Below are 114,691 nucleotides of genomic sequence, written 5' to 3'. Positions count from 1 at the left end.
ACCATCGGCAATCCGACACTTTCGGCAGCGGGCTGGGTCGCCGGGCGCAGGTCCTTCCAGAATATGCGCGCCGTTTCGGCGGCAGCGGTGGCAGCCACTATGGAAATCAGCACGGCCGCCAGCGCCGCTGTCGATTTGAAACGATTGCTCACCGTGTGCTCTCCATTTGACAGGAGTAAAGCTGCCGTCGCCGACAGCGTCAACGTTCGAGCCGCATCACATGCCGGCGCGAGCCGGCCATGCCGATCTCGTGGAATCCGCGGGCCACGAACATCTCTCGAAAGCCCATGAAACGGTAGCTCGGCGATGCCTGGTCGACCGGATAGGCCTCGATGGTCCTGGCGCCTTTGGCGAAGGCGTGATCGATGGCCGCGTCGAGCAGCTCGCTTGCCAGTCCACGGCCGCGCGACGCCCTCGGCACATAGAAGCAAACGATCGACCAGACGCCTGCCTCGCTGTCGTCCTGCTCCTGCGACAGCTTGCGATAGGTCTCGCGTGGCGCCACGGAGCACCAGCCGACGGTCTTGCCTTCGGCATGGGCGACGATACCGACCGGCGTGCCGGCTTCGATGAGCGCCATCATGGCCCGTCTCCTCTCATCGTTGGACGCATGCTCGCGGTTTTCGAGGTGGCGCCAGGCCATGCACCAGCAATATTTCGGGCCGCCAGGCTGCTCGAACAGGTTCTCGAAATCGGCGCGCGTGGATCGCGTCACCTCGGTGAAGCGGATCTGGCTCCGGTCAGCCTTTCCTGGCGAGCCGCTCGAGCGTCTTGGCATCGGAAAGCTCCCGTGCAGCATCCTTGCCGATCCAGCGCGCCGTCTTGTCGGTCGAACCGGCCAGCTTCTGCGCCAGGGCAAGGGCAGCGCCGTGCAAATTCACCGATCGCTTGCCGATAGAGCGAAGCGCCCAGTTCACCGCCTTCTTCACAAAATTACGGCCATCGGCGGCGTGCGCTTCGATGATCGGCAGGAAGTCGAGGAAGGTCGCCTCTGGCTCCTTCTTCCGGTGGACGACCGACCAGGCCATCATGGCAAAAGCCGTGCGTCGAACGAACTCGTGTTCGTCGGCCGCGAACTCTTCTATCAGCTCCTTCCAGCAATCCGAATCGACAAAGAGGTCGGAGACGCCGTCGACGATATCCCACGAGTCGAAAGTCGCCGCCCATCGTCTTGCATCCGCAGCAGAAAACCGCTTCGGATCGGCTGTGACGGAAGCGATGAACTGCGCTTCCATGATGCCCGACTGCCATAGTTCGAAGGCACGCTCATGGTTGCGCTTGATTTTCTTGGCAATCTGCCTCTGCACGCCATGCGGGATTCCGAGCGCACGTTCGATCTTGATGCCGTAGCGCAGCATCCCAAGGCGGTTCTCCTGCGAGCCGATCGAGCGCAGATGGGCGACAATCTCCTCGGCGCTGGATTGAGGCGAAAGCTCGGCCACGACAAAACCTACTTCTCCAGTCGCGCCAGCAGCGAAGACGTGTCCCAGCGTTTGCCGCCCATGCCCTGCACATCCTTGTAGAACTGGTCGACAAGTGCCGTCACCGGCAGCTTGGCGCCGTTGCGGTCGGCCTCCGCCAGGCAGATGCCGAGATCCTTGCGCATCCAGTCGACGGCGAAGCCGAAATCATATTTGCCGGCATTCATCGTCTTGTGGCGGTTCTCCATCTGCCATGAGCCGGCCGCGCCCTTGGAGATCACCTCGATGACTTTTTCGATGTCGAGCCCGGCCTTCTTGCCGAAATGGATGCCTTCAGCCAGCCCTTGGACAAGGCCGGCGATGCAGATCTGGTTGATCATCTTGGTGAGTTGGCCGGAGCCGGCCGGGCCCATCAGCCCGACCATGCGGGCATATGCATCGATGACAGGCTTCGCCTGCTCGAAGGCTTTCTGTTCGCCGCCGACCATGACGGTCAGGATGCCGTTTTCGGCGCCGGCCTGACCGCCGGAGACCGGTGCGTCGAGGAACGAAAAACCGCGAACTTGCGCCTTCTCCGCCAGTTCGCGCGCGACTTCAGCCGAGGCCGTGGTGTTGTCGATGAAGACGGCTCCCTTCTTCATCGACTGGAACGCACCCTCGGCTCCGATCGTCACCGCGCGCAAATCGTCGTCATTGCCAACGCAGCAAAAGACAAAATCCTTGCCGTCGGCGGCCTCAGCGGGCGTGTCGGCAACACTGCCGCCATGCTGGGCAACCCATTGCTCGGCCTTTGCCTTGGTGCGGTTGTAGACGGTGACGTCGTGGCCGCCCTTGTTCCGGAGATGTCCGGCCATTGGATAGCCCATGACGCCAAGACCGAGAAATGCCACCGATGCCATGTTTTCGAATCCCTTCAATCCTGTTTCCGGCCTTCTTAGCGGATCAGGCAAAGCTATGGGAGTCAGCGGTGCAGATGTATGGTAATGCGCCGTTCTATCCACTCGACCGCGTGGCGGAGTATCTCGACAATGATCAGATAGATGATCGCCGCCCAGACATAGGACTGGAAGTCGAAAGTGCGCGAATAGGTGAGCTTCGTGATGCCCATCAGATCATAGACGGTGATGATGGCTACGATCGCCGAGCCCTTGATCATCAGGATGATCTCGTTACCGTAGGGACGCAGCGCCACGATCAGTGCCTGCGGCAGGATGATCTTCCACATCGTCTGCAATTTGTGCAGGCCGAGCGAGGCGGCACCCTCCCACTGGCCTCTGGGCACGCTCTCGATCGCGCCGCGCAGGATTTCAGCCTGATAGGCGGCAGTATTGAGCGAGAAGGCGAAGATTGCGCAGTTGAACGCCTCCCGGAAAAAACCCCAGAGGCCAATCATATCGAGCTGTGGCCGGAAAGAGCCTACGCCGTAATAGACAAGGAAGGTCTGGGCCAGCAGCGGCGTGCCGCGGAAGAAATAGACATAGGCATAGGCAAGACCCGAAAGAAACCGGTTCTTCGACATGCGGGCATAGGCGATCGGCACCGAAAGGATCGCGCCAAGCACGATCGAGATGGCGACCAGCAGAAGCGTCACACCTAGCCCTGTCACATAGGATGGCGCATATTTCGCGAAAAGCTCGCCGTTCCAGGCGACAATGAGGTAGGCAGCAATCCCGGCAAGAAAAGCTATCCACATACAGACCAGCGCGTAGCCGAGAATACGTTGGCGCGGCCAGCCGTGCGGGATTGCTGGCGGTTTTTCGACCTTCCTCGCCACGTCGGCTGCTGCCGCACTCATCGCTGCACCTGCTGGCGGCCGACCGCACGTTCGATCGCATTGATGCCGAAGGACGATATGATGGCGAGGAGCAGATAAATAAGCGCGGCAACACCGAAAAACAGGAAGGCGTGCTTGGTGACGCGGGCGGCGACGCCCGCTTGCCGCAATATGTCGGTAAGACCGATGGCGGAAACCAGGGCGGTATCCTTGAGAAGGATGAGCCACAGATTGGCAAGACCCGGCAGCGCGATACGGATAAGCTGCGGCAGCACCACAAGGCGCATCGTGTGCCAGCCAGACAGGCCAACCGAATAGCCGCCCTCATACTGTCCCTTCGGGATGGCGCGGAATGCCGAGAGGAAGACCTCGCTGGCGTAGGACGAGAAGACGACGCCGAGCGCGATCATGCCGGAAACAAAAGCATTCACTTCGACCGCGGCGGTCGGGTCATACAGGCGCATCAATTGCTGAATGCCGATTTGCGCGCCGTAAAAGATGATGAACAGGGTCAGCAACTCAGGCAATCCACGAAAGATCGTGGTGTAGATATTGCCGGCCAGCCGCAGCGACGGCTCGTTGGATTGCTTGGCCAGCGCAACCAGAAAGCCGATCACCAGACCGAGAGGCAGGGTCGCGGCTGCAAGCGAAACGGTGATGAAAACACCATAGGCGATGTCGTCGAGCCAGCCTTCGGGTCCCCAACTGAGCAGCGTCCAAACGCTTTGCATCCGCCTGCCTGTTCTCCTCTATGCTTTTTTTGAGAGCGCGGCGTCAGCCCTGGCGCGCCGCGCCTTGTGCAAACGGCGGGGATGTCCCGCCGTTCGCCGTCAACCCGGAAGGATCAGGACTCGCCGCCGTAGACGTCGTACTTGAAGTACTTGTCGTTGATTTCCTTGTACTTTCCGTTGGCGCGGATGGCGTCGATCGCCTTATTGAACTGATTGACCAACGCGGTATCGCCCTTGCGTACCGCGATGCCGGCGCCCGGACCATGGATCTCGATGTCGGGTGTGATCGCGCCGATCAGCTTGCAGCAGGCGCCGTCCGGCGTGGCAAGCCAGCCTTCGATGACGGTGATGTCGTCGTTGACCGCATCAACGCGGCCATTGGCGAGATCGAGCTGGTATTCCTGCGCGGTCGGGTACGGCTTGATTGTGCTGTCGGCATAAGTCTTGGTTGAATAATTGAAGTGGGTGGTGGACGCCTGCACGCCGATCGTCTTGCCGGCCAGGTCCTCTTTGGTCACGCCTTTGATATCGCTGTCCTTGGGCGCGGCGATCGCCGGCGGCGTGTTGTAGTATTTGTTGGTGAAGTCGACCTTCTCGGCACGCTCCGGCGTAATCGACATCGAGGCAACGATGGCGTCGAACTTGCCGGCCTGAAGCGCCGGGATGATGCCGTCCCAATCCTGCGCGACGAAAGTGCACGTCACCTTCATCTCGTCGCAAAGCGCCTTGGCGATATCGATGTCGAAGCCCACGAGCTGGCCATCAGCAGTCAGGTTGTTGAACGGCGGATAGGCTCCCTCCGAGCCGATCCTCAAGGTTTTCTCCTGAGCCTGGGCAACGCCCAATGTCAGCAGCGCCGCCGATGCGGCGAGCGCTATACGCAGTGCAGTACGCATGATAGTCCTCTCTGTATGTTCCCGGCCGTCGTTCCAAACGGCTCTGTGGGCGGTTCTGTTGACCGCCCGCTGGCGCGATACTCCCATTCTTTCCCAAGAAAAAGCAACTGTAAAACCGTTGCTTGCGGGTTTCGCATTGCCGGACAATGCTGACGTCGCGGCAGGCAAACAACCGAGGAAAACAGGGGGGCAACGAGGAAACAGGGGGCGGCCGATGCTTCTTCGGCAGTAGCCTCAGCGCGTCAAACCTGTCGCGCGCTCGATGAAGTCGGCTATCGATCTGGTGTCGTCGAGATCGAAGACAGGCAGGCTTTCGTCGGCTATGGCGAAGTCGGCGGCGATGGCGACGATGTGCGGATCATTTGCCGAAAGCGGTGCCCAGTCCTTGGCCTCCATCCGCCGCGTCTCGATCTTGCTGTGCGCCTCGCGCTTGTAGCCTTCGACCAGCACGATGTCGGCGGTGCCGAGCCGCGACAGGATCGCATCCAGCGTCGGCTCGTCCTCGCCGCGCAATTCATGCATCAGCGCCCAGCGCCTGTCCGACACGATGGCGACTTCAGTGGCCCCGGCCTGCCTATGGCGAAAACTGTCCGCCCCCGGTTTGTCGATGTCGAAGGCATGATGGGCGTGTTTTACCGTCGAGACTTTCCAGCCACGCCGGACGAGTTCGGCGACCAGCTTTTCGGTCAGTGTCGTCTTGCCGGAATTCTTCCAGCCGGTGATACCGAAGACGCGTCTCATCATAGCTTCATGCTCTGCAACAGACCCTCGACACGGACAAGGTCACTCGTGGCGAACGGCAAGCCTATATGCCGTCCGGCGCCATATCAGGTCCAGCGCTTTCGGCGGCTGTCTTGCGCCGGCCGACGATCCGTTCGCGGTAAAGTGCGTAGAGGCCGGAGCAGACGATGATGCTGGCGCCGAGGATCATCGGCAGGTCGGGAACGTCGCCGAAGATGAACAGGCCAAGCAGGATCGAGCAGAGCAGGGCCGTGTAGCGGAACGGCGCGATGAACGAGATGTCGCCCACCCGCATCGCCATGATGATGAACTGGTAACCGATGACCACGAGCACTGCCGCCAATGCCAGGAACGCCGTGCTTTCCCCCGTCATCGGTGTCCATCCGCCCATCGGCAAAAGCAGCGCCGCGCCGAGCACGGTCATGGCGAGTGCCGTGGTGGTCGACACCAGCAATGTCGGAATGGCTTGCGGTATCCGCTTGGTGGCGAGGTCACGCACCGCACAACAGGCGACACAGGCCAGCGCCAGCAGCGAATAGATGCTGAACCCCTCGAAGCCCGGCCGCACGATGATCAGCACGCCGGCAAAGCCGATGGCTATGGCCAGCCAGCGCCGCCAGCCGACGCCTTCCTTGAACACAAGTGCTGCGCCCATCGTCACCGCCAGCGGCAGCGCCTGCAGCACGGCCGAGACATTGGCAATCGGCAGATGGGCAAGGGCGATGAGAAACGACGCGGTAGCGCCGGCTTCGCCGATCACGCGTATCGCCACCATCGGCTGCAGCATCGAGCCGGGCACGGCAAGCGCACCGCGTTGCCAGGCAAGCAGGCCTACGAAAAGCGAAGCGAAGGCGCCGCGGATCAGCATGACCTGCGCCATGTTCATGGATTCCGACGCGACTTTGGTGATCGCGTCGTTGAGGGTGAAACCACTCATCGCCACCACCATGAACAGTGCACCGCGAAGATTTGGGGAAAAAAGCAAAGGCGTTACCACTGTGGTCCTGCATCAAGCCTCTACCAGCCGGCGGCAAGACAGCAACGTCAAAGGGCTGGTCCACGGCCTTCGGCGGCTCGTTACAACCTCCTCGCAACAGCGGCAGGATTTATTTCGGTGGTGCGACCAGGAAGATCAGCCGCCGGTGACGCTCATGTGCCGCGATACCGACGGACGGTTGGTGCGGCGGTCGATGATGAAATCATGGCCCTTCGGCTTGCGGCCAATGGCTTCGTCGATGGCGTCGGCGACCAGTTCGTTGCCTTCGGATGCACGCAACGGTGCGCGCAGGTCGGCCGCATCTTCCTGGCCGAGGCACATATAGAGCGTGCCGGTGCAGGTCAGCCGGACGCGGTTGCAGCTTTCGCAAAAATTATGCGTCATCGGCGTGATGAAGCCGAGCCTGCCACCGGTCTCGGCGACGTGGACGTAGCGGGCCGGGCCACCGGTCTTGTAGGGGATGTCGGTCAGCGTGAACTGCCGCTCGAGTGCTGCGCGCAGCAGCGACAGCGGCAGATACTGGTCGGTGCGGTCGCCGTCGATCTCGCCCATCGGCATGGTTTCGATGACAGTCAACTCCATGCCGCGGCCGTGCGCCCAGCGCAGCATCTCGGGCAGTTCGGCGTCATTGAAATCCTTCAGCGCCACCGCATTGAGCTTCACCTTCAGTCCCGCTGCCTGCGCGGCGTCGATGCCATCCATGACCTTGTCGAGATTGCCCCAGCGGGTAATCTGACGGAATTTTTCCGGGTCCAGCGTGTCCAGCGAGACGTTGATGCGCTTGACCCCGCAATCGCCGAGTTCAGCGGCAAAGCGCGAAAGCTGCGAGCCGTTGGTGGTCAGCGTCAATTCTTCCAGAGCGCCGCTTTCGAGATGACGCGAAATCTGACGCACAAGATGCATGATGTTCTTGCGCACCAGCGGCTCGCCGCCGGTAAGACGCAGTTTCCTGACGCCCTTTTCGATGAAAACCGTGCATAGCCGGTCGAGTTCTTCCAGCGACAGCAAATCCTTCTTGGGAAGGAACGCCATGTCCTCGGCCATGCAATAGGTGCAGCGGAAGTCGCAGCGGTCGGTGACCGAAACGCGCAGATAGCTGATCGTGCGACCAAAAGGATCGATCATGTCCATGCTGGTGCGTTTCCCGTGGTTGCGAACGGCATCGTTATATATGGCTATGTGATACGATCCAACCTGCCATTCAAGACAAGAAGTTTCGATCCTGGGCAACATCGCGCCGACAGATCGTGTCGGAAATTTCGAAGCGGCCTTTTCCCGCTGCGCGAAGCGGCGTAGGGAAAGGACAGATGATGCGGAACCTATCACCATGACGGCGCCGAAGGAACTCAGGGTCTCGAAGGACCGCAGGCTGCTAACCGTGACGTTCCCTGGCCATCAGCCGTTCGAGCTGCCGGCGGAGCTTTTGCGGGTGGCGTCGCCATCCGCCGAAGTGCAGGGCCATTCGCCCGAACAGCGCGTGACCGTTCCTGGCAAGCGCAACGTTGCGATCCTGAAGATCGAACCGGTCGGCAACTATGCCGTCCGCATCACCTTCGACGATTTCCACGATACCGGCATCTTCACCTGGAACTACCTGCATACGCTGGGTCATGAGAAGGACGCACGCTGGGCCGCCTATCTCGCCGAGCTGGAAGAGAAGGGGCTAAGCCGCGATCGGTAGCTCCGGCCCGTCGTCAAAGCGTCACCGATTTGGAGTAGCGGCTGCGGATACTCGGAGGCGAAAACATGTCCGTCATCACCACGGTCGAGCAGCTCGAAGCGCTCTATGGGCTGCCCGGCGAGACGTCGCTGGTCAAGGAACTCGACCATGTCATTCCCGAATACGCCGCCTTCATCGAGGCCTCGCCTTTTGCCGCGCTCGCGACCTGCGGGCCGGAAGGGCTGGATTGCTCGCCGCGCGGCGACCTCGCCGGCTTCGTCCGCATCCATGATCCGAAAACCCTGCTGATGCCGGACCGGCGCGGCAACAACCGTGCCGATTCGCTAAAAAACATCATTCGCGATCCGCGCGTCGGCCTGTTGTTCCTGGTCCCAGGCTGCGGCACCACGCTGCGCGTCAACGGCCGCGCCCACATCACCACGGATGCCGCGCTGTGTGCCTCGTTCAGCGTCGACGGCCGACCGGCGCGTTCGGTCACGGTCATCGATGTCGATTCGGTCTATTTCCAGTGCGCTCGCGCCGTCCATCGGTCGGAACTGTGGAACCCGGCGAGGCATGTCGACCCGAAGTCGCTGCCGACACCCGGAAAGATCCTGGAAATCACCAGCCGGAAAGGCATCGACGGCGAGGCTTACGACAGGGAATGGCCGGAGCGCGCGAAAAAGTCGATGTGGTGAGCGGGTCACGCTTCCTTGAGCACGTCTGCAATTTTGCGCATCTGCTCGCCGATCATGTCGCATTGCTCCGGCGTCGACTGGCTCATCGCTTTCTCGATCAGCGCCATATGAACCTTCAGCGCCTGCATCAGCAGTTCCGTGCCGGCTTCGGTCAGGGTCAGGCGCAGCACGCGCTTGTCCTTCTGATCGCCTTCGCGGCGCAGCAGGCCGCGTGTCTCGAGTTGCGGCAAAAGCATGGTGATGTTGGAACGGCCGACCAGCAGCCGGCGGGCGAGATCGTGCTGCGACATGCCGGGATGGCGGTAAAGATTCATCAGCACGTCGAGCTGCGCCGGCTTCAGGTCCAGCGGCGCAAGCTTCACTGCCAGCGTGCGCTCCAGGACATGGCAGGCGCGCGCCACCGCGACCCAGTTGCGAAAACGCGGGTTGTCCCAGGGCAGCTCTTGTTTAATGTTCATGTTTGAACTATTATGTTCATGCTTGAACGAATGGATGGATCGCCACTATGGCATCATTTGGATTGAAGGTCATCCGGGGCGTGTTTGCCGCCGCCGAACATGTGGCTCCCCGCCTTACCGGGCGCGCGGCATTCGAACTGTTCTGCCGCACGCCGAACGCCAAAATTCTCAGCGACGGCGAGCGACGCGCCGTCGACCGCGCCGCCGGCTTCATGGCCGAGGCTCGCCATCATCTGCTGAAGACCAAAAACGGCTGCGTCATGGTGCATGAATTCAGGCCAGAGCCGGGCAGGCGGGCCGCCGGCACGGTGCTCGTCATCCATGGCTGGCGTTCGCGCACCGAATATATGCGCACGCTGATCGAAGCCTATCGAGGCGCCGGCTACAAGGTTGTCTCGCTCGACCTGCCGGGCCACGGCCAATCGCAGGGACGCCGGCTCACATTGGTCAGCGCTGTCGAGGCCGCTCGGCTGACCGGCGAGTGGTTCGGCCCGTTCGTGGCGGTCGTCGGCCATTCCTTCGGCGGCGCCGTCGCCGCCAATGCCGTCGCCGGTTCGGTCAAGGCCATTCCGCCGCTGCCGGCCGGGCGGCTGGTGCTGATCGCGGCGCCGAGCTCACTGCCTGCGATCTTCAACGATTTCAGCCGCATGCTCAGTGTCGGCCCACGCTCGCAGGCCGCCATGGCCGACCGGGTCGAACGCATCGCCGGGCGACCGCTGCACGAATTCACCGGCGACCGTCAGCTTGCCGGCACGCCGGTGCCAACGCTGGTCATCCATGCGCCGGACGACCGCGAGGTGTCCGCCGACCATGCAAGGCTCTATGCCGGGGCCGGCGACCATGTGCGGCTGTACTGGGCCGACGGGCTCGGCCACCGCCGCATCCTCGCCGACAAGGGCGTGGTCGAGCGTGCGGTCGGCTTCGTTGCCGAACACCGGGAGCCGGTATCGCTGCATTAAACAGCGACGGCTTCGACCTGCGTGCAGAGATCGACCGCTTCGAGGAAGAGCGCTTCCTTGCAGCCGAATGCGTCGTAGGGGCTGGTCGAGTTGATTCCCATCGCCGGCGGCGTCATCGCCCGGCCTCAGTGCTATTCGCTGGAGCCGGAACGGAGCCGATTCGCTTCGGCTGCCACCGTTGTGAAACCGTTCTGCAACAGAGACGTTCTGAAATTTATGAAAGCTTAACGAAATCAGTATGAATCGGTGTAGTCGCGCCCTACATCCATGATGCGGTGGGCGAGACCGTCAAGCGATGCGGAACGGGAGCCGGCTGCAGCCGGAGCGGGTGATTCCATGAAATTCCTCGGAAACAAAGCAACCGTGATGCCGCTTGCGGCGGTCGCGGCAATGCTGGCCTTCGGCGTGCCGCAGGCAGACGCGCAAGGGTTTTTCGAGAGGCTCTTCGGCGGTGGTGTCAGGCATTCGCCGCGAGGTGATTACCCCCTGCCGCCATCAAGGCAGAGGCCGAAATACAAGCCATATGCGGCAGCGCCCGCTGCCTCTCGGATTCGCAGCCCGTCCTATTACACCTACAAGAGCGATCCGCTCGTGCGCGTCGACTTCTCGACGCTGACGGCAGCGCCGGAGCCGGCAATGCCACAGGACGCCGCATTCCAGCCATCTTCCGTCACCGGCGCGGCCTTCCGCGAAGCGATTGCCGGACTGGATGACTACGAGCTCTACGCCGAGAAGGACATCGCCAAGGCGCTCGTCGCCTATTACGCGGCCAATCCGGATTTCATCTGGGTGACGGGAGCCAATGCCAACAGCCGCGCGCAAGATGCGGTGCGGGTGCTTGGCGAGGCGACGAGCTATGGCCTCACGCCGGCCGACTATACGGTTGAAGTGCCTGCCGCCGGCGCATCGACCGGCAGCGCCGATGCGCGGCTCAAGCAGCTCGTCCGCTTCGAGATGGCGCTGTCAGCGCGCGTCTTGCGCTATGTCCGCGACGCGCACAGTGGCCGCGTCGATCCCAATCGCATTACCGGCTACTATGATTTCCCGGCCAAGCCGCTCGACATGGAAGGCGTGCTGAAAACGCTGACGCGCACCCAGCAAGTGCGCACCTATCTCGAATCACGGCATCCGCAGAACGCCGAATACCAGGCGCTGCGCGTCGAACTGGAATCACTTCAGGCCAGCGCCGACGACGAGATCGTCGTCGATCCCAAGCTGTTGCTGAAGCCGGAAGAGAGCAGCCCCGAACTGCCGAAGCTTCTGGCGAAGATCGCGCGCAATCTCGACGACGAGATGGGCGGCGCCTATGGCGAGATATTGGCCAGGCTCGCCACCAGCGAGGTCTATGATCCGGAACTGGTGCCGGTCATCAAGGCGGTTCAGAAAAAGGCTGGCATGAAGGGCGACGGCGTCATCGGTCCGCGCACCGTCGCGGCGCTGGTCGGGACGTCCAAAGCCGACAAGATTCAAAAGGTGCAGGTCGCGCTGGAAGAGTTGCGCTGGCTGCCATCCGATCTCGGCAGCCCGCGTGTCTTCATCAACCAGCCGGCGTTTACCGCGAGCTATATCGAAAATGGCGAGGAGAAGCTGAAGACCCGCGTCGTCATCGGCAAGACCACCAACCAGACTTCCTTCTTCTACGATCAACTCGAGCAGGTCGACTTCCATCCCTACTGGGGCGTGCCGCAGTCGATCCTCGTCAACGAGATGCTGCCCCGGCTGCGCAGGGATCCCGGCTATCTCGACCGCGCCGGCTACGAAGTGGTCAATGCGCGCGGCAAACGCATTCCGTCCTCCTCGGTCAATTGGGGCGCCTATGGCGCAAAAATACCTTATGGCGTGCGCCAGCTGCCGAGCGAGGCCAATGCGCTGGGCGAACTGAAGATCCTGTTCCCCAACAAGCACGCCATCTACATGCACGACACGCCGCAAAAGACGTTTTTCCAGCGTGACATGCGCGCGCTCAGCCATGGCTGCGTTCGCCTGCAGGATCCGCGCGGCATGGCGGCGGCCGTGCTCGGCACCTCGGTCGATGACATCGCGGAGAAGCTGAAGCACGGACATGCGACGGAGAAGGTAGCGCGCAGGATCCCGGTCTATGTCGCCTATTTCACCGCCTGGCCTGATATGTCCGGCAAAGTGGAATATTTCAGCGACGTCTACGACCGCGACGCGCGGCTGCAGCAGGCGCTCGATAGCACGGAAGCAGTGCGCTCGCCGGCGATCTGAGGATGCTAACGCAGGGAGAGCGGGCGCCGGAACCCGGCCGCGCCGCCATGAGCGTCGCCGAGCTGGGCACGTATTGCCTGGAGGGGCGATCTATTTGGGTTCGGCTGTCACCGGATCGTAGGTGATTTCGACCTTCGCCTTGTCGGTCGTGTAATAAGTAACGGTGTAGGCGCCGCTGTCCCAAGCGACCTCGTCGACGTAGCGAAAGTCGTCGCGTTGCTCGACCTTGGCGATTATCTCCGACAGTTTCCTGGCATTCTGCGGCGGCAACGGACTTCCGTCTGCGGCAAGGGCCGGTTCACCGAAAAAGAGAACTACGACGCCTGTCGCCAAAACAAGTCTGAACATGGCTTTCCCTCGCTTCTCGCGAAAGTAGAAACTCGCGGCCATGCAGGTTTGTTCCGGGCAGGTTTGTTCCGGGTTCCGGAATGGACACCCGCGAATTGCGCCGACGCATTGTCGTTTGCTCATGCTAACGCGTCTGCAACTCACCTTCGTCGGGGAAGAGGTGGGCCAAGGCCGTGTCGAACGTGAGTTCCAGAGCGTCACCCGGTTCAAAGACCTTGTCTTCATTGAAGGCGGCAATGAGTTCGCTGTTATCGCGAAGTGTCAGGTCGACAATCGTCTCGCTGCCCAATCGCTCGGCATGTGCCACGATGCCATGCAGCAAGCCTTTTCCAGATTGCACCGGCCGGAGGTGCTGCGGACGGACACCCAGGATGGCCTTGCCGTCTTTCCGGAAGGCGCGCCTTCTGGTCGCTACCCTGATCGGCTCCAGGGATTGGTTGCCAACCATTGCCGCTTCGCCATCGAGGGCGAGGACGTCGACGTTCAGGAAATTCATCGACGGCGCTCCGAGAAAGCCGGCTACGAATCTGTTGGCCGGCTCGTGATAGAGCTCCATCGGCGCTCCGATCTGCATGACTTGACCGTCCTTCAGCACGACGATCCTGTCAGCCAGCGTCATCGCCTCGACCTGGTCGTGGGTGACATAGATCATCGTTGTGCCCAGTTGCCTGCGCAGCCGGCCGATTTCCATGCGCATGTCCATGCGCAGTGCGGCGTCGAGGTTGGAGAGCGGCTCGTCAAACAGGAATACGGCCGGTTTCCGGGTGATTGCGCGCCCGATGGCGACGCGCTGGCGCTGGCCGCCCGAAAGCTGACTTGGCCGGCGGTCGAGCAAATGTTCCATTTGCAGGATGCGTGCGGCCTCGGCCACCTTCTGCTGCTTTTCCTGCCTGGAAGCGCCCGCGATCGTAAGGCCGAACGCGATGTTCTCGCGCACGGTCATGTGCGGAAAGATGGCATAGCTCTGGAACACCATCGCAACACCGCGTTGCTTGGGCTGCAGCTGGTTGACCACCCGGCCTCCGATCTCGAGGGTGCCTTCGGTTATGTCCTCGAGTCCGGCGATCATGCGCAGCAACGTGGACTTCCCGCAGCCCGACGGTCCAACAAAGACGACGAACTCGCCGTCGTTGATGTGGATATCGACGCCTTTGATGATTTCGACGCGACCGAAGGATTTCTTGACGCCCTTGAGTGAGACCTCAGCCACGAGCGATGGCTCCCGTTTCCTGATTCATGTGCGGCAATTCGGGGTCTCCGATCGATTGGTCGGCCTTGAGGAATGGGGCTGACCGGCCGTCCCAGATCCACTGGCGTTTGAGCGCGAGAGCCATGCAGTCAGCCCTTCACGCCGGTCGAGGCGATCGACGCGATGAAGGCGCGCTGCAGCAACAGGTAGAAGACCAGCACAGGGACGGTGATAAGGGTGAGATAAGCCATGACTTCGCCCCAGGCGACGTTGAGTTGAAAGAAGTAGCCGAGGCCGACCATGACCGGGCGATAGCCTTCCTGCTGCACCACGATCAGCGGCCAGAGATATTGGTTGTACATGACGAGGAATTTCAGGATGGCGGCAGTCGCCAGTACCGGCCCTGAAAGCGGCATGACGACGCGATAGTAGACCTGCCACCAATTCGCTCCCTCCACCCGGCTTGCGTCAATCAGTTCGCCCGGCAGCCCTTTGAAATACTGCACGAACAGGAAGATCGTAAGTCCGTCGGCGATCCACGGGATGATCTGCACCCGGTAGGTATTGAGCCAGCCCCAATGCAGCCCATCAAGCCCGATCCAGGGCAGTTTCGAGACCAGGAGCAGGAGCGGGATAGCGATGGTCTCGAAAGGGATGATCAGCGTCGCGATGACGATCGAGAGCAGGACATCGCGCCCCTTCCACCGCAGGAAAGCAAACGAGAATGCGGCCAGCGAACAGATCAGCAACGAGAGAAGGACGGTCGCCCCGGTGACCAGAACCGAGTTTAACACGAACAGGCCGACCGGCGCCCGCCGGAACGCTCCGAAATAATTGTTGAGGCTGATGTCGCCGACGGGCAGGAAGGCACGCAGGCTGGAAGTGTCCGCGAGAAGCTGACTGTCCGGCTTGAAGCTCGAGTTGATCATGAACACGAGCGGAAAGACGAAGATCAGCGCGATCAGGCACAGCACCAGATAGCGGACGAACAGCCTGAGGCCGTAATTGTCGGGATCGAAGGCCATCCTAACGCTCCCGTGTCAGCCAGCGCTGGATGAGTGAGATCGCCAGCACGATCACGAACAGGATGACCGAGATGGTCGAGCCGCCGGAGATGTCCTGCTTGCCGTAGCCGCGCTCGACCGCCTGGAAGACGAGGGTCTGGGTGCTGTCGAGCGGACCGCCATTGGTCATCACGTCGATCTGGGCGAAAAGCGCGAAGCCCTGCATGGTGATCACGACAAGCACAAGCACGGCGGTGTTGCGCAGGCCCGGCCAGGTGACATAGCGGAAGGTCTGCCATCTTGAAGCCCCCTCGATGGCGGCGGCCTCGTAGAGCGTGGGGCTGATCGTCTGCAACCCCGCCAGCCAGATGACCATGTGGAAGCCGACGGCCTGCCAGATCGACATGGCCATGACTGCGGGCAGCGCCGTCGAGGGATTGCCGAGCCAGTCGACGGGCTGGAAGAGGCCGAAGGTGAGGGCCTGGAGGATGCTGTTCAACAGCCCGTTCTGGCCGTCATAGATGAACCGCCAGAGGAGCGAGACCACGACGATGGAGACCACCACCGGCATGAAGTAGATGGTCCGGAACAGGTTGATGCCCCTGACCTTGTGGTTGATCAGCAAAGCAAGCATCAGCGCGAGGCTGCCCTGTACCGGCGCCACGACCAGGACGAACAGGAAGGTGTTTACCAGCGCCTTCATGAACACAACGTCGCTGGCGATGACGATCATGACGTTTTCGCCGGACTGCCAGCGAAACCACTCGCGCATGCCGCGATACTGAGGATAATCGTCGCTGCGGGTGATCTCACGCAGGCGGGGATACTGGATTTCGCCGGCCTCGTTTCGGACCACTTCGCCAGCATCGTCGCGCTCCGGCTCGAGGGTCACCACCGCAAGGCCCAGGAGCTGCTGATAGTTTTCCAACCCGACGAACTGGGTCGGGTTCGGTGACAGCAGCCGCTGATTTGTCAATGACAGACCGATCGCGAAGAAAAACGGCAGCACGATGAATGTGAAGATAAGTGCGAAGCCCGGCAGGACGAATGTCCAGCCCGCCCGGTTCGACAGGGTTAGCTTCGACGCCATTTGCCGTATCCGCCCAGCAAGCCACAGAGGGTGGAGTCCGCGGCTGGCGAGGACCCCGGCGCGACAGAACTAGCGGTGACCGTAGCCACCATTGCTTTCGATGTCAGCGTCGATCTCGTCGACCGCCGCGTCAAGCGTGTCGGCCACGTCGGCGCCATTGGCGATATCGGCCAGTGCCTTGGTGAAGACCTTGGCCTGGACCACGTACCCCGGGGTGACCGGGCGCACCAGGGCTTGTGCCTTGGAGAGGTCGAAAAACACCGCGAGCGGGCCGCCATCCTTGTAGTTCTTCGTCATCTGCGCCGCCGAGGGCGTCGGCGGGATCAGGCCGATGCCGTCGGAGAAGGCGGCCAGGTACTTGTCCTGCGCGGCGAACTTGATGAACTCGGCAGCGCCTTCCGGATGTTTCGACTTGGCCGACACGCCGAATTGCCAAGATCCCGCGCCGATCTTGTTGCCGGCGCCGAAATCGGGGGCTGGAAGGAAGACAACGTCATCCACGGCTTCCATCGTTGCCACCGCGCGCCAGTTGCCGTTCCACTGGAAGGCGAACTTGCCGCCGATGAAACCGGTCTGCTGATCGGCCGGGTCCTCGCTGGTGCCAGGCGCATAGCCTCCGGTAAACAGCGCTTGCCACCACTTGCCGAACGCCTGCGCAGCCTCGCCGTTCAGCGCGCCTTCCGCGGTCTTGTAGGTCGAACGGTCGACAATGTCGCCGCCGAAGCTCTGCAGGAACGGCGAGAAGGCGTAGGAATACCACTCGGCCTGGTCGTTCATGCCGAGATCAAGGGCGAATTCATACTTGCCGGAGGCCTTGGCGGCGTCGAGCGCGGCCATGAATTCCTCGCGCGACCAGGGCTTGTCGAGGGTCGGGGTGCGCAAGCCCAATTCATCCAGCGTCGATTGGCGTGCAAAAAGCGCCACCGCCGCCTCCCACAGACCGACCGAATAGACCTTGCCATCCCACACGCCTTTGGCGCCGGGCAGGAAGTCGGCGAACTCGCTCTCGTCGATCGGCAGCGGCTGCAGATAGCCGGCCCAGGCCCAATTGGGCATGACGGGCCCGTCCACATCCAGGATGTCGGGCAGGTTGCCCGCCAGGGCCGCAGCCGCGACGGAATCATTGTAGCTCTTCTCGGGGAAGCTCTCGATGGTCACCGTCCAGTCGGACTGGCTGGTGTTGAAGTCGGAAATAATCTGGTTGAGGATTCGCGACTCCACCTCATTGCCGGCGCCGTGATACCACATGGTCAACCTGGTCTGCGCCAGCGCGGGCGCACACAGACAGGTCGACGCGATCACCACACCGGCAAGGTGTTTTGTCAGGTTCATCGGTTATTCCTCCCTTTCGACTTTAAGGTCGCCGGCTGGATCCAAGGTCGAGGCCGCCAGGACAGCGGGCCGGGAAGCCAGCGCTCAGTTTCGGGTCGGCCGCTACGGCCCTTGATGGGGTCCAGCAATGTTCGCGGAAGCCGGACGCATTTGCAATTGCGCAGTTTCACCTAATCGGAGCAGGAGGTCGACGGCGATTTCCCCTCGTCAGTTCGCGGGCCACTGAGATAGCAGTTCACCTAGGACGATTTTGTCCTGCGTCAACTTTCTCCCGGCCGCGTTCAATGTGCAGCTTGAGCGATTCCAAGGGTAGACAGGGCCTTGTGATGTGTCCCCGGCTGCCTGGCGAATCGCATGAACCGGGTCTTGGCAAACCTTGCGATGAGGCGGAAGTTCGAAGCGTAGGCGGCTCCGAAGCGGACGGCACTTTGTACGGGAAGCGGGTATTGGTGGGCGATGCAGGGATTGAACCTGCGACCCCACCCGTGTGAAGGGTGTGCTCTCCCGCTGAGCTAATCGCCCGCTCGTTGCCCGAAGGCCAAGCGCGCCGCGATATAAGGGAGGCCGGCCGGGGAAGTCAAGGCGATGTGCTGGCGTTCCGACGAAGACCGAATGCAGGCCCGCCGGCAGCGGCCCGGTCGCCGTCGCGCTCAGTGCCCGGCAGCGGCAATCAGGCGTTCGGTCAGACCAACCGTCAGCGCATCGAAATGCGAGATCACCGCCGACGGTTCGAATTCGCGCACATGGCGGTCGGTGTAGCCGAAATCGACCGCCACCACGGGAATGCCGGCCGCCTTGGCCGTATCAATGTCGGTCTGCGAATCACCGACCATCAGCGCGCGGTGCGGATCGCCGCCGGCGAGCAAAATGGTTTCGGTCAGATGGCGCGGGTCGGGCTTGCGGAACGCAAACGTGTCCTGACCGCAAATCGCCGCGAAATGCTTCGCCAGGCCGAGCGCCTCGATCAGCGCCACCGAGTTGGCTTCGTATTTGTTCGTGCAGACGGCCAGGAGATAGCCAGCCGCCTCGAATCGCTCGATCGTCTCGACGACGCCGGGGTAGGGGCGCGATTTGCCCGGGATGTTATTGGTGTAATGATCGAGGAAGAGTTTTAGCAATCGGTCGTGTTCCTCCACCACCAGCGATCTCTGCTGCGCGGCGTGCGCGCGCTCGATCATCACCCGGCCGCCATGGCCGACGAAGCGCTTGAACCCGGCCTCATCGACGGCTGCGAGTTCGCTGGCGGCAAGGCTGTGGTTAAGGCTGTCGAGCAGGTCCGGCGCTGTGTCGATTAGCGTCCCGTCGAGGTCGAACACGATGATCGGTCGGGTCATGGCCTGTCCTGTGACGATTACGCTGCCTGCAGGCGATAGCCGCTGCAGCCCATCCAGGCAAGCCGTGCCGGCTCAATCCACAGGGCGTCAATCCACAGGGCAAAGTCTTTGACCGGACGGGCAAAGATGCTAGGAGCGCCGAAACAAATTTTGGGGCTAGACACACGGCATGGATGCGAGACAATTGAAGGTCGAGGCCGCGCGGGCGGCACTTGCCCATGTCAGCGATGGCATGCGGCTTGGCATCGGCACCGGCTCGACGGCCGAAGAGTTCGTTCGGCTGCTCGCCGAAAAGGTCGCCACCGGCCGTACCATTATCGGCGTGCCGACCTCGGAGCGCACCGCCACCCTCTGCAGCGAGCTTGGCGTGCCGCTTTCGACGCTGGAAGAAACGCCCGAGCTCGACCTTACCATCGACGGCGCCGACGAGATCGATCCGGAGCTGACATTGATCAAGGGCGGCGGCGGTGCGCTGCTGCGCGAAAAGATCGTGGCGGCGGCTTCCGCCCGCATGATCGTCATTGCCGACCGTTCGAAGATGGTCGAGACGCTTGGCCGTTTTCCACTGCCGATCGAGGTCAACCCGTTCGGCCTGCGTGCCACGGAAATCGCCGTCGCCGCGGCAGCCGGAAGGCTCGGCCTTTCCGGCCCCGTCACATTGAGGATGACGGGAAGCCAGCCTTTTGTTACAGACGGCGGCCATTTTATCCTTGATGCATCTTTTGGCCGCATTCCGGATACAAGAGCGCTTTCGAATGCTCTCCATGCCATTCCGGGCGTGGTCGAGCATGGTCTTTTCATCGGGCTGGCATCAGCGGCCATCATAGCCGGCGACGGCGTCCAAACCGTCCATGCCGCCCGAAAACCAAGGAGTTCTACCGATCATGACGTTGCATAACCGGGTTCGCCGTTTTTCTGCAATTCTGGCAGCTTCAGCCGTCTTTGCGTTTTCATCACCGGCGTTCTCGCAGGACGTCAGCGAAGGGCATCTGAAGGCGGCCCGCGCCGCAGTCGCGGCGATCGACGCGACGGACCCGTTCGACAACATCCTGCCGCAGGCCGCCGCCGCGCTTCAGCAGCAGCTTATCCAAAAAAACCCGGACATGCAGGAGCTGATCGGCAGAACGGTTAGCGAAAAGGCTCTGGCGCTGGCCTCGCGCCGCGCCGATCTCGAGAAGGAAGCGGCCCTGGCCTATGCCAAGGTATTTTCTGAAAAAGAGCTTACCGAAATCGCCGCTTTCTACAATTCCGATACCGGCAAGAAACTGCTCGACAGCGGCCAGGCCGTGACGCGTGAGCTGCTCAAGGCCGCCGAGATATGGCAGAATGGCCTCGCTCGCGATCTCGCCCAGCAGGTCGGCGAAACGCTGGCCGCGGCGGCAAAGGCCACAGCACCGTCAAATGCCGCGGCTCCGGCTGATGGCACGCAGCCGGAAGCACCGAAGAACTGAGCCTGTTTTCCGGCGGCGTTATCGCTGCTGGACCGGAAAGCCCGCCTCCGTTGCGCGTCCGACAGGATGCGCGGCGTCCGGGCTTTTCTTTTGCTGGTTTGCAGCCTACCTGTCTCAGACATTTTTGAAGGGCAAGGAGCCGCGCCATGGCCGTCTATGACTACGATCTTTTCGTCATCGGCGGCGGCTCCGGCGGGGTGAGGGCGGCGCGTTTGGCGGCGGCACTCGGCAAGCGCGTCGGCATTGCCGAGGAATACCGCTATGGCGGCACCTGCGTCATTCGCGGCTGCGTGCCGAAGAAGCTCTATGTCTATGCCTCGCAATTTCCCGAACATTTTGCCGACGCCGCCGGTTACGGCTGGACCGTACCGCAGGCGAGCTTCGACTGGCAGACACTGGTTGCCAATAAGGATCGCGAGATCAGCCGGCTGGAAGCCATCTACAGGAAAAATGTCCAAGGCGCCGGGGGCGAGACGTTTCAGTCACGCGCCATGCTGGTCGATCCGCATGCGGTGCATCTTCTCGGCGAGGACCGCACCGTCACCGCCGACCAGATTCTCATCGCCACCGGCGGCCGCCCGGCACCGCACCCGGCTCTGCCCGGCCATGAGCATTGTATCTTTTCCAACGAGGCCTTCGATCTCAAGGAATTGCCGAAGGCGATCATGATCGAGGGCGGCGGTTATATTGCCGTCGAATTCGCCAACATCTTTCACGGCCTCGGCGTCGACACCACGCTGGTCTATCGCGGCAAGGAGATCCTCTCCCGCTTCGACATGGATCTCAGGCGCATGCTGCACGAGACGATGGAAAAGAAGGGGATAAAAATCCTCTGCCATGCCGTATCCGAATGGGTCAGGAAGCGTCCGGACGGGCGCCTCGACGCAGTCGTCACCGGCGGCAAAGTGCTGACGGTCGATCAGGTCATGCTCGCCATCGGGCGTCTCCCCAACACCGAAAACATGGGGCTTGTGGGCGTCGGCATCGAGATGACCAGGACCGGCGCTATCCATGTCGACCAATATTCGCGCACCAGCATCGACAACATCTGGGCCATCGGCGACGTCACCAACCGCGTGCAACTGACGCCGGTGGCGATCCATGAGGCGATGTGTTTCGTCGAGACCGCCTTCAAGGACAACCCGACCGCGCCCGACCATGACACGATCGCCACCGCGGTGTTCTCGCAGCCCGAGATCGGCACGGTCGGCCTGTCGGAAGACGAGGCCATAAAGCGGTTTACCGACGTCGAGGTCTACCGCGCCAGCTTCCGGCCGATGCGCAACACGCTGTCGGGCCGCGACGAAAAGATGCTGATGAAGCTGGTGGTCGACGGCGCCTCGAAAAAGGTGCTCGGCGCCCATATCCTCGGGCCTGATGCCGGCGAGATGGCGCAGCTTCTCGGCATTCCGCTGAAGGCCGGGCTGACCAAGGATGACTTCGATCGAACGATGGCCGTGCACCCGACCGCGGCGGAAGAACTCGTCACCATGTACAAGCCGACCTACCGGGTGAGGGACGGCGAGCGCGCCTGAGGTTTTGCCCGTATCGTCACCAACGGAGCATGCACGAAGGCAATGGTGCAGCGCCACTCGAGCGCAATTTCAGATCACCAATCCGCGACAAGATTGACCGCGATAGTGCCGGCAGGGTCTTTCCAAGTTAAGATGGAGCACCGAGCGAGATTCGAGCCGAGCCAGTGAATACGATTCCAGAGGTTGTGACGCATAACTACGATCCGGAAGGCGTCTTCCTCTCGAATCTATGCGATTTGCCTCTGGCCGAAGCAGAGCAGATCCTGCAACGCATCCGGGATGCGGGCAAGCGGCCCATTAAGGCAAATTATCTCGGTAGACGGCTCACAACAGAAGCATGGCTGATCAACGAGAGGCAACAACTCCTAGGGCAAACTCGACGGAATAGACCGATCTAATTCTTTCTCGGTGATTTCGCAGATGGCCAAGACCTCTCTCGGCCATGCTCCATGGTGATGCCGCTTGCCGAGTTTCCTTCAAACGTGCTCACTTTCACCTATCCCGATAGCATGGCCAGCCTGCCTATTGCGACCCATGACGACCATCGGCCTGAGCGGCAACCATACCACGGACAGGTGTTCACGTTGCATCAGATCAAGCGAGTAGTCCAAGATTTCGGAATGCCCGGCGAGCGTTGGAGGACAGATCACCTACGGCGCTATGATCGCTTCATTGAAGTCCAGGTCTGGGACGAAAGACCTATTTTGGAATTCTTGAGTAATGCAGGGATCGCAGCAAGCTGTCCGGCCAGGGGGCAAACTGCCCCCACAGGCCGTTAGCTGCCCCTCAGAACACGTTGCGCCCGTCGCTCCTCGGATCACTGTTTACCTGATGAGGTGTATAGAGGTCGGAGCGAGCCGTTCGCCTCCACGGCCGCGCAGGATGTTCCGGATCAGTTTTGATGTCCGCGACGGTAATAGCGGGTGTACCGTCTGCCGAGCACCGCACGGCCCATTGACCATCGGGGGCAGCTATTCCCGAAGGGGCCGTCACGCTTTGCGGCGCGTGGGCAGAAAAGCTGACCCAATACGTATTGCTTGCCGCATGTCCTTGCGCCTCTACGGCGAAGGCTGGACCGGCGGTAGGGGACTCGCCGGTAGTCGAAAACAGGACGCAATCGACATCAAGCCGCTCGTATTCGATGAATATTTCCGGAAAGTGCGACTCCATCCCGAGCGCGCAGCCGAAGCGAACACCGTCAACCTCGAATGTCACTGGGATTTTCCCCGGCGAGTACATGAACGAGATTTTCGTGTTCGACAGCATACGCTCGTCATAGCGTGTCACCAGCTCCCCATGATCAGAGAAGACATACAGGCTGTTATGTGGTCGGTGCGGCAGGGTGAGTTGATGCACCGAACCGAAAATCGTCCACAGCTCAAGCTCTCGCGCAAGCTTCCTAGTGGCGTCCAGTTCCTCTCGCAGAGCAGCCCATTCGAACCTGTCCCAGTCGGAAGGGCCGATCTCTTTGGGTCCGTTAACGGACATAATACGCTTGTTGGGTGAGCAGGTTGCGCCCTCTGGAAAATGCAGAAGTCGCGCCCCGGCTTTATGTGCCTCACGCATCAAGCGCCGCATTTCTAGCCCGCTAGCCCGAAGCCGGGAGATGTCGCGAGGATCATTATAGAAGGTAGTTTGCGCTACGGCCAACCGCACTGATTTAGGCTCAGAGTGATCCGGTGATGTCTGGCGAATGTGCTTGAGAGCGGCTGTGTAAGATTCGCCCGTTTTGGCTGCGCGAGCACGTACGCGACGTTTAAGATTTCCATTTTGCGTCATTGTCAGGCCTTTCACGTCCCGGACGCAAGTTCCCCAGCAACCACGCCCGAAACGGTCGGACCAAGACAGCGACCCGAGACTGAAGTCCCTTTGCCTCCGTTAAAGACCATGCTGGGGAAGGTCTTGGGAGGTTAGGCGTAGGTCACGCCAAACCAAGAATGGCGATAAGACCTCGATTCGTCAACTTTGTCGCAAATATCCGAATTTCGGGCGAAAAAAGGACTGTGCTCGCCAATACCTCGCGTCTTACCGATCGCTAGGAAGATCGAAGACCAGCAATCCAGGTTCGCCCAAGGGCAGTTGCGCGGCGACCTGGCCCGTCGGATCAAGGACCGCCGTAGGACCAAAGGAAACTCGCCCCTGGCGCTCACCAGTCACGTCGGCCGAGACGAGCCAAAGGCCCGTCTCCCGGCATCTGTCACCCCGCACGGCGTTGTGCAAATCCTTGTACGCCTCCGCTGTCCTTCGGCTGAGCATGTTATTGGTGGGGCACACAATCAGGGATGCGCCAAGGTCCGCGATCTTCTGCACCGCCTCCGGGAAATTCGTGTCGTAGCAAATGTTAATTCCGAAACGCAGACCATCGACCTCGAAGACATCGCTATCGTTCCAGCGTCGAAAACTTGTTCGCCACGGAGCAGATGCTTCTTTCGATACCGACCAATGAGCGTACCCCGATCTACCACGATCGCGGTGTTGAACAGTCGCCCATCCTCAACCTCGATCAGGCCCATGACGATCATTGGTCCCGTTTTCGGGAATCGCTTCATAACGGCCTCGAACTCAGGTGATGTACGGTCGAGGGCATTGCGCCGTGCCGATTGCTCGCCGGTTAGATACCCCTGAAGAAAGCCCTCCGGCAAACACAACAACACCGCGCCTTCGGCTTTCGCGCGAGCCGCGACGATCGCCAGACAGTCCAGTGCTGCGTCAATGTCCTCCAAAAATTCAGGGGTCTGGGCAGCAGCGATCCTGACGGTCTTCATAGTAGCTTCCGAGCGACGCAAAACCGCTGCACACCCTCGGGTCAGGCCCGAGGGCATGCTTTTGCGCGACATGCATTATTTCTGCCTGATGCGGCGAGGGAAGCGCAGCCATCTTTCCTCGACCGGCCTTGTTTCCTCGACTGGCCTGGGGTGCGCGAGGATGGTGGTGAGCTCGACCGGCAGGCTCGGCGCCAGCGGCTTTTTGGTCGCGACGCCGTCCGCGATGGCAACGATGCTGTGGTAGAATTCGGCGCCTGAAAGCGACCTTGGCGGCACGGCCTCGTGCATGATCGAGATCACCGTGACATCTGGACAATTGTCCTTGATCGCTTGATGGAAGGCAATCTTCCCTTCCGGATCGAGCGCCCCGGTCGCTTCGTCGAGGAACAGCAGCCCCGGCTGCTGCAGCACGATACGAGCGACAACCAGCTTCTGTTTCTGGCCGCCCGAAAGCACCTGGTCCCAGCTCATTCCGTCACGGCTTTCATCGGCCATGTGTTCGATGAAATCGCCAAGGCCGGCTTTGTGCAGAGCCGATGCAACCTGCGTGTCGGTGTGATCGCGCTCTGAACCGGGCAGGCAGACCAGTTGCTTCAGCGAGACCTGCTGCAGCTTGACCTCCTGGGCGGCATAGAAACTTTCGACCCCTTCCGGAAAGACGATGGAGCCGCGGCCATAGGGCCACAGGCCGTTGATCGCCTTGATCAGCGATGTCTTGCCGCAGCCGGATTCGCCCTTCAGGAACGTCCACTCGCCACGCCGGAAGCGCAAATTCGCGGCACTCAGGAAGGGCGTGGCGTCCTCGCCCTGATGGGTCAGCTCGAGTTTCTGGATGGTCAGGCCGAAAACCGGGTTCTGACGGTCGTAGCGGAAATCGGAACAGCCGGTGAGACTATAGAATTCCTGCGGGTGTTGGACGTTTTCGATCGCGTTGGCGAGTTCGGTCACCCGTTGGCTGTTGGCGCGCAGCGCCGCAATGGAAGGCATGACATGGATGAACCACGAACATTGATTGATGAGCGAGTTGACCATCTCGGAGCCGGTTATGTAGCCCTTGAGGTCGAAACGGTTGTGGATATAGGGCACCAGGCCCGGCGCATAGGCGACAATGCGGGCGCCGATGAAAGTGTAGACCAGCTCGAAAGAACGATAGCTGGTGTTGACGATGTTCAGCCTTGCCCAGGTGCGGTCGATGTCGACATAAAGCCGTTCGTGCATCGTCTTTTGCACATTCTCGCCCTGGGAGGCGGCGACATGGAAACTGCGGCGCAGGAACGTGGTCAGCTCGCCGCGATAACTGCCTTCGGATTGCTGCATCCGGATGTTGATCCGTTCCAGCAACCTGCCGAGCTTCACCGCGATCCAGGTGTTCAGCGGCACGTAAATGGCGACCGCCAGGAAAGCCAAGACCGCGCTGCCATAGCTGCCGAGGAACTCCAGCCCTTTCACCTCTGCCGAGGTTTCAAGCAGTTTCCGGCCGACGAAATAAAGCGATGTGGCGACAGCCATCACCCCGATGGCGAGGCCGATGGCTCCGCCGGTCATGTCCTTGATCGATTCCTGGACACGCTGGTCGATGTTGTCGGGGGCAGCAGCGCCGGAGGAACCGTGCTGAGCATGGAAATGCGTGTGATTGGTGTCGAGAAGCGCTGCGTTGAAACGGCTGTCCAGCCAAGCGCGCCATTTGCGATGCAGCGTCGCGGAAACAAAAGTGCGGATGCCGGTAAAGCCCGCGTCCTTGAGCACGACCAGAAGGATGAGCACGCCGGCGTTGGTGAGCAGCGATGCGAGCGGCGTGGTGTTCGCGGCGTCGTGGTAGAAGGCAATCGAGTTGACCAGTTCTCCGGATGCTTCTGCGAACCAGACGCCAGCCTTGCTGGAGAGCGCGGTAAACAGGGCGATGACCAGCGTCAGCGTCCAGGCCTCCACCCAGCGGTCCGAGAACCAGTAGGCCCGCATCAGTCCCCAGAAGCTGCGCATCGAGGAAACTGGTGTCAGGAGCGGCGGCCTTGCGGCACCGCGGAGCCATTTTTCCGATATTGAATGTCGCTCTGGTCTACCGACCCGAATCACAATCCCGCCCAAACCTCTTTTAGTTTTATTACAGACAGTAACACCAATTGATCATTTTCAATTATCTTTTCTCGGGCTTGTGGAGGATTGAACCCCTGGCCGTTGCCATTAAGCAACAGCGGCAACGCGATGCGATGCTGCTCTCGACGCAGATTATCTCTATCATTTCAAGAAGTTGCTGGTTCACGTATGCAAGCGTCAGCATCTTCCCCAAGGGAAAGCTTTTGCACAGTTTTGTGAGGCAAGAGCGTGGTCGATCGGCCGATTTTTAAGCTGCGGAAGACGAATCGACGCAAAGATACGCCGTCATCCTTGTTGCCTTATCGACCTGGCAGCAGCCGGAAAGTGACCGGAGGGGCGTTGGCCCGGAGGGCGTTGGCTGCTGTGGCAATGTCGCCAAAGGCGCCTAGGGAAGGACGTCCATCAGGTCGCTTTCTCCAACTCGCCCCGCGCCTTCGCCGCCGCAACCTGGCGAATGGCGTCGCTGAGCGTGTCAACGTCTTGCGCGCCCATCACCGCATACTTGCCCTCAAGCAGAAAGCACGGCACGCCCGTGATACCCATGCGCGAAGCAGTGGCGATTTCGGTGCGCACCGCCTCGACATCGGCGTCCGTCGGCAAAAGCGTCTCGACGACGGACGCATCCATGCCGGCCTCGCGGGCGGCGTTGATCAGCACGACATGATCGCCGAGATTGGCGCCTTCCTCGAAATTCAACTGGAACAGACGTCGCACCAGCCGGTTCTGCATGACCTCGCCGGCGGCACCAGCCCAGCGGATGACGCGGTGCGCGTCCAGCGTGTTGGGCGCAACCTTGATGGCGGCGAAGGCGAAGTTGATGCCCTCGGCCTCCCCCAATGGCTCGATGCGGGCGTGGATCTCGCGAATGCGTTCGTCGCTGCCGAACTTCGCCATCATGTATCCGCGGCGATCCTTGCCTTCGGGCGGGATGGTTGGGTCGAGCTGGAACGGCCGCCAGCGAATATGCACCTCGACCTCGTTTGCCGCGGCGATCGCCTTGTCGAGCCGCTTCTGGCCGATGAAGCACCAGGGGCAGACGACGTCGGATACCACATCGACGGTAATCGACTTCTCGTCGCTCATGTTGATCTCCTGTTCCGAAGTGGTCACTTCGGCTTGCGCCACCATGTCGGCAGTCGATAACCGGATATGGGGGTCTTTCGCGGATGCTCCAGATAGCTCCAGTAGGCGAGCCATTGCTGCGTGTTGTGCTGCATCGGAACCATGTAGTGGCCGGAGATCAACAACCTGTCGAGGACCCGGACGGCGGCAACATAATCTTCGCGGCTGCGGGCGTCGACCATCGCCTCAAGTGCTGCATCTATCGCCGGATCGGCGACGCCGGCAAGGTTGAACGACCCTTCGGCATTGGCGGCAGCTGATCCCCAGCGCCCGAACTGCTCGATGCCCGGCGACAGCGAGTTCTCGAAACCGCTGGCGCCGATCAGCACCTCGAAATTGAAACGTTGCTTGCGTGACTGGATCTGGTCGCCGTCAAGGCTGCGGATGGTGACATCGATGCCGATCTTCGCAAGCGTGCGCTGGTAGATGGCGGCAAGGCGCTCTTCGTTCTGGGAGGCGGTCAGGATCTCCAAGCCGAAGGGTTTCCCCTCGGGATCGAGCATCACTCCATCGTGCAGGGCATAGCCCGCGCCCTTGAATATGTCGAAGGCAGCTTTCAGCACCCTGCGGTCCTGGCCCGAGCCGTCGGTGACAGGTGGCCGCCAGGTGCCGTCCATGACATCGGCCGGCACACGACCCGGGTAGGGTGCCAGGAGCGCCTTTTCCCTGTCGTCGGCCGGATGGCCGAGTGCCGACAGCTCGGAATTCTGCCAATAGCTCATGGTGCGCATGTACTTGCCGCCAAACAGGTTCTTGTTGGCCCATTCGAAGTCGTAGAGCATGCCGAGTGCGCGTCGAACCACCGGATTGGAGAACTTCTGCAGCCGCGTGTTGAACAGGAACCCCGTCACCACTGGCGGGATGCCGGTGTCGAAATTTTCGGCGATCACGTCGCCCTTGTGGAAGGCCGGGAAGTCGAGATCGCGCTCGCGCTTGACCGGATCGCTGTCGTCAGCGATAGCGCAGATGCCTTTCTTGAAAGCTTCCAGCTTGGCGTTGGCGTTGAGGAAATATTCGATGGTGATCTGGTCGTAATTGTCGAAACCGCGCTTGGCGGGGATGTCCTTGCCCCAATAATTCGGGTTGCGCTTGAACACGATGCGCTGGCCAGGCGCCACGTGCGCCACGGTGTAGGGGCCGCTGCCGATCACAGGTTTCAGCGTGGTCCTGTCGAAGGTCGCCTTGTCGAAAGCGTGCTTCGGCACGATCGGCGTCATCGCGATAACCAACGGAGTCTCGCGATTAGCCTTGTCGTTGAATGTAAAGCGCACGCTGCGGTCGCCGGTCTTTTCCAGTTTGGCGACCATGCTCATGCGGGCGCTGTAGGGTGGCCGGCCTTTCTCGGTAAAGACCTCGTAGGTGAACAGCACGTCTTCCGCAGTCACCGGTTGGCCATCAGACCATTTGGCCCTCGGATCGAGGTGGAATTCGATGCTCTTGCGCTCCGGATCCATGTCGGCAGTGTCGGCAAGCAGGCCGTAAAGACTGAAGGCCTCATCGTCATTGCGCTGCATCAACGGCTCGAAGACGAGATTGCCGAAAATCCTGTCGATCATGCCGCGTGCCGTCGTGCGCAGGCTTTTCAGGATGAAAGGGTTGAGATTGTCGAAGCTGCCAACGACGCAATAGGTTATGCTGCCGCCCTTCGGCGCATCGGGATTGACGTAGTTGAAATGCGCATAGTCGGCCGGCAGCGCCGGCTCGCCCTGCATGGCGATCGCGTGTTTCGGCTCCGACAAGGCCGGCTGGGGCGAAAGGGTGATAATCGCGGCGATCAGCCAAACAAGAACGCGGCCCATGACCGTCTCCTTACCGGGTCGGCTTGATGATTCGGAGCGCACCCTAACATGAGCCGACCGCCTCCCGGTCAATCGCGAGCTCAGAATTGCTGACATCAGGCTGGATTCGGCACCGCTTGCAGTGTAACACGCCGTTCGAAGTCATTCTGTTGCCTCATTTCGGCAACAGTTAGCTGGACCACACGGCGCGAAGAAGCCGGTCCCGGGATCATTTGAGAGGAAGTGCACGATATGACGAGCCTGAACAGCAACGCGTACTGCCTGTCGGTCATGGCCGCTGGCGTGGTCGGCTTTTTGGGCGCACAGCTTCCCGCTGCTCTTGCGCAGCAGCAACAGCAGATTCCGCAGGGCTGGTTCAAAGCCTGCACCAAGCAGGAAGACGTCGACATCTGCAATGTCCAGAACATCACCACTGCCGGCAACGGCCAGCTCGTCACCGGCGTCAGCCTGATCGAATTGAAGGGCAAGGTAAACCGCAAGGTGTTCCAGGTGACGGTTCCGAGCGGTCGCCTGATTCCTCCCGGCATTGGCCTCCAGATCGACACCGCGAAGGCGCAGAAGCTCGACTATGTGATCTGCTTCCCCGACCGCTGCGTGGCGGAAGTGCCGCTGACCGACCAGCTCATCAATTCCTTCAAGAAGGGTTCGAACCTGACGCTGACCTCAGTCAATTTCCAGAACCAGCCGAACCCTATCAAGGTCGCTCTGACCGGCTTCAGCGGCGCCTTCGACGGGCCGCCGCTGCAGCAGTCGGACATCGAGGATCGGCAGAAGAAGCTTCAGGATTTCGTTGCCAAGAACAACCAGGACTTCGCAAAGAAGCTCAAGGAAGAGCAGGACAAGGCGAAGACCGCCAACTGATCGCCCCCCTGGCGCGACTTGGCGACCAAGACGATTTCTTAAACCAACAAAAAAGCGGGGCCATGCCCCGCTTTTTTGTTCCGGCCGGCCATTTCTTGATCCCATCAGGCCCGCGATCAGTCAGGTCCCCGCGCTTTTCGTCAGCTCAATGTCTTGACTGGCGTCTCGGCTCGTAGCGCCCGTCCGGCCGCTTGTCGAACATCTCGCCGATCTCCGGATGCCGCACCGGTTCGCCAGACCGGTCCTCGAGCAGGTTCTGCTCAGACACATAGGCGATGTATTCCGTTTCCGAATTCTCGGCGAGCAAGTGGTAGAAGGGCTGGTCCTTGCGCGGCCGCACATCCGCCGGGATCGCCTCGTACCATTCGTCGGTGTTGGCGAATTGCGGGTCGACATCGAAAATGATGCCGCGGAACGGAAACAGCCGGTGGCGGACCACCTGTCCGATCGAGAATTTGGCTGTTTTCATCATGTACTCACCACTAAATCCTAGAGTGCCGCGTCCCTGGAATGCGCAAAGACTCCCTAAGACCTTGAATTTACGCGTTACGCTTCAAAAAATCGAGCCCGACTTATGGCTGATACCTGACCTATTTGACGCAGACGCCGCATGATTTCAATGCCGAACGCTTGACGCCCCGCCAAGCTACGGGCCAGCCCGCCCTGTGCTAGCGCCGGATCTGTTTCCTTAAGCCGCCGGCGAGCGCTGCAAAACCACTGCCGGGCCGCAGCCCCTCGCGCATGAAAAAGGCGCGGAGCGGCGCGAATCCGCCGAGCACGCCAAGGCCAGCACTGCGCGCCATCTGTGCCGGCAGCATCTGCGAGAGCAGCGATTTGTTGAGCAGGTTGACCGCATTGCTGCGCGCCAGGATGTCGGGCCGGCGCTTGAAATCATAGGCTGCGAGGGCCTTGACGGCGCCCGGATCATCCCTGTTTTTGCAAGCAATTCCAACCAGATCATCGATATCCCTGATACCAAGGTTGAGACCTTGCGCGCCGATCGGCGGAAACACATGGGCGGCTTCGCTGACAAGTGCCACCCGGTTGCGCGCGAAGCACCGCGGCGTCACGCCGGAAAGCTGGTAGACCTGCCGCCCGGGTTCGACGGAAACCCGGCCCAGCATCGATTGCATCCGCTGTTCGACCCGCATCGAAAGCGCCGCGTCGTCCAGTGCGGCGAGTTCCTTCGCCGTTTCCGGCTCTACCACCCAGACAAGGCTCGACCGATTGCCGGGCAGGGGAACCTGGGTGAACGGGCCGGTCTCGGTGTGGAACTCGGTCGAAGTGAACGCGTGGTCGCTGCGGTGGCCGAAATTGAGAACCAATGCCGCCTGCGGATAGGACCGCGCCGACGTCGAGATGCCGGCAGCCTCGCGGGCCGGCGACAGACGGCCATCGGCAGCGACGGCCAGCGATGCCGTGATCTCGCTGCCGTCAGACAGCATCGCCTGCGCATGGTCGCCCTCGAGGCGCCAGGTCTCTACCATCGCTTTTCGCCATTCGATGCCGGAATGGGCGGCAACAACACGGGCAAGTGCGGGATTGAGCGCACTGTTGGGTAAATTCAGTCCGAACTGCTCCTCGCCGATTTCGCTGGCGCGGAAAATGACCACCGGGCTGCGGATCAGCCGGCTGGTTGCATCGACGATGCGCATCACCTTCAGCGGTGCGCCCTGGGACCTCACCGCATCGAGCACGCCCAACCGTTCGAGGATCTTCAGGGCCGGGTCCATCAAGGCCGTCGTGCGGCCGTCCTGGCCATTTGCCTCGGGACCGACGAGCGTCACGGGAAAGCCGGCGTCTGCGAAACCAAGCGCTGCAATCAGCCCTGCCGGGCCACTGCCGGCAACCAGTATCCGTGCTGTTTCCCGACGGTCCAATTCGGCTTCCCGGTTGCGATGCGAGGCGGTCGGTCCGACCTGATGAGCATATAGATCAGATCATGCGGCTTGATCAACGCGGCGATTCGGCCCATTCGATTGCCATGACCGCCGAAGACCATGATTTCAGTCATCTCGACCGTTTCGGCCGCGCCGCGGCGAGCGTCTCGCGCAATCCTCGACTGGCGGTGAACATCGTTTTGGGCGCAGCCGTCGTCCTGGCATGGCTGCTGCTTGGCGCCATGGCCAAACGTGGCGCCGAAAGCCGGGTTCCGGGCATCGATGCACCCGGCGACACGATGCTCAGGTACCTGCCGGGGCTGCCGCTGCCGGATCTTCTCGAGCGCTTCTTCAGTCTTTGTCTTGCACCTGCGCCGCTCGACGGGGGCGTCGGCGCGCAGGCCGGAGCGCTCATCGTCATGTGGTTCCTGATGGCGGTCGCCACCATGCTGCCTTCGGCGGGGCCGATGATCCGCACCTATTGCGAGATTGCCGATACCGCGCGGATCAAGGGCGAAGCGGTCGGCCATCCGCTGATCCTGGTCGCCGGTTACCTCAGCGTTTGGTTGGCTGCGTCGGCAGTGTTTGCGGCGCTGACGCTCATCGTTCACGCCTTCGCCTCCTCTGTGCAGATGCTCGATCCGGTGGTCGGAGCGACAGGAGCGGCTGCGCTTCTGGTTGCTGGCCTCTACCAGTTCAGCGGCCTGAAGGAAGCCTGCCTGACAAAATGCAAAAGCCCGTTCTCGATCCTGTTTTCGAACTGGAGCGCGAGGCCCGGCCGCATTTTCCGGCTCGGCATCGAGCAGGGTGTCTGGTGCCTCGGCTGCTGCTGGGCGCTGATGCTGGTGATGTTCGCCGTCGGTGTGATGAACGTGTTCTGGTTGGCGTTGATCGGCCTCTTCACCCTGATCGAAAAACAGACGGCGGGCAGGCTGCCAACCCGGATCGCCGGTGCGATACTGCTTGTCTGGGCAACCGCCCTGCTAGTAGTCTCGGCATAGGGAGAGAATTCTATGGCGGATCAAGGCTGGGCAATGAAAGGAGAGTTGGTGCTCTCCTGCAATTGCACGGTTTTTTGTCCTTGCGTGCTGTCTCTCGGCAGTCATCCGCCGACCGAGGGCTATTGCCAGACCTGGGCGGGGTTCCGCATCGATGCCGGCCATTTCGGCGAGGTCGAGCTGTCCGGCCTCAATCTTGGGCTGGTCATGGAAATCCCCGGCTATATGAGCCGCGGCAACTGGACCGCCGGACTGTTCATCGACAAGCGCGCCTCAGTCTACGCGGTAAAGGCGCTGACCAGGATTTTCACCGGCAAGGCTGGCGGGACCACCTCGCTGCTCTCCATCCTGGTCGGAAAGTTCCTCGGCGTCGAGCAGGCGCCGATCACCTATGAGACGCGCGACAGGACGCGGATCTTCCAGATCCCGAAGATCATCGATGGAGCGGTGACGCCGATTTCCGGCAAGGACCGCGACAAGGATACGGTGATCAGCAATTCGGAGTACTGGATCGCACCGGAAATCATCGTCGCCAGGTCCGACAAGAGCAAGATGCGGGCCTTCGGCCGCAACTGGAATTTTGCCGGCCGCTCGGCCGAAATCTGCAAGCTGGACTGGCGGGGCCCGTGAGCAAAAAAACAACGGCCAGAAAAATTACGGCCGGAAAAATCACGGCCAGGAAAATCGCCGACAAGATTCCGAGGCCGAAGAAGAAAGTCACATGGCCGCAGGCGCGCGCATTTTCGGTCCATCTGCTGACCGCATCGGGCTCGTTCCTGGCGTTCCTGTCGCTGGTTGCGGCGAGCGAGCAGCGCTGGACGGCGATGTTCTGGTGGCTGGGGCTGGCGCTGTTCGTCGATGGCATCGACGGGCCGATCGCCAGGAAGCTCGAGGTCAAGGAAATCCTGCCGACGTGGTCGGGCGAACTCCTCGACAACATCATCGATTACGTCACCTATGTGCTGATACCGGCCTTCGCGCTTTACCAGCGCGGCTTCATGGGTGAGGGCCTGTCGTTCCTGTCGGCGGCGATCATCGTCGTGTCGAGCGCGATCTACTATGCCGACACCGGGATGAAGACCAAGGAAAATTTCTTCAAGGGGTTTCCCGTGGTCTGGAACATGGTGGTGTTCACGCTGTTCGTCATCGAGCCGGGACAATGGGTTTCCTTCGCCGTGGTCGTGGTGGCCGGCATCCTGACCTTTGTGCCGATCAATTTCATCCACCCGGTGCGGGTGGCGCGGCTGCGGCCGATCAACCTTGGCATGACGCTGCTATGGTGCGCTTTCGGAGCGCTGGCGCTGGCGCAGGCAGCTCTTGCCGCCTTCTACGACCAGATCGGCGTCCTGGGCGAGCAGGTGAGTGTCTTCACCAAGATCGGCATCACGGTCACCGGACTTTACCTCGCATGTATCGGCGGTATCATGCAGCTCTTTCCAACGCTCGGCGCCAAGAAAACCTGATCCCATAGAGTCTGGTCCCAAGAGAGCCTCATCAATGTCCAAAGCAATACGCATCCACGCCCATGGCGGTCCGGAGGTCCTGACCTATGAGGACGCCGATCCGGGCCAACCCGGCTCGGGGCAAATCCTGGTCAGGCACACGGCGATCGGCCTCAATTTCATCGACGTCTATCATCGCTCCGGCCTTTACCCGCCGCCAGGCGGTTTCCCGCTGATACCCGGCAGCGAGGCGGCCGGGGTGGTCGTGGAAGTGGGCGCGGATATCGACTGGCTGAAGCCGGGCGATCGCATCGCCTACGCCGTGACGACTGGCGCCTATGCCGAGCAGCGCGTGATCGCGGCCGATCGCGTCGTCAAGGTGCCGGACGGTATCAGCGACGAACAGGCGGCCGCCATGATGCTGAAAGGGATGACGGCGGAATATCTGCTGCGCCGTACCTTCAAGGTGAAGGCGGGCGACACGATCCTGTTTCACGCGGCGGCCGGCGGTGTCGGGCTGATCCTCGGCCAATGGGCCAAGCATCTTGGCGCAACCGTGATCGGCACCGCCAGCTCCGCCGACAAGATCGAGCTCGCCAGGGCGCATGGCTTCGACCACGTCATCAACTACCGCGAGCAGGACTTCGTCGCCGGCGTCCTCGCCATCACCGGCGGCAAGAAGTGCGACGTCGTCTATGATTCGGTCGGCAACGACACCTTTCCGGCCTCGCTCGACTGCCTGAAGCCGCTCGGCATGTTCGCCAGCTTCGGTCAATCGTCGGGACCGGTCCCGCCGTTCAGCATGTCATTGCTGGCGCAGAAAGGTTCGCTGTTTGCAACCCGTCCGACGCTGTTCGTCTACAACGCCAGGCGCGAAGACCTGGAGGCGTCCGCCGCCGCGCTGTTCGAAATCGTGCTCAGCGGCGCGGTCAAGATCAAGATCAATCAGCGTTACGCGCTCCAGGATGCCGGCAGGGCGCATTCCGACCTCGAAGGCCGCAGGACGACCGGGACAACCATTCTTGTCCCCTGAGCCTTGCCATCGCTTTGAGCGACGTGCGTCCACTTGGGCGCACAAAAGCACGCTCTGACATTTTGAATCCACGCATCGTGCTTTCCGAAAATCGATTTCGATTTTCGGGCCGATGCGTTAGGTTTCCGCTGAAATTCTTGAAGCTCTTTCAAGACGGGTGCCGCTTTGCGACGACAGCAGGCCGCGCATACCATGCCTGCGGGAACACAGAACATATCTGGCAAACCAGATGGGAGGCACTGTGAGTGCAAATCAGGACGACGCCAACCTGCTTGAGGTTCGTGGCCTTACCAAAACGTTCGGCACACTGACAGCGTGCGACGATATCGATCTCACCGTCGCAAAAGGCGAAATCCATGCGTTGCTCGGCGAGAACGGCGCCGGCAAGTCGACGCTCGTCAAAATGCTGTTCGGAACGCTGGAGCCCAATTCGGGCGAGATTTTCTGGAACGGCCAGGCGGTCACGATCACCAATCCCGGCTTTGCGAAGAAGCTTGGCATCGGCATGGTGTTCCAGCATTTTTCGCTGTTCGAGGCACTGACTGCGGCCGAGAACATCGCGCTGTCGCTGGACGACGGTTCGCCGATCAGCACGATTGCCGCGAAGGCGAGGGCGCTTTCCTATAGCTACGGCCTGCCGCTCGATCCGCAATCGCTGGTCGGCGACCTCTCGGTCGGTGAGCGCCAGCGTATCGAGATCATCCGCTGTCTGCTGCAGACGCCGCAACTCATCATCCTCGACGAGCCGACCTCGGTGCTGACGCCGCAGGAAGCCGACAAGCTGTTCGAGACGCTCGAACGGCTGCGCTCGGAAGGAAAGTCCATCCTCTACATTTCGCACCGGCTGGAAGAGGTCAAGCGTATCTGCGACCGCGCCACCGTGCTGCGCCACGGCAAGGTGGTTGGCCATTGCAATCCGCGCAAGGAAACCGCGGCATCGCTGGCCCGCATGATGGTCGGCAACGACGTGCAGGCCGTGGTGCGCGCGCCGGCCCAGGGTATCGAGACCGCGCAGCCGCTGCTTGAAATCCGCGCGCTCAGCCGCAAGCCGGCAACGCCGTTCTCGATCCCGCTCAGAAACATCAACCTGACCGTACGCGCCGGCGAAGTGATCGGAATTGCAGGCGTCGCCGGCAACGGCCAGGGCGAGTTCTTCGAATCCGTTTCCGGCGAGGTGCCGCAGCAGGATGCCGCCTCGGTACGCATCCGCGGCAAGGACGCCGGCGGCCTCAGCATCACCGGCAGGCGGCTGATGGGCGCTGCCTTCGTGCCGGAAGAGCGGCTCGGCCACGGTGCAGCACCGCGCATGAAGCTTTCGGAAAACCTGCTGCTGTCGCGCCATGCCACGGACGGCAAGGTGTTTGTCGGCGCCGGCGGAATGGTCAAAAGCGATGCGATCTATGCCGCTGCCCAACGCATCATCAAGGCGATGGATGTGCGCAAGAGCGCTGCGGACCCGGAGGCGGCAGCGCTTTCAGGCGGCAATCTGCAGAAATTCATCGTCGGCCGCGAACTCGACCGCAGGCCAAGCGTCATGGTCGTCAATCAGCCGACGTGGGGCGTCGACGCCGGTGCGGCCGCCCATATCAGGCAGACGCTGATCGAATTGGCGCGCAGCGGCTCGGCAGTGCTGGTCATCAGCCAGGATCTCGACGAATTGTTCGAGATATCCGACGCGATCGCGGTGATGCACAATGGCGAATTGTCGAAGCCGTTGCCGATCGCCGAGGCCACGTTCGAAAAGATCGGACTGCTAATGGGCGGGGCCGAGCCGGGCCACGCCGAACACGCTCTGGAGACGTCATGATGCGCCTCGAACTCGTCAAACGGCCGCAGCGCTCGATGCTGTTCTCGGCGCTGTCGCCCTTCATTGCATTCGTGCTGACGATCATTGCCGGCGCCATCCTGTTCGCGCTGCTTGGCGTCAATCCCTTGAAGGCTTTCCAGATCTACTTCCTCGAGCCTGTCAGTCAGGTCTGGCAGCTGCATGAGCTGGCGATCAAGGCGGCACCGCTCATCCTGATCGGGGTCGGCCTGTCGGTTTGCTACAGAGCCAACATCTGGAACATCGGCGCGGAAGGCCAGTTCATCCTGGGCGGCATCGTCGGCTCGAGCGTTCCGGTGCTGTTTCCACAGTTTGAAGGGCCTCTGGTGCTGCCGCTGATGCTGCTGTTCGGCATGGTCGGCGGTGCCGCCTACGCCGCCATTCCCGCCCTGCTCAAGGCGCGCTTCAACACCAACGAGATCCTGACCAGCCTGATGCTGGTCTATGTCGCGCAGCTGTTCCTCGACTGGCTGGTGCGCGGGCCGTGGCGCGATCCGAAGGGTTTCAATTTCCCGCAGACGATACAGTTCAACGACTCGGCGATATTGCCGGAACTGATGCCGGCCTCCGGCCGTGCCAATTGGGGTTTCGTGTTCGCGCTGGTCGCGGCGGTGCTGGTCTGGATGCTGATGAGCCGCATGCTGAAAGGCTTTGAGGTCCGCGTGCTCGGCGCAAGCCCCAGGGCAGGGCGCTTCGCCGGCTTCGGCATCAACCGGATGGTGTTCTTCGCCTTCATGCTGTCGGGGGCACTGGCTGGACTTGCCGGCATCTCCGAAGTCTCCGGCGCCATCGGCCAGCTGCAGCCGGTGATTTCGCCCGGCTACGGCTTTGCCGCCATCATCGTGGCGTTCCTCGGCCGGCTCAATCCATTAGGCATTGTCGCGGCGGGCCTGGTGCTGGCGCTGACCTATCTTGGCGGCGAGGCGGTACAAAGCGCGCTCGGCATCTCCGACAAGGTGGCGCGCGTGTTCCAGGGCATGCTCCTGTTCTTCGTGCTCGGCTGCGACACGCTCATTCACTACCGCATTCGTCTGATCGGCCTGGCTGCGCCGACGCTTGAAGCCGCGCCGAAGCTGGAGGAGGCCCGCTGATGGACATCACCGTCAACATTCTTTTGACCATCGCAACCGCGGCGACGCCTTTGCTGATCGCGGCGATCGGCGAGCTAGTGGTCGAACGTTCCGGCGTGCTCAATCTCGGCGTCGAAGGCATGATGATCATGGGGGCGGTCGGCGGTTTCGGCGCCGGCTATCTCACCGGATCGCCATGGATCGGGTTGTTGGCGGCGATTGCCCTGGGTGCGGTGTTTTCACTGCTGTTCGCCGTCATGACCTTGTCGCTGGCCACGAACCAGGTGGCGACCGGCCTGTCGCTGACACTGCTCGGCCTAGGGCTTTCCGGCATGATGGGCACCAGCTTTGTCGGCCAGCCCGGCGCGAGGCTGCCAAACCTTGACATTCCCGGCCTGACGGCGATGCCCGTCATCGGCAGATTGCTGTTCGGCCAGGACCCGATCTTCTACATCTCGATTGCATTGACCGCCGCCGTCATGTGGTTCCTGTTCAAGACCCGCACCGGGCTGACGCTGCGCTCGATCGGCGACAGCCACACATCGGCCCATGCGCTTGGCATCGAGGTCATCCGCTACCGCTACCTGGCGGTGATCTTCGGCGGCGCCTGTGCGGGCCTTGCCGGAGGGCACCTGTCGCTGGTCTATACGCCGCAATGGGTGGAGAACATGACCGCCGGACGCGGCTGGATCGCGCTGGCGCTGGTCGTGTTCGCATCATGGCGGCCATGGCGGGTGCTGGCGGGCGCCTATATCTTCGGCGCGGTCTGGATCGGCCAGCTTCATGCACAGGCTTTTGGCATTCCGGTTCCCTCGCAACTGCTTTCTTCGTTGCCCTATCTGGCAACCATCGTGGTTCTCGTTCTAATCTCGCGCAACAAGCGTTTGACGATGATGAACACACCGGCTTCCTTGGGGCAGCCATTCGTTCCGGATCGCTGACGATAAAAAGACAAACGGGAAGCTCCAAGGCTTAACTCAGAGAGGTAACACGATGAAAAAACTGCTTATTGCGCTGATGACCGCGGCGGCGGCATTGTCGCTGGCGGCGACCGCCGAAGCGCAGGAAAAGCTGAAAGCCTGTTGGGTCTATACCGGACCGATTGGCGATTTCGGCTATTCGTACCAGCATGACCAGGGCCGCCTGGACGTGGAGAAGGCGCTCGGCGACAAGGTCGAAACCGCTTATCTGGAGAACGTCTCCGAGGGTCCCGATGCCGATCGTGCCTTCGAGCGCCTGGCGCGCGAAGGATGCAAGATCATTTTCGGCACGTCCTTCGGCTTCATGGACCCCGAAGTAAAGGTCGCCAAAAAATTCCCCGACGTGATGTTCGAACACGCGACCGGCTACAAGACATCAGAAAACCTCGGCATCTACAACGCACGCTTCTACGAAGGCCGCTACATCCTCGGCCAGATCGCCGCCAAGCAATCGAAGTCGGGCGTCGCCGGCTACATCGTTTCGTTCCCGATTCCCGAGGTGGTGATGGGTATCAATTCCTTCATGCTCGGCGCCCAGTCGATCAAGCCGGATTTCAAGGCGAAGATCGTCTGGATCAATTCATGGTTCGATCCGGGCAAGGAAGCCGATGCCGCCAAGGCTCTGTTCGACCAGGGTGCCGACATCATCGTCCAGCACACCGACTCGACCGCTGCCCTGCAAGTCGCCGAAGAGCGCGGACTGCAGGGCTTCGGCCAGTCTTCTGACATGATCAAGTTCGCCCCCAAGGCGCAGTTGACCTCGATCGTCGACGATTGGGGCCCGTACTATATCGGCCGGGTGAAGGCCGCGCTCGACGGCACATGGAAACCCGGCAATGTCTGGCTGGGCATCAAGGACGGCGCCGTTAAAATGGCCCCTTACACCAACATGCCCGACGACGTGAAGGCGATGGCGGAAGCCACCGAGAAGAAGATCGTCGAAGGATGGAACCCGTTCACCGGCCCGATCGCCAAGCAGGACGGCACGCCGTGGCTGAAGGAAGGCGAAGTCGCCGACGACCCGACGCTGCTCGGCATGAACTTCTACGTCAAGGGCGTCGACGACAAGCTGCCGCAGTAAGCGCAAGCCTTGGCTCGGCCGGCTTTCGCCGGAACAGGAGAGGGTGCCTTTGGGCGCCCTCTCTTCATCTGCAGAGCTTAACCTGCCCGGCTGCGAATCCCACTCGCGAAAGTTGAGCGGGCGACTATCGTGTGAACGCCCGTAGGCAGCCGGATACGATCCGATGTGGGAGCGAGCGCCGGGCGCCCATCCGTCGTGATCTGCCATATCTCGACGGCGCCGCCAAGCGGCGCTTCCTCATTGCGGTAACGGTTCACGCCAACGAAGAGCTTTTGTCCCGTGCGATCAAAAGCGAGACCTTGCGGCAGCACGCCTGCGAGCGGCCATTCGCCGTGCGGCGATAGCCCGCCTGTTTCAGCGTCCAGCTGATAGAGGCTGAGCGACGCGTGCTCCGTCCAGTCGCGCGAGCCATCTGGCTTACCGGTGCCGCGAAGATTGGACGTGACAAGAAAGCGGCCGTCGGGGCTGAAGGCGATCGTCTCGGCGCCCCAGCCGCCAAGCGCGATGTGAGGCACGGTGTGCCTTGCTGCGTCGCCCGTCGTCCCGACATCGGCAAGCCGGACCGTGGTGAGAATGCCCTCCTGAACGCCATAGAAACCAGCCGTATCGATTCCCCATTGAACATCGGAGGTGATGTAGTAGCGGCCGTCCGGCGAAAAACGGCCGACAAAGGGGAACTTGTTCGTCTGGATGCGATTGCCCCAGGGACGAATAGCAGAAACCGTTCCGTCCTCTCCGCGCAGCACCTCGTAGAAGGCAACCTGACCACGGTCGACGAGATTGACCCCGACATAGCGGCCGCTTGGATGCCACTGCACCCAGGTCGCCTTCAATGGAATGAAACCCGTTGACGGCTCAAGACCGAGGCCGAAGCTGGAAGCTTGGCCGAACCGACCCTCCCTGACCGGAACGAAAGTGAGTTCGTGTTCGGCGTCGGCAGTAATTGCGGCGATGAGATCGCCAGCAGGATTGAGATGGATCGCCTGCGGCTGGATTCCGATCCGCACGCTGTCGACCACCGCCGAGTGGCCGCCATCGAACTGGATCGATCGGATCGTGTCGCCTTGCTGCAACTCGTCAAGGCGGGTCGCCCGTTCGGAGCGTTGACGGAAGGTTTCGGCGACGAAAACGAACTGGCCATCCAGGGAGACGTCTAGTGCTCCGGGCGGCCCATACGTCGAATTCGAAACCTCCGTCATCGCGCCAGAGCGAGACCGCTCTGTCGGCGAGGTGATGATGGACAGCGTATCCTGATAGTGAGGATCTGGAGGCCCGAGCTCGCCTGTCTCGTAGACGGTCGGCACCATATCGACATCCGACAACGCGAAGACGGTCGCTCTGCGACTTTCGGCCGGCTGAGCGCTTGAGAGGTTCGGCATCAGGAATAGAACAACAGCAGCGAGAGAACAGCGTCGCATCGATGTCTCCATTTCGATTGATTGCGCCTATTTTCGGGGTTCGCTTTCAGTCGTCAAATCGATATTTGATATCTCAATATTCCTCTCAGTAATAAGAACTCGGAGGTCCAGCATGAATCTGGCTTCGATCGATCTGAACCTGCTTGTCGCCTTCGGCGCTCTGCTCAGTGAAGGCAGCGTGAGCGGGGCGGCAGCCCGTATCGGGCTGAGCCAGCCAGCGATGAGCAAGCGCCTCGCCCATCTGCGTCGGCTCTTCGCCGACGATCTCTTCGTCCGTCATGCCGATGGCGTGCGGCCGACCGAAAAGGCGCTCGACCTCGCCGATCCGATCCGGGCCGCGCTACGCCAGATCCAGGATGCGCTGGGTGGGTTCGGCCAGTTCTCGCCGGAGCGATCGGGTCGCATCTTCAGGATCGCGACCACCGATCACATCGCGGCGACTTTAATGCCCAGACTGATGCCGGCGCTCCGTTCAGCGGCGCCGAGAATTTCGATCGTCCTGCGCAGCCTACACCGACAGGAAATCGTCGATTGTCTCGAGAAGGGCTCGATAGACCTTGCGATCACCATCCTGCCCGATGCGCCGACGACGATCAAACGTGCATCACTCTTCCACGTGAACTGGCTATCGATCGTCTCGGCCGAGCATCCTGAGATCCGCGACGCGATGACGCTCGAAATCTTTCTTAAGTATCCGCACTTGCTGGTCACTCATGTCGGCGATCTGAAGGGCTACATTGATCGCCTTCTGGACGACCGCGGCCTGAAGCGGACCGTTGCAATGAGCCTGCCGTATGCGCTCGCAGTGCCGGCAATCATCGCCCAGACGGACATGATCTGCACCTTGTCGGCAAACGTGATCCGGCTGACGAATTGGCCGCGCGTGCGCTCTTTTCCGCTGCCCTTCGACTACTTCGGTTATCAGGAAACTCTGCTATGGCATCGGAGGAATGACAGCGACCCCGGTCACGCCTGGCTTAGGCGAATGCTTGTCCGTGCAAGCGAAGCAGTCACGTCCTAGAGCTCTTTGCGTTTTCGTCGAACCATCGCGCTTTAACTCTTAATTCTAATGCATTTTGTCGGACGCCAAACGAAGACGTTTGGCTGCAAAATGCTCTAGCAGAAGAGGTCTTCACCCGGCCGGCGATCAGACCGCCGAGCCGTAGAGATCGTAGGCGTCGGCACGGTCGATCTTGACGGTGACGATGTCGCCGGCACGCAACGGGCGCCGCGACTGGATATGCACCGAGCCGTCGATTTCGGGTGCGTCGTATTTGGTGCGGCCCTTCGCCGAAGTGCCATGCGCCTCGTCGATCAGCACTGGCAGACGCTTGCCGACCTTCCTGGCGAGTTGCGTCGCCGAGATCTTCTGCTGGCGCTGCATGAAACGGTGCCAGCGCGCCTCCTTGATTTCCTGCGGAACCTGTTCGAGGCCGAGGTCGTTGGAGCGGACGCCCCTGACCGGCTCGTATTTGAAGCAGCCGGCGCGGTCGATCCTGGCTTCGTCCAGCCAGTCGAGCAGCATCTCGAAATCGTCGTCCGTCTCGCCGGGGAAGCCGACGATGAAGGTGGAGCGGATCGCCAGATCCGGACAGATTTCGCGCCAGCCGCGAATACGGTCGAGCGTCTTTTCGCCATGGGCGGGCCGGCGCATGTTCTTCAGCACTCGCGGCGAGGCGTGCTGGAACGGGATGTCCAGATAGGGAAGGATCTTTCCTTCGGCCATCAGCGGGATGACATCGGCGACATGCGGGTAGGGGTAGACATAGTGCATGCGTACCCAGACGCCGAGCTTGCCGAGTTCCTCCGACAGATCGAGGAATTTGGCCCGCACTTCGCGATCGCCGAACATGCTGGTCTGGTATTTGATGTCGATGCCGTAGGCGCTGGTGTCCTGCGAGATGACCAGGATTTCCTTGACGCCGGCCTTGGCCAGTTTCTCGGCCTCGCGCAGCACGTCGGCCGCCGGCCGCGAGACGAGATCGCCGCGCAGCGCCGGGATGATGCAGAAGGTGCAGCGGTTGTTGCAGCCCTCCGAAATCTTGAGATAGGCATAGTGGCGCGGCGTGAGCTTGACGCCTTGCGGCGGCAAAAGGTCGACATAGGGATCGTGGCTCGGGGGCGCGGCCTCATGCACCGCAGCCATCACGCTCTCGTAGGCCTGCGGACCGGTGATGGCGAGAACGTTGGGATGTTTTTCGCGGATGACGTCCGGTTCGGCGCCGAGACAGCCGGTGACGATGACCCTGCCGTTCTCCGAAAGGGCGGAGCCGATGGCATTGAGCGATTCATCGCGAGCCGAATCGAGAAAGCCGCAGGTGTTGACGACGACCAGATCGGCGCCGTCATGCTTGCGCGCGATCTCATAGCCCTCGGCGCGCAGGCGCGTGATGATGCGCTCCGAGTCCACGAGGGCTTTGGGGCATCCAAGGCTGACGAAACTGACGCGAGGGGCAGACATTTGCGGTTTCCAATGGACGCGGGCCGGAAACCCTTAGGCCCGGCCCGGAAGTCTCGATGCATGTTGATCTTTTGAACTTTCGCAGAAGCTCAATTCGCACGGCGCAATAACATAGTTCCGCAATCAGGCAAACTGAGGAATGGCTTGGCGCCTCGGGCGGGCCTGCACTGCTAAGACCGGCACTGCTCAGGTTTCAATGACCGCCCGGCCCGAACCAGGGCGCCAGGAACGCAAACTGTTCGGGCCACTGCTGCACAGCACCATCCAGAAGCATCTTCACGGCGACATAGAAAATGATCACCAGGCCGATATAGGCGATCCAGCGGTACTTATGCAGGAGGCGAGCGACAAACGAAGCGGCGAAGCCCATCAGCGCAATCGACAGCGCCAAGCCGATGATCAGGACCGTCGGATGGTCCATCGCCGCGCCGGCGACTGCAAGGACGTTGTCGAGAGACATCGAAACGTCGGCAATGACGATCTGCCAGGCTGCCTGAGCGAAGGTCTTGCGCGGCCCCTTGCCGCCAATCGTCCCGCTTTTGTCGTAATCGACATTCGACAACGCTTCCGTCGCGTCATGTTCCTGCTCGTAGCTGACACGCAACTCGCGCCACATCTTCCAGCACACCCAAAGCAGCAGCAGGCCGCCGGCTATGAGGAGAATGGGGCCGATGGTGAGAAGCCACTGGGTGATCAGGGCGAAGAAGATGCGAAGCACGGTGGCCGCCGCAATGCCGACGAGAATCGCCTTCTTGCGCTGATCCGACGGCAGGCCCGCCGCAGCAAGGCCGATGACGATGGCATTGTCGCCGGCAAGCACAAGGTCGATGGCAATGACCTGGAGCAGGGCCGCGAGGCCGGCGGCGGTAAAAATTTCCATCAGCTGGAATTTCCTTGCTTGGTCGCCAATCGTTCGTGCCCGGACGCCCTAACGTGTATGGTTCCCGTGCGTCAAGGCTCCATGGCGATAAAGACGGCAAACTGCCTATCGCGGGCGACATCGCCAGCAGCCGGTGAAAGCTGCCAATCGAACGACGCCCCGGTCGTCAGGACGCATTGCACCGCAGACGCCCGCTCACAGTGCAGGGGTGCGCGTGGTTGCCAACGGGACCGGCGCGGAGGTCATGTTCGTGCTGTTGAGGACGCCGGACATGGCGGAGGAGATATTCGCTGCCGACGCCGAGGCCGTGCAGCGCGACCTCAACAGCCTGAAGGCAATGCTCGAACGCTGAGCTTCCAAAAACCGCGAAAGGAGAAGATCATGGCCAAATCCAGCAACGACAAGCGCATCGATTATGTCGAGTTTTCCGTCGGCGACATCGCGCGCTCGCGCGACTTCTATGGAAAGGCCTTCGGCTGGTCCTTCAAGGACTACGGGCCGAGCTATTGCGAGTTCAAAGACGGCCGCCTGACCGGCGGCTTCGCTCTGGGCGGCCAGGGCAAGGCGGCAGGCGGGCCGCTGGTGATCCTTTATGCTGACAAGCTCGACGAGACCCAGCGCCATGTCGAGGAAGCCGGCGGAAAGATCGTCAAGCCCGCCTATTCCTTCCCGGGCGGCCGCCGCTTCCACTTCTCCGATCCCGACGGCTACGAGCTGGCGGTATGGTCGGATAAGTGAAGAGGTGAGGGGGCGCCGAGCCGGGCCCGGCGCCTCTATCGAATGGTGTGGGGCCGAATGGTTTAGGCGAGCCCATCGGACTTAATGCCCCTCTTGGCGTCAGCCGCGGAGATTGAACACTGGCCGGGCGGGCCACGATCCGATTGCGCGGCTGGGGTCTCCGCGCTGAACCGCTTTGGAGATACCTGCCGCTGCTGTTGTAACAAATCATTTTCGCATCGTATAAGGCTGGCCTGAGGACCATCGCATACCGCACGGCGCATGACGGAACCGACACGAACGACAATACGGCAAAGGCTGTATGCTTTTTTGATTGCAGGCCTGGGCGGGCTGGCCGCATCGGCAATCTCGTTTTCAATGACGCTCTACGAAGCTGCCCATCCGCCAAAGGTGCCGGTTGTGCAGGCAGGCCAGCAAATCGATGCCGGTCGCTGGTTTGTGACCTTGCGAACGGCACGTGTCGGAACCGTGCCGCCGACAGGCGTTCCCCCATCGCGGCCCGTGCAGCTCGTGATGGTGGACATGGATGTGGTGAACCGTTCCGCCACCCCCAACAACGTGCTCCATCGCGTCGTCACGCTCAGCGCGCCGGCGCAAAAGCTGCCGATGCCAACGGTTTATCTCGAGCGTGACAAGTATCTGGCGGGATACTTCAATCCCAACATGCCGGAACGCCTGACCATGGCCTGGGAGTGGCCGGCCGGTGTGCCCGTGCCCGACAAGGTGACGATCACCGTCACCGGCCAGATCTACAAGCTGCGCGACAATGTCTACGGCGCAAGCGGGTGGTTCGACCGTGATCCGGTTGCGACGGTCGATCTGCCGGTGGAGAAGGCGCCATGATGCGCATGGTGCGTTCGGCGCTGGCGCTGCTGTTGGCTGCCGCCGTGCTCTACGGCATGCAGCATACGCGTCCGCTGTACAGCGACATTACATCGCCGATAGTCGCTTCGGGCGGCATGAACAAGCGTGTGGAGGCCCGCGCCTTCGCGCTTTCGCTGGACAGCGCCAGGGTGGCGCGTGTTCTCAACGTCGAGACCTTCGGCAAGTCAAAGACCTACACGAGTTCCGGCGTATGGGTTGTGGTCGAAGGCGAGGCCGAAGCGAAATTCAAGTCCCTGGGTCTCACATCGGGCGAGTGGCTGAGCCGCAGCGGCATCCGTTATGTCCTGACCGACCGCTTGTGGGCGACGATCGAAATGATGCCGGGCGATGTCTACCAGCCCGGGCTGCCACGCCGGGTGCTTCTGGTGTTCGAAGTGCCGGAGGATGCCGTCGCCGGCGGGACCGTCGTGGTCGCACCCACAAAATTGCTGCCGCTCGACGACGAGATCCGCATCGCCACGACTATTTCCGGCAAGGACATCGAGCCGGCGATCACCATACGCCGCAACGAAGAAAGGCCGCCATGGACAGTTCTCCCGCAAAGGTGAGGTCAACGCGGCGAGGCTACTGGCTGAGCATGATGGCGCTGGTGGTCGCACTGCCTGCCGCGCTGGCCGTGCAGACGTGGGGAAGCATCAAGGACTGGCGCTCCCAACATGTGCGCCAGCCGCTATCTGCGAGCCTGGGACAGCCGATCGATTATGCCGGCGCCAGCTGGACCGTGACACGCTTCACCAGACTGGCAGGCAGCGCGGGAAGCGCCGTCGTGCTTGCCGAATTCGAAGCTCTCGCTGCCGACCCGAAAGCGCTCGGCTCGGTACCTTGCGAGGTGCGGCTTTTCGATGGCAGCGGTCGCGAATGGCGGCCAACCCTGTTTGCCGATCCGGTGGTCAGGAAACAGTATCCGGAGGCCGAGCAACGGTCCCTGTGCGGCGGCATGGCATTCGCGGCGACGGAGCCCGGCAAACCGGCACGGATGGCTGCCAGTTTTTCGATCCCACCTGCGGCGAGCGGCCTCAGGCTGTCGATCGCCCTCTACTCGGCGCTGCCGAGTTATCTCAGCGTCGGCGAGCCGCGGACCTGACGCCATTGTCTGCGCCAGCCATGGCGACCGCGGCCTCGAGCACGGCTGCAAGCAGCGCGACCCGGACCGCGTCGAGCAGGATTCCGCCGTCGAGTTCGCTTGGGCTGCCGATGAACAGGCTGATGGCATCGGCGAAGATCTGCCAGGTCGCGAGATCGTGCGCTCCGATCAGCCTCGTCAGTCCATACCATGTCCAGGCGCCGGCCCAGGAGATGGCCTGATAGGCAATGACGAAGGTGACAAGCGTGGCCAAGCCGGCACTGAGCGTCAGCTTGACGCAAGTCCACACCGGCGAATAGCGGCTGCGGTAACCGCCAACGAAGTGAGACGCGAAATCCTTCAGCCACTTCTGCCAGGAGGTCGCTTGGGATGGCGCAGGACCGGAAGCGGCCGGCGCGGAAAGCTCATAGCCGTTGATGATCGCTGCCATCACCAGCCAGACAATCGGCAGCAACGCGAAAAAGAATAAATTCTGAAGCTGCTCGCCGAAGGGAAGCGGCCGGAACTCCACGGGAACGAACTGGCCGGCCGCGGCCGCCTGACTTATCGGCGCAAGCAAATCGAGGCTGAGTTGTTGCAAAGCGGCGCCTGCGCCAAGCCAGCGGATGAACTGGTCCTTCCATACGCCGAGCGCATAAAGGCCGATGAAGACCCAGGTTGCGTCCGTCGCCACGATCAGCAGCCGCCAGTAGGGGTGAGACGCGCGCGCATCCAGTCGCTTGGCGGCAAAACGCACCAGCCAGCATATGACGATCGACAGTGCCACGCCGCTTGACTGAAGAATGGCGAAGATGTCGACGCTCTTGCCGAAATCGGCCTGGGCGAGCGCCATGCGCGAATATTCGCGAACCGTATCGCCAAGAAAACCCCAGGCGGCATAATAGGCAAAGAACGGCAGGATCGCAGCGGCGGTAATCGCCAGGACCGGCTCGCGCTTTGTTTCGTGCACTGCCTTTTTGGCTTTTTGCCTCAGCGCCGCCACCGCCGGCATATGCGGCCGGAGCACCACGAACATGATGACCAGCACCGTCAGCTTGGCGAGGACCACCAGCGACAGCATGACCATTCCGCCCAGCGGGAATTGCAGGCCGATCGTCACGGCGCCCTGAAGCAGCAGACCACGAGCGATCATGCCCAGGCAGCCGACAAGCAATAGCTGCGGCCAGCACTGGACAAGCAACCGCGCGGTTAATGCAAGCGGCCGAAAAATGTCCTCAATTGCCGTGGTCAAATTCAAACCACCTGGAGTTGAATACGATCGGAGGCGCCCTTGCAGGCGATGAGCTGCGGTTCAACCATGGCGTTCGGCCTCCGTCAAATAAGTTCATGGCGCAGACATGCTCGGCCAAGTTGTTTCCGGGCGATCGGGGTCCCCGTCATCTTCCAAATCAATTCACCAGTTCGCCAAAACCCTTTGGAATCACAGGGAAGTCGAACCTGGCTCTTAACCGCATAAGCAGCGTTGAGTTATTGCCATGCCCCATGCGCAGTCAATAGCTTGTGCTTTTCGAAGATCGCCAGTTTCTGCGGATAAGTGATCCGCACCTTGGCGTTGCACCCGTCGCATCTGAAGTGGGCGATCGTTTTCAGCGCAGAGCCCTTCCTTACCGCCGGATGCGAGCAAGCCGGACAAGCAAATGTGAGGGCAACATCAGACAGGTCTTCGGCCAAACCCATTTCCATCTCCTTCGCAAGCGCTGTGGCTACACTCTGGCGAGACTCAAAAGGCAATTACGATGCCAATCCGGCTGTGCCAAAGCGGGACAAGAACGATTCGTCAGGGAAAGCCGCCAAGCTAGCGCGCCTGTTCTGCGCCCTTTGGACGACGAAGCGACCTGACCTCCTCCAGCAGTTCGCGCTCACTGGTCGTAATGTTTCGGAAGATTGCGACAATCATCACCGCCAAGGCTTCGGCATCCCGGCTCAAAGGGGCGATGTGTTCATCTGCGCAAACCTGATCGTACACGCGTTCACAAATAGCCAGATCGTGAGGGCTGAGGCGGGTGCGATTGAAACGCCGGTGCGGCATTTGCGAACCTTCGAGGCTCGCTGCCCGTGCAAAAGAAGCGGGCCTTCGCAACAAACGCGAACCGTTGAGTGGTTGTTCCCGGCTACAAGCTTTTGTTACACCGACCAACGGGCAGGATCCGCGTCTCGGCTCCATGCGATTACGCCAAAGTGGCCATCGTGGGATGGCGTATAAATTCGTCTGTGGTCGTCATTTGACGACTGTTCAAAGCGGTAACCGTTGAGCATTCTCAGCGCCAAGCGCGGGGCCGGAGATGTTTTTCAAACAGAATCCACAGAATCCAATGGATCATATAGCGGACGATCCCATTATCCGCTGCGATATCGCAGATCGGGTATTAAAGGCCGCCGAGAGCGATGGAAATCTCCCGATTGCGTGGCGCGTGTACAGATCGCCGCAAGTTGCAGAAAAAACCTGTCTAACCCGCGCGTCTCTTGGCCCAATGCATGTTGCGCCAAAGCATGCCCTCGGGCCTGACACGAGGCTCCGCAACCGAGCGGCCGGCGCCGCTTGGGGGCGTTGGGGTAAGGACGCTTGACGGCGCCGGCCAGGCGGATTGGGGGGTCCGCCGCCGCTGGATAGTACCGATCTTGGCAAATCAAGTAATTCCGTTATCGCGGAATATCAGCAGCCGGTCGACAACGCTCAGTCCTTTGAATCGTCATCGCCTTGCACAGAGCCATCGTTTTCATCTGCCAGGCTTTCAAACCCGGCCAGCTGCCGTCGGCCACTTCTTTGGCGAGGCCTACCAGGGCGTCGACCTCTTGCATCTGGTCCACATGACCGCCATTGGCGACGTGTTTGCGGATCCTCTTCAGTTGGTCAGAGGTTCGTCGCAACGTTTGCGCGATTGACAGCTTCTTGGCCACGCCTGCATCTCCTGCATCCCAACCAACCATCCAGACGAGCAAGCGTTCCGGCGGGAAAGCTTTTGCGACAAAAGTCGATACTCCATCGACCGGCTCGATCCAGCCCCTCTCAACTGCGAACAGGCTGTCCCGGCATCAAAAGGTGCGCCGCAATGGGTCAACACGTCTGGCACCGCAATTGCTTGGGCATCAATGGGGGGCGAGTGGGGGGCCCGCCGCTTCGCAAATGGAGCGGCGGGGCTTTTTTTGCGTTTTCGGCCATTATCCTTCATTGGCAAGTGCTCAATGATGCAGCACCTCGCCAAAGATGATGCCGCTGATGTGCTTGTTGGTTCTAATCCTGAAAGTCCGCGCCTTCCATTGAGCAAGTTCGAGTGGCCCGGCAGCTCTATTGGGGGACTGTCAGCAGGCCGCCGGGCCAAGACCGCCAGCGTGCTTAAGAGGAGGCGCTGTGCTGGCTGAGCAAAACCTGCGCTCAAGTCAACGCAATAGCATCATTCGAACGAACACTTCCGTCCATCCAGATCTCGTTGTTTTTGATGCCGCTTCGCCGCCGGGCAGGTGAGGGGCGGGCGCCGCTGACTTCTTAGTCGCCTGCGATGCCAAGGCCCGCTTTCCTTAGCGAGCCGAGGAAAAACTCGACATCTTGCGAACGGGCCAACCGCGCCGAAACCACCTGGCGCATGTTCTTCACCAAATCAGGTTGATTTTGGTTCAGCCATGCGACCTCGCGATCAGCCGCGATTTTGTATCCTCCCTCGCCGAAAACGGCGGCGGCAAGCAGATGATAGATCGGATTCGACGGAAATGGCGATTTGTTGATCCACATAGCTGCCTGCGTATAATCCCCGCTGAAATACGAGCAGAGAGCCAGATCCACGTCATAGTAGCCTGATCCCGGGTTCTTCTGACGCGCCTCCGCTATCAACTGGCAACCGTCATGCCAATTTCCAGAAACCGCCAGGCGCTCTCCATATTCACCCATAAACTCGGTGTCGTTCGGGTTGATGGTTAAAGTCTGCTTGCCCACTTTCAATGCGGCATCGATCTCCTTGTGGAAATAAAGCGCAACCATTTCGGCCTGGCGTCCCCGGACGTTGACAGGATCAAGCCCCACAGATCGCCTTGCCGCCGCCAAGGCGCGATCGAGCGCAGCGGCGGACTCTTCGGGGTCGGCTGAAAACTCGAATCGGTAGTCATCTATGTAGATTAGCGAGAGAAGACCCCAGGCGGTGGCGTAGGTCGGAAAGCGATCCACTGCCTTCTCAAGGCACCCGCGTACCGATGACCGGCTTTCTGCATCGACACCGACCCGATATGCGTAGAAAGAAAGCGTGCAAGAGTAGGCGGCCCAATCGTCGGGCGGATTGACGACGTGGAGATTGGCGTCTGCCTGAAAGATGACGCCATATGCCTGGGCCAGGCTCGATGACACATTACGCGCGATGTCCGTCTGGACTTCCACAAGCTGCGCCACCTTCAGCCCGCCATCATAGCTTTCTGCCCACAGAACCGAGTTGTCCGCCCGGTTGAGCAGCCGGACCCGAAGCCGGAAGGCATCGGTCGACAGGTTCACGCTTCCGGCCAGGACAAATCTTGCCGGCGAGATCGATGGATCCTCCCCCTTTGCGGCCGACTCCACGACCACGATATCCTTGAATTTGGAAAGCTGGCTGACGACTTCCTGCCTCAATCCGCTCGCAATCGCCCTGGAGGCTTCCGTTCCTGAAAGGTCGTCAAACGTCTCGACCAGCAGTCGCGGGATCTCAGGCGAAGTCGGGCGAACGTCGCTCCTCGCCAATCCCAATGCCAGAACAGCCAATGCCGCGACGATTGCCGCAAGAGCCACCGTCAGCCATGATGCCTTCATCCATCGAGCAGGGGGCGAGACTTTCTCTGCTCGGTCGACAGGCAAGTCCGGCTCAATGGTCTCGAGGGGCGATCGCACCGAGAACGTTGGAACGTAACCGCCTTTCGGGATCGTGATGAGAATAGGATCGTCGTGTCCGGCAGTCAGGTAGTATCGTTCGAGCCCGCGCCGGAGGTGGCCAGCCTCGATCCGGACAATCGGATCCGTCTGCGGGTCGAAGGACATGTCACGGCCGAACACTTCGACTGCGATCGAATAGGCCTTGATACGATCACCGCGACCCGCCAGCGTCTCCTCCACCACATGGCTGAGGAAGCGGCGCTCGCGACCGGTTGCATCGAAGTCCGCGCTGTTGAGGATCAGGGCAAGCTGGGCACGACAATCCTCTGGGGCGAGCCCATGCTCCCTCCCTATGGCTGGTTCCGCCCGGATCACCTTGGTTCCCTCACCTGACGTTCTGGGGGTGACCACTCCCAGTTATATTTCTTTTGTCGCCGGTTACCCTCGCTGCGCAATTTATAACCGCGAGCCTGTTCTTGCAATACTCCCAGTAGTCTGAACGGATAACGCTGGGACGACGGCGACGGTTCGCGCAATGCACCGGCGGATGACAACGGATCAAAGAGTTAGGCGGCCTCGCCGGCAGCGCAATTTGAATTTGCGATTTTAGGCTTGGTGCCGACCGCTATGGATGTTCAGAAATTACCCTGTCGCCCACGTAACTTACATTCCGCAGCCGCCTGCCTGCGATAGGCTACGGTGGTTTCGGAAAAACACGAATTTGCGCCATGAGGATGGACGACGAACCGGCTGATAGACAAAGAGCGGTCTCGGCGGCGGTTCGTCGGTTCCCGCAATTTGAATTGGCGATCCATCGGCTGTTGGGCCGAAGTGAGGGCTTTCAGGATATGTGCGAGGAACTTGCAGAAGCGGAGCTGGCACTCTTGAGGATCGACAAGGTCCCGCCGGCATTGCGCGAGTCCAGACGAGCCGAATGGCAGGAACTGGTGGATCGGTTGGTTGGGGAGGTCGGAGCCGTGCTGCGCGCGGATGCCGCCCGGAAACCGCACGTCATTCCTTGGCCGCCACGCCAGAATTAAGCGGAGGCTGGCTTGGAATTTCTGTCTGGCAATCGACCTCCACAAATTATAGCAGCCGTGCTCCCGGCCCTGCTTGTCGTCACGGTAAGCCCCGATAGCGGACCCGACGGGCTCGATTGCACACGGGACTGCTGTTCCCGAAGTAGGCCCGGCACTGTTCGTCCGTGACAGCAACAAAATGAACCGCTGTCGACATGAGAGACGATCGGAAACCGATATCCATTAGCTGAGCGGCGCGAATAGATATATGTTGTCGCTGCGGGCGCGATCGCATCGGACATGAAGTAAAAGACGGAATTAGAGGGGACTTCGATATGGGAATCATCCGAGCTCTCGTATTGGCTTCGGCGGGAACAGCGGCAGCGCTGTTTGCGGTGCCGGCGATCGCTGCGGACGCTGCGACGCAACTTCCTGAAGCCGCCCCCGTGCCTGCTGAAGCCGCGCCGGCCTGGACCTTCGCCGCAAAACCCTATTTCTGGATGGCAGGCATGAAGGGCAGGGTCGGCGTCAGGGGCCTGTCGCCGGTAGATATCGACGTCGATTTCGGCCAGATCTTTGACCACATCGATTGGTCTCCCCCGCCGGTCATGCTTGCCGGTGAGGCGCGCAATGGCCGCTACGCTCTGTTCACCGACTTCATATACCTGGGACTCGAGGCCGATGGCACGTCGCCCGGCCCGTTGGCTCTTTTCTCGGCCGAAGCGAACATGGACACGGTGGTGTGGACCTTCGGCGGCTCCTATCGGGTCTTCGATAATGGCACCGCGACCCTGGACGTTCTGGCCGGCGGGCGGCTCTGGCACCTCGATGCGGATCTGACCGTTACTGGCCCTCTCGCCGTAAGAGAGGCCAGCGGCAGCAAGACCTGGGTCGACCCGATTATTGGCGTGGCCGGCGACGTTGCTCTCGGCAACGGATTCGGACTCCATGGCGAGGCGGATGTCGGTGGCTTCGGCCTTGGCGCCGACATCGATTGGCAAGTGCAGGGCACGCTTCAATACCGGTACAGTGATTGGGTCACGCTGGAAGCGGGCTATCGCTACCTTGCCGTAGACTACGACGACGACCGATTTGTGTTTGACATAGCAATGCAGGGACCAATCATCGGCGCCAGATTTCGGTTCTGATTGGATCTGAGCCTGGATGACTTCGAACGGGAGAAGAGTTTGGGGAACAGTTTCGTGAGCCCGTCCAAAGTCAGGCGTGTCAGCAATTTTTTGTTGGCATCGGCGTTGGTTGGCCTGCTGTGGGGGTGCGCGTCCCGTCCGACGAATGTGCTGCTGCCCGTGGCCGATACCTCGCCGTCCTCCAGCAAGGTGGAGATGCTGGTCACAACGACACGCAGTCGTTCCTCCAATCCGGCACAAATGTTTACGGGCGAGCGCGGACTGGCTCCCTCGTTCGCGGAGATTACGGTGTCGATCCCTCCGCCATCGGTCCGAAAGGTTGGAGAGGTCGCATGGCCCAAGAAGCTGCCGTCAAACCCGGCGACTGATTTCGCCGTCGTACAGGCCCAGGAATTGACGATCGAGACAGCAAAGGGGTGGCTTAGCGCCTCTGTCAGGAAGAGCCCGGATCACAGTGTCCTCGTCTTTATTCACGGATTCAACAATCGCTTTGAAGACGCGGTCTATCGCTTTGCGCAGATCGCAAAGGACACGGACACGCAGAGCGTCCCGATCCTGGTCACCTGGCCCTCCCGAGGCAGTGCGCTGGCGTATGGCTACGATCGTGAAAGCACCAACTACACGCGAAATGCGCTTGAACTGCTGTTCCAATACCTTGCACGCGATCCCCAGATAAAGGAAGTTTCGATCCTCGCCCATTCGATGGGCAACTGGCTTGCGCTGGAAGGCTTGCGCCAGATGGCCATCCGCAATGGCGGCCTTCCGAAAAAGTTCAAGAACGTCATGCTGGCCGCGCCAGACGTCGACGTCGATGTGTTTCGCACTCAGATTGCCGACATGGGCAAACAGCACCCGCAGTTCACCCTCTTTGTCTCGCAGGACGATCGGGCGCTCAAAGTTTCGCGGCGGGTCTGGGGCGATATCCCTCGACTCGGATCGATCGATCCGGAACAAGCTCCATACAAGGAAGAACTCGCCAGCAACAACATAACCGTCATCGATCTGACGAAAATCAAATCCGGAGATCGTTTGCATCACGGCAAGTTCGCGTCGTCACCGCAGATCGTGCAACTGATCGGGGCGCGTATGGCCGGCGGCCAGACGTTGACCGACAACAGGATAGGCCTCGGCGACACGATCATTCACGCAACGACCGGTGTGGCGGCAGCGGCGGGCAGCGCGGCAGGGTTGGTGATTGCCGCACCCGTTGCAGCCGTCGATCAAAACAGCAGAGAAAATTTGGGCAACCACATCGGCGCCTTGACGGGTTCCCAGGCCAGCCAGAAATCGAGAGCTGGCAAGGAATGTGTTGGCTCCGCCACAAAAGATTGCAAGAGGTAGCCCCTCGGTTGGCCTGCGCGGGGTAATTTCGAGGTTCTCCGGCTCTAAGTGGCTCGGCAAACCTAGCGGCCGCTGCGCGGCCAAGGAGATGATCGGCTCGCAATCGATGCTCACAGAAAATTTCGGCACGACTCCTCACACGCTCAGCAGCGGCTTTGTTGTTGCCCTGTTACGTGCTTGCCCACGTAAATTACATTCCGCCCCGGATCTTTGGGGCCTACCATCCATGCAGGAGCGAAAGAAGTAGTCTTCGGAGTATCACACTCGAATGGCTCTGATGCGAGATGCTGTCGTCTTGGACCGAACCATGGATGCGACAGCAGGGGCGCAGGAAAGCGTATGATATTGCTCAGGGAGCCTCTGCTGCATTTTGCCGTCATCGGTGCGATCCTGTTTGGCGGCTATTCCTGGCTGAACGACAGGCGTATCGAAGCCACAGCCGCCGAGCCGATCCGGATCGGTGAAGGCGACGTGCGCTGGCTCAAGCAGACCTGGTCGAGCCAATGGCTGCGTGAGCCAACCGCCGATGAGCTCAAGGGTCTTGTCGACGATCTGCTGAATGAGAAAGTGATGGCGCGCGAAGCGCAGGAGATGGGCCTTGAGCAGGACGACACCATCATCCGCCGCCGCCTGGCGCAAAAGCTGAAATTCCTTGTCGAGGACACGGCCCAGCTTACCGAGCCGACCGAAGCGGAACTGCGGCAGTTCCATGCCGCCAACCCTGCACACTTCGAGACGCCCGGAAAACTCTCGTTCAGGCAGGTCTACTTCAACCCGGAGCATCGCAAGGATGCCGCGGCGGACGCGACCGCCGCGCTGGGTGCGCTGTCAGCGAATACAGAGGACGGTTCGACCGCGGGCGACCGGCTGCTGTTCGGCGACAGCTTCGCCGAAACCGACGAGTTGGCGCTGTCCGGAATGTTCGGTGCCGATTTTGCGCGCGCGGTGTTTGCACTCGAAGCCGGCGGATGGCAGGGGCCGATGAAATCCGGCTACGGCTTTCATCTGGTGCTCGTCACGCAGCGTACAGCGACGGCGCTGAAGCCCTTCGAGACGGTCAGGGATGCGGTCCTTTCTGAGTGGCGCTCTGCGAAGCAGACCGAGTTGAGCCGCGATTATCTGATCGCGCTACGCAACAAGTATGGCGTCGAGTTGGACGACACCACGAAAGCGGTATTGGGGTCTGAGCCCGCACCGAAAGTGGCCACTCAATGAACCCGCCGACCAAATGGCCTGCACTCGTCCGAGGTGCCCGCGCCGCGACCCAGTGCGTTCGGCTGGTTGTGCTGACAGCGGCCATCGCCATGCTGTTCTCGGAGGTTGCCTCGGCGCACGAGGTGCGCCCAGCCTACCTCAGCGTTCAGGAAGAGGCGCCGAACGAGTTCAGCGTGCTGTTCAAGACACCGATGCAGGGTGACGCGCGACTGGCGCTGTCGGCAGCATTCTCGGGCAAGGTCGAGAACCTCACGTCGGTCGTCTCGCGCCCGACCGGCGACGCAATGGTGCAGACCTGGCAGATGCGCGCGGTCGAGCCGTTGGAAGGCCAGGTGGTATCGATTGACGGCCTGCAAAACACGATGACCGATGCGCTGGTGCGCGTCGAGTTCGCCAGCGGCGACGTGTGGATCGAGCGGCTGACGCCCGGCGCCCCGGAAGCGACGATTCCGGCAACTCCAAGCCGCTGGTTTACGGCCGCCGCTTATTTCAAACTTGGCGTCGAGCACATTCTGTCAGGCTTCGATCATCTGCTTTTCGTGCTTGCCCTGCTCATCATCACCGCGGGCTCGTGGCGGCTCGTCAAGACGATCACCGCCTTCACCGTCGCGCACAGCATCACGCTCGCGCTGGCGACGCTCGGCTTTGTCAACGTACCCTCGCCGCCGGTCGAAGCGGTGATTGCGTTGTCGATCGCGTTCATCGCGGTCGAGATCGTCCACGTACGGCAGGGGCGCAGAAGTTTAGCCGCTCGAGCACCCTGGCTGGTAGCATTTGCTTTCGGGCTTCTCCATGGCTTCGGTTTTGCCGGAGCCCTTAGCCAGATCGGACTGCCGGCCGGGCAGATTCCGGTCGCACTTCTGTTCTTCAACCTCGGCGTTGAAATCGGACAGCTTCTTTTTGTCGGAGCCGTGCTTGCGCTGGTCGCACTGATCCGGGTCCGCAGGCGATCGCTGCCGGCCTGGCTGGATCTCGTGCCGCCATACGCTATCGGCACGATTGCAATGTTCTGGGTGATCGAACGTGTGGCGACCTTTTGAGATTGTCGGGAAGGGCGGCATATGAACACCTCGCGCAGGGATCGGCGAACCGGGCTGACAAGCGCAGCACTGGCATCGCTGATGTGGGCGTTCCTGCTGACCGCGACGCCGGCGCATGCTTGTGTGCTCTGTATGCCCTATCCCAAGGTGACGAATGCCGACCAGGTTGTCGGGAGCGGCACGGCGGTCTTCGCGCGCGAGAACCCGGCAAGACCTTTCTCCTACGTAGTGCTGGAAACATTCAAGGGACGCTACGACGGCAGCGCCATCCCTCTGTTCCTCGATTCGACGACGGCCCGCGCCCTCCAGCTGTATCCGGCTCTCCAGGTCATTCTTGTCCAGAACGGTCCCGGCGGGGCCTGGAGGGCGCTTGGCATGGCGGGGCGCGAGTATCAAAGTGTAATGCGCCAGGTGGCTCAATGGGACATGAGCTCGAAGACGCTGGCCGAACGCGCGGTGTTCTTCGCCACTTACCTCCGGCACGAAGATCGCAGGCTCGCCGAACTGGCCTTCCTCGAAGTCGCGCGCGCGCCCTACGCAACGCTGCGCGATCTCGAGACAAGAGTTGCGCGTGACGACATCTATCGAATCGTCAACGACTTGTTTCATGTCGAATGGCATGGGCTCTACATCCTCATGCTCGGCATGTCGGACCGCCCGGACGACATCGCCTTCGTTCGCGGAAAACTGAAGACCGCGGCGGAGCATGGGCTGACGATCAACCTCGGTGCCTATGCCACTGCGCTCATCGAGATGACGGGCGCGGACGGGGTGACGCGGCTCGCGGAAGAATACTTCGTCGAGCCGGGCCGAAGTCATGCTGAGCTGCTCGAAATCGTGAGAGCATTGTCGGTACAGGGGACGGGCGGGGCAGTCGAACTGCGGTCCGCGATCATCGAAGCTTACGGTCGGCTGCTCGCGCATCACCCCGAGCTTGCCGGGAATGTCGCAAATGACCTGTCCGATTGGAAAGTGGTTCGTTTCGTCCCCCGGCTGCGTGAAATCCTGAATGCGGGCGTTGGCCTGGACGAAGCATCGCATTTCGCGATCGCCATGTACCTTTCAAGCGCTGATGAAGGCAGGAGTTCCAAGGCCGTGTTCACGCGGTCCGGTGGTCTCCGATGACCAGTTTTCCAGGGAATGATTCGCTTGGGCATGCACCCACAGTTGGAGGAGGACTATGGTGAGAACGTTCGGACTTCTGCAGTTTGTTTCGGTCGCCGCTCTTGGAACAGCAAGCCTGACAGGCGCGCTGCCCGTTGCGGCGCAGGATACCCTGCTGGATTCCGGTTCCTTGGACAAGGGAACCGCCGACCAGCTCTATCCGGCCAAACGGCCCTATTCTCCCTGGGCCGGGCGCAACTTCCCGACCCGGCCGCTGTTCGGCGACACCCACACCCACACATCCTTCTCCTTCGATGCCGGCGCCTTCGGTGCGCGCCTTGGACCGCGCGATGCCTATCGCTTCGGCAAAGGTGAGGAGGTGATGGCATCCTCCGGGCAATTGGTGAAACTGTCGCGGCCGCTCGATTTCCTGGTCGTCACCGACCATTCCGACAATATGGGCTTCTTCAACGACCTGTTGGCCGGCAAGCCTGATATCGTGGCGGACCCCAAGGGACGACGGTGGTACGACATGATCCAGTCCGGCCAGGGCGCCGCTGCCGCGATCGAGCTCATCACTGCTTTCGGTGCAGGGGAGCTCACCGGGCCGCTGCTTTATTCTCCCGACTCCGCCCCCTATCGCTCGGCATGGCAGGAGACTATCGACGCGGCGGAGGAGGCGAACGATCCAGGCCGCTTTACGGCGGTCATTGGCTACGAGTGGACTTCCAACACGAGCGGCAACAACCTGCATCGCAACGTCATTTTCCGCGACAATGGCGATCTCGCCCGCCAGATCGTGCCTTTCACCGTGCTCGCACCGGGCAGCGATAATCCGCGCGACCTGTGGAAGTGGATGGCGGCCTATGAGGAGAAAACCGGCGGCGACGTGCTCGCCATCGCCCATAATGGCAACCTTTCCAATGGCCGCATGTTCCCGATGATCGAGCCGGGCGTCGACAAGCCAATAGACCGCGAATATGCGGAGACGCGCGCCAAGTGGGAGCGTCTCTACGAGGCGACACAGATCAAGGGCGACGGCGAAACGCACCCCTTCCTGTCGCCAAATGACGAATTCGCCAACTTCGAGCGCTGGGACAAGGGCAATCTCGACCTGACCGTCGTAAAGACGCCCGATATGCTGGAGTTCGAATATGCGCGCTCGGCCCTGAAGAACGGGCTCAAGCTGGAGCAGGAACTCGGGGTGAACCCCTACAAGTTCGGCATGGTCGGCTCGACCGACGCGCATACCGGGCTTGCTGCCGTCGAGGAGGACAATTTTTTCGGCAAGACATCCAGCAGCGAGCCGGGGCCGGCCCGCGCCACGCACCCGTTCGTCAAGACCGAGAAGGCCACCATTATGGGCTGGGAGCAGACCGCTTCCGGCTACGCGGCGGTCTGGGCGACCGAGAACACCCGCGAGGCGATCTTCGACGCGATGGCACGCCGGGAGACTTATGCCACAACCGGATCGCGGATGCTGGTGCGGCTCTTCGGCGGCTTCGATTTCGTTGAAGCCGACGCCAATACCCGCAGCCCTGCTCTCATCGGCTATACCAAGGGCGTGCCGATGGGTGGCGATCTCACTGCCGCGCCGGAAGGCAAGGCGCCGACCTTCCTGGTTGCAGCGCTGAAGGATCCGATCGGCGCAAACCTCGATCGCTATCAAATCGTCAAGGGATGGCTGGATGCTACCGGAAAGGTGCAGGAAAAGGTCTACGACGTTGCGTGGTCTGGCGATCGCAAACCGGGCGCGGACGGCAAGGCGCCCGCTGTCGGCAGCACTGTCGATGTCGCCGACGCCACCTGGACCAACACGATAGGCGCCCCGGAACTGGTCGCCGTCTGGACCGATCCGGAGTTCGATCCGACGCAGCGGGCGTTTTATTACGGCCGCGTCCTGGAGATCCCGACGCCGCGCTGGACGGCCTACGACGCCAAGTATTTCGGAGTGAAAATGCCGCCGGAAGCGACAATGGAGATGCAGGAGCGCGCGTACACCTCGCCGATCTGGTACAATCCGGCCGGCTAAAGGAAACGCCGGATTTTGCTTGGCTGGTGTTGGGGCAGGCGGATCGTGCGCCGCCTGCCAAGACAAGAAGGCTCAAACACGGCTTTGGTTCAAATGATGGCTTGGCTTCGAGAGCTGCTTTCGCGCCAGGCGACCTCGTTAATCTTGCGGACATTGTCATTCGTGACCGACGCTGTGATCTCCGCGAAGGCTGACGTCATCCCGCGTCCCGCCGAACATATTGCCTGGCCCTGGAGGCTCTCGCCGCCAGTTGTCGCGACGGCTCTCGCCCTGAATTCCTTGCTGATAGAGCGGACATTTCGGCGTGCAGAGCGCACACATTTGCGGGGATCCAACTCCACCGCGTGCCGGGCGAGGGCCAGGGCACGACCGACCGCCGACGACGAGGCGGAGGCAGCCGGAAAGCATGAATCGGACTTCGTCGATGGTGATTTGAGCCAGCAGGGCCCAGGCAGTCGCATAGTTAGGAAATCGCCCGACCGCTTTCCCAAGGCAAACGCGCGCTCCTGCGCTGGCCTTGGGAACGAGGGCCACCCGGTATGCCGTTGGCGATCCGATGGTTGGGTACGACAGTCTCCCGCAGGGGGTTGAACTTCGTTCCTGCGGAGGCATCCGCCCGGATCAAAGTAAAGTACCCTCGCGTGTTGGGATTTTCGACCGCCGCCGCCTCGTTTCTTCGTCAATTACGGGGTGGTCCACGTAACTTACATACTGCGGCTGGCACGTCACGAATGCCGAGCCTAGGTTGCCCTGATAACGTGGCGCAATGCTAGCGAGTACCGGGCCAAAAGGCAAAAAAAGTATTTTCAGCGGCAGCGCGTCGGTTCCGCAGTCGGAATTCTCAATCGCCGGTTGATGGACCGAACGCTTCTGTTCCCGAAAAAATGAGAAGACTGGCCGCCCCGCGGCCTGAACCGCTGTGAAGGATGAAAAGCCATGAAACACTACCTGAAATTGGCCGGCTCTACTGCGACCGCTGCACGCACGACGAGACTGCTTTGCGCCACCGCCGCGGCGGTACTGATTGGCATGAGCACCGCTTCCGCCGAAGCGCCGAAGATGAAGATGACGACGCCGATACCGGATTCCATCGTCACGCCGGAAAGTGTGGACACCAGGATTGGCAAACTGAATTTTTTCGATGGCTTCCCGGATGACGCCACTTCGGAGAAGATCTACGACAATCTCGATTTCATGCGCGGCGTCGATGCTTTTCTCAACGCCATGCCTGGTGCATCCGTCGAAGCTATGCGGGTTGGATTTGCCAGCCAGGGAGCCGACAACAACCAGACCATCCTGGTGTTCGAAAACCTGGCGGACTCGCATTCGCTGTTCCTGACGGCCAACACCGAAAGCATCTACAATCTCATGTGGCTGGACACCAAGGCTGGCCCGCTGGTCATCGAGACACCGCCCAATATCCTGGGCATGATCGACAACCACTGGTTCCAATATGTCGGCGATGTCGGCAATGCCGGACCGGACAAGGGCAAGGGCGGAAAATACCTGCTTTTGCCGCCGGGTTACCAAGGCGAGATACCCGAAGGCTATTTCGTGTTTAAGACGTCAACCTACGGAAACCTGTTCTTCTGGCGCGGCTTCCTCGAGAACGGCAGTACCGCCACTGCTGTCGAAAACACCAGGAAATTCGCCAAGGTTTATCCTCTTTCGGAAGCTGACAACCCGCCGCCGATGAAGATCATCAATTCTTCCGGCAAGGAGTTCAACACCATCCATTCCAATGATTTTCATTTCTACGAGGAAGTGAACGACATCGTCCAATACGAGCCGGAGGAGTCCTATCACCCGGAAGTGTTGGGACAACTCGCCGCCATCGGCATCGTAAAAGGCAAACCCTTCGCGCCGGACGAGCGGATGAAAAAGATCCTCACCGAAGCCGTAGCCGTCGGCAACGCGACGGCGCGCACCATCACCTTCAAGACCCGCATGAAGGACGCCTACTACTACCCGGACAGTGCGTGGTTCACCGGCTTTGTCGGCGGCAGCTATGAGTTCCTTCTGCAGCCCGGCGTTCGCTATCTGGATGCCCGTGTCCTGTTCCACTACTATGCGACGGGCATCACGCCGGCCATGGCGATAAAGCGCGTCGGCATCGGTTCGCAGTACGCAGGCGCCACGACCGACAAGGACGGCAAGCCGTTCGACGGCGGCAAGACCTATAAGGTGCATCTGCCGCCAAACATTCCGGCAAAGAATTTCTGGTCGTTCGTCTTGTATGACAATCAGACGCGTTCGATGCTGCAGACGGACCAGCAATTCCCCAGCATCGGCAGCGACAAGAAAGACATCGTGATCAACGCGGACTCCTCGGTCGATGTCTGGTTCGGCCCGACAGCGCCGGAAGGCCATGAGGCCAACTGGATCCAGACAGTTCCCGGCAAGGGCTGGAACGTTCTTCTTCGCCTCTATGGTCCGCTGCAGCCATGGTTCGACAAGACCTGGAAGCCGGGCGAGATCGAACTCGTCCCGTGACAAGTGGATACGGTTGGCCAGGGGCGCGGATCCCATGGTCCCGCTGGCGCTCTTCTCATTCAACGTCGGCGTCGAACTTGGCCAGCTGATATTTATTGCCGTCGTGCTGGTCGCCATCCATCTAGTCCAGCGCGTTTATGAATTGCCGCGGCAGGCGGTTGTCGCCTCAGCCTATGTCATCGGGACGATCGCAGCGTTCTGGAGCATTGAGCGCTTTGATTCAATGTTCATGTAGCGGGCGTGGAGCGACCCTATGGGTACGATGAAATCCGAGCAGCGATCCGATCCGCAGGAAGGCTCTGACCCATGGGTGGATGCTCACCCCGCTTCATGCCTTTCTCAGAGAGGTGAGGCCGAGTTCGAATGACGTGGACAGGACCGCGCAGCTCTATGGCGTATCGCTCACCGCCTCCAAGGGGGCCTTGCTCTTTTTCAGGATTTGGTTTGCCTGATGAGCAGCGGCCGCAGTCTCCCCGCCACCCTCGACGTGAACGGTGGGAACCGCGATCTTGATACCGTTCTCCTCGAACGCCTTCTTGATCATCATGAAGGCGCGCCGCTTGATGCCGAATTGGGTCCCGGGCTTTGTCATCAGCTTCATCCTGAGAACGATCGCGTAGTCCCCGAAATTGTCGATGCCTTGCATCTTGAGCGGCTCGATCGTGTCAGCCGCAAATTCCGGGTCTGCCGCCAGCTCCTGGCCTATCTTCTTGATCAGCTTGCGCGCCAGGTCCACGTCGGAATCATAGGTCACGCCGATCGTGATCTTGTCCATCACCCAATCCCTGCTCATGTTCTGGACCGCCCCGAGTTCACCGAACGGGACGGTATAGATGGGGCCGCGATGATGCCGCAGACGCACCGACCGCAGGCTGAAGGATTCGACCGTGCCTTTGTAGCTGCCGCTCTGGATGTATTCACCGACCCGGAAGGCGTCGTCCATCATGTAGAACACGCCGCTCAGCACGTCCTTGACCAGGGTCTGCGAGCCGAAGCCGATGGCGATGCCGAAGATGCCGGCGCCGGCAATCAGCGGGAGTATCTTCACGCCGAGCCCAGCGAGGATCGTTAGCACGGTGACCGCGGCTATGAACACGGCAAGGGCGTTGCGGAATATCGGCAACAGCGTGCGCAGCCGGCCGCTGCGGGCCAGCTGGTCGGCGCTGCTCCCATCCGCCTGCGCGAGGTTCATGCGATATTCGATCAAGGCCTTCGACAGTTGCCAGAGCAGGTCGGCGATCAGCAAAATGATGATGCCGTGGAGCAGCCCGGTTATCAGGAAGCCGCCGGTTTCGCTGGCGGCGAGGCTCGCGGCCCTGATCCGCCAGATATGGGCGAGCCATGCGACCGCCGCGGCAATGACCGCCGCCCTGGCGCCCCTGACAATGAGCACGTTGAGTGCGACGCCCATCGCGCCGCTGCGCTTCGATCTGCCGGCGAAAGCCTGTGCCGCGGCGCCGACGCCGCGCAAGGCTGTCGGCAGCACCAGGGCGAAAATCCCAAGCCACAGGACGCCGAGCAGGCCGGCGACCCAAGCCATCCAGAGCACGATCAGGAACAAGGTGAGAAACCATTGCTTGACCAGAGAGCCTCGCCCGTCGGGCCGTTGCCAGACGACCTCGATTGCGGTCGCCAGAACGCCAAGCCCGAACAGGAAGGCGGCGAGCTCTGCAGCCTCTTGAGAGAAGCCCAGGCCAGGCATGAGGCTGGCGATCGCCCAGCCGAACAGCAGGAACCCGGCCATAAGGCTGACACGCCACCGCCAGAAACGGGTCGAAGCCTCACTTTCGAAAAGCCGAGTCGGCCTGTCCGAGGGGGCGCTTGGCGCACCGCCGAACGCAAACAGCAATCGGGCTGCCGCCCGAACGATACGGAACGCGATGAACGCAAGAAGCAGGGTCAGAATGATCCTGCGGAGCAAGGGTGGCCATCCGAGCGCCAAGAACGAACCGGCGCTGGCGAGAGCAAAAGTCAGCAGGGCGACAGTCTCGAAGAGGACCGCTTGTCCGGCGTCTTCCTGAGCAACCGCGCCCCTCGTCCTGGCGAGCGCTCGTCGGACCGCCCACTCGGCTCCGAAACCGACCGCGATCAGGACCGCCAGGATGCCCATGGCCAGCCCTGGCCTGCCGGAGTTCACGTCACGCGAGACAATTTCGGCGGCTCGCGAAAATTCTTCCGGCAGGCGCGGGATCGCGGCGCCGAGCGCACCGATACGGGCACGAATACCCGTCTCCACGCTCAAGATGTCCTCGGAAATGGACAGGCCGGGCTCGTCCGTGGCCGCTGGAATCTTTCCCTCGAGCCATGCCTTTAGTTGCGGATCGGACAAAAGCTCGAGGAACTGCTTTGCCTTTTCGGGCGGAAGGTCGGGGGAGGGCTGTTGGGCTAGCGAAGTTCCTTGCAAGAGCGCTAGCAAGAGCACGACGATAACTGGCAAGAACCCGAGCCGTAGCTTGTAATTCATGAGTGCCTCGAGTTTTGAATGCCGCAGCTGCACATATTGGCTCCTCGCCCCATTTATGGGCCCTGTTCTGGCTGCATGCTACGTCTCCGGGCAGAGTGGCTGCAAGCTACGGGCGCAATCAAAATCCATCGGACTCTTTGTGCCGCTAAAACCGGACCACGAGTCCCAGAATCGGACCTTGCTGCACGACATCGAGGAGACCGCCGTCGTTGCTGTAGTCGACGCCCAGTGCCCGGTACCCGATGACCGATGAGATGCGATCGTTGAAACGATAGCCGACCGCCCCGGCGACATCCCAGTCGATGTCGGCTTCGCCGGCGCCGACGAGCCCCACCGGTCGACCTCGGGCCTGACCGAATAGTTTCCACGAAGACCGGCCATGGCATCCACCCAGGCTGCGCCCGTCGCTTCACTGAAGGAAAAGTCGGTGTCGACCGTCCACACCCTACTGTCGCGGAATGCCTCATTTGCGGATCGCAAATTCGGCATGCGGCAGGCGTCGCTTGCCGCCGAATATCACAGCTCCCTGCCACGAGTTTTGCCATTTGCTGCCATTGCGCCACCCCTTATGCGCTAGAATGCGCATAGTCTTTTTGATGGTGCCAGTATCAGTATGTAAGTTACGCAGTCGGACTGTTGCTTGGTGAAGCTGTATCTGCCGATGGCCGAGGATTGACACGCTTGTGGCAGCGGTGCTCAAAGAACCCGCAATCTCTTCCCGATCCGACCCAAGGCCATTGCGCGGTATATCGGCGCCGGGAATTGGATCTCCCTACTGTCATTTGTCCCGTCGAGCTAGACCGTATCCTGGATAGCCCCGCTTTCGATGCAACCGAGCGGATTCCGTCCGTAGGTTACCGTTAATTACCTTCCGCCCCGAGCGGCAATAGGCGAACCTCACGAAGGGCGATTTTGTCGGGGGCATGTCTGAAGCGTCCTGCCACCAGTTTCGTCTCGTCGACAGAACGCGGAGCATGCCAGGGAACCGAAAACTCGGCTCATCCTGGAAAAGCGGTACAGTCAAAGGAGGACGTCAGATGAGTGACAAGCAGGCGAATCCAGACCGACAACCGAACCGGCGCGACATTTTGCTGACCGGAGGATCTGTGCTCGCCATTTCGGCTGTCGCATCGGGAATAGCCACGAGCGCGAAAGCTCAAGCAGCCGGCGCAAAACCCAACATTCTCGTCATTTTCGGCGATGACGTCGGTTATTGGAACCTCAGCGCCTACAACCGGGGCATGATGGGCTATCGCACGCCGAACATCGATCGGATCGCCAAAGAGGGCGCGATCTTCACCGACCACTATGCCCAGCAGTCCTGCACAGCCGGGCGCGCCGCATTCATTACCGGCCAATCCTGCTTCCGCACCGGCCTGCTGAAGGTAGGCCTGCCGGGTGCCAAGGAAGGGCTGTCGGAGAAAGACCCGACACTTGCGGAACTGCTCAAGCCGCAGGGCTATGTTACCGGGCAATTCGGCAAGAATCATCTCGGCGACCGCAACGAGCATCTGCCCACCGTTCACGGCTTCGATGAGTTTTTCGGCAATCTCTATCACCTCAATGCCGAGGACGAGCCTGAGCATCCCGACTACCCGAAGAACCCCGAGTTCAAGGCCAGGTTCGGTCCACGCGGCGTGATGAAATGCAAGGCCAGTGCAACCGACGATCCTACCGAAGATCCGCGCTTCGGGCGGGTGGGTAAACAGGAGATCGAGGACACCGGTCCGCTGACGAAGAAGCGCATGGAAACTGTAGACGAAGAGTTCCTCGGCAGCGCGCTCAACTTCATCGACCGCTCGAACGCCGACGGGAAGCCGTTCTTCTGCTGGTTCAATTCGACCCGGACCCACATCTACACGTTTCTCAAGGAGGCCTCGAAGGGCAAGACCGGCTTGGGCATCTATGCGGACGCCATGGTGGAGATGGACGGCATGGTTGGCCAGCTTCTGGGCAAGCTCGATGACCTCGGCATCGCCGACAACACCATCGTCCTTTGGACGACCGACAACGGCGCGGAGGTTTTCTCGTGGCCGGACGGCGGCACCACGCCCTTCAAAGGCGAGAAGAACACAAACTGGGAAGGTGGCTACCGCGTGCCGTGCATGATGCGCTGGCCGGGCGTCATCAAGCCCGGAACCGAAATCAATCACATAACGTCACACGAAGATTTCGTGCCGACGCTGGTCGCAGCCGCAGGCGAACCAGACGTGACGGCCAAGCTGTTGAACGGATACGAAGCTGCTGGCAAGACGTTCAAGGTGCATCTGGACGGCTACAACCAACGCGACGTGTTGGCCGGCGAAGGCGAAGGCAAGCGCCACGAATACTTCTACTGGACCGATGACGGCAATCTCGCCGGCTTGCGTTACGAACGTTGGAAGATGGTCTTCCTCGAGCAGCGCGAGGAAGGACTGGCCGTGTGGGAGAACCCGCTGATTCCGCTGCGGTTCCCGAAGCTTTTCGACATCAAGGGCGACCCGTTCGAACGGGCGCAGACGGACGCCGGGGAATACGACAGATGGCGTGTCGAGCACGCCTTCGCGCTCGTGCCGGCACAGGCTTATGTCGCCAAACACCTGCAGACCTATGTCGAATTCCCGCCGCGGCAGAGGCCCGGCAGCTTCGCGCTCGACCAGGTCCTGGCGAAACTGCAGGAGGGTGGCAGACACTGAGTCTTCGCTTTGAATAGGCCGCGCTCGCACTATCGGCAGGCGCGGCCTCCAAGCCAACTCGGAAGCAGGTCAATGGCAGTCGCGAACAACAATCCCTCGACCGAGACCATTGCTCAGAGGGCAAAGAACGAGCTGCGCGAGTACGCGCTCCTGTCCTTTTATCTATTCGTCTGCTTTGGTGCGCTCGTTCTCTACAAGGCAGCGATCCTTGGCGAGGAGGGCATCAGCTATCTGCCATCAGGCCTGGCGGCCATCAAGGCACTGATCCTGGCGAAGTTCATAATGCTCGGGCAGATGATTCGATTGGGCGACCGGCGCGGAGGAGGAAGAATCGCCTACGTCATAGCCTACAAGGCCTTGCTCTATCTGATCCTGCTTCTCGTTCTCTCGGTCATCGAGGAAGTCGTCGTCGGTTTGATTCATGGGCGATCGGTCGCCGCCTCGCTCGCTGAGTTCGGAGGCGCCAAGCTGCCTCAGACGCTGGCGACAAGCCTGATCATGCTGCTGATATTGATCCCCTATTTGGCGTCCAGGGAACTGAATGTCGCCCTTGGCGAAGGCAGGCTCTGGACGCTGCTGCTCGAACGCCGCGACGGACCTCGGTCAGCCGGTTTGGCAGCTGCCGCGAAAGAGCCAGGCCCAACCAACCCGAGCGATCACCCTTACCAGTGATCGCTTTTTGATGATAGCGCTCCTGATGGGCGCTGACCTACGGGAGACATCAAGCTATGCCCAATCTTGCTTGCGCCGCGAAGCGCTACCTGTTGTCCATCTTCCTGTTATTGGGGATCGCAGCCTCTGCCACTGCGCAGGGCGCCGGTCAGTTACCTTCCTGGAATGATGGCCAGGCCAAGCAGGCGATCGTCGCCTTCGTCGAACGAGTAACTGCGGAAGGCGCGGCAGACTTCGTGCCCGAAGCAGAGCGCGTCGCCGTCTTCGACAATGACGGCACGCTGTGGGGCGAGCAGCCGCTGTACTTCCAGCTCCTGTTCGCACTCGATCGGGTTAAGGCAATGGCCCCGCAGCATCCGGAGTGGAAGGACAAGGAGCCCTTTGCCTCGTTGCTCAAGGGCGACGTGAAAGCTGCACTCTCAGGCGGCGAGCCGGCGATCGTGGAGATCGTCATGACCACGCACTCCGGTATGACAACAGTGGAATTCGACCAGATCGTTCGCGAATGGATTACCACCGCCAAACACCCAAAGAGCGGCCGGCTCTACACCGAGATGGTCTACCAGCCGATGCTGGAGCTGTTCGCGTATCTTCGCGCCAACGGTTTCAAGACTTTCATCGTCTCCGGCGGCGGCATCGATTTCATGCGTCCCTGGACGGAGAAGGTCTACGGTATACCGCCCGAACAGGTCGTCGGCAGCAGTGGCAAGACCAAGTTTGAGATGCGCGACGGAACGCCGGTGCTCATGCGGTTGCCGGAAATCAACTTCATTGACGACAAGGCGGGCAAGCCTGTCGGCATCCACCAGCACATCGGTCGCCGGCCAATCGCGGCATTTGGCAATTCGGACGGCGACTTGCAGATGCTGCAATGGACATGCTCGGGACCTGGCCCGCACTTTTGCCTTTACGTGCACCACACCGACGCGGAGCGCGAATGGGCCTACGACCGCCAGTCGCACATCGGCCGCCTCGACAAGGGCCTCGACGCTGCAGCCGATTCTGGTTGGACGGTTGTCGATATGAAGAAGGATTGGAACCGGGTGTTCGCCTTCGAGAAGTAAGAATCCGGAGTAAGACGATGCGTCAAGTTGTGGAACGCCAGGCTCAATCTACACAGGTCGAAGAGCCATTCCTGAACATGGTCTGGATTCCCGGCGGTACATTCCTCATGGGATCGGACAAGCACTATCCCGAGGAGGCGCCGGCGCATAGGGTGACAGTGGGAGGCTTCTGGATGGACGCCTGCACCGTCACCAACCGCGAGTTTGCTCGCTTCGTCGATGCAACTGGTTATGTCACCTCGGCCGAACGTCCGGTAAATCCCGATGATTATCCCGGAGCGAAGCCGGACATGCTGGCGCCGTCGTCGGTGGTGTTCAGCAAGGCCAAACAGCGTGTCGATCTTCGCGATCACTACAATTGGTGGGTCTACGTGCGCGGCGCCAATTGGCGCCATCCGCGCGGGCCGGCGAGTTCGATCAAGCGGCTGGCCGACCATCCGGTCGTGCATGTGAACTTTGAGGATGCCGAAGCCTACGCATCGTGGGCAGGCAAGGAATTGCCCACCGAGGCCGAGTGGGAATTCGCGGCGCGGGGCGGGCTCGACGCGGCCGAATTTGTCTGGGGCGATGAAATGCCACCCGATGGCCGACACATGGCCAATACCTGGCAAGGTGAGTTCCCATGGCAGAATCTCTGCGAGGACGGCTACGAGGGGACGTCACCCGTCGCCTCCTTTGCCGCCAATGGCTACGACCTCTACGACATGGCTGGCAATGTCTGGCAGTGGACCACGGACTGGTACCAGGAACACGGCAAGATCGACAGCCCGTGCTGCACGGTTGACAACCCCCGCGGTGCCAAACGGGACGACAGCCTCGATCCACGGCAGCCGCAGATCAGAATCCCGCGCAAGGTGATGAAAGGCGGATCGCATCTTTGCGCGCCCAACTATTGCCGGCGCTACCGCCCGGCTGCGCGGATGGCGCAGCCCGTCGACACGTCGACGTGCCATTTGGGTTTCCGCTGCATTGCACGCAGAACGTGACAAACACTGCCAAAAACGCCCGGCGCAAAGCCTGCCGGGACAGAGACAGACAGGGAGGATCGAAGCATGACGGGCAATGAGATGTTGAAGGTCGGCGCTGCGGCGCTGGCGCTGCTGCTTGTCGGGCCTGGTTCGGCGTACCCTGTCCTTGCACAAGAACAGGTCGCGGCGGCTGACGCATCCGCCGATGCGGCGGCCTCGCCGGAGCCGTTGAGCGCCGACGAGATGGAGGTCCTGGTTGCGCGCATCGCGCTCTATCCGGACGAGTTGATCGCGGTGATCACGGCGGCAGCGCTCTATCCGCTAGAGATCGTCGAGGCGGCGCGCTTCCTCGACCGGTACGAGAAGGACAAGAGCCTGAAGCCGAAGGAGAGCTGGGACGGTTCCGTGGTGTCGCTGCTCAACTATCCGGACATCGTCAAGATGATGAGCGACGACCTCGAATGGACGCAGACGCTCGGCGACGCCATTGCCTACCAGCAGAAGGACGTGCTGGTTGCCATCCAGCAGCTGCGCGACGAGGCGGTTGCCAAGGGCGTGATCAAGACCGACGACAAGATCCAGGTGGTCAAGGAGAACGACAATTTTGTCATCAAGTCGGCGAGCTCCGAGGTGATCTACGTCCCGCAATATCCGCCGCAGATGTTTTATGAGCCGGGTTACGTGTGGGAACCGATCCGCTATTATCCCGATCCTTACCCCTATTATTGGTATCCGGGAGCGACCTTTTTCGCCGGGGCGGTGACCGGCGCCATCTGGGCCGCCGCCGTCGATTGGGATGATTGGGGCGTGTGGGGCGGCCGCTGGAACGGCAACGACATCAATATCGACTGCAACAACTGCTTCAACAACCGCGACTTCAACGGCAAGATCAACTTGAACGACGTCGACTGGAAGAACATCGATCGCAGCAAGATCAACATCGACCGCAACCAGTTCAACAAGTTCGACCAGACCAACATCAAGAACCGGATCGAGAAGAATGGCGACAACGCCATCCGCGACCGCGCCCGCGATATCAAGAAGAACGACAAGCTCGCCAACAGGGCGCCAGGCAAGACGGCTGCAACGAGAGACATCCGCAAGAGCACGCTGGACGGGCTGAAGGCGAATCCCGCCAATGTCACCCGCCCCGCCAAGCCCGCCAACATCCAGAGACCTGCGGACAGGCCTGTCACCAATCGCCCCGCAGCAAAGCCCGCTGTCGGCGACCGCCCGAGTGCCAATAGCCCGGCGGCGAAGCCGGCCAAGGTGAACCGTCCGGCTGGAAAGCCAAAACCTGCGGCAAGGGTCGACAACCGGCCGAAGAAGCCTTCGGGGCTTGGCAACGTCGATCGCGGAAAGGTGACCAAGGTCAGCTCCAACCGCGGCCACCAATCCATGGGTGGCGGCAGCCGTGGTGGCGGCCACAAGCAGATCAAGCGCGGCGGCGGCGGACGCCGGCGTTAACGGATCGGGAGGACCGGATCATGATACAGATGTTCAGCACCACCCGTCACACGGGACTTTTGCATACGATCCTTCTCGGCTCTGTCTGCGCCGTGGCGCTTGCAGTGGGCTTCGCTGTCTCGCAGCCAGCATCTGCACAGGATGCGCCGGACGCGCCGGAGATCACCGCCTTTGCGGCCGCCGCCGAGCCGCCCGTCTTCGATACGCCCGAGGCAGCGGTCGAAGCATTCAAGCAGGCCCTGAAAGACGCCGGCAACGGTTCGGTTGCGACCCTTCTCGGCCTCGATGCGGAAAAGCTGAAAGCTGACGAGAACTCGGAGGAGACGCTGGCGGCGATCAAGGAGGGTGTGGCCAAGCAGCTTGTCCTCGATGGCGAGGGCGACCGCCGCACGCTGCAGATCGGCGACAAGCTGTGGCCGCTGCCTTTTCCGATCGTCAAGGGCGGGGACGGCAAATGGGCTTTCGACACCTATGCCGGGCTCGAAGAGATCGTGAACCGGTATGTCGGCGAAAACGAGCTCACCGCGATCGAGACGATGCGCGCCTATGTCGATGCGCAGGAGGACTATGCATCGCGGGACCGCGACGAGGATGGCGTGGAGGAGTTCGCGCAGAAACTGATCAGCTCGGAAGGCGCGACCGACGGGCTCTACTGGCCGACCGACGACATCAACGGCGAGAGCCCGGCTGGCGGCAACATCGATCAGGCCGAACTAGAGGACGCGGCCAAGGGCGAAGGCTATTTCGGCTACAAGTACAAGATCCTGACCGGCCAGGGCGACCAGATCGCCGGCGGCGCCTATGACTACGTCATCAACGGCAACATGATCGCCGGCTTTGGCCTCATCGCCTGGCCGGCCAAATATGGCGAGACAGGCGCAAAAACCTTCGCCGTCAACCAGCACGGCGTCGTCTACGAGGCGGATCTCGGGCCAGCCACCGAGCAGATCGTCAAATACATCGACCGCTTCAATCCGGACGATACGTGGCAGGTCGTGGGCGACTGAGAGAAATGGATCAAAAGCCGGGTTATTTTCGAGTCGATCGGCAAAACCCTGCGCTGTGGCAGAAGAGGTGGTATGGAATTGAGCTTCGCATTCATGGCCAAGCCCGGCCACCAGTCCGTCGTCAGGCTTGCCCAGCAGAAAGCCGCCCAGACCGCACAGGGTGGCGAACAGGAAGCGGCGATCATCAGGCAGCGCCTGATATTTTGGAGTGATGGCAATGTCCGAAGCGATGCATCCCCTAGCACCCCATCATCTGCCGGGCTTTATTGTGGCTCCGGGAGAGACCGATGTTCTCTTCACCGGAACGGTAATATTCATCATCGCACTGCTCATGATGCTTGGCAGCCTGTATTTCTGGCTCCATTCGCTGCCTGAGCGCATCGCGCATGGGGCCAGCCAGGTCCAGTTTCAGTTGGTGGCGGTTCTGGCGTTGCTCGCGCTGTTCACTCACATCAATGTGTTCTGGGTTGCGGCATTGCTGCTTGCGATCGTTCCCATTCCCGACTTCTGGACGCCGTTGTCCACCATGGCTGAATCGCTTGCCAGGATGGCCGCCGACAGGCGCCAGGCGCCCGCACCTGCAGCATCTGCGCCGGAAGCAATTGCTGCGGGATCGCCGCTGTCGGTGAACGACGCGCCATTTTCCCAGGTGCGGGTTGTGGAGCTCGAGGCTCCATCCACGCCGCCCGACGACCAACACCGTGTTCCAGCAAACGAGGAGCGCCGGCCATGATCGAGTTACTGCTATGCTCAGTCGTGACGATCCTGCCCGATTTTCTCGTCCGGCGTTTTGTCCAGGGAAAGAGGATCGGACGTGAGATCACGCTCTATTCGGTGTGGTATGAACTCCGTTATGGCATAACCGCCTGCCTGGGACTCACCATCGTTCTCCTGACGCTGATCCTTTATTACCATCCATCGACAACCAGCGCCGTTTCTTTCTTTCGCACGGTGCCCATTCTTCCCGAAGGCTCCGGCCGCGTTGAAGAGGTCTATGTAGGTCTCGGGGAAAAGGTGAAATCGGGACAGCAGCTCTTCAAGCTCGACAGTTCGACCCAGAAAGCCGCGCTTGAAACTGCGCGGCTGCGTGTGTCGGAGATAGATGCGGCGCTGGAGTTGGCGAAGACCGAGTTGGTGACGGCCGATGCCCGGATCCAGGAAGCGCGGAGCGCCCATCAGCAGGCCGTGGACGAACTCGCGACCAGAACCGAACTTCAGAGGCGAAACTCCGGTACGGTTGCGCAACGGGAGATCGAGAAACTTCAGAATATCGTCGATGGTCGCCTAGCCGCGGTGTCTGCCGTCCTGGCTGGCAAGCAGTCCGTCGAAGCCCAGATCGCTTCGGTACTGCCGGCGCAGAAAGCCAGCGCCGAGGCAGCACTTGCCCAGGCGCAGGTCGAACTGGACAAGACGGTCGTCTATGCGGGAGTGGACGGAACGCTCGAGCAGTTCACGCTGCGCAAGGGAGATATAGTCAATCCTATCATGCGGCCCGCGGGAGTGCTGGTTCCCGCGGAGGCAGGCAGGCGGGCGCTTGTGGCGGGCTTCGGCCAGTTGGAGGCGCAGGTCATGAAGGTAGGCATGGTTGCCGAGGCCACCTGCATCTCCATGCCGATGACCATCATCCCGATGGTTGTGACCGAGGTGCAGGATCTTATCGCAACCGGCCAGGTGCGCGCGTCGGATCAACTGATCGACGCTCAGCAAGTGATCAGGCCCGGGACGATCACCGTCTTTCTGGAACCGCTTTTCCAGGGTGGGTTCGAAGGCGTTCCGCCGGGAAGCAGCTGTATTGCCAATGCGTATACCAACAATCACGACCGGCTGTCCGAAGAAGGACTGAGCACCTCGAAATGGCTGTTTTTCCACGTCATAGACACGGTCGGGGTCGTGCACGCCGTCATCCTTCGAATTCAGGCGCTGCTCCTTCCGGTACAGACGCTTGTCCTCTCCGGTCACTGAGAACTAGGTCGGCAGCGGCCTGCCGCCCCTTGCGAGATCGCCGACGTGGGCGTTGAGGCCGATCACGGTGAAGAAGTAGACGAGCAGGATGTCGCGCGCCATCAGGTCGAAATCGACCTTGATACCGGAGAAGAGATAGACCAGCCCGATCGCACCGCGACCCTTGGCCTTCGCCAGCCGCGCCCCTTCACCGCCGTCGCAAAAATTCCAGCTTCAGCCGGTTGATCTGCTCCGCGGTCCATCCCCGAACGTCCGTCACTTCGATCCAGGCATCGATGTAATGCTCCGGCGCATACACATGCCCGTGCCCCATCGGGGCCGTTGTGGCCATCGCCATGTCGACGGTGAGTTGGAGAAGCGTCACGACCGGAGACCATTTGAGCTCGGGAGACACGTCGGAACCGCGCGGCCCCGCCATCCATTCCGGCTGTCGATACAGGGACCGGTAGTCGAAGAACGTCACCGGGTCGCTCGCATATTGAAGATAGACGATCCGCATCGGTCCCCAATGTGCGTCCGGGATCGCCAGGCCGTTCTCCTGGCTCGTGAACCGCACATACGACCCGTCCCTGAAGCGCGGCAGCCAGGCCGGCGATCCTCGCTCGCGGTCGTCGGTGACGGAACGCCAGATCCTGCTCGGAAATGGCGGGCCGCTCCAAAGTGCCCCCTGATACGGGTCGCCGATCACTTCGAACAACTCGGCGGATTGCTCGGAGCTCAAGGCGCCAAGGCTCAGCCCGTGCAAATAGAGTCTTGGGCGGCTTTCCTTCGGCATTTTTTCCCAATGGCTGTAGATTTCCGCAAAAAGGGTGCGAGCGGCCTCGGCGCCATAGCCGGGCTCGACCAGGAGGGACAGCCAGCTTGTGAGATACGAATACTGCATGGCGACGCTCGCGACGTCGCCGGCGTGGAGATATTCGACGGTGTCCATTGCAGCAGGGTCTATCCAACCGGTGCCTGTCGGCATCACCACGATCAGCACCGAGCGATCGAATCCGCCGACGCGCTTGAGCTCCTCGAGGGCGAGCTTTGCGCGCTCCTCGGCTGTCTCCGCAGACCGCAATCCGACATAGACGCGGATCGGCTCACGCGCATCCATCCCCAGGAACGAGCCTAAATCCTTGCTCGTCGGCCCGGTCGCGATGAACTCCCGTCCCGCCCTTCCTAGCTCATCCCACTCGATCAGCGAGGTATCGCTTCCGGTCTTGCTGGGGTCGGCAGGCTGTTGGGTCTCGGGCTCGATCAGTTCATCGAATGCCTGGAAGGACGAATCCGCGGCATGGAGCGCAACCCTGAAGAAAACGCCGTTGACCACTGTCCAGAATAACGCAGCCGCAGCGGCAATGCCGATCACGTATGACACCCGTTTCGGCACGATTCGGCCAAGCATTCGCGAGATGAACAGGAACGTGACCTGAAACAATCGCGCCAAGAGGATCAAGAGCACGAAGGTCAGCAACGCGATCAGACCGATCTTCAGGGGGTGCGCAGTGTCTACCGGCTCGAGCCTCATGAGCTGCCGGATCGAATTTTGCCATTCCGAAGCCTGCCAGAGAAACGCGACGGCAACCAGGATGCAGGTGGCCGCAGCGACGAGTTTGATGGCCTGCAAGATGCGGCCCGTGGGCTTGGGCAGCTCCAGATAGTCGGCCAGCCAGCGCCCGAACACGCCAAGCCCATATCCGGCCGCGAAAGAACATCCGGATAGAATGCGTTGCGTCACAAACGTGCGTGGAAGCAGGGTAGGGGTGAGCGAGGCCGCAAAGAACAGTGTTCCGATCAGCAGGCCAGCGGCTGAGAAGGAACGCCAGAACCTGAAGATCCAGAATAGCCTCATTGGAGCGGCCACGTGCGATCGCTGGAGTGCTTCGAGGCAGCTTGCCGTGCATGATAGGTCGGCGCAACCCGCAACTGCGCGGAACCACGCAACGCCACGAACTCGATGCCAATCTGGAGCAGTCTTTGTTCTGGAGCAGTCTTTCCAAACTTTAGGGTTGCGGTCGCTCGCCGTTCACCGCGCGTGTCAAAGGAGACTGAGCAGCGCGGCACGATGGCCGAGCTTCATCGTTTGTGGAGGTTAGAAACGGAGTTTGGAACAGAAAGGCCACAAACTCACAAAGCGCAAGGAATAACCACCGAGTTTCGCCAAAGCCAGCCTATTCGCCGCCGACCGTATTGGCTGGGGCGGGGCGAAAGAACATCGCCAGCTTCAAGCTTGCCGCTATCCGTCCGGCCCGGTTGTGGCCCGGAATGCGCTCCGCGATAACCGCTCAGGGTCAGAGGTTCACCATTGGCAAAGTTGAGACTTCTGCGGCCGGAGAGCGCGTCGGAAAAGAAAGTGTCCCGTGAAGCGTATCCTTCGGCGCCCGGCCAACTGCGGACTGTGACGAATGCCGGGGTGACACCCAACACAGTTTATGACGCAGTAGAACTAATTTAGAGCATCGCTCGAAAAAGAAGTCACCGGTTTTTCGAACAAAGCGATGCGCAAACAAGAAGTTACAACGGTGCGCTTGATCTCTTTTTCACGCGCACCGCTGTAGGTGTCGGATCAGATCACGAAAAAATCGTCGGCCAGCAGCGTCGGCCTGTTCGTCAGGGTCGCGAGCTGTGTCACGCCGCCTGCGACGTTTCCGTTGGAATCGTAAAACAACGCACCCGTAACCGTGTCATAGACGATGTGGTCGTCGGCGTCGTGCGCGCTAGTCCCAGCGAAGAAGTACCCTGGCTCGAGGGCTCCGGTGGCTCCAAGCCCCTGCATTATCGAATTCTGGAGCCTGAATGTATCGGCCGTATGGTTGAAATCCGTGATGATGTCGCGGTTGGCCACTGAGAGCGGCGCGCTGAAAACGAAGAAATCGTTGCCGGCGCCACCAGTAAGCCGGTCAATGCCCAGGCCGCCCGTTAGTGCATCGTTGCCACCCCGCCCAAGCACGGTATCATTGCCTCGGCCGCCGTCCAGTTTGTTGTCGCTGTCGTTGCCGTCGAGCACATTGTCGAGGGAATTTCCCGTGGCTCCGACGTTGGCGTTTCCGGTCAGACGCAGATTTTCTACCAGCCGGCGATCGACCGCCAGTGAGTACGTGACCAAGCTGAAAATCTGGTCGAGGCCCGCTTCGTCGATGACGTTGTCCAGCACATTGTCCACATAATAGGTATCGTTGCCGGCTCCGCCATTCATCTGGTCGGCCCCGGTCCCGCCATCGAGAAGGTCGGCGCCATCATAGCCCGCTAACCGGTCGCTACCCGCCCCGCCCCTTATGGTGTCGTTGCCGGCAAGGCCGACCAGCGTGTTGTTCCCATTGTTCCCGGTCAGCTCATTGTCGGAAGAATTGCCGCGACCATCGATAGCGGCAAGGCCGATGAGAGTCAGATTTTCGACATAGGATGGCAGTGAATAGGTGCTCGAGCTGAACACCCAATCTTTGCCCGCCGCATCGCCCTCGACCACGCGGTCGAGCGCATTGTCGACATAGTAGGTATCGTTGCCTGCGCCGCCCTCCATCTTGTCGATTCCGACTCCGCCGTCGAGCAGGTTGCTGCCAGCGTTGCCGACCAGCGTGTTGTCGAGTTCGTTACCCATCGCGTCGATGTCGGCAACGCCGGTGAGTGTGAGCTGCTCTATTTGCTGGCCGGACAGCGAATACGTCATCGACGTGATGACCACATCGATGCCGGCGCCGTCAGCCTCGATGACTACGTCGAATGCGTTGTCGACGCGGTAGGTATCGTTGCCGAAACCGCCGGACATTTTGTCAGCACCGGCTCCGCCGTTCAGAACGTCATCAAAGCTGCCGCCGTTCAGGATATCCGCCGCATCCGTCCCGGTCAGGTGCTGCTCCATCACGCCCGGCGCGGCATAGGCGCGCACGTAGTCGACGACCAAGTCGTACGTGCCGGACGCCTGCTCGACCCCGGAGGAATACATGCTTAGCGTGACCAGCATATAGAGCGGCGTGCGGAAGGACTCGCTCATTGGAAAGCGGCTCAGCTCCTTGCCGTCATAGTACACGGTGATCCAGTCGGTCGTTATCCTCGCGCCGTAGGTGTGAAACGCCCCGTCGAACAGCGAACGGTCGAGGCCCGTATAGTTGCTTTCCCAAGCGTGGCTTTCCTTATTGCTCAAGTGCACCGCCTGGTGATGACCATCGGGATCGCCGCCATACGCTTCAACGATGTCGACCTCCACGCGTGGCACAGTCTGATCGGGCGACAGCATCCAGAAGGCCGGCCAGGCTCCCGCCCCGCCGTGAAAGGCGGCGCGCATCTCGAAGTACCCGTACTCTTGCGCGAAACCCTGACCGGCGCTGTTAACCGTTTGCATCGTTCCCGACTGCCAGGCGCCGTCCACCTGCTTCATGGTAATGGTCAGCTTCCCGTCAGAGACGGAGAACGGGTTGGTTTCTCCGACCGGAGGCATGTACTTTGCGGCCCCAGCGGGGGCGTGAACAGGCGCGAACCACTTGCCGGTGCCGTTGTTCGGCACGACATCAAGCGTGTTGAACTCGTCAGAAAAGGAGAGCTTGAACCCGGAGAGGTTCAGCTTCGATCCCTTGTACTGTTCGGTCCAATCGCCAGGAAGCGCAATCGCAGCCATTGATGGGCTCCTCGTTCTCGCAACATTTTCGCGGTTGACCCCCCACCAAGATCAAATCGTCCATTTGTTAACGGAAGGATAATGGACACCAATTCCGCTGCAAATGGGGTCAGTGCGGTTATCCCCAACGCTTTACGAGAAATCTTGGAGATGTCGCAAATCGGTTGACGTAGCCGGCACACGGTACTGCGAATCCTCCGATACCGTCACGTCGGGCTCGAACGTCGCCGCCAACCAGCCGCTCCTTCTCCGCCCGCGACGAGCGCCGCCGGCGCTGCCCCGAGGTGATCACTTCCACGCGCAATCGTCATAGGACACCTCCCCAGGATTATTCCCCGGACTTGCAATGTTCTTCCTAAGGCGACAAGGCGGCCTTCACCGCAGGCTTACGTTGTAGGCCGGCGGAGGCGGCCTACAGTCGGGGTTTCAAGAGGCTCACGACGCCTCGCCAGCGGGGTGGCGCGACGGTCGGCGCAGATAGCGTGGCCGAACGTCCGTTTTCTCAATCCGATTCGGACCTGCAATCTCGCCTCCGGAATGACCATTAGGGGTCACAGAACGAACCCGCTCGCGCGGGAGGGCGCGGGTTCGAGGCTTGCTGGTTTATCGGCAGCGCCGGTGAGGTTGTAATCGACGTGGGGTGACGGACAGGCATCGGCCTCCGAGCATGAAGGGTCAACCTTCAGCTTGAGAGGAGCATCCGATGACCATCTCTTCGCATCCGTCCGGCAGCGCGCTTCGCGAGCGCATGATCGAAGACATGAACGTGCGTGGCTTCACCGAAGACACGCGCCGTAACTACATCCGCTGCGTGAAGAGATTTGCGGCGTTCATCGGCCGCTCGCCCGACGCGGCAACGGCTGAGGATCTCCGCCGTTTCCAAGTGCACCAGACCGAGAGCGGCATGCGGCCGCCGGGCATCAACAGCTCGGTTTCGGCGCTGCGCTTCTTCTTCTCCGTCACGCTCGATCGACCCGATCTCTCTCGTCGTCTCGCGATAGTCCACCAGCCACGCAAGCTGCCGCTGGTGCTGAGCGCCGAGGAGGTAGCGCGGCTGCTCGAAGCCGGCGCCGGGGCCGGAATACAATGCGGCGCTTCGGCACGGCCTATGGCGCCGGGCTGCGGGTTTCCGAGGTGGCGGCGCTCAAGGTGACCGACATCGACTCGGCGCGCATGCTGATCCGCGTCGAACAAGGCAAGGGCCGCAAGGATCGCCACGCCATGCTGTCGCCGCATCTGCTCAAACTGCTGCGCGCCTGGTGGCGGGAGGGCAAGCGCCGCGGCGTGATGTTGCCGCGGGGCTGGCTGTTCCCAGGACGCAATCCGGTCATACCGCTCTCCAGCCGCCAGCTGAACCGCGCTGTTCATGCCGCTGCGGAGGCGGCCGAGATCAGGAAACGGGTGGCGCCGCACACGTTGCGCCACGGCTTCGCCACCCATCTCCTGGAGCAGGACATCGATATCCGCATCATCCAGGTCCTGCTCGGGCACGCCAAGCTCGACACCACGGCGCTCTATGCCCGCGTCGCCACCTACACGATCCGCACCGTGATGGGCCCACTCGACCGGATCAAGCTGCAGACGGAGGACGAGACGCGACGCGGACAGATGACGCCGCGGCGGTGAGCCGCCCGTCACTGGAGGTCGCCGACATCTTCCATCGCCATGGCGCCGCCTGGCGCGCGGCGCATGCCGGTCATCTCAGCCTCGGCCAGATGAAGGTGATGTCGGCGATCGAGAGCTGCCGTACCGCTGCCCTCGGCGGCCATGTCTGCCGGAACCGGCACTGCCCCAAATGCCAGAGCGCGGCGGCACGGGACTGGCTCGCCGCGCGCCAGGCCGATCTCTTGCCGGTCGGCTACTTCCACGTCGTGTTCACGCTGCCGGCCGAGATTGCCGACATCGCCTACTACAACAAGGCCGTGATCTACGACCTCTTGTTCCGCGCCGCCTCCGAGGCGCTGCTCACGATCGCGGCCGATCCAAAGCACCTCGGCGCGCGCATCGGCATCACCGCCGTGCTCCACAGCTGGGGCTCGGCGATGACCCATCACCCGCATGTGCACATGATCGTGCCCGGTGGCGGTATCTCGCTCGACGGCGAGCGCTGGGTGCATTGCAGACCGGGCTTCTTCCTGCCCGTGCGCGTGCTGTCGAAGTTGTTCCGACGGCTCTTCCTGTCGAAGCTCGCCGACGCCCATGCTGCTGGGCGACTGCAGTTCTTCGGCGGTCACGACGGTCTGAATGAGCACAGCGCCTTCGCTCAATTCCTGGCGCCGCTTCGGAGGAAGAACTGGTTCGTTTATGCCAAGCCGCCCTTCGCCGGACCTGAGGCGGTGTTGGCTTACCTGTCGCGTTACACCCACCGCGTCGCCATCTCCAACAGCCGACTGATCGCCCTCGACGAAGCCGGAGTGACGTTCCGCTGCAAGGATTACCGCTGCAACGGGCGCGAGCGCTATCGCACCATGACGCTCGATCCGGGCGAGTTCATGCGGCGCTTTCCTGCTCCACGTGCTGCCCAAGGGCTTCCACCGCATCCGTCACTACGGGCTGCTCGCCAGCGCCGGCCGCGCGGCCAACATCGCGCACGACCGCGAACTTCTCGCCGCGCCGCGGCCCAAGGCCGAATGCAACGGAACGGGCGCCGATGCCGCTGCGCCGTCGGACTGGCGGCCGCCATGTCCATGTTGCGGAGGCAGGATGATCATCATCGAGACCTTCGAACGCGGCGGCCGCGCCCGCGCGCCGCCATGGACGACAGCGCTATGACCACAAGCCGCTCTTCATCGCTCTGCATACCCGCCGAGGGCTCTGATCGTCGGCGGGCCGACGCGATCGTGCGTCTCCGGCTGATCGCATGTCCCACACCATCTGCAGCGCCGAAACCGCCCGCTCTTGCTGGCGCACCGCAAAAAAATTGAAATTGTTCGAATTGAAAGAACCAAAAGCGCGAAGTTGAGAGCTTCGGAGAATGTTGAGCCAGAGCACGCCCATTCAGCCCGGGAGGCCGGCAGCGCAGTTGGCAGCTTAGATTGAAAGCCCCGCGGTTCTGCGCGGTTCGTGCGCCATCGAACCGAGGCAGAGAATGTTGGGGCAGGGTGCAGTGGCGGAGGGAGAGCAACTGAGATCCAACCTTCTCCAACTCGCACTGGTTCGCGCACGCTGGCAAATGGGATCTAGGCATGGCTCAAGTGCCTGGACACCAGAACGCCAGGCTCGACGCAGCAAATACGCAAATTGGTGGAAATTGCCGGAAGCGGCTTAGCTTCGAGAATCGCCAACGCCTCATCGGATGACCGTGCCCGTCGGAGTCGCGCCCGAACCTGAGATGCCCGAAGCAGCCGGCATATTTGGGAAAGGGCAGGGAGGAAGGCGGACGTGGCAGAGGGCGGCCAAAGTATAGTGTAAATAGTTCTCAGTGGACTGAGGAGTGGAGATGAGGCTGGCTGTCCCGGACGCGAACTCTCTCGCGTCCGGGCTAATGGCCCGTTTTGAGGCGTTTAGGCTCCCGCCGGAAATTCAGGCTGAAAATATTCATAGCAATTCAGAGGTAGTGGTAGATTTTTTGAAAATCAAACAAAACAGGTACGGGCCTGACTAGCAGAAATAATGCTTTTAAATGCCAGTTATTTTCGTTTGACGAACAGAACAGTCTCCTGCTTGCTAGCTGGGCGCGAACATGCGGTGTCAGAAAGTGAAAATCGAATTTTTAGACGGACTTCCAGATCTTCAGCCGTCGCAATTTTTATTTCAACCAGGAGATGCCGTGATGAAAAAACTCGTCCTCGCAGTTGCCTTGACAGTGGGCAGTTCGCTTGGCGCCATGGCGGCGAATGAGGTCACCAAAGCTCCGCCAGCCGGTCCTTACGAACAGGTCAGCAAGCTTGTGAAACTGCCCGACTTCCTGCCGGGCATGGGCCAACTTTTCGTCGATCCGACGACATTGCCTGCTGGACCATTCCTTGCCTATGACCACGATGGCGAGCTTGTCAGCACGATTTACATGCTGCCGATCAAAGACCTCAATCCGGACAAGCGTTTTGACGACCTCGCTTCACCCGGCGGCAATGTCGACCATGTGGACGTCTACTACAATGCCGGCCATCCGGGGGTAGAAGAGCCGCATGTCCATGTCTTGCTGTGGCATGTTTCGGCGGCTGACGAGGCACAGGTCGCCAAATGACACTGACGCGTCGTGAGATACTGGGCGCTGGCGGCGGGCTCGCCGCCGCCCTTTCCCTCTCTTCTCTGGCCGTGCTGGGTGGCGAGATGATCGAAGTCAAGACGCAAGGGCGCGACGACGGTTCACACGTCTGGTTCGACCCGATAGGCATTCTGATCAAACCAGGACAGACGATCCGCTGGACCAATCTCAATCCCGGCAATTCGCACACGACGACGGCATACAATCCCACAAACTTCGAGCGGCCGCTCCGCATGCCCAAAGCGGCAAAATCTTGGGATTCTGACTATCTACTGCCCAACGAAAGCTTTTCGGTTACTTTCACCGAGCAGGGGGTCTATGATTATTACTGCATTCCGCATGAGCATGCTGGAATGGTCGGTCGTATCGTCGTCGGCGAGCCCGAGGCGCATGACTGGACGGAGCTAACCGGAGCGAAGGGAGACCTACCGGAAGAGGCCGTCAAGGCCTTTCCGATGGTCGAAGACATCATGACGAAAGGGATCGTGCGGCGCGCCTAGGCATGCGTGCAGGATGCATGACACCAGCAACAGGAGAACCCAAACGACGATGCGAATGGGAGCCCGAGTTTCCTGTTTGTCGTCAATGATCGATAGGGGCGACCATCATGACCGGCAGCGCGTTTCCATACGATAATGAAACACGAGCGAAGCGCGACGAGCGTCAGGTAGATATGCCTCTCGGTGCTCGGGCTGCAGCCCAACAACGTGAGCGTGCCACACATCGGCTTGCCGCCTTAGGCGAGATGACTGGCGGTATTGCCCATGATTTCAGAAACCTCCTGGCAGTCATCGGATCCGGCCTGAGGCTTGCCGAAATAAGAGCCGAGGAGCCCGAAAGCGTGAGGACCTACATTGCTGCAGCGCGGCAGGGAATCGATCGAGGTATCGAACTGACGTCACTGGTACTGGCCTTCGCAAAACATCAGGAACTCGAAATCCACGCTGGCAATTTGAATGAATTCCTCAGGTCTTTTGAGCCTTTCCTGAGATATGGCGCAGGCCCCGATGTCCGCGTCAAGCTGGAGCTTGGTTCCGATATCCCGAACTGCTTGATCGACCCGGCGCTGTTCGACTCTGCAGTGCTTAATCTCGTAATGAACGCACGAGATGCGATGCCAAGTGGCGGGGAGATCCGCGTCACCACTGAGCGATTGGTGCAGACGGCCCCGACGCCTGACCTGCCCGGGCCCGAAACCTACGCATGCGTTCGCGTCAAGGACAATGGTTGCGGCATGGCTCCGGAAGTCTTGCGAAAGGTGTTTGATCCTTTCTTCACGACGAAGGGTGAGAAGGGCACCGGGATAGGGATGTTGCAAGTGCAGGCATTGGCGCAAATGGTTGGTGGTCGGATCCGGATAAAGAGTGAGCGAGGGATTGGAACAACGGTCGACCTTCTGTTCCCGTCAATCCAAGCGGACCTTTAGACGCCCAACAACTCCTACAATTTGATGTCGGCGCTCGCGACGGAATGCAATCCCGCCAGGGCAGGACCTACCACGCTCTCGTCCGCACTTGCGGATTGCACCGCGTAAACCGGATAGGAGAACTGCGGCATTTCAGGCACAAGGTGCAGCCGGCCGGCCTCCATGTGAGGCCGCACAGAACTCATCCTGAAATATCCGGAGCCGCCAGTCGCAAGAACATAGCTCAGTGCGAGCGGACCGAGATCGAAAGAAAGATCCGGCGCAGCACTCGGGAAATTCATCCCGTGGTGAAGTTCAAAATCCGGCCCCCAATCCATATAAACATAATCGGATTCGTCCAGGAGGCGCGCTTCGGAATTGGTCGTCACGAGGACGAGTTTTTCCTCCAGAAGCAGATCGATCTTCAAACCCGGTCTGTGGGGGGGCGCGTACATGATAGCCAAGTCGACCATTCCTGACGCGACCTGATTGATCAAATCCTTCGGCACATCGACGTGTACTCGAAGTGCAATGTCCTGAAGCGACCCGCGCATCCATCGGACCCAATCGAGCAGAAGAGGTTGCGCTAGGCTGACTTCGCTGCCGACCGTCAGAACAGCTCGACGTCCCGGGGGCACGGCAACCTGGTGAAGGGTGCGTTGCCATAGTTGGACGAACATCGGGGCGTGGCGCAGAAATTGCTCACCGGCCGGGGTGAGAGAAGCTCCGCCTTTGTGGCGAACAAAAAGCGCGCGGCCCAATTGCTGCTCGAGGTTGCGAATCCGTGCGCTTACGGTCGTCTGGGCGACATTCAAGCGCTCCGATGCCCGAATGAAACTCCCTGTCGAAACGATCTCGATGAAAGTCCGGGCGAGTTCAATGTCCATAAAACATATAGCATAAAAATTGCGTTTAAATGTCAATCAATTTCGTTTGCTAGATAGCTAGTCAGAGCAATAGGCTTCGAGATTATCCACCCAGCTCTGCGCTGAATGCTGCGCAGCGCCGGTGGGAGGGAGCGCAAGCAAATGACCGACAGGAGTTCGACCATGTCCCCAGTGCAGCAGGAACTTAGCGTCACCAGTGGTTTGCGCACGGTTGCACCCGCCCGGCACCATTCAAAGGTCGTGAAATTCATCAGCGAGGTCGCCAAGGCGGCGGCCAACGATGCACCGACCTCGGTTGAGATCTTCTCTGACAGCGGCCACTGGTACTGTCGGGTTCGCCGCGGCCATGAAAAGACCCGGCCGATGGGTCCCTATACCAAACAACAGGCCGAGCGGATCCAAGAAGCTCGGAGAATGTCGATCGCAGAAAGAGGAACCTCTCGGATCATGTTCGAGTAAACGAGGATCTCACGATCACGCCGGCCTGACGGCAAGATCCACTGGCACGCGGAACGATTCCGAGGGTGAGCCCCATCAGTGGAACATTCCTTCTGTCCGCATGCTGGTTTGTGAGCGCGTCGTGCGCTTAAGACAGGAGAAAGGAATACGAAACGAATCGTTTTGACCTCGGCCGTGTTGGCGCTTTCCGCCGGCCTTTCCTTTGCCCAGACGACGAGCGGAACTTCGGGCGAGACCTCCACGACCACAACCACGACCACGCTTTATCTGCCGGGCTTTCTAACCCGGCCAGTTGCCGGTGGGCCATTTCTTTAGCGAGACCCACTAGGGCATCGACCTTTTGCATCTGGTCCGCGTCACCGCCATTGGCGACGCGTTTCCGGATCGCCTTATCGCAATGTCCCTCGGGCGGCTAGTAGCCTGTACTTTTCGAAGATCGCTAGCTTCTGCGGATAGGTGATCCGTACCTTGGCGTTGCACCCGTCGCATCTGAAGTGCGCGATCGTTCTTAGCGCAGAGCCCTTCCTTACCGCCGGATGCGAGCAATTCGGACAATCGAATGTGAGCGCAACATCAGACAAGTCCTGGGCTAAACGCATTTCCATCTCCTTCGCAAGCGCTGTGGCTACACTCTGGCGGGACTCAATGGGGCAATGCAGATGCGAATCCGGCTGTGCCAACGCGGGACTAGAACAACTCGTCAGGGAAAGCCGCCAAGCTAGTGCGCCTTCTCTGCGCCCTTTGAGAGACGAAGAGACCTCAATTCATCCAGCAGTTCGCGTTCCTTGGTCGTAATGTTTCGGAAGATTGCGACAATCGCCACCGCTAAGGCCTCGGCATCCCGGCTTGAAGAGTCCATGTGTTCATCGGCACAAACCTGATCGAACACGCGTTCGCAAAGAGCCAGATCATGAGGGCTGAGGCAGGTGCGATTGAAACGCCGACGCAGCATCTGTGCGAACCTTTCAGGGCCTGTTGCCAGTGTTTGCGGCGGGCTTTTTTGCCGACGAACCGCTGAGCCGTGATTGGAATAAGTTTACTCGCTGCCTGATGATTGGCCTTTCAATAGGCCCAAAATCAGCGCGCACTCGCGAGCTCTATACTGTCCAGCAATCATAAGTTGGCGGAAATCCCGCAGTTTTTGTTCTTTGACATGAAATCCTCGCCGAAATTCCGCCGCCTCTTTCGGAGTTCGTGTGCAACCGAGTTTACTGGCGGTGACTTTCAAACTCGCCAGTGAGCATTCGACCTTGGCTGCAATATCTTTCAACGGTTCGTTATTAAAATATCCATCAAGAATTATCTTGCGACGAGCTTCTGTTTTGAGGTTTGCGTTCATTTCGTTGCCTCCTCAACTACGCTTTCACCGTGCCAGACTTTATACGCACCACGTTGAAGAGTGTCGTTATCGTCGCATCCAGAAACTTATCTCGGAATGCATTTTCTTGCTGTAACCAAGCGTGATGGCTCTCTGTGGACTCGCGTTCCGCTGCTATTGCCAGATGCCTGTGATACACCACATGATTGCGGTGGCGATGGGCATAGCGGAATCGGATACGGCACCACGCGATGGACGCTAAGAGGCAGGACAAGGCGCTTGCGAGGCAGGCGCTTGAGCGCGATCGACGTCGTTGGCCGCGCGAAGCTCAACCTGACAATGAGGCTGCCCCGTCACTTGCGCCGGCGCTCGAACCTTTGCCCTTTTCGACGCTCGAACTGGCGCCAGAGGATCAATTCGTCGCCTGGCAGGCGCATATGGCTCCGCTTGTCGAGATCAAGTTGCCGGATGACAAATCGCTCGACGATGGCTTTCCCGCCGACCACACGGCTTGGAACCTCGGTGGCATGCTGATCGTTCAACAGCGCGCACCGGCACATAGTTATATGCGTTCTGCTGCGAAGCTTCGGTCCAGCTCGATCGATCACTGGTATATCGCTTTGCCGCATACTGGCCGGTCGTGGACGGAGGTCGATCGCCGCGTAGCGGAAAACCAGCCGGGCAAATTGGAGATTAGATCGCTTGGCTACCCGTTTCGGGGGAGGGCAACGGAATCCCAAAGTCTCTTTCTCTATTTGCCGCGTGATTTGTTCGCCGATGCGGCGGCAACCCTGGACGCAAAGAATAATTCAATTCTGTCCGGCAACTTTGCCAACCTTTTGCTCGACTACCTCAAGAACATCGAAGCAAGACTGGGCAGTCTCACGGCTGACGATCTGCCTCGCATCGTGCACGCAACACGCAGCATGATCATTGCCTGCCTCTCGCCCCCGGCGGAACATGCCGCGGCCACCGAACAATTGGTGAGTGTCGCGCTGATGGAGCGAGCCCGTCGATACGTCCACAACAATCTGGATGCGGCTCATCTGACGCCGGATTCAATGTGCCGGGCGCTCGGCGTCTCGCGCTCTCGTCTTTATCAGTTGTTCGAACCGAGCGGTGGTGTTCTCCACTACATACAAAGCCGCCGACTTCTGGCAGCCCATGTTGCGCTTAGCGATCCGGCGGACAGCCGGCGCATTGTTAATATTGCCGAAGCCGTCGGGTTTAGTTCAGCGGCTAATTTCAGCCGAGCTTTTAGCAAGGAATTCGGCTACAGCCCCCGCGAAGTCCGAAGCTCCGTGGTGTTACCGCGCCCCGCCCACTCTGTTTCGCATGCCGGACACGAGGAGGCCTCTTCCTTTGAACATTGGCTCAAAGCGCTCGGAAGCTGAGTACAGGATCGGGAATGGTTGAAGTGGGGCGAGCTTAAAACAGGGCGGGGATCCGCCGCCTCATGGACCAGAATATTTTCGTTATAGCCGATCCCCGATTTATCAACCGACTGTTCATCGATGTCGCCGCGCATCACAGCGGAGCATACATTGCAACTACGCAGCATAAGACACTTGTTGAGACCGCGAGTCGTATGTTTGCCAAGTCAAGAAACAAAGAGATATAGCGGTTCTGCGGTTCCTTGAAATGACGAACCGCTCTATCCCGGATTATCTCACCAGCAAAGGGCTGCGTAGGCTGGCGACGATCTCGGACAGCAATTAGCCGGTCGGGAACGGTGCAAGAGCGCCTCGCCGAGCAAGATATGTACGCCAGGATAAGTATTAGGATGCAAAGCTAACGACAGATCGGCCTCGTGCGTAGATGCTTGCAATGCTTGGCGGGGGCTCGGCGGCTTGGCGGGGGCTCGGCACAGGTGGCAGGCATCATGTTGGGGTGATGTCGTGCTGCCTGTGCCGATTAGCCGCCGCTGCGCGGTCAAAGGTGGCGTCATTGAGTAAGCGTGCCAAGGTCAATGGCGGCCGGCTGGAGTTTCTTCCGCCGCAAATCCCGACTCGGGTCGAGCGGCCGCCTGAAGATGAGGGCTGGGTCCACGAGGCCAATCTCGACGGCTATCGAACCCAGATCATCATCGATAATGCCGGCCTGCGTCTTTACAGCAAGAACGGCCGTGACTGGACCCCGAAATACTGGCCCATTGCATTAGCCGTCGATCTGCCATGCCGGACTGCCATTCTCGACGGCGAAGTCATTGTTCCCGGCGAGCAGGGCGCTTCCGATTGCCCTGCGCTGGAAGCCGCGATCTGGAACGAGCCAAGCCGGCTGGTGTTCGTCGCGTTCGATATCCTCCATCTCGACGGCCGCGATCTAGACTCCTTGCCGCTGCTGCAGCGCAAGCAGGCGCTATGGCAACTGGTTGAGCCTGGCCTCGGGAAGATCCAATACAGTGAGCACTTCGAGGGCAGCGCGCTGGCGCTCGTCCGCACCGTCGAGAAGATCGGGCTCTATGGAATCATCTCGAAGCGCGCCGACAGCCGCTACAGGAGCGGACTGTCGAGCACATGGCTGAAGGCCAAAAAATTTGAAGAAGCCGACTCCCGAGTTGGGGGTCGTTTATGAGCCAGGCACGGCTCCAATGCCCTGATCGCTGCTCACGGGCGTCCTCACCGATTTGAGGCCTACGCGGGCGGACGCGACGCGCATACCAATCTGGCGGAACAAATCATGATCATTCTCATTGTGGTGATCATCAAGGGAGATTGATCATGGGTGACCGGCACAACCCAAAAATCGAGGCACCGGCAAATGTCGAAAAGGACCCGGAAGATTGGATCAGCGGAGATGATCCCATGACCCCCGCACAAGCCTCCTATTTGAAAACTTTGGCCGAACAGGCCGACGACCCTGACGCCTATGCTGACGGCCTCAGCAAGGCGGAAGCCTCTAAACGCATCGATGCACTCCGGGAGAAGTTAGGCCTGTAGTGCCCGCTCGTGGCTGTTGGCCTCCGGCGACGGGGCCGTTCCATCGAACCCGACAGCGGCTCTGTCCAGTTTGTTACCGTGGTCTGACCCCGGGGATGAGTTGCATTGCGTTCTGCAACCGCTCGCTGGATAGTCCTGGCGATGTTGCAGACCTTGATGACTCATTGGCCCCAGGTCCTCGCGATCATTTCGGTGGTGATGGCGGCCATCGGCATCGTCCACGCCATAATGACGAAGGAAGACGTCCGCGCCGCCACAGGTTGGGTCGGCGTGATGTTCCTGTCGCCATTCCTCGGCGCGATCATCTACGCCGTTGCCGGCATAAACCGCATTCGTCGTGCAACGATCAGCGCCATGCGGCCCCCTTCCAGCGAGGCGGCTTCCGCAAAACATGAGCGCAACTTTGCCGCCGAGGAATTGATTGCCGAGCGGTACGGCCAACGCTTCACCGGCCTGAAGACATTGGGCGACAGGGTGGCCCGGCGTGCCCTGACCTCGGGAAACGCGATTGCGATATTGGAGACAGGTGACGAGGCCTATGCCGCAATGTGCCGAGCGATTGATGGCGCTCAACGCGCTATCCTGCTCGAGACCTACATCTTCGACAATGACGATGTCGGGCGGCTTTTCGTGGAATCTCTCGCCGGAGCCGTCCAGCGCGGTGTCAGCGTTCGCGTGCTGATCGATGCCGTCGGCGCGCGTTACTCCGTCCCCAGCATTCTTGGGCGCCTGCGAGAGGCAGGAATCACAGCAGACCTCTTCAACGGCAACATTGTCATGGGCCTGCGTCTTCCCTACGCCAACCTCAGAACGCACCGGAAGATCCTGGTCGTCGACGGCACGATTGCGTTCACCGGAGGGATGAACATCCGAAAGGGATTCTCAGCCGAGTTCGCCGGCTCCTCCAGCGCGAGGGACACGCATTTTCAGGTCACCGGGCCGGTCGTTGCCGACCTTTTTTCGGTTGCCGCCGAAGATTGGCGCTTCGTGAGCGGCGAGCTCCTGAAAGGCGACACCTGGCAAGTGGCCGCGCTTCCCGCGGCTCCCGGTCAACCAATGCTGGCGCGGGCGGTTGCATCCGGGCCGGATGCCAGCATCGAAACGAACCACAACTTGCTGATCGGGGCATTTTCCGTCGCCCGCAAATCGATCCGCATCATGTCGCCCTATTTCCTGCCGGATCGGGAACTGATCAGCGCGCTGACGACCGCAGCCAGGCGAGGCGTCGAGATCGACATCGTGGTACCGGCGACGAACAATCTTTTCCTTATTGACCGGGCGATGACGGCGCAATTCGATCAGGTCCTGAAGCACTATTGCCGCGTATGGCGCACGCAGGGCTCGTTCGATCATTCGAAGCTGCTGTCGGTCGATGGAGTTTGGGCTTTTATAGGATCCTCCAATCTTGACGCCCGGTCCCTGCGGCTGAATTTTGAGATTGATGTAGAGGTTCTTGATGCAGGCTTTGCCGCGGAGATTGAAGCGCGGATCGGATCGGCAATCGCCTCCGCCACGTCTGTAACGATCGAAACCTTGAGAGCCCGGCCATTCATCGTCCGCCTGTTCGACCGAGTGTTGTGGCTGGGATCGCCCTACCTTTAGAGGCTTTCTCGTTCTGCCCCCGGCAATTCGGGCGACGCAGCCATCGCTCCTTTCGAGCGCCGCATCTCGTCAGGGCAGGAAGCAGCGATTGCACATCCTGTTTGAGTGAGACAAAGCTAAGTCTTGAAGGTGGTGAGGACGAGCAGCAGACTCATGCAAGAACTGGACATAGCTTTCCTGCAAGTGTGCTCAAATCCATTCGCGACAGAAAAAAGCAGAAGGCGAAGGCTGCGCCGTCCGAAGGGGCACGCCCCGCGGGGACTCTGGTCGCATCTTACAACGTTCACAAATGCGTGGGCGTCGACAGAAAGTTCGATCCCGAACGAATCGGTCGCGTCATCCGGGAAATCGGCCCGGATGTCATTGCGTTGCAGGAAGCGGACAATCGCTTTGGAGATCGTGCCGGCCTTCTGGATCTGCTGCGTCTCGAATTGGAAACAGGCCTGGTGCCGGTGCCGGTGTCCGGAAACGGCAAAGGACACGGCTGGCACGGCAACGTTCTGCTTTTCAAACGGGGCATCGTTCGCAATGTCCATCAGATAAAGCTCCCGGGGCTGGAGCCGCGCGGAGCCCTGGTTGCCGAAATCGATCTGGACGAGAAACGAACTCTGCGCATTATCGCAGCCCATCTCGGCTTGCTGCGCCGATCGCGCTCCGAACAGGCCCGTGTCGTGCTCGAAATCATGAACAGACCGGACGAAAAGCCAACACTGCTGCTCGGCGATTTGAACGAATGGCGACTCGGAAACCGTTCCGCGCTGAATACGCTGCACACGACTTTCGGTCCCGCGCCACCGGCGGTCCCCACCTTTCCATCGAGTCTGCCGCTGCTGTCGCTCGACCGGATCATGGCAAATCGACACGGAATGATCTCATCCGTCGAAGCCCATGACACGCCGCTTTCGCGGGTCGCCTCCGATCATCTACCGCTTATAGGATTCGTTCGCCTGTGATGGTGCTGCCCAGCCCCATGAATGGAGATCGGTTCAAAGGGAAGTTCTAGCCGGACTGGCGGAGCGGGGCGGCCCAGCGGGTCTGAGTTACGTTGTTGTCGGTTATCTCATCGGAATCAAAGGGAAGCGTCAAGGCTAAAGCGGCTGCGCTGGGATCAATGACCGCCTGACCGCGCAACCGCTCGATATGGTTCTCGGGCTGATACTCGATGATGCAGTCGATTGTATCGGACGAGGATGGGACGGAGCGGGGGAAAAGCTAACAAATTTTCATCCTTAAGACGGCGAATTCCGCGCTCTAGGTTCGAACGCTCGATGCCACGTTCATCCAGAACAATATGACCACCGCTCGCCAGATGAAAATTGAAACGCCTGGCGACTCGCGTCCGGCCCCTGTGTGCTAAGCGATATGGGTATTCTCTCGTCGAACTGATTTTTCAGCAAAACGTTCGCGCCAGTAAGCGATCGTGCTAACGAGTCCTTCACTCAAATCCACGTGGGGGCGCCAACCGGTGGCGTTTATGAATCGTGCACTGTCCGCCAGCAGAGCGCGAACTTCGGAATTGGCAGGGCGCAGGCGTCCAGCATCCTGTTCAATGGGTTTGCGGCGATCAGCGAGCGTCATGACAAGCTCGATCAACTCGCCAATCGTGATGGCCTTGCCGCTACCTGCGTTGTAAGGACGTCCAAACTCGATTGCAGGTGATGCGCCGATGGCGAGGAACGCCGCGACAGTATCCGCGACGTAAGTGAAATCGCGGCTCGTCGAAGTATCGCCTAGCCGCACAGTGCTGACATCTGGATCCAGAACCTGACGGACGATGGTCGGGATCACCGCACGCTCACTCTGGCGCGGCCCGAACGTGTTGAAGGGCCGTAGTACGACGACGGGCACATCGAAGCTCCTGGCGTATGCTTCCGCCATCATATCCGCCCCGATCTTGGAGGCAGAATACGGAGACTGCCCCTGCAGGGGATGGGCCTCGCTGATGGGTACCGACATGGCTGTGCCGTACACCTCGCTCGTCGACGTCTGCACCACGCGTCTGACCTGGTGCTCACGGGCTGCCTCCAGGACATTAAGCGACCCAATGATGTTCGTGTCCACGTAGGATTGCGCAGCTATGTAGGAATGCGGAATTGAGATAAGTGCGGCAAGATGGAAAACGATATCCTGCTCCGCTAGCAGCCGGCTCACAAAGGCGGCGTCCCGCACGTCGCCGCGGACGATCTTTAGCTTCGATGTCACCTCAATAGGAAGTTCATCGAGCCAGCCATGAGCGTCGAAAGAGTTGTACTGCGCCAGCGCCGTCACGTCGGCGCGCAGTGCAACAAGGTGCTCGGTGAGGTGCGAACCGATGAAGCCGTCGGCTCCGGTCACCAAAACCTTCGTTCCGCTGTAGCCGGATCCGTTAGACTGCTGCGGACTGCCCAGAACGTGTTCCATCTCGTTTCTCTAAAGGCCCATGCGTTAGCGGAAGTGAAGGCAAAACATTGTCCAATCGCTATAGATGTGTTGCCGCAAGTTTCGTATCGATCCGCAAACCCGCAACGGCGAGGCTGCACAGGACAACCCACTTCATGTCGGTCGTAAGCGTTCGCTCGGCATAATAAGAAAGATCGATCCGCGCCTTCAGCGGAAACAGAATTTGCCGGTAGAATTCGACCGGATCTACATTCAGAGGGAAAAGAGCACTTTCGTTGCGGAAAACCCACTGACTGGGACCGAAGATCCCTGGCTTGTAGGCGAGCAAAGGGAGACTCGAGTTCGTGAAGCAATAGGCGAGTTCGAGGCTTTCGGGCCGGGGCCCGACCACTGCCATTTCACCCCGCAGGATGTTGATTAACTGCGGAAGCTCGTCGAGCTTGGTGATCGCGAGCACACGCCCGAAGCGCGACATTCGCTCGTCAGCCATCATCGTAAGTGGCAGATGGCAGTCGCTTGCGTCGGGGCGGAACTTCCGGAGCTTGAGCATGGCGAACGGCCGGCCATTTCGGCCGAGCCGAGATTGCGAGAACAGAATCGGGCGGCCTGTCTCGACCAGAATGGCGATACTGGCGATCGCGATCACTGGGCTGAGTACAATCAGGCCGAGTGCGGCAAAGCCGATATCGAATAGGCGTGCCAGTCTCTCATTGTTAGACCGGCTCTGGGTTGAACTCATTGTGCGCCTCAGTGCCCTTCCGCATTTCCGTTTGATTCCCGATGGCGGCCGCGAGCATTTCGACGACATACTCGACATCGGCCGTCGTCATTTTGGGATGCAGCGGCAGGGTGAGCTCGCGACTGGCGAACGCATCGGTTATCGGAAGCAAACCGCTGGCGCACCGCTCTTGGTATAGGCTGAGACGGTGCACCGGCGGATAGTGGATGGTGGTCTGTATCCCGGCGTTCCGGAGTTGGTCGATTACGGCATCGCGATCGACATTTCGCGGCAGAACCGCCGGCATGATATGGTGGGCACAAGCCCGCTCGCCAGAAAATGGTACAAGCACGTCGGGGCATGAGTGGGCGAGCCTCTCGCGGTAGTGCCGGCTCAGTCCGCGCCGCGTCGCATTCCAAGCCGGGAGCCGGCCGAGTTGCACGAGACCGATAGCCGCTCGAAGTTCGTCCATGCGATAGTTAAAGCCAAGCAGCACCACGTCGTAGTGCGGTGTACGGCTGTTCAGGCGCGCGAAAGTGCTGCTTGTCATTCCGTGGCCGCGCATCAAGCGGACGCGCTCGAGCAAGACAGGGTCTCGCACGGCCACGACTCCCCCTTCAGCCGTGGTCATGTTCTTGTTGCCGTAAAAGCTGAACGCTACGGCGTCGCCAACGGATCCCGGACCTTCCACGCCCACAGCGTGAGCAGAATCCTCGACGAGCAGCAAACCCCGGCGTTCGGCGAGTTCGCGCCAAGCGGCGCGGTCGACGAGAGCACCGGCGTAGTGAACCAGGATGGCCGCTCTAGTTCTCGGCGTGCACAGCTCTTCGGCGCGCGCGGCACAGATCACTGGGACTTCCAGGGACTCTATGTCGACGAATACCGGAGTGGCCCCTACATACAGCACGCTGTTTGCCGTCGCCGTGAAGGTGAGTGATGGCACCAATACCTCGTCGCCCGCCCCGATGCCCGCTGCCATCAGGATCAGATGCAGCGCCGCAGTACAGGAATTCACGGCCACGCAGTCGGGCAGGCCGTGGGCCGCGGCGAACGCCTCCTCAAAGGCGCGCACACGCGGCCCCATGGTGATCCAGCCGCTGTCGATCACCTCGGACAGTGCTGTCTTTTCCTCAGCACCAAGGACGGGTTCCGATACGAGCAGCATCATTGACCCTCGATCCATCAAGATCGCCGGCGCTGAGCACGCGCGGGCTGGTTCAGGCGGCCGCAACGACTTGGAAAGCCGGCAGTTCGTCATCCCAGGCGAGTTCCTGAGCTGCCTGGAAGTCTTCGATCCGCCCGATGTCGAGCCAAAGGCCGTCATGCGGGAAGGTGAAAGCTGGTAGTCCGCGTCCCAAGAGGCTATGAATCAGATTGTCGAATCCGAATGGCACGCCTTCCGGGATGTAGTCCAGGACACTGGGTTCCATGCAGTAGACGCCCATGCTCATCATGTTGACCAGGAGGGGTTTCTCCTTGAAACCGTAAACGCGGTTGTCTGTCTGCTCGATCACCCCGAAGTCAAGTTTGGTCTTCCGCGACGCGGCGGCGATGGTGACCAGTCCACCATTCTTGCGATGGGCCGCTACAAAGGCGCCAAGGCTCAAGTCGGTCAGGACATCACCGTTGATGACTATGAAGGTCGAGTCCAGTTTCTCGCGCAGCAGCGTAAGCGGCCCGATCGTGCCGAGGGGTTCTCTTTCGCTCGTATAACTGATCCGCATACCCCACTGGTGGCCGTCGCCACAGAAACTACTGATGAGATGTGCCAGGTAGCCAGTTGTGATGAAGACATCACAGAAGTCGTTACGCCGCAGCCATCGTAGAAGAAGTTCAAGAACGGGCTTGGAGTTAACCGGCATGAGTGGCTTTGGAAGCACGGTGGTATAGGGGCGTAATCTCGTTCCTTGGCCTCCACACTGGATAACGACTTTCATTTGATCCTCCCAAAAACTCAATTCAACTGCATTCTCCACCGAGCGAGCGAACATAAGTAAATAGATTTTGTGTAGGTGTACAGGGCGCAGAAGGGCAGGGACTCCAATGGGAGAGAGTGCTAGAAGCCGTTGCGCGCTATCCCGAAGGAGACTTCGTGGCCTATCCCGAAAGGTAAGACTCGGCGGATGGTCACAACCGCTGCATGACCATGCCGAACCGCTGCATGACCATGCCGAACCGCTGCATGCCCATGCCGAGCTCGAACGAGCTACCCCACATTCGCGATTGATCCGGTTCTTCGTGAGCGGCTTCACTATGGCGTCGCGGTTGGATAAAGTTGAGTGGCATGAGTAACCTCGCTCGGTCACCCGCAGGTCGCAAGGGCCCTGGACTAGGCCCCGGGTCGATGTATTCGTCCGGTCGCCTATGCTTGACCATGCTTCTCCTGCTGGCCGGCGACGCCGTTCGTCCAATCGAGGCGCGATGGTTCGCTGAACACTCCGTGTTTGATTTGCAAGCGGCCGTGGTCCCGATGCCGTCTATGGCGCAACCGGGTTACCTCCAGACTGTGACGGATCCTGTATTCGGGACTGCTTTTACGCGTGTAACGGACCCTGGCTATGACATGGGCGAGGGCATGGCCTGCTCGAAAGAGTATTGCAGGCATCGCTACTCCAGCACCCACGCTTGGAATGCAGACCAGAGCTTTCTGCTGATTGCGAATGGGTGTTCGGGGATGTGTTTCCTCGACGGTCGCACATACCAGCCCCTGTTCCACCGACCGATGGATGAAGATTGCAAATGGCACCCGACCAACGCGGCAGTCATGATTTGCGTGTACGCTGACCGGGTGACCCTGTGGTCACCGAGGGACGATGTGCATAGCGTCGTATACCGGCCGACCAATTACACCGACCTGCAATTCGGCCCCTACAAAGGCAACCTGTCCAACGATGGACGGCGCCTAGTTCTGCGCGCCCGCAACGCCTCCGGCGAACTTGTCGCCTTCCCATACGACATCGAGAAGCGCTCCAAATTCCCTGACCTTTTCCTTGGATCTCTACCGGGCAAGAATGGCTATTGCGGCATTTCAGCCTCCGGCCGCTTCGTTGTCTGTTTCCAGACCCTTCCGACCGGCACTGAAACGGTACACGTCTTCACGGAAGGCGGCCGAGAGGTCCAGGTCTGGGAGGAGCACCACCGGCCCGGGCACGGCGACATGATCGTCGATGAAGACGGCCGCGATGTATACATCGGCATCAGCAAGGCGAACCCGGACAAATGGCACGTTATCAAGAGGCGCCTCGACGATGGCAAGGTCACTGATTTGACGCCGCCCGGCTATGCAACCCATGCGTCGGTTCGCAATGTGGCGCGTCCCGGATGGGTATTCCTCAGTTACGAGGGCAGCCTCGCGCAAGTAGCGGACAACCCAGGCTGGGCCCCGTTTTATCAGGAGATCGTGGCCTTAAGGACGGATGGAAGCGGAAAGGTCCGGCGCATCGTGCATACGTACAACAGCCGATCCGATTATTACAGCGAAAGCCATGCCTCCCCATCACCCGACGGTTCGCAGGTGATCTGGTCGAGCAACTGGGGGCGCCCAGGCAGCCCGGTCGCGGCCTACGTCGCTACGATCACCTGGCCTTGAGAGGTCGAGCACTGTTGCCGCCCCGGTTAATCTTCACGGAATATTGCGCACGATGTGCGGCCCCAGCCCATTCGCGATGGAGATAGGCAATTTCTTCCAGCACGTTATGGCGAATGCATACTTGGGATTGCTCGGCGCAAGCTCCGGAAACGCCTTGCCCGCAGCGAGCCAGTAACACCAGAACAAGGGCTTCACTTGGGGCTTCCATTGAATCTTGAACGTGTAAGTGCCGGCCCCAATTGTCGAGCGCCCCAAATCCAGATCGGATGCCCCGGATTCGCAGGCCAATTCTATTGCCTTCCAGTAGAGATACTCATTCACGTGATTGAACGCCGCGTCGTAGTCGGAACAGACCCATGGCAACTCGATCACATCACCGGTGCGCATGGCCAGGGCTGCAGCCACCGGCTTGCCTCCCAGCCGAACGAGCAGGATCTGCGAATCCGCGGTGCTTTCCAGTATACTTCTAAAGAAGACTGGACTATGCACCGGTGTGCCGAGATCGCGCATATTTTTGCTGAATACACGATAGAAGTCATCGAGTGCCTCGTGTCCGGCGCGCGAGAATTCGGCACCCGCTCTCTGCGCCTTGCGCACTTTTCCCCTTAGGCGAGAACTCAGTCCGGACCAGTGAATTTGGGGATCGGCTTCGATCGACACGATCAACGCCGCCTTGTGCTGGCGGACCTGCCACGATGCTCCGACGCTCTGACTGGTTGCGAAGGTCTGCCGAAGTTCGATGTGTCCAGCGCCCCGGCCTTGGGCCAAGCCGATGGCAGCCTTCGCGAGGGCTTCCTCGATTTCAAGACCGTCTGCCAGGATGCCGCCGTAGTTCACAAAGGGAAGCGACACGAAGGAGTGTCCGAATAGCCGGCTCTTCATCTCGAAAAGCGGCAGAACGCCACAGGTGGCGCCCCCGCTTCGAGCCATGAGATAGTAGGGCCGATGTCCGAAGCTCCGCTGCAGGATGTCCCGCCAAAGCGTGAAATGATAACACGACCGGTTCGGCGACGCGTTGACATAGGCATCCCACTCATGGTCGAGCCCAGCGCGCGCTGTGTCCACAATCTCAACGGATGCCACTGGGAACATTCTCCCGATAAAGCCCGTGCTGCAATCCGCAAGTCTATATCGATCCTGGATGTCAGTCTTCTATCCAAGATGGGACATAGTGGGACCGCTTTCTCTTCCGTGCTCCCGACCGGCTACAAATCTACGGTAATGGTTGGGTGCAATGGTGGCCCGACTGCGAGGGCAAGCCGCAACGTTGATCCGGTTCGGCGGAGTCGACGCAGCACCTCGCACTTTAGGGATATACCCCGTCAGAGGCGATAGCGGCTGTTGCTCGTGTGGTAACCTGACATGGTAGTGCCTCAAGGCAGGCTCGCAGTCGACAGAAATCAACGAGTAATGGTCGATCCGTGCGGTGAAAAGGTCAGATTGTCGGTGTGCCCAAAATGACTAGGTTTGCGAGATAAATACGATGGATGAAAAGCCGCCGAGGTGTCTTCTGACCATCGATGTCGAGGACTGGTTTCACAGCTATAACTATGGGAACCTGGTTTCAAAGGAGCACTGGCGTGATTATGAAGGTCATGTGGAACAAAACACGCTGAGGATTCTTGAAGTACTCGACCGGAGTGGCGTTCGAGGTACGTTTTTCATTCTGGGCTGGGTGGCCGAGCACTATTCGGGCCTAGTCCGTCGGATCGCCAATGCCGGTCACGAAGTGGCGTCGCACGGTTACGGCCACGACCCGGTCTATTCTCTCACTCCTGATCAGTTTCGCTCCGATGTTCGGCGGTCGAAAGACGTGCTGGAGGATATTGTCGGTCGGCCGATCGAAGGCTATCGCGCGCCCTGCTTCTCGATTACCAATTGGGCACTGCCGATCCTGCGAGAATTGGGATTCACTTACGATTCTTCGTTCTTCCCGACCACAACACATGACCGTTACGGCCGCCTGGAAGGGATCAATGTCGGATCGGGTCTCGTCGAAGTTCATGACGGGTTTTTCGAGGTTTGTATCTCCTGCCTGCACACGGCGCGTTTTGCTGTGCCGTGGGGCGGCGGGGGATATTTCCGGCTCTTTCCATACGGACTGTGGCTGGGGGGCGTGCGTCGGATTCTCCGCTCCGGCGTGCCCTATGTTTTCTACATCCACCCTTGGGAGATAGATCCGGATCCGCCGCAAGTCCCAGGGCTCAAGGGTCTTCGGGCCCTGAGGCAGCGGGTCAACCTAACCCGATGCGAAGCGCGTTTAGCCGCGCTATTGGGAGCGTTTCCTTGGTGCCCTATCACGGAAGCCATTGACGACCTCGCCACGATGGCGCGACCGCAGATCGATCTCGGACTTACGGCTCGGCCACCGCGACCGGTCGCGGCCTCAGGGAGGCCGAGATGTGCGGATTGAAGCCCCACCTCCTCTGCATCGGCGGCGATGACCATTTTTTGCGAATCCCCTTTTTCCAGGCCCTCCGGGATAGGGGGATGCGAGTTTCGGCGGCGGGCACCGGAGGTGCTGAGGCGTTCGCTGAGGCTGGTTACGACTTCTACCTCTTCAACATGAACCGCTTCATTGCTCCGCGCGCCGATTGGGCGTCGCTGCGGTCGCTCTCGCGGTTGATCGGAGAGATACGACCGACTCTCATCCAGTGCTTCGATACCAAGCCGGATATTCTTGTGCCGTTTGCTGCGTACTGGGCGGGCAAGGTGCCGGTCGTCAGCACGATCAATGGTCTGGGCTGGCTATACTCGTCACGCTCCCCGCTAGCTGTAGGCCTCCGGCCTGTATTCGAGCTTGTTCAGAGCAGAGCGGATCGCCTAACGGATGCCATCGTGTTCCAGAATTGCGCCGATCAGGCGTTTTTCGCGTACCGGCGGTTGATAGGCAAGGCCGATCACCGGGTTATTCCAGGATCAGGAATCGACGTCGATCGGTTCGACCGTCTGGCGGGGAGGGGACCATCTCCCGCCGAATTGCGCCACGAACTCTCTTTGGGAGATGCGCCGGTCGTGATGACCGTCACCCGCCTAACCCGGGAAAAGGGCGTGCCGACGCTGCTTGAGGCGGCGGCTCTCGTTCATCGTCAGGCGCCTGAGGTTCGCTTTCTGCTGGTTGGGCCGCGCGAAAGGGAAGGTGCGCTGGCGATCAGGCAGGACGAGATCGATCGTCACGCTCCGTACGTCAGGGCAATTGGAGAACGATCAGACGTACCGGCGCTGCTGCAGATTGCCGATGTTTTCGCACTCGCCACGGAGTTGCGAGAAGGGGTCCCGCGTTCCCTGATGGAGGCATGTGCGGCGGGGCGGCCGGTGATCACGACCGACATGCCGGGTTGCACCGACGTAGTCCGCGATCGCTGGAGCGGGCTTGTTATTCCCGTCAGATCGCCCCGAACACTCGCCGAGGCAATCCTGCAGTTACTTCGAGACCGCGATACGGCGCTGCAATACGGCGCTCGCGCTTCGGCCCATGTGCGCAAGGAATTCAACCTAGACATCACTGCCGATCGGTATGCGGCGGTTTACCAGGAGGTGCTTGCCCGAACCCGCGGACGGCCGGAAAGTTGGGAGCGCCTTGCCCATCAGACACCTGGGCCGAGATCGGGCGGGAATACCAGGCTGGATCCAACATCGTTTTCGTCAGGTTGACATATGCTGCTTGATCTCTTGCTCACATCCGGGCTTCTCCTGTCGGCAATGACCCAATTGAGGTGGAACGGTCCTATCGGCCCTGGCGATCTGCTCTTGTTCCTCTGGCTCATGATCATGATGACGCGAGAGGTGGCTCGCCTTGGTCCGCCGTTGACACCGGCTTTCGTTCGATTGTTGACGTTCTGGTCGATTATCGCCGTGTCGCTCTGTCTGGGAGCGATGATGGGCTACGCCCTTGGCGACCTGCACGATCCGAAGTGGTTCAACCACGACATTGGCGCCTACATGCTGGTCGGTCTGGTGAGCTGCTTCAGTGTTGTCCGTCTCCAGAGGGACGGAGGGATGCAGCGCCTGGCCTGGCAGTTTGTCTCCCTAGGCACCGCACTGCTTGCCATTCAGGCGGCTTTGGGTTGGCTCAACCCCGGCATTGCCGGCTTTGAGCTCTGGGAGTGGGATAGGCTGCGTGGCCTGACTCAGAACTCCAACCAGCTTGCATTTTCGTCTGCGATTGTCGGCCTCCTGTCGCTTCATCTGGCGGACACGGCGGTGCGGCTCCTGCCGAAAGTAGGCGCGATCTTGTGTCTCGTTGTCGCCGTCGTGGTCGGCGGACTGACAGAGAGCAACGCCTTTCTCTTGGCCGTCATCGTCGCCGGACTTTGCTACGTCGCCCTGAAATTCAGGACCTGGATGCTGGCCGAGCAGTATCCACTCCGTTTTCGTTCTGCTGCTGCGTGGAGCTTGGCACTTATCTTGCCGTTGGTTCTCGTGGCAGCAGTTCCGTTTGGTGCCTCCCTGGCTAAGCATGCGCAGGTGATCGCAGTGGAAGCCACAAGGGGGGGCGCGGCCGCGGAGGAGGCTGCGGGCTTGCGCTTGGTTGTCTGGCATGACGCCCTTCAGCGAGGGCTCGGGGCCATGATGATGGGCCTTGGTCCTGGCCCCCACCTGGAAATTCCCGACGTGATTGTTCAGGAGCGCCGCCTTCCAAACGGCGGACCGAAGGAGGTCGTGCACCCGGAGGCGAAGCTCGCCCCCAATTTCGAAGCGCATAACATCGTGCTCGACCTTTTCCTTCAAGGTGGGCTCCTGGCCCTCGTCGGATGTATCTGGTTTGTCGCCGGGGCAATTTCGGCCGCTTGGAACGCGAGGCAGGACACGATCATCGCGATGATCTGCGGCATTGGCGCATATGGTCTGTTCCACTTCATTCTGCGTCAGCCCGTGCTCTGGTTTGCCCTCGTCTTTTGCATTGTGGCGACGGCTGACGTGGGCGAGCAACTCGTCAGGCGCGGAAACCTCCGCGGCGCACCGAACTGAGGACCGGAAGCCATGGCAGCAATGAACAAAGTCTTGCGGTTGGCCGACGCACGCGGGGGCAAGAATGTGGTGCAGGACACGGGACAAGTTTCGTTCCAGGGCCCGATGGCACCTCCTCCGTTCCTGCACCTCATTCGGATCCTTCTCCGTCGACGCCGGCTTATTGTCGCCATAGCGATCGTGGGAACGATGCTGGCGATGTTTGTCGCGCTGCTGGTTCCTCCGCAGTACACGGCCGTGGTCCAACTCACGGTCCACCGGCCGCCGAGCAGCGAAGGCGTGCCGCCCCCTCCCGGCATTCTGGATGAGATTATCGACACACATCTCGCGCTGATCAGTTCCCAGGCCCATTCCAGCCGAGTGGCTGCAAGCCTGTTACCTGTGGAGGCTGCGCCAAAGCCCGAGCCTGGTCTGTCTGCCGCCAAAGGAGCCACTAAAAGGTGGTATGATTCCCCTGCTTTTCCGGCCGTTCGCTCGATGGTCGACCAGATGCTGGAGCGGCTTGCCATATGGATCCCTCGGTTGTCGAACCGAAGCGAAGCCGATCGCCTCGCAGAGGAACTCTTCAGCAAGACAAAAGTCCTTCAGGAACGGCGCTCGCGCCTAATCTCGGTGTCGTTCACCTCGACCGATCCCTCGAGGGCGGCCGCTTACGCCAATCGGATCGCAGACCTCTACGTCACCGGCCTCTTTCAGCAAGTGAAGGCCGACGCCGCAAAGCAACACTTCGATCTCGGTCGGCAGGTGGCCTCTGCGGGGGATCAACTGACCAAGGCACAATTGGCATTACAATCCGCCATGCGGCAACGAGTCAGTTTATCGCCCTCCGACGCCGCCAAGTTGACCGAAATGGATCAGGATATCCGCGAGCTACGCCAAGACAGCCAGGATGCAGCAGAATATTATAATGATCTTCTGCGGCGATCGACCAAGCTACGGGAAGCACAGATGGCGATCGGGCCGGGGATTAGCGTCCGTTCGAGCGCCTCCGTCCCGACGCGGCCGAGTTCGCACAATCCGCTGCTCTTTATCATCCCGACCGCATTTCTCTCCGTCATTGCTGCGTCCTGGCTTGCATTGATGCTCGAGGGGGCCGACAGGGGGCTGCGTAGCGAGAAAGAGATTGAGTGTAAATTGGGACTTTCATGTCTTGGGCTGGTTCCGCGTGTCAGACGCAGGACGATCAAGTCACCCAAGGCCGCTATCCTCCGTCAGCCGAGTTCCCTTTATACCGAGTCCATGCGCAACATTGCAGCGGCACTTCAGGTCCATCACACGGGCCGTGGCGGGCTCGTTGCGCTGATTACGTCGAGCATGCCCGGTGAGGGCAAGTCGGTACTGGCGAAAGGACTGTCGGCATACTTCGCCACGCTGGATCGCCGGGTGTTGTTGATCGATCTGGACATCGTTCCGGCGAAACACTCTTCCCGCGCTCGAGACCTGCTGTGCGTCCGGCAGGCGCCCTCGGCAAGACAGATGGGAGAATTGATCAAGCGCTTACCGGAGATCGATGCCGATTATCTCGGTCTCTCGCAGTTAGGGATCGACCCGCTGCTATTCTTCGAGCCGGGTGGGCTGCCAAGTCTTATCAAGATATTGCGCAAGTCCTACGACGTTATTATCCTGAGCGGACCTCCGGTGCTTGGCGCTTCGGAGGCACGGCTGCTTCCGGCGATCGCAGACTCGGTGCTCTTCGTCGTGCGCTGGGCATCGACGAGGCAGGAGGTAGCGGAACACGCCCTGAGCTTCCTGCACCGTTCCCAGGCACCGGATGATCTCGCCCCGGGTCCGATCCGCGCCGTCTTGACCCAAGTGCAACTGAAGCAGCACGCCCGCTTTGCGCTTGGCGACACCGGCGAGATTATATTCAAGTTCAACGGTGTCTACACCGGCCGCCTCCGCCGCTTGCAGCAGATCGACCGCGGAGCAAGCCAGGATGCGGTGCCAGAGCCGCCGATCTCGGAAGGCACGAACGGCTGATGACCCAGTTATCCAAGGCGGATTGCCTCGCCAGACCGATGTCGGTTCGAGCCAAGATTCAAATGGCAGCCGGCGTTGTGGAGGCTTTGGCTGAGTTCGGGCGGCAGAAGATTTCGTATTGCTACTGGAAGAGCGCGACCAAGCTCGAGAGCGCCCTTTGTGGCGATGGTGATATCGACATCCTGGTTGCCCGCACCGACCAGAACAGGGCTCAAGCGATACTGTTGTCGAGAGATTTTAAGTTCTTCCCGTCAGTTGGTGACCGCGAGGCGCCTGCGGTCTTCACGTATCTCTGCTACGACGAGCCAAGCGGCAGACTCCTGCATATCCACCTGCATCTCCGTCTGGTGGTCGGAGGACCTCTTGCCAAGAACTGGCACTTGCCGTGGGAGGACACAGTCCTCTCGCGGGCTGCGCCGCACGCCTACCTGCCGGTCAGACAAGTCGACTCTGCCTGTGAGGCCTTGCTTCTCCTGACCCGCAATTGTCTCGAACTCGGCGGATGGGATCCTGTTTCCATCCGCCGAGGCGCAGCAAAGAGAAAGGAGTTTGATGACGCGCGCCTGGAGTTGGCGTCTCGGGTCGAATGCGGCGATCTGCGTCGGCTGGCAGCAGGATTTCTGTCGGACGATGTTGCAGACATGGTCGTCGATAGCCTATTTAGTGACCAATCGGCGGCTTGGCGCGCGCCGCTGGCTCGGGCTATCCGACGCCATCTCTCGACTGGCGGCAGTTCATACAATGGACCCGAGGCGCGCTTGCGCAGCGTCGGGCGGTCGATCGTCTGGGTCGCCGGGCGGTTGAATAAAGCCATTGTGCACGCTCCCAGGCCGTGGCATCGACGTCCGGCCGGCGGTGGAATCGTGGTGGCATTTGTGGGAGTCGATGGCAGCGGCAAGTCTACGCTTATTGCCGCTCTGAAGGACTGGCTCGGCATCAAGGTAGACGTTCTGCCCATCTACTTCGGCACCGGTGATGGTCGGCCCTCTCTTTACCTAAGGCCGCTCAAGTGGCTGATGCCGCTCGCGACGTGGATGCTGGGCCGCAAGCCCAGAGTTGCCTCTCATGGCAAAGCGTCAGCCGGTCCTCCGAGCCTCGCCTACAGCATTCTACTCGCGGTCTGGGCGATCGCAGTGGCCGCCGACAAGCGCGTCAAGCTGACTGCTACTTGGCGTGCGGCCAATCGGGGACTCGTCGTTCTCGCCGATCGCTATCCGCAAAATGAGTCGAAGAATTTCAACGACGGTCCATTGCTGGAGCGCGTGCCCGCGGTTCCCGAGTGGCTTCGCCACCGCGAACTTGGAGTCTATCAGCTCGCCCACCGGCTTCCTCCCGACCTCGTTCTAAAGCTGATGGCGCCATCCGAAACCTTGGCCGCGCGAGAGCCTGCAATGGACATCACAGTGATAAGTCGGCGGCTAGACGCCCTGGCCGGCCTTGCCTTCGGCAATGCGGAGGTGGTGTGTATTGATGTCGATCGGCCATTGGACGAGGTAATTCGTAGTGTGAAAAGGGCAATCTGGCAGTGCCTCTAGAAAGACAGGTGCGATGATCGTCGAATTCTTCGGCCCGCCCTGCGCAGGCAAGACGACACTGGCCCGCATGCTTACTGCTAGACTGGATAAGTCCGGCTATGACGCCGACCTTTGGAACAGCCTCAGACCGACTGAACTGATCCCGCTCGGAAAAACTGGCGGACTCACACGGCACCTGGCTCCGATCAACCGAATGCGGCGTTTCTTTGCCGAGGCCTTCAAAATATTGAGCCGTCCGAGCAAGGATTCCGGGGAAATCGCCATCGCGAGCCATTTGCTCCGGATACTTCCTCCGCGGGGCGTGTTTACGCGGGTTAGGGAGGCGCAATACATCTGTCGAATGGCGCGCGCGTGGGACGTGGCCTCGCGTCGGCATAGGATCACTGTATTCGATCAGGGCTTCGTCCAGGAACTCTGTTCGCTCATGCTTCGATCCCGGAGTGCCGACGAGGCAACGCTCATCACCGCACTCGAAATCATCCCGCCCGCGCATCTATTGGTGCTTGTGAACGCATCGCCAGCCCTGCTGGAGGCGCGCTCCATGGAGCGGCTGTCGAGCCTCCACGTCATCGAGCGCTATTTCGAGGGCGGAGCCAATCTGGATTTCATTGGCGCCACCGGTCAACTCCATCGACTCCTGCTTGAGCGGGGCCATGTCGTGCTATGTGCTTCGCTGGTGGATCATCAATCGACTGAAAGGAGTCTTGACCAAATGGAGCGCGAGGTTGTGCGTCAATATAGACGCAGACAGTTACGGGGCGCCCAGCATGACGAAGCCAAATAGGGAAACGATACTCGCCGTCCTTGAGTACGATGAGCCTCTTGTCGATGGCAAAGAACCCGATGCGCACCTGCTCTCTGCGTCTGCTGCTTTCAACCGGGTCAAACGGGGCGGTCTGATCGCTTTTTTTGTTTATGGCACCGGATATGCAGTGACCTACTTGTCGCAGCTTTTTGTTGCCCGAACTATTGGGGCCAGCGACTACGGAATTTTCGCCTACGTGTCAGCGTGGGCTATGGTGTTGATCTATGCGTCGACATTGGGGTTCGATGTGGCGCTGTTAAGATTCGTGCCGGTCTACCGGGCCAGGCGAGCTTGGTCTCTGCTCCAGGGCGTTATCGGCTATGCTCGCCGGCGCGTCGCCGTGGTAGGGACGGTGCTTGTGATTGGCGCTGTGGTCATCGTGCTGTATTGGGCGCCTGCTGACAATCTGGTCCTTGCATTCTTTATCGGCTTGGCCGCGGTGCCCGTTGTTGCCTTGCTGCGGGTGCAGTGCGCGGTCCTGCGTGCCGAGGGCGCGGTCGTGGCGTCGCTTGTGCCTGATCGGATTGTCCGGGAGGGCAGCCTGATCGTCCTCGTTGCGATCGGGACCATGATTCTGGGTTACAACATCACGGCTGCCGGGGCGCTGGCGGCAGCTCTGAGCGGGGCCCTAGTTGGCCTCTTGCTGGCTTATTATGCAGGGAGGAACTACCGCCTCTTGCCCCGCGATGACATCGAGCCGGAGTACGATGTTGCGGCCTGGCGCAGTGCCACACTGCCACTGATGATCGCCGGCGTGGCAGAGGTGCTTTTGAACAGGACCGGGGTAATCATATTGGGATGGTTGGGCGACACTACGGCCGCCGGTGTCTATAGTTTGGCGTTCAACATCGCTTTGATCGTGACCTTGCCAAGAATTGCTGCAAATGCGCTTTTTGCGCCGACCGTTTCCGGCCTCCATTCGGTCGGTGACCTTCAAACAATGCAAGCGTTGGTGGCACGTACTGCGACGTGGACGCTCTGCGGGGGGGGCTGCATCGCCGCCATAATGTTTGCGCTCGCAACTCCGCTCATGACCTCTTTCGGGCCGGAATACGGCGACGGCGTTTTGCCTCTGCGCGTTCTGCTCATCGCCCAAGTGATTGCCATGGGGGCAGGTTCGCAGTTGTACCTGATGACTATGACGGGGCACGAGCCGAGCGCCGCCGCCCTATTGGTTTGCGCTGCAGGGATGAATATGATTACTAGTATTGTTTTGGTCTATTGTTTTGGTCTATTGGGAGCGGCGGTAGGCACAGCAGGAATACTGCTCGCGTGGAACGCTGCGATGGGTTATTGGATATGGCGGCGCCTGAACCTGCTGCCGGGCATACTGTGCATTCGCAAATTCGTACCGAAGAGTTGAGAGAGATGCTACGGCGTGCTGGAAGCTGAGGCCGTGCGCGATATCGTGCTGATGCTGAGCATCGGGTCCGTTCCAGACAAATCTGCGCGTGCGCGACGTAAGTTGAACTGACCCTGGCAGACGGATTTTGCGGACGATGGGTTCGGTCACAAGCTCTTCGCTCTCCCCCTGTGTGGCACGGTTCATCCAAAGGGAGTACGCAGCGAGCATTGACACTACTCGCTGTTAATTTTATTGTTGGCAGTCATGTCAAGCCCTGCCCAGGCAATTGCTGTGTCCTCTAACGTCTTATTTCTCGAAGGCTTGGTTAGTGTTCTAAAAAGGGCTAAATTTTCTCCGATAGTGGCCATTCCAGATTTGGATAAACTGAATTGTGAGACGCTTACGTCGACGAATGGCATTTTGTTTCTGGTTGACGTCGGTTCAGAGTTCCAAGTGAAGCTTCAACAGATAGAGGCTTTGAGACTCGCGAATTCGACCGCGCGAATTGCGATCTTCGGCGAGCACATGCGGCGGACTGATGTAGTGACGGCGCTTAGAGCAGGTGTAAATGCTTGCTTTGCGCACGTCTCTACCTGCGATACCCTTCTCAAGGCTCTCGAGTTGGTGATGCTTGGAGAATCGGTGGTCCAGCCCGTGCTCTGGGCGCTTAAACTGGAAGGCGAGCCAATCGCTGACGAAAATGACGACGAGGTTGCAGGGTCGCCCCGGCTTGATCCGCGATCCGTTAGTATCATCGAAATCGGTGATCACGAAGGTGACAGAATTGCCATTGCAACAGGCGTTGAGAATGTAAACTATACAAATGGCGTAAGTTGCATACAGGAGGATGAACCGCCTTTATCGCCTGATTTTCTTCCAATGCTATCGCCTCGCCAGCGTTTCATCCTTCAATGCCTTGTCCAGGGTGACTCGAATAAACACATCGCGCGCAAAATCGCGGTTAGCGAGGGCACCGTAAAATGCCACATAAAGGTGCTGTTAAGGAAGACGAAGGTGCACAACCGCACGCAGGCAGCGATCTGGGCGCTCAATCACCAGTCGTATCTGATTTCAGTCCAATGATGAGCAAACCCTTTGAGGTCGGGCCACGGCACATCGGGAGTGACATCTCGGAGCACCAAGCCAGTTGGCAAAAGACCATCAGCGCGTCGACAATGGGCAAGACGAGTTCTCCTCCTCTAGGCAAGTGGTGTGCCGAGCGAATTCGTCGGCGGATGCAATGGCCGCAACAATGAACACGTTTGGTTTGCGAAGATGGTGGTTGAAGGCCTTTCTGGTCGCTGCCCTAGTTTTCGTCTGCACGCCGTCGCAGGCCGACTACCGGGTTGATGTTGGGGACGTGGTCGAAATCTTTGTGACGGGCGTGCCCGAACTGCAGCGCCGTGTTGTCGTGCGAATGGACGGAACTATCTCATTTCCTCTGGTGGGCAGTCTGAAAGTTGTTCGATTGTCGACATCCGAGCTTCACGATCGGATTCAGATTGCGCTGGCGGGAAAAATCTTCCAGCGGAAAACGCCGGACGGGGGGCAGGTCGACATCATCATCGGCGTTGACGAAGTCACCGCCGACGTGGTCGAGTTTCGGCCGGTCTACGTCAACGGCGAGGTGATGAAGCCGGGCGAATATGTCTATCGCCCCTCCTTGATTGTTCGCCAAGCTGTGATCGCTGCCGGCGGCTATTCTCCCGTGCGCGGCAACACGGCTGACCCCTTCGTTGAAGCCACGAGACTGGAAGCCGAGTTCAACTCGCTATGGGCCGAGTTTGTGCGCGCTAAAGCGCAAGCTTGGGGGACGCGCAAGTTGTTACGCGATGGTACGCCCTTTGATTTTTCAATACTGGCAGGCGGCCCCATAACGCGGAATGATGCGAAGGAGATACTCGCTCAGGAATCCGATCTCGTCGTAGCTATTGAAACGGACCAGCAAGGCCGGAAGGACGCCCGCGCCCGAGCCCTGAAAGAATGCAACGGGGAAATTCGCGTGCTTTCCGAATTACAGCAAGTGGAGGAGCGTAGCGTGGCTGACGATGCTGCCGAATTGGAACGGGCGTTAACCCTGTTCGATAAGGGCCAGATCCTCAGCCAGAGGGTCACGGATGCACGCCGCGCGCTGCTTCTGTCATCCTCCCGGCGGCTCGAAACGACGTCTCGCCTGGCGCAGGTCAGGAGGACTCAGGTCGATCTTCAGTCTCAGCTGGAGCGGCTCGACAGCGAGCAAAGGGTGCAACTCCTCCGTGATCTTCGAGAGGCAACGGGCAGGGTCGCCGGGCTCTGGGCAAAGATCGAAGGCGTGATGCGAGCACGGCAGCACGTCCTGAACGGGATTGGAACGCCTGCGGACCTCGAACGGACACCTCAGATCACGATCATCAGAAAGGGCGAAAAGGCCGGTTTCTCCGCTGACGAGGATACTGAACTCTATCCCGGCGATGTCGTGCAAGTTTCGATCAGCCCACCGAAAGCGGTCAACGTGCTTGTACAGTGAGTTCGCAATATCCGCAGTACCGGTCGTATCGCGACGATCAGGACGCCCGATAGATTGTTCCGCCTCATTCTTCTGATTTCCCATCAAGGCGAGGTCCCCGAGAACCGATCCCGTAGAGAAGCATGACCCCGCGAAAGACATCAAACGCCGGCGAAGCGGAAAGCTCGACAAGCGCTTGACTTCAACAAGCAGCATGACGAAGCCTGCTGCGGTGAGGTCATCGGGTGCAGCCTCTTGCTGCCGACTTTCGGTCCCGCCCCACCGGCGGTCCCCACCTTTCCATCGAGTCTGCCGCTGCTGTCGCTCGACCGGATCATGGCAAATCGGCACGGAATGATCTCATCCGTCGAAGCCCATGACACGCCGCTTTCGGGGGTCGCCTCCGATCATCTACCGCTTATAGGACTCGTTCGCCTGTGATGTAGCTGCCCAGCCCCATGGATGGAGATCGGTTCAAAGGGAAGCTCTAGACTGGACTAGAGCACGTCCCGTGATCGATGAATCGATTGTGATGTGACGACGAGCTTCTCCGGTGATTCAACATCCACCTTGATGGAGGTGGATGATGGGAAAAGCACTGAGTGGGGATCTGCGGTCCCGGGTTTTGAAAGCTTCGGATGCCGGCATGTCGGCCCGACAGGCGGCGGCACGGTTTGGGGTCGGCATATCGAGCGCGATCCGCTGGAT

General features: G+C 60.5%; 105 protein-coding genes, 1 tRNA gene and 5 pseudogenes (1 of these 111 cut by a window edge). 65 read left to right on the top strand and 46 right to left on the bottom strand.

Going from position 1 to position 114,691, the window contains the following annotated elements; genetic code table 11:
* From AC0L2A_RS12090 to moaA, 10 genes are all read right to left on the bottom strand, one after another.
* On the bottom strand, nt 1-152 hold the 5' portion of the coding sequence (locus AC0L2A_RS12090; protein WP_091590945.1) for a DUF3299 domain-containing protein. It extends 418 nt beyond the left edge of the window; only the first 152 of its 570 coding nucleotides appear in the window; its start codon is at nt 150-152; its stop codon lies beyond the left edge, outside the window.
* A 47-nt stretch (nt 153-199) separates the two neighbouring features.
* Complete coding sequence (locus tag AC0L2A_RS12085) at nt 200-778, bottom strand: GNAT family N-acetyltransferase (RefSeq protein ID WP_473608974.1); 579 nt, start codon at nt 776-778, stop codon at nt 200-202.
* A complete protein-coding gene (locus AC0L2A_RS12080) occupies nt 741-1,442 on the bottom strand; it encodes a DNA alkylation repair protein (protein WP_473608973.1) in 702 nt (233 codons plus the stop codon). Before AC0L2A_RS12080 ends, AC0L2A_RS12085 begins: the two co-directional genes overlap by 38 nt.
* An 8-nt stretch (nt 1,443-1,450) precedes the next feature.
* Complete coding sequence (locus AC0L2A_RS12075; protein WP_473609015.1) at nt 1,451-2,320, bottom strand: NAD(P)-dependent oxidoreductase; 870 nt, start codon at nt 2,318-2,320, stop codon at nt 1,451-1,453.
* Between the two features lie 62 nt (nt 2,321-2,382).
* Nucleotides 2,383-3,216, bottom strand: coding sequence for an ABC transporter permease (locus AC0L2A_RS12070; RefSeq protein ID WP_473608972.1), 834 nt, complete (start codon nt 3,214-3,216; stop codon nt 2,383-2,385).
* Nucleotides 3,213-3,926: an ABC transporter permease gene (locus AC0L2A_RS12065; protein WP_287220749.1), complete on the bottom strand. Its 714-nt coding sequence runs from the start codon at nt 3,924-3,926 to the stop codon at nt 3,213-3,215. The genes AC0L2A_RS12070 and AC0L2A_RS12065 overlap by 4 nt, the downstream gene beginning before the upstream one ends.
* A gap of 113 nt (nt 3,927-4,039) precedes the next feature.
* A complete protein-coding gene (locus tag AC0L2A_RS12060) occupies nt 4,040-4,822 on the bottom strand; it encodes an ABC transporter substrate-binding protein (RefSeq protein WP_027151758.1) in 783 nt (260 codons plus the stop codon).
* Between the two features lie 234 nt (nt 4,823-5,056).
* A complete protein-coding gene (mobB, locus tag AC0L2A_RS12055; protein WP_473493228.1) occupies nt 5,057-5,566 on the bottom strand; it encodes a molybdopterin-guanine dinucleotide biosynthesis protein B in 510 nt (169 codons plus the stop codon).
* Nucleotides 5,567-5,627: 61 nt separating this feature from the next.
* The gene (locus AC0L2A_RS12050; protein ID WP_473608971.1) at nt 5,628-6,548 is read right to left on the bottom strand and encodes a DMT family transporter; all 921 of its coding nucleotides are present in this window, start codon (nt 6,546-6,548) and stop codon (nt 5,628-5,630) included.
* Between the two features lie 147 nt (nt 6,549-6,695).
* Nucleotides 6,696-7,691, bottom strand: a complete 996-nt coding sequence (gene moaA, locus AC0L2A_RS12045; RefSeq protein WP_473608970.1) for a GTP 3',8-cyclase MoaA — start codon at nt 7,689-7,691, stop codon at nt 6,696-6,698.
* Nucleotides 7,692-7,887: 196 nt separating this feature from the next.
* Here moaA and AC0L2A_RS12040 point away from each other — a divergent pair, with 196 nt between their 5' ends.
* Entirely contained in the window at nt 7,888-8,241 is a 354-nt protein-coding gene (locus tag AC0L2A_RS12040; protein ID WP_023801862.1) for a gamma-butyrobetaine hydroxylase family protein, read from the top strand.
* A gap of 65 nt (nt 8,242-8,306) precedes the next feature.
* Entirely contained in the window at nt 8,307-8,918 is a 612-nt protein-coding gene (locus tag AC0L2A_RS12035; protein ID WP_473608968.1) for a pyridoxamine 5'-phosphate oxidase family protein, read from the top strand.
* 5 nt (nt 8,919-8,923) lie between these two features.
* Here AC0L2A_RS12035 and AC0L2A_RS12030 read toward each other — a convergent pair whose 3' ends face one another.
* Entirely contained in the window at nt 8,924-9,376 is a 453-nt protein-coding gene (locus AC0L2A_RS12030; protein ID WP_091590958.1) for a MarR family winged helix-turn-helix transcriptional regulator, read from the bottom strand.
* Nucleotides 9,377-9,423: 47 nt separating this feature from the next.
* Between AC0L2A_RS12030 and AC0L2A_RS12025 the strand changes: the two genes are divergently transcribed.
* Both AC0L2A_RS12025 and AC0L2A_RS12020 read left to right on the top strand, forming a co-directional pair.
* Nucleotides 9,424-10,335, top strand: a complete 912-nt coding sequence (locus tag AC0L2A_RS12025) for an alpha/beta hydrolase (protein WP_473608967.1) — start codon at nt 9,424-9,426, stop codon at nt 10,333-10,335.
* Between the two features lie 336 nt (nt 10,336-10,671).
* Nucleotides 10,672-12,564, top strand: coding sequence for a L,D-transpeptidase family protein (locus AC0L2A_RS12020; RefSeq protein ID WP_473608966.1), 1,893 nt, complete (start codon nt 10,672-10,674; stop codon nt 12,562-12,564).
* 90 nt (nt 12,565-12,654) lie between these two features.
* Here AC0L2A_RS12020 and AC0L2A_RS12015 read toward each other — a convergent pair whose 3' ends face one another.
* From AC0L2A_RS12015 to AC0L2A_RS11985, 7 genes are all read right to left on the bottom strand, one after another.
* A complete protein-coding gene (locus tag AC0L2A_RS12015; protein WP_027151749.1) occupies nt 12,655-12,912 on the bottom strand; it encodes a PepSY domain-containing protein in 258 nt (85 codons plus the stop codon).
* 124 nt (nt 12,913-13,036) lie between these two features.
* Complete coding sequence (locus tag AC0L2A_RS12010) at nt 13,037-14,122, bottom strand: ABC transporter ATP-binding protein (RefSeq protein ID WP_473608964.1); 1,086 nt, start codon at nt 14,120-14,122, stop codon at nt 13,037-13,039.
* A 128-nt stretch (nt 14,123-14,250) separates the two neighbouring features.
* Complete coding sequence (locus AC0L2A_RS12005) at nt 14,251-15,126, bottom strand: carbohydrate ABC transporter permease (RefSeq protein WP_473608963.1); 876 nt, start codon at nt 15,124-15,126, stop codon at nt 14,251-14,253.
* Nucleotide 15,127: 1 nt separating this feature from the next.
* The gene (locus AC0L2A_RS12000; RefSeq protein WP_473608962.1) at nt 15,128-16,195 is read right to left on the bottom strand and encodes a carbohydrate ABC transporter permease; all 1,068 of its coding nucleotides are present in this window, start codon (nt 16,193-16,195) and stop codon (nt 15,128-15,130) included.
* A 69-nt stretch (nt 16,196-16,264) separates the two neighbouring features.
* On the bottom strand, nt 16,265-17,527 hold the full coding sequence (locus AC0L2A_RS11995; RefSeq protein ID WP_473608960.1) for an ABC transporter substrate-binding protein: 1,263 nt from the start codon (nt 17,525-17,527) through the stop codon (nt 16,265-16,267).
* A 447-nt stretch (nt 17,528-17,974) separates the two neighbouring features.
* Nucleotides 17,975-18,049 (bottom strand) — tRNA-Val (locus tag AC0L2A_RS11990).
* Between the two features lie 128 nt (nt 18,050-18,177).
* Nucleotides 18,178-18,861, bottom strand: coding sequence for a phosphoglycolate phosphatase (locus AC0L2A_RS11985; protein WP_473608959.1), 684 nt, complete (start codon nt 18,859-18,861; stop codon nt 18,178-18,180).
* Between the two features lie 169 nt (nt 18,862-19,030).
* Here AC0L2A_RS11985 and rpiA point away from each other — a divergent pair, with 169 nt between their 5' ends.
* From rpiA to gor, 3 genes are all read left to right on the top strand, one after another.
* Nucleotides 19,031-19,759 (top strand): ribose-5-phosphate isomerase RpiA, encoded by a 729-nt coding sequence (gene rpiA / locus AC0L2A_RS11980; RefSeq protein ID WP_473608958.1) that lies wholly within the window; start codon nt 19,031-19,033, stop codon nt 19,757-19,759.
* A complete protein-coding gene (locus tag AC0L2A_RS11975) occupies nt 19,746-20,312 on the top strand; it encodes a DUF2059 domain-containing protein (RefSeq protein ID WP_091590973.1) in 567 nt (188 codons plus the stop codon). The genes rpiA and AC0L2A_RS11975 overlap by 14 nt, the downstream gene beginning before the upstream one ends.
* Before the next feature lie 146 nt (nt 20,313-20,458).
* The gene (gene gor / locus AC0L2A_RS11970) at nt 20,459-21,847 is read left to right on the top strand and encodes a glutathione-disulfide reductase (RefSeq protein WP_473608957.1); all 1,389 of its coding nucleotides are present in this window, start codon (nt 20,459-20,461) and stop codon (nt 21,845-21,847) included.
* A gap of 786 nt (nt 21,848-22,633) precedes the next feature.
* Here gor and AC0L2A_RS11965 read toward each other — a convergent pair.
* The 5 genes and pseudogenes from AC0L2A_RS11965 to AC0L2A_RS11945 all read right to left on the bottom strand — a co-directional run bounded on the left by AC0L2A_RS11965 (nt 22,634) and on the right by AC0L2A_RS11945 (nt 29,627).
* On the bottom strand, nt 22,634-23,626 hold the full coding sequence (locus AC0L2A_RS11965) for a carbon-nitrogen hydrolase family protein (RefSeq protein WP_473609013.1): 993 nt from the start codon (nt 23,624-23,626) through the stop codon (nt 22,634-22,636).
* 246 nt (nt 23,627-23,872) lie between these two features.
* Nucleotides 23,873-24,612: pseudogene (locus AC0L2A_RS11960) on the bottom strand (carbon-nitrogen hydrolase family protein).
* A 75-nt stretch (nt 24,613-24,687) separates the two neighbouring features.
* Nucleotides 24,688-26,592 (bottom strand): ABC transporter ATP-binding protein/permease, encoded by a 1,905-nt coding sequence (locus tag AC0L2A_RS11955; protein WP_473608955.1) that lies wholly within the window; start codon nt 26,590-26,592, stop codon nt 24,688-24,690.
* Between the two features lie 516 nt (nt 26,593-27,108).
* Entirely contained in the window at nt 27,109-27,789 is a 681-nt protein-coding gene (locus AC0L2A_RS11950; RefSeq protein WP_473608954.1) for a DsbA family oxidoreductase, read from the bottom strand.
* Between the two features lie 23 nt (nt 27,790-27,812).
* Nucleotides 27,813-29,627, bottom strand: a complete 1,815-nt coding sequence (locus AC0L2A_RS11945) for an extracellular solute-binding protein (RefSeq protein WP_473608952.1) — start codon at nt 29,625-29,627, stop codon at nt 27,813-27,815.
* 231 nt (nt 29,628-29,858) lie between these two features.
* Here AC0L2A_RS11945 and AC0L2A_RS11940 point away from each other — a divergent pair, with 231 nt between their 5' ends.
* Complete coding sequence (locus AC0L2A_RS11940; protein WP_473608951.1) at nt 29,859-30,488, top strand: invasion associated locus B family protein; 630 nt, start codon at nt 29,859-29,861, stop codon at nt 30,486-30,488.
* 145 nt (nt 30,489-30,633) lie between these two features.
* Here the strand turns inward: AC0L2A_RS11940 and hspQ are convergent, their stop codons facing one another.
* Nucleotides 30,634-30,957: a heat shock protein HspQ gene (gene hspQ / locus AC0L2A_RS11935; protein ID WP_023801843.1), complete on the bottom strand. Its 324-nt coding sequence runs from the start codon at nt 30,955-30,957 to the stop codon at nt 30,634-30,636.
* Nucleotides 30,958-31,156: 199 nt separating this feature from the next.
* Nucleotides 31,157-32,368: a UbiH/UbiF family hydroxylase gene (locus tag AC0L2A_RS11930; RefSeq protein WP_473608950.1), complete on the bottom strand. Its 1,212-nt coding sequence runs from the start codon at nt 32,366-32,368 to the stop codon at nt 31,157-31,159.
* A 62-nt stretch (nt 32,369-32,430) separates the two neighbouring features.
* On the opposite strand from AC0L2A_RS11930, the gene AC0L2A_RS11925 reads away from it, so the two are divergent.
* The 8 genes from AC0L2A_RS11925 (at nt 32,431) to AC0L2A_RS11890 (ending at nt 40,797) form a co-directional block, all read left to right on the top strand.
* Nucleotides 32,431-33,369 carry a DUF2182 domain-containing protein gene (locus AC0L2A_RS11925; protein WP_473608948.1) on the top strand — a complete coding sequence of 313 codons (939 nt, stop codon included), beginning with the start codon at nt 32,431-32,433 and terminating at the stop codon, nt 33,367-33,369.
* 12 nt (nt 33,370-33,381) lie between these two features.
* Complete coding sequence (locus AC0L2A_RS11920; protein WP_023801840.1) at nt 33,382-33,996, top strand: DUF1326 domain-containing protein; 615 nt, start codon at nt 33,382-33,384, stop codon at nt 33,994-33,996.
* On the top strand, nt 33,993-34,829 hold the full coding sequence (gene pcsA / locus AC0L2A_RS11915; RefSeq protein ID WP_023801839.1) for a phosphatidylcholine synthase: 837 nt from the start codon (nt 33,993-33,995) through the stop codon (nt 34,827-34,829). The genes AC0L2A_RS11920 and pcsA overlap by 4 nt, the downstream gene beginning before the upstream one ends.
* Before the next feature lie 34 nt (nt 34,830-34,863).
* Entirely contained in the window at nt 34,864-35,841 is a 978-nt protein-coding gene (locus AC0L2A_RS11910; protein ID WP_473507709.1) for a quinone oxidoreductase family protein, read from the top strand.
* A 229-nt stretch (nt 35,842-36,070) separates the two neighbouring features.
* Nucleotides 36,071-37,648, top strand: a complete 1,578-nt coding sequence (locus AC0L2A_RS11905) for an ABC transporter ATP-binding protein (protein WP_473493206.1) — start codon at nt 36,071-36,073, stop codon at nt 37,646-37,648.
* Nucleotides 37,645-38,757, top strand: a complete 1,113-nt coding sequence (locus tag AC0L2A_RS11900; protein ID WP_473608947.1) for an ABC transporter permease — start codon at nt 37,645-37,647, stop codon at nt 38,755-38,757. Before AC0L2A_RS11905 ends, AC0L2A_RS11900 begins: the two co-directional genes overlap by 4 nt.
* Nucleotides 38,757-39,677 carry an ABC transporter permease gene (locus tag AC0L2A_RS11895; RefSeq protein WP_027151731.1) on the top strand — a complete coding sequence of 307 codons (921 nt, stop codon included), beginning with the start codon at nt 38,757-38,759 and terminating at the stop codon, nt 39,675-39,677. Before AC0L2A_RS11900 ends, AC0L2A_RS11895 begins: the two co-directional genes overlap by 1 nt.
* A 52-nt stretch (nt 39,678-39,729) precedes the next feature.
* Nucleotides 39,730-40,797, top strand: coding sequence for a BMP family ABC transporter substrate-binding protein (locus AC0L2A_RS11890; RefSeq protein ID WP_023801834.1), 1,068 nt, complete (start codon nt 39,730-39,732; stop codon nt 40,795-40,797).
* A 77-nt stretch (nt 40,798-40,874) separates the two neighbouring features.
* On the opposite strand, the gene AC0L2A_RS11885 is transcribed toward AC0L2A_RS11890, so the two are convergent.
* Nucleotides 40,875-42,215 (bottom strand): beta-propeller fold lactonase family protein, encoded by a 1,341-nt coding sequence (locus AC0L2A_RS11885; RefSeq protein ID WP_473608946.1) that lies wholly within the window; start codon nt 42,213-42,215, stop codon nt 40,875-40,877.
* A 112-nt stretch (nt 42,216-42,327) separates the two neighbouring features.
* Between AC0L2A_RS11885 and AC0L2A_RS11880 the strand changes: the two genes are divergently transcribed.
* Nucleotides 42,328-43,236: a LysR substrate-binding domain-containing protein gene (locus AC0L2A_RS11880; RefSeq protein ID WP_473608944.1), complete on the top strand. Its 909-nt coding sequence runs from the start codon at nt 42,328-42,330 to the stop codon at nt 43,234-43,236.
* Between the two features lie 126 nt (nt 43,237-43,362).
* Here AC0L2A_RS11880 and rimO read toward each other — a convergent pair whose 3' ends face one another.
* A complete protein-coding gene (rimO, locus tag AC0L2A_RS11875; protein ID WP_473608943.1) occupies nt 43,363-44,676 on the bottom strand; it encodes a 30S ribosomal protein S12 methylthiotransferase RimO in 1,314 nt (437 codons plus the stop codon).
* A 193-nt stretch (nt 44,677-44,869) separates the two neighbouring features.
* Nucleotides 44,870-45,556 carry a TerC family protein gene (locus AC0L2A_RS11870; protein WP_023801832.1) on the bottom strand — a complete coding sequence of 229 codons (687 nt, stop codon included), beginning with the start codon at nt 45,554-45,556 and terminating at the stop codon, nt 44,870-44,872.
* A 214-nt stretch (nt 45,557-45,770) separates the two neighbouring features.
* On the opposite strand from AC0L2A_RS11870, the gene AC0L2A_RS11865 reads away from it, so the two are divergent.
* The 5 genes from AC0L2A_RS11865 (at nt 45,771) to AC0L2A_RS11845 (ending at nt 48,263) form a co-directional block, all read left to right on the top strand.
* Complete coding sequence (locus AC0L2A_RS11865) at nt 45,771-45,908, top strand: hypothetical protein (protein WP_473608941.1); 138 nt, start codon at nt 45,771-45,773, stop codon at nt 45,906-45,908.
* A gap of 29 nt (nt 45,909-45,937) precedes the next feature.
* A complete protein-coding gene (locus AC0L2A_RS11860; protein ID WP_473608940.1) occupies nt 45,938-46,294 on the top strand; it encodes a VOC family protein in 357 nt (118 codons plus the stop codon).
* Nucleotides 46,295-46,555: 261 nt separating this feature from the next.
* Nucleotides 46,556-47,137, top strand: a complete 582-nt coding sequence (locus AC0L2A_RS11855) for a hypothetical protein (protein WP_473608939.1) — start codon at nt 46,556-46,558, stop codon at nt 47,135-47,137.
* On the top strand, nt 47,134-47,727 hold the full coding sequence (locus AC0L2A_RS11850) for a hypothetical protein (protein WP_473608937.1): 594 nt from the start codon (nt 47,134-47,136) through the stop codon (nt 47,725-47,727). The genes AC0L2A_RS11855 and AC0L2A_RS11850 overlap by 4 nt, the downstream gene beginning before the upstream one ends.
* Nucleotides 47,703-48,263, top strand: coding sequence for a hypothetical protein (locus tag AC0L2A_RS11845; RefSeq protein WP_473608936.1), 561 nt, complete (start codon nt 47,703-47,705; stop codon nt 48,261-48,263). Before AC0L2A_RS11850 ends, AC0L2A_RS11845 begins: the two co-directional genes overlap by 25 nt.
* Here AC0L2A_RS11845 and AC0L2A_RS11840 read toward each other — a convergent pair.
* From AC0L2A_RS11840 to AC0L2A_RS11820, 5 genes are all read right to left on the bottom strand, one after another.
* Nucleotides 48,238-49,395 (bottom strand): hypothetical protein, encoded by a 1,158-nt coding sequence (locus AC0L2A_RS11840; protein WP_473608935.1) that lies wholly within the window; start codon nt 49,393-49,395, stop codon nt 48,238-48,240. The two genes, AC0L2A_RS11845 and AC0L2A_RS11840, sit on opposite strands and share 26 nt — an antisense overlap.
* A 335-nt stretch (nt 49,396-49,730) precedes the next feature.
* Nucleotides 49,731-49,940, bottom strand: coding sequence for a hypothetical protein (locus AC0L2A_RS11835; RefSeq protein WP_473531955.1), 210 nt, complete (start codon nt 49,938-49,940; stop codon nt 49,731-49,733).
* Between the two features lie 118 nt (nt 49,941-50,058).
* On the bottom strand, nt 50,059-50,400 hold the full coding sequence (locus AC0L2A_RS11830; RefSeq protein ID WP_473608934.1) for a hypothetical protein: 342 nt from the start codon (nt 50,398-50,400) through the stop codon (nt 50,059-50,061).
* Nucleotides 50,401-50,903: 503 nt separating this feature from the next.
* Entirely contained in the window at nt 50,904-51,161 is a 258-nt protein-coding gene (locus AC0L2A_RS11825; RefSeq protein WP_473608932.1) for a hypothetical protein, read from the bottom strand.
* A gap of 586 nt (nt 51,162-51,747) precedes the next feature.
* The gene (locus tag AC0L2A_RS11820; protein ID WP_473608931.1) at nt 51,748-52,854 is read right to left on the bottom strand and encodes a hypothetical protein; all 1,107 of its coding nucleotides are present in this window, start codon (nt 52,852-52,854) and stop codon (nt 51,748-51,750) included.
* Between the two features lie 309 nt (nt 52,855-53,163).
* Between AC0L2A_RS11820 and AC0L2A_RS11815 the strand changes: the two genes are divergently transcribed.
* The 10 genes from AC0L2A_RS11815 (at nt 53,164) to AC0L2A_RS11770 (ending at nt 64,718) form a co-directional block, all read left to right on the top strand.
* A complete protein-coding gene (locus AC0L2A_RS11815) occupies nt 53,164-53,484 on the top strand; it encodes a hypothetical protein (protein WP_473608930.1) in 321 nt (106 codons plus the stop codon).
* A 341-nt stretch (nt 53,485-53,825) separates the two neighbouring features.
* Nucleotides 53,826-54,131, top strand: a complete 306-nt coding sequence (locus tag AC0L2A_RS11810; protein WP_292548255.1) for a hypothetical protein — start codon at nt 53,826-53,828, stop codon at nt 54,129-54,131.
* Nucleotides 54,132-54,469: 338 nt separating this feature from the next.
* On the top strand, nt 54,470-55,258 hold the full coding sequence (locus AC0L2A_RS11805) for a porin family protein (RefSeq protein ID WP_473608928.1): 789 nt from the start codon (nt 54,470-54,472) through the stop codon (nt 55,256-55,258).
* Nucleotides 55,259-55,348: 90 nt separating this feature from the next.
* Nucleotides 55,349-56,599, top strand: a complete 1,251-nt coding sequence (locus tag AC0L2A_RS11800; protein ID WP_473609012.1) for an alpha/beta hydrolase — start codon at nt 55,349-55,351, stop codon at nt 56,597-56,599.
* Nucleotides 56,600-57,070: 471 nt separating this feature from the next.
* The gene (locus AC0L2A_RS11795) at nt 57,071-57,814 is read left to right on the top strand and encodes a peptidyl-prolyl cis-trans isomerase (protein ID WP_473608927.1); all 744 of its coding nucleotides are present in this window, start codon (nt 57,071-57,073) and stop codon (nt 57,812-57,814) included.
* Complete coding sequence (locus AC0L2A_RS11790) at nt 57,811-58,854, top strand: HupE/UreJ family protein (RefSeq protein ID WP_473608925.1); 1,044 nt, start codon at nt 57,811-57,813, stop codon at nt 58,852-58,854. Before AC0L2A_RS11795 ends, AC0L2A_RS11790 begins: the two co-directional genes overlap by 4 nt.
* An 81-nt stretch (nt 58,855-58,935) precedes the next feature.
* On the top strand, nt 58,936-59,979 hold the full coding sequence (locus AC0L2A_RS11785; protein ID WP_473608924.1) for a hypothetical protein: 1,044 nt from the start codon (nt 58,936-58,938) through the stop codon (nt 59,977-59,979).
* Nucleotides 59,980-60,034: 55 nt separating this feature from the next.
* Nucleotides 60,035-61,990, top strand: a complete 1,956-nt coding sequence (locus AC0L2A_RS11780; protein WP_473608923.1) for a DUF3604 domain-containing protein — start codon at nt 60,035-60,037, stop codon at nt 61,988-61,990.
* Nucleotides 61,991-62,926: 936 nt separating this feature from the next.
* A complete protein-coding gene (locus AC0L2A_RS11775; protein ID WP_473608922.1) occupies nt 62,927-64,483 on the top strand; it encodes a DUF1254 domain-containing protein in 1,557 nt (518 codons plus the stop codon).
* Between the two features lie 34 nt (nt 64,484-64,517).
* Nucleotides 64,518-64,718, top strand: coding sequence for a HupE/UreJ family protein (locus tag AC0L2A_RS11770; protein WP_236391474.1), 201 nt, complete (start codon nt 64,518-64,520; stop codon nt 64,716-64,718).
* Nucleotides 64,719-64,871: 153 nt separating this feature from the next.
* Here AC0L2A_RS11770 and AC0L2A_RS11765 read toward each other — a convergent pair whose 3' ends face one another.
* Both AC0L2A_RS11765 and AC0L2A_RS11760 read right to left on the bottom strand, forming a co-directional pair.
* Entirely contained in the window at nt 64,872-66,947 is a 2,076-nt protein-coding gene (locus AC0L2A_RS11765) for a mechanosensitive ion channel domain-containing protein (protein ID WP_473608920.1), read from the bottom strand.
* A gap of 145 nt (nt 66,948-67,092) precedes the next feature.
* Nucleotides 67,093-67,394: pseudogene (locus AC0L2A_RS11760) on the bottom strand (hypothetical protein); the annotation flags it as partial.
* On the opposite strand from AC0L2A_RS11760, the gene AC0L2A_RS11755 reads away from it, so the two are divergent.
* The 9 genes from AC0L2A_RS11755 (at nt 67,327) to AC0L2A_RS11715 (ending at nt 76,762) form a co-directional block, all read left to right on the top strand.
* Nucleotides 67,327-67,524 (top strand): hypothetical protein, encoded by a 198-nt coding sequence (locus AC0L2A_RS11755; protein ID WP_473609018.1) that lies wholly within the window; start codon nt 67,327-67,329, stop codon nt 67,522-67,524. The pseudogene AC0L2A_RS11760 and the gene AC0L2A_RS11755 overlap by 68 nt on opposite strands.
* Nucleotides 67,525-67,984: 460 nt before the next feature.
* The gene (locus AC0L2A_RS11750; protein ID WP_091591022.1) at nt 67,985-69,622 is read left to right on the top strand and encodes an arylsulfatase; all 1,638 of its coding nucleotides are present in this window, start codon (nt 67,985-67,987) and stop codon (nt 69,620-69,622) included.
* Nucleotides 69,623-69,694: 72 nt separating this feature from the next.
* Nucleotides 69,695-70,294 (top strand): hypothetical protein, encoded by a 600-nt coding sequence (locus tag AC0L2A_RS11745; protein ID WP_473608919.1) that lies wholly within the window; start codon nt 69,695-69,697, stop codon nt 70,292-70,294.
* Between the two features lie 56 nt (nt 70,295-70,350).
* Nucleotides 70,351-71,358 (top strand): HAD family hydrolase, encoded by a 1,008-nt coding sequence (locus AC0L2A_RS11740; RefSeq protein WP_473608917.1) that lies wholly within the window; start codon nt 70,351-70,353, stop codon nt 71,356-71,358.
* A gap of 17 nt (nt 71,359-71,375) precedes the next feature.
* A complete protein-coding gene (locus tag AC0L2A_RS11735) occupies nt 71,376-72,344 on the top strand; it encodes a formylglycine-generating enzyme family protein (RefSeq protein WP_473608916.1) in 969 nt (322 codons plus the stop codon).
* A gap of 66 nt (nt 72,345-72,410) precedes the next feature.
* Nucleotides 72,411-73,793 carry a DUF3300 domain-containing protein gene (locus AC0L2A_RS11730; protein WP_473608915.1) on the top strand — a complete coding sequence of 461 codons (1,383 nt, stop codon included), beginning with the start codon at nt 72,411-72,413 and terminating at the stop codon, nt 73,791-73,793.
* Between the two features lie 20 nt (nt 73,794-73,813).
* Complete coding sequence (locus AC0L2A_RS11725; protein ID WP_473608913.1) at nt 73,814-74,800, top strand: DUF2950 domain-containing protein; 987 nt, start codon at nt 73,814-73,816, stop codon at nt 74,798-74,800.
* Nucleotides 74,801-75,017: 217 nt separating this feature from the next.
* Complete coding sequence (locus AC0L2A_RS11720) at nt 75,018-75,533, top strand: hypothetical protein (protein ID WP_473608912.1); 516 nt, start codon at nt 75,018-75,020, stop codon at nt 75,531-75,533.
* Nucleotides 75,530-76,762, top strand: coding sequence for an HlyD family secretion protein (locus AC0L2A_RS11715; RefSeq protein WP_473608911.1), 1,233 nt, complete (start codon nt 75,530-75,532; stop codon nt 76,760-76,762). Before AC0L2A_RS11720 ends, AC0L2A_RS11715 begins: the two co-directional genes overlap by 4 nt.
* A gap of 3 nt (nt 76,763-76,765) precedes the next feature.
* Here AC0L2A_RS11715 and AC0L2A_RS11710 read toward each other — a convergent pair whose 3' ends face one another.
* The 3 genes from AC0L2A_RS11710 to AC0L2A_RS11700 all read right to left on the bottom strand — a co-directional run bounded on the left by AC0L2A_RS11710 (nt 76,766) and on the right by AC0L2A_RS11700 (nt 81,359).
* Nucleotides 76,766-76,906: a sodium/glutamate symporter gene (locus AC0L2A_RS11710; protein WP_473609011.1), complete on the bottom strand. Its 141-nt coding sequence runs from the start codon at nt 76,904-76,906 to the stop codon at nt 76,766-76,768.
* 43 nt (nt 76,907-76,949) lie between these two features.
* Entirely contained in the window at nt 76,950-78,599 is a 1,650-nt protein-coding gene (locus AC0L2A_RS11705) for an alpha/beta hydrolase (protein ID WP_473608909.1), read from the bottom strand.
* A 714-nt stretch (nt 78,600-79,313) separates the two neighbouring features.
* On the bottom strand, nt 79,314-81,359 hold the full coding sequence (locus tag AC0L2A_RS11700) for a family 16 glycosylhydrolase (protein ID WP_473608908.1): 2,046 nt from the start codon (nt 81,357-81,359) through the stop codon (nt 79,314-79,316).
* Between the two features lie 703 nt (nt 81,360-82,062).
* On the opposite strand from AC0L2A_RS11700, the gene AC0L2A_RS11695 reads away from it, so the two are divergent.
* From AC0L2A_RS11695 to AC0L2A_RS11670, 6 genes and pseudogenes are all read left to right on the top strand, one after another.
* Nucleotides 82,063-82,512: a phage integrase N-terminal SAM-like domain-containing protein gene (locus AC0L2A_RS11695; RefSeq protein ID WP_473608907.1), complete on the top strand. Its 450-nt coding sequence runs from the start codon at nt 82,063-82,065 to the stop codon at nt 82,510-82,512.
* Complete coding sequence (locus AC0L2A_RS11690; RefSeq protein ID WP_473608906.1) at nt 82,446-82,985, top strand: tyrosine-type recombinase/integrase; 540 nt, start codon at nt 82,446-82,448, stop codon at nt 82,983-82,985. Before AC0L2A_RS11695 ends, AC0L2A_RS11690 begins: the two co-directional genes overlap by 67 nt.
* Nucleotides 82,982-84,131 (top strand): annotated as a pseudogene (locus AC0L2A_RS11685) (IS91 family transposase). The gene AC0L2A_RS11690 and the pseudogene AC0L2A_RS11685 overlap by 4 nt, the downstream one beginning before the upstream one ends.
* A gap of 1,000 nt (nt 84,132-85,131) precedes the next feature.
* Nucleotides 85,132-85,545 (top strand): DUF5602 domain-containing protein, encoded by a 414-nt coding sequence (locus tag AC0L2A_RS11680; protein ID WP_473609010.1) that lies wholly within the window; start codon nt 85,132-85,134, stop codon nt 85,543-85,545.
* Nucleotides 85,542-86,066 (top strand): plastocyanin/azurin family copper-binding protein, encoded by a 525-nt coding sequence (locus tag AC0L2A_RS11675; protein ID WP_473608904.1) that lies wholly within the window; start codon nt 85,542-85,544, stop codon nt 86,064-86,066. The genes AC0L2A_RS11680 and AC0L2A_RS11675 overlap by 4 nt, the downstream gene beginning before the upstream one ends.
* A 107-nt stretch (nt 86,067-86,173) precedes the next feature.
* Nucleotides 86,174-86,992 (top strand): ATP-binding protein, encoded by an 819-nt coding sequence (locus AC0L2A_RS11670; RefSeq protein ID WP_027153957.1) that lies wholly within the window; start codon nt 86,174-86,176, stop codon nt 86,990-86,992.
* A 14-nt stretch (nt 86,993-87,006) separates the two neighbouring features.
* On the opposite strand, the gene AC0L2A_RS11665 is transcribed toward AC0L2A_RS11670, so the two are convergent.
* A complete protein-coding gene (locus AC0L2A_RS11665) occupies nt 87,007-87,858 on the bottom strand; it encodes a LysR family transcriptional regulator (protein WP_027153958.1) in 852 nt (283 codons plus the stop codon).
* Nucleotides 87,859-88,020: 162 nt separating this feature from the next.
* Here AC0L2A_RS11665 and AC0L2A_RS11660 point away from each other — a divergent pair, with 162 nt between their 5' ends.
* Complete coding sequence (locus AC0L2A_RS11660; protein ID WP_473515270.1) at nt 88,021-88,317, top strand: hypothetical protein; 297 nt, start codon at nt 88,021-88,023, stop codon at nt 88,315-88,317.
* Between the two features lie 718 nt (nt 88,318-89,035).
* Here AC0L2A_RS11660 and AC0L2A_RS11655 read toward each other — a convergent pair.
* Both AC0L2A_RS11655 and AC0L2A_RS11650 read right to left on the bottom strand, forming a co-directional pair.
* Nucleotides 89,036-89,269: a hypothetical protein gene (locus AC0L2A_RS11655; protein WP_473608903.1), complete on the bottom strand. Its 234-nt coding sequence runs from the start codon at nt 89,267-89,269 to the stop codon at nt 89,036-89,038.
* Between the two features lie 84 nt (nt 89,270-89,353).
* On the bottom strand, nt 89,354-89,656 hold the full coding sequence (locus AC0L2A_RS11650) for a hypothetical protein (protein ID WP_473608902.1): 303 nt from the start codon (nt 89,654-89,656) through the stop codon (nt 89,354-89,356).
* A gap of 230 nt (nt 89,657-89,886) precedes the next feature.
* On the opposite strand from AC0L2A_RS11650, the gene AC0L2A_RS11645 reads away from it, so the two are divergent.
* From AC0L2A_RS11645 to AC0L2A_RS11625, 5 genes are all read left to right on the top strand, one after another.
* Complete coding sequence (locus AC0L2A_RS11645; protein ID WP_091591037.1) at nt 89,887-91,029, top strand: helix-turn-helix domain-containing protein; 1,143 nt, start codon at nt 89,887-89,889, stop codon at nt 91,027-91,029.
* A gap of 433 nt (nt 91,030-91,462) precedes the next feature.
* A complete protein-coding gene (locus tag AC0L2A_RS11640; protein WP_473608900.1) occupies nt 91,463-92,209 on the top strand; it encodes an ATP-dependent DNA ligase in 747 nt (248 codons plus the stop codon).
* Nucleotides 92,210-92,355: 146 nt separating this feature from the next.
* Nucleotides 92,356-92,574 carry a DUF3072 domain-containing protein gene (locus AC0L2A_RS11635; RefSeq protein ID WP_091591041.1) on the top strand — a complete coding sequence of 73 codons (219 nt, stop codon included), beginning with the start codon at nt 92,356-92,358 and terminating at the stop codon, nt 92,572-92,574.
* A 141-nt stretch (nt 92,575-92,715) separates the two neighbouring features.
* Nucleotides 92,716-94,176, top strand: coding sequence for a phospholipase D-like domain-containing protein (locus tag AC0L2A_RS11630; RefSeq protein ID WP_091591043.1), 1,461 nt, complete (start codon nt 92,716-92,718; stop codon nt 94,174-94,176).
* A gap of 185 nt (nt 94,177-94,361) precedes the next feature.
* The gene (locus AC0L2A_RS11625) at nt 94,362-95,129 is read left to right on the top strand and encodes an endonuclease/exonuclease/phosphatase family protein (RefSeq protein ID WP_473609008.1); all 768 of its coding nucleotides are present in this window, start codon (nt 94,362-94,364) and stop codon (nt 95,127-95,129) included.
* 400 nt (nt 95,130-95,529) lie between these two features.
* Here AC0L2A_RS11625 and AC0L2A_RS11620 read toward each other — a convergent pair whose 3' ends face one another.
* From AC0L2A_RS11620 to AC0L2A_RS11605, 4 genes are read right to left on the bottom strand one after another with little or no spacing between them, the layout of a single operon-like run.
* The gene (locus AC0L2A_RS11620) at nt 95,530-96,576 is read right to left on the bottom strand and encodes an SDR family NAD(P)-dependent oxidoreductase (RefSeq protein ID WP_091591044.1); all 1,047 of its coding nucleotides are present in this window, start codon (nt 96,574-96,576) and stop codon (nt 95,530-95,532) included.
* A gap of 58 nt (nt 96,577-96,634) precedes the next feature.
* Nucleotides 96,635-97,294 (bottom strand): sugar transferase, encoded by a 660-nt coding sequence (locus tag AC0L2A_RS11615; RefSeq protein ID WP_091591046.1) that lies wholly within the window; start codon nt 97,292-97,294, stop codon nt 96,635-96,637.
* Nucleotides 97,269-98,438, bottom strand: a complete 1,170-nt coding sequence (locus tag AC0L2A_RS11610) for a DegT/DnrJ/EryC1/StrS family aminotransferase (RefSeq protein WP_091591754.1) — start codon at nt 98,436-98,438, stop codon at nt 97,269-97,271. The genes AC0L2A_RS11615 and AC0L2A_RS11610 overlap by 26 nt, the downstream gene beginning before the upstream one ends.
* A 52-nt stretch (nt 98,439-98,490) precedes the next feature.
* Nucleotides 98,491-99,210: a sugar phosphate nucleotidyltransferase gene (locus tag AC0L2A_RS11605; RefSeq protein ID WP_091591756.1), complete on the bottom strand. Its 720-nt coding sequence runs from the start codon at nt 99,208-99,210 to the stop codon at nt 98,491-98,493.
* A gap of 437 nt (nt 99,211-99,647) precedes the next feature.
* On the opposite strand from AC0L2A_RS11605, the gene AC0L2A_RS11600 reads away from it, so the two are divergent.
* Nucleotides 99,648-100,862 (top strand): hypothetical protein, encoded by a 1,215-nt coding sequence (locus AC0L2A_RS11600; protein ID WP_091591047.1) that lies wholly within the window; start codon nt 99,648-99,650, stop codon nt 100,860-100,862.
* A gap of 33 nt (nt 100,863-100,895) precedes the next feature.
* Here AC0L2A_RS11600 and AC0L2A_RS11595 read toward each other — a convergent pair whose 3' ends face one another.
* Nucleotides 100,896-101,945, bottom strand: coding sequence for a FemAB family XrtA/PEP-CTERM system-associated protein (locus AC0L2A_RS11595; RefSeq protein WP_473608899.1), 1,050 nt, complete (start codon nt 101,943-101,945; stop codon nt 100,896-100,898).
* Between the two features lie 400 nt (nt 101,946-102,345).
* On the opposite strand from AC0L2A_RS11595, the gene AC0L2A_RS11590 reads away from it, so the two are divergent.
* The 11 genes and pseudogenes from AC0L2A_RS11590 to AC0L2A_RS11540 all read left to right on the top strand — a co-directional run.
* Nucleotides 102,346-103,275, top strand: a complete 930-nt coding sequence (locus tag AC0L2A_RS11590; protein WP_091591050.1) for an XrtA system polysaccharide deacetylase — start codon at nt 102,346-102,348, stop codon at nt 103,273-103,275.
* A complete protein-coding gene (locus tag AC0L2A_RS11585) occupies nt 103,263-104,516 on the top strand; it encodes a glycosyltransferase family 4 protein (protein WP_473608897.1) in 1,254 nt (417 codons plus the stop codon). Before AC0L2A_RS11590 ends, AC0L2A_RS11585 begins: the two co-directional genes overlap by 13 nt.
* Nucleotides 104,517-104,519: 3 nt before the next feature.
* Nucleotides 104,520-105,833, top strand: coding sequence for an O-antigen ligase family protein (locus tag AC0L2A_RS11580; protein ID WP_091591051.1), 1,314 nt, complete (start codon nt 104,520-104,522; stop codon nt 105,831-105,833).
* 12 nt (nt 105,834-105,845) lie between these two features.
* Entirely contained in the window at nt 105,846-107,813 is a 1,968-nt protein-coding gene (locus AC0L2A_RS11575) for a Wzz/FepE/Etk N-terminal domain-containing protein (RefSeq protein WP_091591053.1), read from the top strand.
* On the top strand, nt 107,813-109,348 hold the full coding sequence (locus AC0L2A_RS11570; RefSeq protein WP_091591055.1) for a nucleoside/nucleotide kinase family protein: 1,536 nt from the start codon (nt 107,813-107,815) through the stop codon (nt 109,346-109,348). Before AC0L2A_RS11575 ends, AC0L2A_RS11570 begins: the two co-directional genes overlap by 1 nt.
* A 13-nt stretch (nt 109,349-109,361) precedes the next feature.
* Nucleotides 109,362-110,132 carry an ATP-binding protein gene (locus AC0L2A_RS11565; RefSeq protein WP_473608896.1) on the top strand — a complete coding sequence of 257 codons (771 nt, stop codon included), beginning with the start codon at nt 109,362-109,364 and terminating at the stop codon, nt 110,130-110,132.
* Nucleotides 110,116-111,516, top strand: a complete 1,401-nt coding sequence (locus tag AC0L2A_RS11560) for a lipopolysaccharide biosynthesis protein (protein ID WP_167366339.1) — start codon at nt 110,116-110,118, stop codon at nt 111,514-111,516. Before AC0L2A_RS11565 ends, AC0L2A_RS11560 begins: the two co-directional genes overlap by 17 nt.
* A gap of 273 nt (nt 111,517-111,789) precedes the next feature.
* The gene (locus tag AC0L2A_RS11555) at nt 111,790-112,581 is read left to right on the top strand and encodes a LuxR C-terminal-related transcriptional regulator (protein ID WP_473608894.1); all 792 of its coding nucleotides are present in this window, start codon (nt 111,790-111,792) and stop codon (nt 112,579-112,581) included.
* Between the two features lie 64 nt (nt 112,582-112,645).
* A complete protein-coding gene (locus AC0L2A_RS11550; RefSeq protein ID WP_473608893.1) occupies nt 112,646-114,004 on the top strand; it encodes a polysaccharide biosynthesis/export family protein in 1,359 nt (452 codons plus the stop codon).
* A 243-nt stretch (nt 114,005-114,247) separates the two neighbouring features.
* A pseudogene (locus AC0L2A_RS11545) lies at nt 114,248-114,424 on the top strand (endonuclease/exonuclease/phosphatase family protein); the annotation flags it as partial.
* Between the two features lie 145 nt (nt 114,425-114,569).
* A pseudogene (locus AC0L2A_RS11540) lies at nt 114,570-114,691 on the top strand (IS630 family transposase); the annotation flags it as partial.

It is taken from the genome of Mesorhizobium sp. WSM4844 (genome assembly GCF_055811775.1).
Note: the sequence above shows the minus strand (reverse complement) of the source record. Positions and strands in the feature narration are given on the sequence as shown.

Bases quoted from the DNA above. Each gene is read 5' to 3' on its own strand.
- AC0L2A_RS12030 (WP_091590958.1), bottom strand. From the start codon at position 9,376: ATGAACATTAAACAAGAGCTGCCCTGGGACAACCCGCGTTTTCGCAAC.
- hspQ (WP_023801843.1), bottom strand. From the start codon at position 30,957: ATGAAAACAGCCAAATTCTCGATCGGACAGGTGGTCCGCCACCGGCTG.
- AC0L2A_RS12005 (WP_473608963.1), bottom strand. From the start codon at position 15,126: ATGGCCTTCGATCCCGACAATTACGGCCTCAGGCTGTTCGTCCGCTAT.
- AC0L2A_RS11600 (WP_091591047.1), top strand. From the start codon at position 99,648: ATGCTTCTCCTGCTGGCCGGCGACGCCGTTCGTCCAATCGAGGCGCGA.
- AC0L2A_RS11585 (WP_473608897.1), top strand. From the start codon at position 103,263: ATGTGCGGATTGAAGCCCCACCTCCTCTGCATCGGCGGCGATGACCAT.
- AC0L2A_RS11985 (WP_473608959.1), bottom strand. From the start codon at position 18,861: ATGACCCGACCGATCATCGTGTTCGACCTCGACGGGACGCTAATCGAC.
- AC0L2A_RS11705 (WP_473608909.1), bottom strand. From the start codon at position 78,599: ATGAGGCTATTCTGGATCTTCAGGTTCTGGCGTTCCTTCTCAGCCGCT.
- AC0L2A_RS11735 (WP_473608916.1), top strand. From the start codon at position 71,376: ATGCGTCAAGTTGTGGAACGCCAGGCTCAATCTACACAGGTCGAAGAG.
- AC0L2A_RS12085 (WP_473608974.1), bottom strand. From the start codon at position 778: ATGCCAAGACGCTCGAGCGGCTCGCCAGGAAAGGCTGACCGGAGCCAG.
- AC0L2A_RS11775 (WP_473608922.1), top strand. From the start codon at position 62,927: ATGAAACACTACCTGAAATTGGCCGGCTCTACTGCGACCGCTGCACGC.
- AC0L2A_RS11790 (WP_473608925.1), top strand. From the start codon at position 57,811: ATGAACCCGCCGACCAAATGGCCTGCACTCGTCCGAGGTGCCCGCGCC.
- rimO (WP_473608943.1), bottom strand. From the start codon at position 44,676: ATGTCTGCCCCTCGCGTCAGTTTCGTCAGCCTTGGATGCCCCAAAGCC.
- AC0L2A_RS11690 (WP_473608906.1), top strand. From the start codon at position 82,446: ATGCGGCGCTTCGGCACGGCCTATGGCGCCGGGCTGCGGGTTTCCGAG.
- AC0L2A_RS12020 (WP_473608966.1), top strand. From the start codon at position 10,672: ATGAAATTCCTCGGAAACAAAGCAACCGTGATGCCGCTTGCGGCGGTC.
- AC0L2A_RS11745 (WP_473608919.1), top strand. From the start codon at position 69,695: ATGGCAGTCGCGAACAACAATCCCTCGACCGAGACCATTGCTCAGAGG.
- AC0L2A_RS11975 (WP_091590973.1), top strand. From the start codon at position 19,746: ATGACGTTGCATAACCGGGTTCGCCGTTTTTCTGCAATTCTGGCAGCT.
- AC0L2A_RS12075 (WP_473609015.1), bottom strand. From the start codon at position 2,320: ATGGCATCGGTGGCATTTCTCGGTCTTGGCGTCATGGGCTATCCAATG.
- AC0L2A_RS11910 (WP_473507709.1), top strand. From the start codon at position 34,864: ATGTCCAAAGCAATACGCATCCACGCCCATGGCGGTCCGGAGGTCCTG.
- AC0L2A_RS11740 (WP_473608917.1), top strand. From the start codon at position 70,351: ATGCCCAATCTTGCTTGCGCCGCGAAGCGCTACCTGTTGTCCATCTTC.
- AC0L2A_RS11965 (WP_473609013.1), bottom strand. From the start codon at position 23,626: ATGACGCAAAATGGAAATCTTAAACGTCGCGTACGTGCTCGCGCAGCC.
- AC0L2A_RS12000 (WP_473608962.1), bottom strand. From the start codon at position 16,195: ATGGCGTCGAAGCTAACCCTGTCGAACCGGGCGGGCTGGACATTCGTC.
- AC0L2A_RS11835 (WP_473531955.1), bottom strand. From the start codon at position 49,940: ATGGGTTTGGCCGAAGACCTGTCTGATGTTGCCCTCACATTTGCTTGT.
- AC0L2A_RS11715 (WP_473608911.1), top strand. From the start codon at position 75,530: ATGATCGAGTTACTGCTATGCTCAGTCGTGACGATCCTGCCCGATTTT.
- AC0L2A_RS11615 (WP_091591046.1), bottom strand. From the start codon at position 97,294: ATGAGTTCAACCCAGAGCCGGTCTAACAATGAGAGACTGGCACGCCTA.
- AC0L2A_RS11570 (WP_091591055.1), top strand. From the start codon at position 107,813: ATGACCCAGTTATCCAAGGCGGATTGCCTCGCCAGACCGATGTCGGTT.
- AC0L2A_RS11860 (WP_473608940.1), top strand. From the start codon at position 45,938: ATGGCCAAATCCAGCAACGACAAGCGCATCGATTATGTCGAGTTTTCC.
- AC0L2A_RS11945 (WP_473608952.1), bottom strand. From the start codon at position 29,627: ATGGGCCGCGTTCTTGTTTGGCTGATCGCCGCGATTATCACCCTTTCG.
- AC0L2A_RS11850 (WP_473608937.1), top strand. From the start codon at position 47,134: ATGATGCGCATGGTGCGTTCGGCGCTGGCGCTGCTGTTGGCTGCCGCC.
- AC0L2A_RS11920 (WP_023801840.1), top strand. From the start codon at position 33,382: ATGGCGGATCAAGGCTGGGCAATGAAAGGAGAGTTGGTGCTCTCCTGC.
- AC0L2A_RS11855 (WP_473608939.1), top strand. From the start codon at position 46,556: ATGACGGAACCGACACGAACGACAATACGGCAAAGGCTGTATGCTTTT.
- AC0L2A_RS12015 (WP_027151749.1), bottom strand. From the start codon at position 12,912: ATGTTCAGACTTGTTTTGGCGACAGGCGTCGTAGTTCTCTTTTTCGGT.
- AC0L2A_RS11940 (WP_473608951.1), top strand. From the start codon at position 29,859: ATGACGAGCCTGAACAGCAACGCGTACTGCCTGTCGGTCATGGCCGCT.
- AC0L2A_RS11610 (WP_091591754.1), bottom strand. From the start codon at position 98,438: ATGCTGCTCGTATCGGAACCCGTCCTTGGTGCTGAGGAAAAGACAGCA.
- AC0L2A_RS11635 (WP_091591041.1), top strand. From the start codon at position 92,356: ATGGGTGACCGGCACAACCCAAAAATCGAGGCACCGGCAAATGTCGAA.
- AC0L2A_RS11630 (WP_091591043.1), top strand. From the start codon at position 92,716: ATGTTGCAGACCTTGATGACTCATTGGCCCCAGGTCCTCGCGATCATT.
- mobB (WP_473493228.1), bottom strand. From the start codon at position 5,566: ATGATGAGACGCGTCTTCGGTATCACCGGCTGGAAGAATTCCGGCAAG.
- AC0L2A_RS11650 (WP_473608902.1), bottom strand. From the start codon at position 89,656: ATGAACGCAAACCTCAAAACAGAAGCTCGTCGCAAGATAATTCTTGAT.
- AC0L2A_RS11900 (WP_473608947.1), top strand. From the start codon at position 37,645: ATGATGCGCCTCGAACTCGTCAAACGGCCGCAGCGCTCGATGCTGTTC.
- AC0L2A_RS11660 (WP_473515270.1), top strand. From the start codon at position 88,021: ATGTCCCCAGTGCAGCAGGAACTTAGCGTCACCAGTGGTTTGCGCACG.
- AC0L2A_RS11870 (WP_023801832.1), bottom strand. From the start codon at position 45,556: ATGGAAATTTTTACCGCCGCCGGCCTCGCGGCCCTGCTCCAGGTCATT.
- AC0L2A_RS11580 (WP_091591051.1), top strand. From the start codon at position 104,520: ATGCTGCTTGATCTCTTGCTCACATCCGGGCTTCTCCTGTCGGCAATG.
- AC0L2A_RS12065 (WP_287220749.1), bottom strand. From the start codon at position 3,926: ATGCAAAGCGTTTGGACGCTGCTCAGTTGGGGACCCGAAGGCTGGCTC.
- AC0L2A_RS11880 (WP_473608944.1), top strand. From the start codon at position 42,328: ATGAATCTGGCTTCGATCGATCTGAACCTGCTTGTCGCCTTCGGCGCT.
- rpiA (WP_473608958.1), top strand. From the start codon at position 19,031: ATGGATGCGAGACAATTGAAGGTCGAGGCCGCGCGGGCGGCACTTGCC.
- AC0L2A_RS11780 (WP_473608923.1), top strand. From the start codon at position 60,035: ATGGTGAGAACGTTCGGACTTCTGCAGTTTGTTTCGGTCGCCGCTCTT.
- AC0L2A_RS11590 (WP_091591050.1), top strand. From the start codon at position 102,346: ATGGATGAAAAGCCGCCGAGGTGTCTTCTGACCATCGATGTCGAGGAC.
- AC0L2A_RS11890 (WP_023801834.1), top strand. From the start codon at position 39,730: ATGAAAAAACTGCTTATTGCGCTGATGACCGCGGCGGCGGCATTGTCG.
- AC0L2A_RS11995 (WP_473608960.1), bottom strand. From the start codon at position 17,527: ATGAACCTGACAAAACACCTTGCCGGTGTGGTGATCGCGTCGACCTGT.
- AC0L2A_RS11955 (WP_473608955.1), bottom strand. From the start codon at position 26,592: ATGCGCAGCTTCTGGGGACTGATGCGGGCCTACTGGTTCTCGGACCGC.
- AC0L2A_RS11905 (WP_473493206.1), top strand. From the start codon at position 36,071: ATGGGAGGCACTGTGAGTGCAAATCAGGACGACGCCAACCTGCTTGAG.
- AC0L2A_RS11620 (WP_091591044.1), bottom strand. From the start codon at position 96,576: ATGGAACACGTTCTGGGCAGTCCGCAGCAGTCTAACGGATCCGGCTAC.
- AC0L2A_RS11645 (WP_091591037.1), top strand. From the start codon at position 89,887: ATGGACGCTAAGAGGCAGGACAAGGCGCTTGCGAGGCAGGCGCTTGAG.
- AC0L2A_RS11655 (WP_473608903.1), bottom strand. From the start codon at position 89,269: ATGCTGCGTCGGCGTTTCAATCGCACCTGCCTCAGCCCTCATGATCTG.
- AC0L2A_RS11810 (WP_292548255.1), top strand. From the start codon at position 53,826: ATGGACGACGAACCGGCTGATAGACAAAGAGCGGTCTCGGCGGCGGTT.
- AC0L2A_RS11695 (WP_473608907.1), top strand. From the start codon at position 82,063: ATGACCATCTCTTCGCATCCGTCCGGCAGCGCGCTTCGCGAGCGCATG.
- AC0L2A_RS12070 (WP_473608972.1), bottom strand. From the start codon at position 3,216: ATGAGTGCGGCAGCAGCCGACGTGGCGAGGAAGGTCGAAAAACCGCCA.
- AC0L2A_RS11765 (WP_473608920.1), bottom strand. From the start codon at position 66,947: ATGAATTACAAGCTACGGCTCGGGTTCTTGCCAGTTATCGTCGTGCTC.
- AC0L2A_RS11845 (WP_473608936.1), top strand. From the start codon at position 47,703: ATGGACAGTTCTCCCGCAAAGGTGAGGTCAACGCGGCGAGGCTACTGG.
- AC0L2A_RS11950 (WP_473608954.1), bottom strand. From the start codon at position 27,789: ATGAGCGACGAGAAGTCGATTACCGTCGATGTGGTATCCGACGTCGTC.
- AC0L2A_RS11605 (WP_091591756.1), bottom strand. From the start codon at position 99,210: ATGAAAGTCGTTATCCAGTGTGGAGGCCAAGGAACGAGATTACGCCCC.
- AC0L2A_RS11680 (WP_473609010.1), top strand. From the start codon at position 85,132: ATGAAAAAACTCGTCCTCGCAGTTGCCTTGACAGTGGGCAGTTCGCTT.
- AC0L2A_RS12060 (WP_027151758.1), bottom strand. From the start codon at position 4,822: ATGCGTACTGCACTGCGTATAGCGCTCGCCGCATCGGCGGCGCTGCTG.
- AC0L2A_RS11565 (WP_473608896.1), top strand. From the start codon at position 109,362: ATGATCGTCGAATTCTTCGGCCCGCCCTGCGCAGGCAAGACGACACTG.
- AC0L2A_RS11785 (WP_473608924.1), top strand. From the start codon at position 58,936: ATGTGGGCGTTCCTGCTGACCGCGACGCCGGCGCATGCTTGTGTGCTC.
- AC0L2A_RS11560 (WP_167366339.1), top strand. From the start codon at position 110,116: ATGACGAAGCCAAATAGGGAAACGATACTCGCCGTCCTTGAGTACGAT.
- AC0L2A_RS11575 (WP_091591053.1), top strand. From the start codon at position 105,846: ATGGCAGCAATGAACAAAGTCTTGCGGTTGGCCGACGCACGCGGGGGC.
- gor (WP_473608957.1), top strand. From the start codon at position 20,459: ATGGCCGTCTATGACTACGATCTTTTCGTCATCGGCGGCGGCTCCGGC.
- AC0L2A_RS11670 (WP_027153957.1), top strand. From the start codon at position 86,174: ATGACCGGCAGCGCGTTTCCATACGATAATGAAACACGAGCGAAGCGC.
- AC0L2A_RS11885 (WP_473608946.1), bottom strand. From the start codon at position 42,215: ATGCGACGCTGTTCTCTCGCTGCTGTTGTTCTATTCCTGATGCCGAAC.
- moaA (WP_473608970.1), bottom strand. From the start codon at position 7,691: ATGGACATGATCGATCCTTTTGGTCGCACGATCAGCTATCTGCGCGTT.
- AC0L2A_RS12040 (WP_023801862.1), top strand. From the start codon at position 7,888: ATGACGGCGCCGAAGGAACTCAGGGTCTCGAAGGACCGCAGGCTGCTA.
- AC0L2A_RS11640 (WP_473608900.1), top strand. From the start codon at position 91,463: ATGCTTGGCGGGGGCTCGGCGGCTTGGCGGGGGCTCGGCACAGGTGGC.
- AC0L2A_RS12035 (WP_473608968.1), top strand. From the start codon at position 8,307: ATGTCCGTCATCACCACGGTCGAGCAGCTCGAAGCGCTCTATGGGCTG.
- AC0L2A_RS11720 (WP_473608912.1), top strand. From the start codon at position 75,018: ATGTCCGAAGCGATGCATCCCCTAGCACCCCATCATCTGCCGGGCTTT.
- AC0L2A_RS11675 (WP_473608904.1), top strand. From the start codon at position 85,542: ATGACACTGACGCGTCGTGAGATACTGGGCGCTGGCGGCGGGCTCGCC.
- AC0L2A_RS12025 (WP_473608967.1), top strand. From the start codon at position 9,424: ATGGCATCATTTGGATTGAAGGTCATCCGGGGCGTGTTTGCCGCCGCC.
- AC0L2A_RS11925 (WP_473608948.1), top strand. From the start codon at position 32,431: ATGCGGCTTGATCAACGCGGCGATTCGGCCCATTCGATTGCCATGACC.
- AC0L2A_RS11895 (WP_027151731.1), top strand. From the start codon at position 38,757: ATGGACATCACCGTCAACATTCTTTTGACCATCGCAACCGCGGCGACG.
- AC0L2A_RS11755 (WP_473609018.1), top strand. From the start codon at position 67,327: ATGGCATCCACCCAGGCTGCGCCCGTCGCTTCACTGAAGGAAAAGTCG.
- AC0L2A_RS11665 (WP_027153958.1), bottom strand. From the start codon at position 87,858: ATGGACATTGAACTCGCCCGGACTTTCATCGAGATCGTTTCGACAGGG.
- AC0L2A_RS11725 (WP_473608913.1), top strand. From the start codon at position 73,814: ATGATACAGATGTTCAGCACCACCCGTCACACGGGACTTTTGCATACG.
- AC0L2A_RS11700 (WP_473608908.1), bottom strand. From the start codon at position 81,359: ATGGCTGCGATTGCGCTTCCTGGCGATTGGACCGAACAGTACAAGGGA.
- AC0L2A_RS11840 (WP_473608935.1), bottom strand. From the start codon at position 49,395: ATGATCGCTCGTGGTCTGCTGCTTCAGGGCGCCGTGACGATCGGCCTG.
- AC0L2A_RS11730 (WP_473608915.1), top strand. From the start codon at position 72,411: ATGACGGGCAATGAGATGTTGAAGGTCGGCGCTGCGGCGCTGGCGCTG.
- AC0L2A_RS11750 (WP_091591022.1), top strand. From the start codon at position 67,985: ATGAGTGACAAGCAGGCGAATCCAGACCGACAACCGAACCGGCGCGAC.
- AC0L2A_RS11770 (WP_236391474.1), top strand. From the start codon at position 64,518: ATGGTCCCGCTGGCGCTCTTCTCATTCAACGTCGGCGTCGAACTTGGC.